The sequence below is a fragment of the Streptomyces sp. NPDC037410 genome, assembly GCF_055602235.1.
The window spans coordinates 1-112,059 of sequence record NZ_JBVJWR010000012.1 but is presented as its reverse complement, the minus strand read 5'-3'; the positions used below and the strand labels follow the sequence as shown (position 1 = coordinate 112,059).

General features: G+C 72.2%; 97 protein-coding genes, 1 tRNA gene and 8 pseudogenes (1 of these 106 only partly in view). 60 read left to right on the top strand and 46 right to left on the bottom strand.

Annotated features, from left to right (window positions below; all coding sequences use genetic code 11):
- The 5 genes from ACZ7HT_RS21245 to ACZ7HT_RS21225 form a co-directional block, all read right to left on the bottom strand.
- Positions 1 to 539, bottom strand: partial view of a GNAT family N-acetyltransferase gene (locus ACZ7HT_RS21245; RefSeq protein WP_471167992.1) — the 5' portion only. The gene continues 328 nt to the left of window position 1, outside the view; only the first 539 of its 867 coding nucleotides appear in the window; it begins with the start codon at positions 537 to 539; its stop codon lies off the left edge, out of view.
- A gap of 157 nt (positions 540 to 696) precedes the next feature.
- Entirely contained in the window at positions 697 to 1,596 is a 900-nt protein-coding gene (locus ACZ7HT_RS21240) for a hypothetical protein (protein ID WP_471167989.1), read from the bottom strand.
- Positions 1,593 to 2,606: an SPFH domain-containing protein gene (locus ACZ7HT_RS21235; RefSeq protein WP_471167986.1), complete on the bottom strand. Its 1,014-nt coding sequence runs from the start codon at positions 2,604 to 2,606 to the stop codon at positions 1,593 to 1,595. The genes ACZ7HT_RS21240 and ACZ7HT_RS21235 overlap by 4 nt, the downstream gene beginning before the upstream one ends.
- A gap of 102 nt (positions 2,607 to 2,708) precedes the next feature.
- Positions 2,709 to 3,947, bottom strand: coding sequence for a DMT family transporter (locus ACZ7HT_RS21230; RefSeq protein WP_471167983.1), 1,239 nt, complete (start codon positions 3,945 to 3,947; stop codon positions 2,709 to 2,711).
- Entirely contained in the window at positions 3,944 to 4,963 is a 1,020-nt protein-coding gene (locus ACZ7HT_RS21225; protein ID WP_471167979.1) for a phosphatase PAP2 family protein, read from the bottom strand. The genes ACZ7HT_RS21230 and ACZ7HT_RS21225 overlap by 4 nt, the downstream gene beginning before the upstream one ends.
- Positions 4,964 to 5,140: 177 nt before the next feature.
- Between ACZ7HT_RS21225 and ACZ7HT_RS21220 the strand changes: the two genes are divergently transcribed.
- Together ACZ7HT_RS21220 and ACZ7HT_RS21215 are read left to right on the top strand one after the other, a co-directional pair.
- Complete coding sequence (locus ACZ7HT_RS21220) at positions 5,141 to 5,743, top strand: TetR/AcrR family transcriptional regulator (protein ID WP_471167976.1); 603 nt, start codon at positions 5,141 to 5,143, stop codon at positions 5,741 to 5,743.
- A gap of 104 nt (positions 5,744 to 5,847) precedes the next feature.
- Positions 5,848 to 6,219: a DUF488 domain-containing protein gene (locus tag ACZ7HT_RS21215; protein ID WP_471167973.1), complete on the top strand. Its 372-nt coding sequence runs from the start codon at positions 5,848 to 5,850 to the stop codon at positions 6,217 to 6,219.
- A gap of 7 nt (positions 6,220 to 6,226) precedes the next feature.
- On the opposite strand, the gene ACZ7HT_RS21210 is transcribed toward ACZ7HT_RS21215, so the two are convergent.
- A complete protein-coding gene (locus ACZ7HT_RS21210; protein WP_471168299.1) occupies positions 6,227 to 6,793 on the bottom strand; it encodes a DUF309 domain-containing protein in 567 nt (188 codons plus the stop codon).
- Positions 6,794 to 7,057: 264 nt separating this feature from the next.
- On the opposite strand from ACZ7HT_RS21210, the gene ACZ7HT_RS21205 reads away from it, so the two are divergent.
- The 5 genes from ACZ7HT_RS21205 to ACZ7HT_RS21185 all read left to right on the top strand — a co-directional run bounded on the left by ACZ7HT_RS21205 (position 7,058) and on the right by ACZ7HT_RS21185 (position 13,160).
- Positions 7,058 to 9,712, top strand: coding sequence for an ATP-binding protein (locus tag ACZ7HT_RS21205; protein WP_471168296.1), 2,655 nt, complete (start codon positions 7,058 to 7,060; stop codon positions 9,710 to 9,712).
- Positions 9,713 to 9,798: 86 nt separating this feature from the next.
- Positions 9,799 to 9,872 (top strand) — tRNA-Pro (locus ACZ7HT_RS21200).
- A gap of 1,094 nt (positions 9,873 to 10,966) precedes the next feature.
- Entirely contained in the window at positions 10,967 to 11,881 is a 915-nt protein-coding gene (locus ACZ7HT_RS21195) for a YncE family protein (RefSeq protein ID WP_471167971.1), read from the top strand.
- A gap of 107 nt (positions 11,882 to 11,988) precedes the next feature.
- Complete coding sequence (locus tag ACZ7HT_RS21190) at positions 11,989 to 12,690, top strand: hypothetical protein (protein ID WP_471167969.1); 702 nt, start codon at positions 11,989 to 11,991, stop codon at positions 12,688 to 12,690.
- 68 nt (positions 12,691 to 12,758) lie between these two features.
- On the top strand, positions 12,759 to 13,160 hold the full coding sequence (locus tag ACZ7HT_RS21185) for a hypothetical protein (protein WP_471167966.1): 402 nt from the start codon (positions 12,759 to 12,761) through the stop codon (positions 13,158 to 13,160).
- Positions 13,161 to 13,381: 221 nt separating this feature from the next.
- Here ACZ7HT_RS21185 and ACZ7HT_RS21180 read toward each other — a convergent pair whose 3' ends face one another.
- The gene (locus tag ACZ7HT_RS21180) at positions 13,382 to 14,110 is read right to left on the bottom strand and encodes an HAD family hydrolase (RefSeq protein WP_471167963.1); all 729 of its coding nucleotides are present in this window, start codon (positions 14,108 to 14,110) and stop codon (positions 13,382 to 13,384) included.
- A 59-nt stretch (positions 14,111 to 14,169) separates the two neighbouring features.
- On the opposite strand from ACZ7HT_RS21180, the pseudogene ACZ7HT_RS21175 reads away from it, so the two are divergent.
- From ACZ7HT_RS21175 to ACZ7HT_RS21160, 4 genes and pseudogenes are all read left to right on the top strand, one after another.
- Positions 14,170 to 14,546, top strand: a pseudogene (locus ACZ7HT_RS21175) (DUF1345 domain-containing protein); the annotation flags it as partial.
- Positions 14,547 to 14,599: 53 nt separating this feature from the next.
- Positions 14,600 to 14,904: pseudogene (locus ACZ7HT_RS21170) on the top strand (hypothetical protein); the annotation flags it as partial.
- A gap of 61 nt (positions 14,905 to 14,965) precedes the next feature.
- Positions 14,966 to 15,505 (top strand): 4'-phosphopantetheinyl transferase family protein, encoded by a 540-nt coding sequence (locus tag ACZ7HT_RS21165; RefSeq protein WP_471167960.1) that lies wholly within the window; start codon positions 14,966 to 14,968, stop codon positions 15,503 to 15,505.
- Between the two features lie 182 nt (positions 15,506 to 15,687).
- Positions 15,688 to 16,167: a hypothetical protein gene (locus ACZ7HT_RS21160; protein ID WP_471167957.1), complete on the top strand. Its 480-nt coding sequence runs from the start codon at positions 15,688 to 15,690 to the stop codon at positions 16,165 to 16,167.
- Positions 16,168 to 16,287: 120 nt separating this feature from the next.
- On the opposite strand, the pseudogene ACZ7HT_RS21155 reads toward ACZ7HT_RS21160, so the two are convergent.
- Positions 16,288 to 16,482: pseudogene (locus ACZ7HT_RS21155) on the bottom strand (KR domain-containing protein); the annotation flags it as partial.
- A 385-nt stretch (positions 16,483 to 16,867) separates the two neighbouring features.
- Here ACZ7HT_RS21155 and ACZ7HT_RS21150 point away from each other — a divergent pair.
- On the top strand, positions 16,868 to 17,323 hold the full coding sequence (locus tag ACZ7HT_RS21150; RefSeq protein ID WP_471167954.1) for a hypothetical protein: 456 nt from the start codon (positions 16,868 to 16,870) through the stop codon (positions 17,321 to 17,323).
- Positions 17,324 to 17,384: 61 nt separating this feature from the next.
- Here ACZ7HT_RS21150 and ACZ7HT_RS21145 read toward each other — a convergent pair whose 3' ends face one another.
- The gene (locus tag ACZ7HT_RS21145; RefSeq protein WP_471167951.1) at positions 17,385 to 17,897 is read right to left on the bottom strand and encodes a hypothetical protein; all 513 of its coding nucleotides are present in this window, start codon (positions 17,895 to 17,897) and stop codon (positions 17,385 to 17,387) included.
- Between the two features lie 355 nt (positions 17,898 to 18,252).
- On the opposite strand from ACZ7HT_RS21145, the gene ACZ7HT_RS21140 reads away from it, so the two are divergent.
- The 4 genes from ACZ7HT_RS21140 to ACZ7HT_RS21125 are packed head-to-tail and all read left to right on the top strand — an operon-like array spanning position 18,253 to position 22,134.
- A complete protein-coding gene (locus tag ACZ7HT_RS21140) occupies positions 18,253 to 19,239 on the top strand; it encodes a JmjC domain-containing protein (protein WP_471167948.1) in 987 nt (328 codons plus the stop codon).
- Positions 19,227 to 20,576: an MDR family MFS transporter gene (locus ACZ7HT_RS21135; RefSeq protein ID WP_471167945.1), complete on the top strand. Its 1,350-nt coding sequence runs from the start codon at positions 19,227 to 19,229 to the stop codon at positions 20,574 to 20,576. Before ACZ7HT_RS21140 ends, ACZ7HT_RS21135 begins: the two co-directional genes overlap by 13 nt.
- Positions 20,573 to 20,698, top strand: a complete 126-nt coding sequence (locus ACZ7HT_RS21130; protein WP_471167942.1) for a hypothetical protein — start codon at positions 20,573 to 20,575, stop codon at positions 20,696 to 20,698. The genes ACZ7HT_RS21135 and ACZ7HT_RS21130 overlap by 4 nt, the downstream gene beginning before the upstream one ends.
- Positions 20,698 to 22,134, top strand: coding sequence for a YcaO-like family protein (locus ACZ7HT_RS21125; protein ID WP_471167939.1), 1,437 nt, complete (start codon positions 20,698 to 20,700; stop codon positions 22,132 to 22,134). Before ACZ7HT_RS21130 ends, ACZ7HT_RS21125 begins: the two co-directional genes overlap by 1 nt.
- A 41-nt stretch (positions 22,135 to 22,175) precedes the next feature.
- Here the strand turns inward: ACZ7HT_RS21125 and ACZ7HT_RS21120 are convergent, their stop codons facing one another.
- On the bottom strand, positions 22,176 to 22,700 hold the full coding sequence (locus ACZ7HT_RS21120) for an AMP-binding protein (RefSeq protein WP_471168293.1): 525 nt from the start codon (positions 22,698 to 22,700) through the stop codon (positions 22,176 to 22,178).
- 202 nt (positions 22,701 to 22,902) lie between these two features.
- Here ACZ7HT_RS21120 and ACZ7HT_RS21115 point away from each other — a divergent pair, with 202 nt between their 5' ends.
- The 3 genes from ACZ7HT_RS21115 to ACZ7HT_RS21105 are packed head-to-tail and all read left to right on the top strand — an operon-like array spanning position 22,903 to position 25,362.
- A complete protein-coding gene (locus ACZ7HT_RS21115; RefSeq protein ID WP_471167936.1) occupies positions 22,903 to 23,181 on the top strand; it encodes an ABC transporter permease in 279 nt (92 codons plus the stop codon).
- Positions 23,182 to 23,214: 33 nt separating this feature from the next.
- Positions 23,215 to 23,967, top strand: a complete 753-nt coding sequence (locus tag ACZ7HT_RS21110) for a hypothetical protein (RefSeq protein ID WP_471167934.1) — start codon at positions 23,215 to 23,217, stop codon at positions 23,965 to 23,967.
- Positions 23,968 to 23,973: 6 nt separating this feature from the next.
- Positions 23,974 to 25,362: a hypothetical protein gene (locus ACZ7HT_RS21105; protein WP_471167932.1), complete on the top strand. Its 1,389-nt coding sequence runs from the start codon at positions 23,974 to 23,976 to the stop codon at positions 25,360 to 25,362.
- A gap of 57 nt (positions 25,363 to 25,419) precedes the next feature.
- Here ACZ7HT_RS21105 and ACZ7HT_RS21100 read toward each other — a convergent pair whose 3' ends face one another.
- From ACZ7HT_RS21100 to ACZ7HT_RS21090, 3 genes are all read right to left on the bottom strand, one after another.
- Entirely contained in the window at positions 25,420 to 26,493 is a 1,074-nt protein-coding gene (locus ACZ7HT_RS21100; RefSeq protein WP_471167929.1) for a M14 family metallopeptidase, read from the bottom strand.
- 21 nt (positions 26,494 to 26,514) lie between these two features.
- Entirely contained in the window at positions 26,515 to 26,829 is a 315-nt protein-coding gene (locus ACZ7HT_RS21095) for a hypothetical protein (protein ID WP_471167926.1), read from the bottom strand.
- 289 nt (positions 26,830 to 27,118) lie between these two features.
- Complete coding sequence (locus ACZ7HT_RS21090) at positions 27,119 to 27,763, bottom strand: AbfB domain-containing protein (protein WP_471167923.1); 645 nt, start codon at positions 27,761 to 27,763, stop codon at positions 27,119 to 27,121.
- A gap of 323 nt (positions 27,764 to 28,086) precedes the next feature.
- On the opposite strand from ACZ7HT_RS21090, the pseudogene ACZ7HT_RS21085 reads away from it, so the two are divergent.
- Both ACZ7HT_RS21085 and ACZ7HT_RS21080 read left to right on the top strand, forming a co-directional pair.
- Positions 28,087 to 29,181 (top strand): annotated as a pseudogene (locus tag ACZ7HT_RS21085) (carbamoyltransferase N-terminal domain-containing protein); the annotation flags it as partial.
- A gap of 21 nt (positions 29,182 to 29,202) precedes the next feature.
- Positions 29,203 to 29,835, top strand: coding sequence for a carbamoyltransferase C-terminal domain-containing protein (locus ACZ7HT_RS21080; RefSeq protein ID WP_471168290.1), 633 nt, complete (start codon positions 29,203 to 29,205; stop codon positions 29,833 to 29,835).
- Between the two features lie 46 nt (positions 29,836 to 29,881).
- Here ACZ7HT_RS21080 and ACZ7HT_RS21075 read toward each other — a convergent pair whose 3' ends face one another.
- From ACZ7HT_RS21075 to ACZ7HT_RS21065, 3 genes are all read right to left on the bottom strand, one after another.
- Positions 29,882 to 30,493, bottom strand: coding sequence for a TetR/AcrR family transcriptional regulator (locus ACZ7HT_RS21075; RefSeq protein WP_471167921.1), 612 nt, complete (start codon positions 30,491 to 30,493; stop codon positions 29,882 to 29,884).
- Positions 30,494 to 30,555: 62 nt separating this feature from the next.
- Complete coding sequence (locus ACZ7HT_RS21070; protein ID WP_471167918.1) at positions 30,556 to 31,272, bottom strand: ABC transporter ATP-binding protein; 717 nt, start codon at positions 31,270 to 31,272, stop codon at positions 30,556 to 30,558.
- Entirely contained in the window at positions 31,269 to 32,396 is a 1,128-nt protein-coding gene (locus tag ACZ7HT_RS21065) for an ABC transporter permease (protein WP_471167915.1), read from the bottom strand. Before ACZ7HT_RS21065 ends, ACZ7HT_RS21070 begins: the two co-directional genes overlap by 4 nt.
- Positions 32,397 to 32,872: 476 nt before the next feature.
- On the opposite strand from ACZ7HT_RS21065, the gene ACZ7HT_RS21060 reads away from it, so the two are divergent.
- The 4 genes from ACZ7HT_RS21060 to ACZ7HT_RS21045 all read left to right on the top strand — a co-directional run bounded on the left by ACZ7HT_RS21060 (position 32,873) and on the right by ACZ7HT_RS21045 (position 36,906).
- Entirely contained in the window at positions 32,873 to 33,319 is a 447-nt protein-coding gene (locus tag ACZ7HT_RS21060; protein ID WP_471167912.1) for a subtilase-type protease inhibitor, read from the top strand.
- 178 nt (positions 33,320 to 33,497) lie between these two features.
- On the top strand, positions 33,498 to 34,166 hold the full coding sequence (locus tag ACZ7HT_RS21055) for a PQQ-binding-like beta-propeller repeat protein (RefSeq protein ID WP_471167909.1): 669 nt from the start codon (positions 33,498 to 33,500) through the stop codon (positions 34,164 to 34,166).
- A 43-nt stretch (positions 34,167 to 34,209) separates the two neighbouring features.
- Positions 34,210 to 36,639 (top strand): WD40/YVTN/BNR-like repeat-containing protein, encoded by a 2,430-nt coding sequence (locus tag ACZ7HT_RS21050; RefSeq protein WP_471167907.1) that lies wholly within the window; start codon positions 34,210 to 34,212, stop codon positions 36,637 to 36,639.
- 27 nt (positions 36,640 to 36,666) lie between these two features.
- A complete protein-coding gene (locus ACZ7HT_RS21045) occupies positions 36,667 to 36,906 on the top strand; it encodes an ABC transporter permease (RefSeq protein WP_471167904.1) in 240 nt (79 codons plus the stop codon).
- Here ACZ7HT_RS21045 and ACZ7HT_RS21040 read toward each other — a convergent pair.
- Positions 36,848 to 37,569: pseudogene (locus tag ACZ7HT_RS21040) on the bottom strand (AraC family transcriptional regulator). The gene ACZ7HT_RS21045 and the pseudogene ACZ7HT_RS21040 overlap by 59 nt on opposite strands.
- A 110-nt stretch (positions 37,570 to 37,679) precedes the next feature.
- Between ACZ7HT_RS21040 and ACZ7HT_RS21035 the strand changes: the two are divergent.
- A complete protein-coding gene (locus tag ACZ7HT_RS21035) occupies positions 37,680 to 38,909 on the top strand; it encodes an FAD-dependent monooxygenase (RefSeq protein ID WP_471167902.1) in 1,230 nt (409 codons plus the stop codon).
- Here the strand turns inward: ACZ7HT_RS21035 and ACZ7HT_RS21030 are convergent.
- A complete protein-coding gene (locus ACZ7HT_RS21030) occupies positions 38,881 to 39,534 on the bottom strand; it encodes a DUF1326 domain-containing protein (protein WP_471167899.1) in 654 nt (217 codons plus the stop codon). The genes ACZ7HT_RS21035 and ACZ7HT_RS21030 overlap by 29 nt on opposite strands.
- A gap of 141 nt (positions 39,535 to 39,675) precedes the next feature.
- On the opposite strand from ACZ7HT_RS21030, the gene ACZ7HT_RS21025 reads away from it, so the two are divergent.
- Positions 39,676 to 40,488 carry a DUF2182 domain-containing protein gene (locus ACZ7HT_RS21025; protein WP_471167896.1) on the top strand — a complete coding sequence of 271 codons (813 nt, stop codon included), beginning with the start codon at positions 39,676 to 39,678 and terminating at the stop codon, positions 40,486 to 40,488.
- Positions 40,489 to 40,500: 12 nt separating this feature from the next.
- Here the strand turns inward: ACZ7HT_RS21025 and ACZ7HT_RS21020 are convergent, their stop codons facing one another.
- Entirely contained in the window at positions 40,501 to 41,124 is a 624-nt protein-coding gene (locus ACZ7HT_RS21020) for a DUF1326 domain-containing protein (RefSeq protein ID WP_471167893.1), read from the bottom strand.
- 191 nt (positions 41,125 to 41,315) lie between these two features.
- On the opposite strand from ACZ7HT_RS21020, the gene ACZ7HT_RS21015 reads away from it, so the two are divergent.
- Complete coding sequence (locus ACZ7HT_RS21015) at positions 41,316 to 42,524, top strand: cation:proton antiporter (RefSeq protein ID WP_471167891.1); 1,209 nt, start codon at positions 41,316 to 41,318, stop codon at positions 42,522 to 42,524.
- A gap of 27 nt (positions 42,525 to 42,551) precedes the next feature.
- Here ACZ7HT_RS21015 and ACZ7HT_RS21010 read toward each other — a convergent pair whose 3' ends face one another.
- The 3 genes from ACZ7HT_RS21010 to ACZ7HT_RS21000 form a co-directional block, all read right to left on the bottom strand.
- Positions 42,552 to 43,826, bottom strand: a complete 1,275-nt coding sequence (locus tag ACZ7HT_RS21010; RefSeq protein WP_471167888.1) for an MFS transporter — start codon at positions 43,824 to 43,826, stop codon at positions 42,552 to 42,554.
- Positions 43,823 to 45,217, bottom strand: a complete 1,395-nt coding sequence (locus ACZ7HT_RS21005) for a GH1 family beta-glucosidase (protein WP_471167885.1) — start codon at positions 45,215 to 45,217, stop codon at positions 43,823 to 43,825. The genes ACZ7HT_RS21010 and ACZ7HT_RS21005 overlap by 4 nt, the downstream gene beginning before the upstream one ends.
- A 132-nt stretch (positions 45,218 to 45,349) precedes the next feature.
- Positions 45,350 to 46,009, bottom strand: coding sequence for a TetR/AcrR family transcriptional regulator (locus ACZ7HT_RS21000; protein ID WP_471167883.1), 660 nt, complete (start codon positions 46,007 to 46,009; stop codon positions 45,350 to 45,352).
- A 44-nt stretch (positions 46,010 to 46,053) separates the two neighbouring features.
- On the opposite strand from ACZ7HT_RS21000, the gene ACZ7HT_RS20995 reads away from it, so the two are divergent.
- Positions 46,054 to 46,719: a helix-turn-helix transcriptional regulator gene (locus ACZ7HT_RS20995; RefSeq protein WP_471167880.1), complete on the top strand. Its 666-nt coding sequence runs from the start codon at positions 46,054 to 46,056 to the stop codon at positions 46,717 to 46,719.
- Between the two features lie 48 nt (positions 46,720 to 46,767).
- Positions 46,768 to 47,268 carry a DUF3291 domain-containing protein gene (locus ACZ7HT_RS20990; RefSeq protein WP_471167877.1) on the top strand — a complete coding sequence of 167 codons (501 nt, stop codon included), beginning with the start codon at positions 46,768 to 46,770 and terminating at the stop codon, positions 47,266 to 47,268.
- Positions 47,269 to 47,297: 29 nt separating this feature from the next.
- On the opposite strand, the gene ACZ7HT_RS20985 is transcribed toward ACZ7HT_RS20990, so the two are convergent.
- From ACZ7HT_RS20985 to ACZ7HT_RS20960, 6 genes are all read right to left on the bottom strand, one after another.
- On the bottom strand, positions 47,298 to 48,551 hold the full coding sequence (locus ACZ7HT_RS20985) for a serine hydrolase domain-containing protein (RefSeq protein WP_471167875.1): 1,254 nt from the start codon (positions 48,549 to 48,551) through the stop codon (positions 47,298 to 47,300).
- A 165-nt stretch (positions 48,552 to 48,716) separates the two neighbouring features.
- Positions 48,717 to 49,412, bottom strand: a complete 696-nt coding sequence (locus ACZ7HT_RS20980) for an alpha/beta hydrolase (protein WP_471167872.1) — start codon at positions 49,410 to 49,412, stop codon at positions 48,717 to 48,719.
- 113 nt (positions 49,413 to 49,525) lie between these two features.
- Positions 49,526 to 50,338: an SDR family NAD(P)-dependent oxidoreductase gene (locus ACZ7HT_RS20975; RefSeq protein ID WP_471167870.1), complete on the bottom strand. Its 813-nt coding sequence runs from the start codon at positions 50,336 to 50,338 to the stop codon at positions 49,526 to 49,528.
- Between the two features lie 216 nt (positions 50,339 to 50,554).
- Complete coding sequence (gene katG, locus ACZ7HT_RS20970) at positions 50,555 to 52,759, bottom strand: catalase/peroxidase HPI (RefSeq protein ID WP_471167867.1); 2,205 nt, start codon at positions 52,757 to 52,759, stop codon at positions 50,555 to 50,557.
- Positions 52,760 to 52,887: 128 nt separating this feature from the next.
- Positions 52,888 to 54,786, bottom strand: a complete 1,899-nt coding sequence (locus ACZ7HT_RS20965) for a transketolase (protein ID WP_471167864.1) — start codon at positions 54,784 to 54,786, stop codon at positions 52,888 to 52,890.
- Between the two features lie 100 nt (positions 54,787 to 54,886).
- Positions 54,887 to 55,531: an endonuclease gene (locus tag ACZ7HT_RS20960; protein ID WP_471167861.1), complete on the bottom strand. Its 645-nt coding sequence runs from the start codon at positions 55,529 to 55,531 to the stop codon at positions 54,887 to 54,889.
- Positions 55,532 to 55,888: 357 nt separating this feature from the next.
- Between ACZ7HT_RS20960 and ACZ7HT_RS20955 the strand changes: the two genes are divergently transcribed.
- The 5 genes from ACZ7HT_RS20955 to ACZ7HT_RS20935 all read left to right on the top strand — a co-directional run bounded on the left by ACZ7HT_RS20955 (position 55,889) and on the right by ACZ7HT_RS20935 (position 60,351).
- The gene (locus ACZ7HT_RS20955; RefSeq protein WP_471167859.1) at positions 55,889 to 56,365 is read left to right on the top strand and encodes a universal stress protein; all 477 of its coding nucleotides are present in this window, start codon (positions 55,889 to 55,891) and stop codon (positions 56,363 to 56,365) included.
- Between the two features lie 34 nt (positions 56,366 to 56,399).
- Positions 56,400 to 56,654, top strand: coding sequence for a DUF6213 family protein (locus tag ACZ7HT_RS20950; protein ID WP_471167856.1), 255 nt, complete (start codon positions 56,400 to 56,402; stop codon positions 56,652 to 56,654).
- 5 nt (positions 56,655 to 56,659) lie between these two features.
- Positions 56,660 to 56,881 (top strand): hypothetical protein, encoded by a 222-nt coding sequence (locus tag ACZ7HT_RS20945; RefSeq protein WP_471167854.1) that lies wholly within the window; start codon positions 56,660 to 56,662, stop codon positions 56,879 to 56,881.
- A 17-nt stretch (positions 56,882 to 56,898) separates the two neighbouring features.
- Complete coding sequence (gene ku / locus ACZ7HT_RS20940) at positions 56,899 to 57,831, top strand: non-homologous end joining protein Ku (RefSeq protein ID WP_471167851.1); 933 nt, start codon at positions 56,899 to 56,901, stop codon at positions 57,829 to 57,831.
- A 156-nt stretch (positions 57,832 to 57,987) separates the two neighbouring features.
- Positions 57,988 to 60,351 (top strand): SpoIIE family protein phosphatase, encoded by a 2,364-nt coding sequence (locus tag ACZ7HT_RS20935; RefSeq protein ID WP_471167847.1) that lies wholly within the window; start codon positions 57,988 to 57,990, stop codon positions 60,349 to 60,351.
- Positions 60,352 to 60,475: 124 nt separating this feature from the next.
- On the opposite strand, the gene ACZ7HT_RS20930 is transcribed toward ACZ7HT_RS20935, so the two are convergent.
- From ACZ7HT_RS20930 to ACZ7HT_RS20920, 3 genes are all read right to left on the bottom strand, one after another.
- Positions 60,476 to 63,439 (bottom strand): HAMP domain-containing protein, encoded by a 2,964-nt coding sequence (locus tag ACZ7HT_RS20930; RefSeq protein WP_471167845.1) that lies wholly within the window; start codon positions 63,437 to 63,439, stop codon positions 60,476 to 60,478.
- A 73-nt stretch (positions 63,440 to 63,512) separates the two neighbouring features.
- Positions 63,513 to 63,968, bottom strand: coding sequence for an ATP-binding protein (locus ACZ7HT_RS20925; protein WP_471167843.1), 456 nt, complete (start codon positions 63,966 to 63,968; stop codon positions 63,513 to 63,515).
- Between the two features lie 57 nt (positions 63,969 to 64,025).
- A complete protein-coding gene (locus ACZ7HT_RS20920) occupies positions 64,026 to 64,421 on the bottom strand; it encodes an STAS domain-containing protein (RefSeq protein ID WP_471167840.1) in 396 nt (131 codons plus the stop codon).
- A 206-nt stretch (positions 64,422 to 64,627) separates the two neighbouring features.
- Here ACZ7HT_RS20920 and ACZ7HT_RS20915 point away from each other — a divergent pair, with 206 nt between their 5' ends.
- Positions 64,628 to 65,080 carry a universal stress protein gene (locus ACZ7HT_RS20915; RefSeq protein WP_471167838.1) on the top strand — a complete coding sequence of 151 codons (453 nt, stop codon included), beginning with the start codon at positions 64,628 to 64,630 and terminating at the stop codon, positions 65,078 to 65,080.
- A gap of 332 nt (positions 65,081 to 65,412) precedes the next feature.
- Here ACZ7HT_RS20915 and ACZ7HT_RS20910 read toward each other — a convergent pair whose 3' ends face one another.
- Entirely contained in the window at positions 65,413 to 66,333 is a 921-nt protein-coding gene (locus ACZ7HT_RS20910; protein WP_471167835.1) for a SigB/SigF/SigG family RNA polymerase sigma factor, read from the bottom strand.
- A gap of 185 nt (positions 66,334 to 66,518) precedes the next feature.
- On the opposite strand from ACZ7HT_RS20910, the gene ACZ7HT_RS20905 reads away from it, so the two are divergent.
- The 9 genes and pseudogenes from ACZ7HT_RS20905 to ACZ7HT_RS20865 all read left to right on the top strand — a co-directional run bounded on the left by ACZ7HT_RS20905 (position 66,519) and on the right by ACZ7HT_RS20865 (position 73,722).
- The gene (locus ACZ7HT_RS20905) at positions 66,519 to 66,863 is read left to right on the top strand and encodes a DUF3040 domain-containing protein (protein ID WP_471167833.1); all 345 of its coding nucleotides are present in this window, start codon (positions 66,519 to 66,521) and stop codon (positions 66,861 to 66,863) included.
- Between the two features lie 249 nt (positions 66,864 to 67,112).
- A complete protein-coding gene (locus ACZ7HT_RS20900; protein ID WP_471167831.1) occupies positions 67,113 to 67,763 on the top strand; it encodes a type 1 glutamine amidotransferase domain-containing protein in 651 nt (216 codons plus the stop codon).
- Positions 67,764 to 67,787: 24 nt separating this feature from the next.
- Positions 67,788 to 67,976 (top strand): CsbD family protein, encoded by a 189-nt coding sequence (locus ACZ7HT_RS20895; protein ID WP_471167829.1) that lies wholly within the window; start codon positions 67,788 to 67,790, stop codon positions 67,974 to 67,976.
- Between the two features lie 195 nt (positions 67,977 to 68,171).
- On the top strand, positions 68,172 to 68,591 hold the full coding sequence (locus ACZ7HT_RS20890) for a CBS domain-containing protein (protein WP_471167827.1): 420 nt from the start codon (positions 68,172 to 68,174) through the stop codon (positions 68,589 to 68,591).
- 106 nt (positions 68,592 to 68,697) lie between these two features.
- A pseudogene (locus ACZ7HT_RS20885) lies at positions 68,698 to 69,165 on the top strand (SRPBCC family protein); the annotation flags it as partial.
- A 551-nt stretch (positions 69,166 to 69,716) separates the two neighbouring features.
- Positions 69,717 to 69,995: a hypothetical protein gene (locus ACZ7HT_RS20880; protein WP_471167825.1), complete on the top strand. Its 279-nt coding sequence runs from the start codon at positions 69,717 to 69,719 to the stop codon at positions 69,993 to 69,995.
- Between the two features lie 200 nt (positions 69,996 to 70,195).
- Complete coding sequence (locus tag ACZ7HT_RS20875; protein ID WP_471167822.1) at positions 70,196 to 70,990, top strand: polysaccharide deacetylase family protein; 795 nt, start codon at positions 70,196 to 70,198, stop codon at positions 70,988 to 70,990.
- A 76-nt stretch (positions 70,991 to 71,066) separates the two neighbouring features.
- Entirely contained in the window at positions 71,067 to 73,244 is a 2,178-nt protein-coding gene (locus tag ACZ7HT_RS20870) for a TerD family protein (RefSeq protein ID WP_471167819.1), read from the top strand.
- A 172-nt stretch (positions 73,245 to 73,416) separates the two neighbouring features.
- Complete coding sequence (locus ACZ7HT_RS20865) at positions 73,417 to 73,722, top strand: hypothetical protein (RefSeq protein WP_471167817.1); 306 nt, start codon at positions 73,417 to 73,419, stop codon at positions 73,720 to 73,722.
- Positions 73,723 to 73,797: 75 nt separating this feature from the next.
- Here the strand turns inward: ACZ7HT_RS20865 and ACZ7HT_RS20860 are convergent, their stop codons facing one another.
- Positions 73,798 to 74,289 (bottom strand): carboxymuconolactone decarboxylase family protein, encoded by a 492-nt coding sequence (locus ACZ7HT_RS20860; RefSeq protein ID WP_471167814.1) that lies wholly within the window; start codon positions 74,287 to 74,289, stop codon positions 73,798 to 73,800.
- Between the two features lie 88 nt (positions 74,290 to 74,377).
- Between ACZ7HT_RS20860 and ACZ7HT_RS20855 the strand changes: the two are divergent.
- The 5 genes and pseudogenes from ACZ7HT_RS20855 (at position 74,378) to ACZ7HT_RS20835 (ending at position 80,071) form a co-directional block, all read left to right on the top strand.
- Positions 74,378 to 75,365 (top strand): annotated as a pseudogene (locus ACZ7HT_RS20855) (pirin family protein).
- A 41-nt stretch (positions 75,366 to 75,406) separates the two neighbouring features.
- Complete coding sequence (locus ACZ7HT_RS20850; RefSeq protein WP_471167812.1) at positions 75,407 to 75,748, top strand: GNAT family N-acetyltransferase; 342 nt, start codon at positions 75,407 to 75,409, stop codon at positions 75,746 to 75,748.
- A gap of 410 nt (positions 75,749 to 76,158) precedes the next feature.
- Positions 76,159 to 77,568, top strand: coding sequence for a family 2B encapsulin nanocompartment shell protein (locus ACZ7HT_RS20845; protein ID WP_471167810.1), 1,410 nt, complete (start codon positions 76,159 to 76,161; stop codon positions 77,566 to 77,568).
- Positions 77,569 to 77,666: 98 nt separating this feature from the next.
- Positions 77,667 to 79,178 (top strand): family 2 encapsulin nanocompartment cargo protein terpene cyclase, encoded by a 1,512-nt coding sequence (locus ACZ7HT_RS20840; RefSeq protein WP_471167808.1) that lies wholly within the window; start codon positions 77,667 to 77,669, stop codon positions 79,176 to 79,178.
- 14 nt (positions 79,179 to 79,192) lie between these two features.
- Positions 79,193 to 80,071: a geranyl diphosphate 2-C-methyltransferase gene (locus ACZ7HT_RS20835; RefSeq protein ID WP_471167805.1), complete on the top strand. Its 879-nt coding sequence runs from the start codon at positions 79,193 to 79,195 to the stop codon at positions 80,069 to 80,071.
- A gap of 56 nt (positions 80,072 to 80,127) precedes the next feature.
- Here the strand turns inward: ACZ7HT_RS20835 and ACZ7HT_RS20830 are convergent, their stop codons facing one another.
- Entirely contained in the window at positions 80,128 to 81,624 is a 1,497-nt protein-coding gene (locus ACZ7HT_RS20830; RefSeq protein ID WP_471167803.1) for an MFS transporter, read from the bottom strand.
- A 155-nt stretch (positions 81,625 to 81,779) separates the two neighbouring features.
- Here ACZ7HT_RS20830 and ACZ7HT_RS20825 point away from each other — a divergent pair, with 155 nt between their 5' ends.
- Positions 81,780 to 82,220 (top strand): MarR family winged helix-turn-helix transcriptional regulator, encoded by a 441-nt coding sequence (locus ACZ7HT_RS20825; protein WP_471167801.1) that lies wholly within the window; start codon positions 81,780 to 81,782, stop codon positions 82,218 to 82,220.
- A gap of 166 nt (positions 82,221 to 82,386) precedes the next feature.
- Here ACZ7HT_RS20825 and meaB read toward each other — a convergent pair whose 3' ends face one another.
- The 4 genes from meaB to ACZ7HT_RS20805 all read right to left on the bottom strand — a co-directional run bounded on the left by meaB (position 82,387) and on the right by ACZ7HT_RS20805 (position 88,112).
- Positions 82,387 to 83,370, bottom strand: a complete 984-nt coding sequence (gene meaB, locus ACZ7HT_RS20820) for a methylmalonyl Co-A mutase-associated GTPase MeaB (RefSeq protein ID WP_471167798.1) — start codon at positions 83,368 to 83,370, stop codon at positions 82,387 to 82,389.
- A complete protein-coding gene (gene scpA, locus ACZ7HT_RS20815) occupies positions 83,367 to 85,541 on the bottom strand; it encodes a methylmalonyl-CoA mutase (RefSeq protein WP_471167795.1) in 2,175 nt (724 codons plus the stop codon). Before scpA ends, meaB begins: the two co-directional genes overlap by 4 nt.
- Positions 85,541 to 87,352, bottom strand: coding sequence for a methylmalonyl-CoA mutase family protein (locus tag ACZ7HT_RS20810; RefSeq protein WP_471167792.1), 1,812 nt, complete (start codon positions 87,350 to 87,352; stop codon positions 85,541 to 85,543). The genes scpA and ACZ7HT_RS20810 overlap by 1 nt, the downstream gene beginning before the upstream one ends.
- Before the next feature lie 103 nt (positions 87,353 to 87,455).
- Positions 87,456 to 88,112: a class I SAM-dependent methyltransferase gene (locus tag ACZ7HT_RS20805; RefSeq protein ID WP_471167791.1), complete on the bottom strand. Its 657-nt coding sequence runs from the start codon at positions 88,110 to 88,112 to the stop codon at positions 87,456 to 87,458.
- A gap of 262 nt (positions 88,113 to 88,374) precedes the next feature.
- On the opposite strand from ACZ7HT_RS20805, the gene ACZ7HT_RS20800 reads away from it, so the two are divergent.
- The gene (locus ACZ7HT_RS20800) at positions 88,375 to 90,657 is read left to right on the top strand and encodes an MMPL family transporter (protein WP_471167788.1); all 2,283 of its coding nucleotides are present in this window, start codon (positions 88,375 to 88,377) and stop codon (positions 90,655 to 90,657) included.
- 4 nt (positions 90,658 to 90,661) lie between these two features.
- Here the strand turns inward: ACZ7HT_RS20800 and ACZ7HT_RS20795 are convergent.
- Together ACZ7HT_RS20795 and ACZ7HT_RS20790 are read right to left on the bottom strand one after the other, a co-directional pair.
- A pseudogene (locus tag ACZ7HT_RS20795) lies at positions 90,662 to 91,232 on the bottom strand (LLM class flavin-dependent oxidoreductase); the annotation flags it as partial.
- A 103-nt stretch (positions 91,233 to 91,335) separates the two neighbouring features.
- Positions 91,336 to 92,253 (bottom strand): glycerophosphodiester phosphodiesterase, encoded by a 918-nt coding sequence (locus tag ACZ7HT_RS20790; protein WP_471167786.1) that lies wholly within the window; start codon positions 92,251 to 92,253, stop codon positions 91,336 to 91,338.
- Between the two features lie 167 nt (positions 92,254 to 92,420).
- Between ACZ7HT_RS20790 and ACZ7HT_RS20785 the strand changes: the two genes are divergently transcribed.
- Positions 92,421 to 93,149, top strand: a complete 729-nt coding sequence (locus tag ACZ7HT_RS20785) for an IclR family transcriptional regulator (RefSeq protein WP_471167784.1) — start codon at positions 92,421 to 92,423, stop codon at positions 93,147 to 93,149.
- A gap of 154 nt (positions 93,150 to 93,303) precedes the next feature.
- Positions 93,304 to 93,774, top strand: coding sequence for a hypothetical protein (locus ACZ7HT_RS20780; RefSeq protein ID WP_471167781.1), 471 nt, complete (start codon positions 93,304 to 93,306; stop codon positions 93,772 to 93,774).
- A 76-nt stretch (positions 93,775 to 93,850) separates the two neighbouring features.
- Here the strand turns inward: ACZ7HT_RS20780 and ACZ7HT_RS20775 are convergent, their stop codons facing one another.
- From ACZ7HT_RS20775 to ACZ7HT_RS20760, 4 genes are all read right to left on the bottom strand, one after another.
- Positions 93,851 to 95,293, bottom strand: a complete 1,443-nt coding sequence (locus ACZ7HT_RS20775) for a GH1 family beta-glucosidase (protein ID WP_471167779.1) — start codon at positions 95,291 to 95,293, stop codon at positions 93,851 to 93,853.
- A 48-nt stretch (positions 95,294 to 95,341) separates the two neighbouring features.
- The gene (locus tag ACZ7HT_RS20770) at positions 95,342 to 96,250 is read right to left on the bottom strand and encodes a carbohydrate ABC transporter permease (RefSeq protein ID WP_471167776.1); all 909 of its coding nucleotides are present in this window, start codon (positions 96,248 to 96,250) and stop codon (positions 95,342 to 95,344) included.
- 4 nt (positions 96,251 to 96,254) lie between these two features.
- Entirely contained in the window at positions 96,255 to 97,283 is a 1,029-nt protein-coding gene (locus ACZ7HT_RS20765) for a carbohydrate ABC transporter permease (protein WP_471167774.1), read from the bottom strand.
- A gap of 99 nt (positions 97,284 to 97,382) precedes the next feature.
- On the bottom strand, positions 97,383 to 98,735 hold the full coding sequence (locus ACZ7HT_RS20760) for an ABC transporter substrate-binding protein (protein ID WP_471167770.1): 1,353 nt from the start codon (positions 98,733 to 98,735) through the stop codon (positions 97,383 to 97,385).
- A gap of 328 nt (positions 98,736 to 99,063) precedes the next feature.
- Here ACZ7HT_RS20760 and ACZ7HT_RS20755 point away from each other — a divergent pair, with 328 nt between their 5' ends.
- Entirely contained in the window at positions 99,064 to 100,119 is a 1,056-nt protein-coding gene (locus tag ACZ7HT_RS20755; protein WP_471167767.1) for a LacI family DNA-binding transcriptional regulator, read from the top strand.
- An 85-nt stretch (positions 100,120 to 100,204) separates the two neighbouring features.
- On the opposite strand, the gene ACZ7HT_RS20750 is transcribed toward ACZ7HT_RS20755, so the two are convergent.
- Positions 100,205 to 101,959: a glycoside hydrolase family 6 protein gene (locus ACZ7HT_RS20750; protein WP_471167764.1), complete on the bottom strand. Its 1,755-nt coding sequence runs from the start codon at positions 101,957 to 101,959 to the stop codon at positions 100,205 to 100,207.
- Positions 101,960 to 101,985: 26 nt separating this feature from the next.
- Entirely contained in the window at positions 101,986 to 103,524 is a 1,539-nt protein-coding gene (locus tag ACZ7HT_RS20745) for a cellulase family glycosylhydrolase (protein ID WP_471167759.1), read from the bottom strand.
- Positions 103,525 to 103,799: 275 nt separating this feature from the next.
- On the opposite strand from ACZ7HT_RS20745, the gene ACZ7HT_RS20740 reads away from it, so the two are divergent.
- The 5 genes from ACZ7HT_RS20740 (at position 103,800) to ACZ7HT_RS20720 (ending at position 111,968) form a co-directional block, all read left to right on the top strand.
- Complete coding sequence (locus tag ACZ7HT_RS20740) at positions 103,800 to 106,712, top strand: glycoside hydrolase family 48 protein (RefSeq protein WP_471167756.1); 2,913 nt, start codon at positions 103,800 to 103,802, stop codon at positions 106,710 to 106,712.
- 200 nt (positions 106,713 to 106,912) lie between these two features.
- Entirely contained in the window at positions 106,913 to 107,674 is a 762-nt protein-coding gene (locus tag ACZ7HT_RS20735; protein ID WP_471167754.1) for a MerR family transcriptional regulator, read from the top strand.
- Positions 107,675 to 108,053: 379 nt separating this feature from the next.
- A complete protein-coding gene (locus ACZ7HT_RS20730; protein ID WP_471167751.1) occupies positions 108,054 to 109,880 on the top strand; it encodes an endonuclease/exonuclease/phosphatase family protein in 1,827 nt (608 codons plus the stop codon).
- A gap of 62 nt (positions 109,881 to 109,942) precedes the next feature.
- A complete protein-coding gene (locus ACZ7HT_RS20725; protein ID WP_471167748.1) occupies positions 109,943 to 111,448 on the top strand; it encodes a carboxylesterase/lipase family protein in 1,506 nt (501 codons plus the stop codon).
- 58 nt (positions 111,449 to 111,506) lie between these two features.
- Complete coding sequence (locus tag ACZ7HT_RS20720; protein WP_471167746.1) at positions 111,507 to 111,968, top strand: pyridoxamine 5'-phosphate oxidase family protein; 462 nt, start codon at positions 111,507 to 111,509, stop codon at positions 111,966 to 111,968.
- Positions 111,969 to 112,059 lie beyond the last annotated feature (91 nt).

Here is a 112,059-nt window from a genome sequence, read left to right as displayed (position 1 = left end):
CCGGGAGTGGACAGCCAGGTGCCCAGGAACCGCGGCCGGTCGGCGTGGTGGCAGACGCTGTCGTACGCGGCGAGCGCGGCCGGATCGACCCGGTCGGCGGCCACCACGCCCGCCACCGGGCGGTCGGGGGCCGGGACCTCGCCCACGTACCGCGCGGTGCGGTAGGCCGTGGTGAAGCCGGAGCGCCGGTAGTTGTCCTGCTGCGCCGGCACCCCGTCGAGCCCGACGGCCCGGCCGCCGGCGTGGGCGAGGGCCGCCCGCCAGGTGGCCAGTCCGTGGCCGAGGCCGCGGAGTTCGGGACGCACGAGGTAGAAGCCGAGGAAGGCGTAGGAGTCGTCGTAGTTGACGACCGAGATGGCGGTGACCGGCTCCCCGTCGACGCGGCCGAGGAAGAATCCGGCGGGGTCCTGCGCGAAGAAGGCCGGGACGTCGGAGAGCCCGGGATTCCACCCCTCCTCGGCGGCCCAGGCCCGCACGAGCGCCCACTCCCGCGGGGTGGCGGACGAGACGGAGAGCGAACCGGAGGAGACGGAGGTCATGGGGTGTCCTTCGACGGCCGGGCGCCCGAGAGTCCGGCAACCCGGGCAAACTGCGCCGAGCATAACGCCGCGCCACGCCCCCACCGACGGATTCCGGCCGCGCGGCGCCCTGGGGCCGGGCGGCCCTTTCGGCGAGGGCCACGAGGGGCGGGGCCGCTCAGTGCACCAACCGCAACCTGGACGCCGCCACCGTCAGGTGGACCGTCTGGCCCCACGTCAGTTCGAGGGCGTCCGACTCGACCCCGTCGCCGAAGGCGACCAGGCGGTCCGACTCGACGGTGAGGCGCAGGCCCCGGCCCGTGGACAGGAGGCCCTCGACGAGCGTCGTGCCGGTCGTCGGCGACGGCCAGGCCTCGCGGACGAACCAGGCGAGCCGCGCGTCCGCCGGCGCGGGCAGGGCGAGCGTGCTGGAGCGCTGCTCCCACAGGGACCGGAGCCAACCCGTCGCGCCCGTCCCCGTGCCGACCAGGACGCCCGAGGAGGCCTGCGGCTCGGGCGGGAGGTCCGAACCGTCGAGCCCGAGCGTGTAGCGGGCGGTCTGGTGCCCCGGCGGACCGACGTAGATCTCGTTCAGCGCTGGGAGCCGCTGCGCGTCGTCCGTGACGGCCTCGACCATCGTCAGCTCGTCGACGGCCGCACCGGCCCCCGCCGCGTACGGCAGCAGCCGCCGCGCCCGGTCCGGCCGGTGCCGGACGAGGACGCCCGGATTTCGCCCCGGGTCGGCGTCGATGCCGATGACGGGCTGCCCCGTGAGGTATTTCGCCGCGTTGGCGACCAGACCGTCCTGTCCGACCACCACGACGACGTCCTCGGGCCCGAACAGGAACCGGTCCAGGTCGGCGCGCTCCACCCGGGTCTGGCGCCACGTCAGCGGCACCGCGCCCGCCACCTCGGCGAGCGCCGCCCGGGTGCGCTCGTGCCGTTCGCGCACCGCGTCGACGGAGCGCCCGCGCGCGGCGAGGAAGAACGCGGCCTGCCCGTGCGTGCCGTGCCGGGCGAGCAGCTCCTCGTACTCCGTGGTCCGGTGCACGAGCACCGCGCGTGGCGCGAGGCTCACGGCCGCGCCCCGCCCTCGCCGCCGCCGAGCCTGGCGAGCAGACCGGTCAGGACGTCCGGGGAGAGCGTCAGGTGCTCGATGCGCGGCAGGTTCTCCGCCGCCCGGGTCACGGCCAGGGCGTGGAGGGTCGCGGGGTCCGCCTCCGTATGGGCGCGCAGCCACGCGGACTGCGCTCCGGCGCGCGCCTCGCCGACCTCCCGCGCGGCCTCCGCCTCGGCCTGGGCCAGCCGTACCTTCCGTACGGCCTCGGCCTCGGCCCGTACCGCGTCGGCGGCCGCGTTCTCCTCGGCCTCGCGCCGCGCGTTGGTGCCGCGCTGCTCGACGAGCCGCTCCTCCTGCCGGGCGAGCTCGATCTTGCTGGCGAGCTCGTTCTCGGCGATGGCCCGTTCCCGTTCGACGGCGACCGCGCGCCGCTCGTACGTGGCCCGGTCGGCCTCCTGCTGGATCTGCTCACGCGCGGGCGTGCGCAGGGCCCGCTCGACCTCGGGCTCGGGGCGGATCGCGACCACGCGCACGGCGACGACCTCGATGCCGGTGTCCGGAAGGCGCGGCTCGGCGGCGAGTCCGGCCGCGATGCGGTCGCGTACGGCCGTCACGCCGTCGACGAGGGCGGCGGCGAGCGTGGTGCGGGCGAGGACGTGGAGGGCGTGCTGCTGCGCGGTCTCGGTGAGGAGGGTGGCGAGCTGTTCGAGCGGGGTGCCGCGCCATGCGCCCGTGTCGGGGTCGATGGAGAAGTCGAGGCGGGTTGCCGCCGCGCCGGGGTCGCCGATCCGGTACGTGACGGTCGACTGCACGCTGACGTCCTGGAAGTCCGCCGTGCGGGCGTGGAAGGCCATCGCGAGCTCGCGGTCGTTGACCGGCACCTCGGAGAGGGCGGCGGTGAGCGGCCGGAACCAGAAGCTCAGCCCCGCGCCGTCGTGGACGAGCCGTCCGCTGCGCTGGTGGCGGATGTGGGCGGTGGGCGCGGAACGCAGATGGCGCCAGCCGAGCCGCCGGGTGATGTCAGCCATGGAAATGCCCCCTTGTCGTCGCGTTGACGATAGGGGGCCCGAACAGTTTTCGTCAAGGTGACGAATAAAGAGAGCTGCTCGTGATCGATGCGCCCGCTGCCCTCACCCCGCGACCGGCGCCGGCACCGGCTCGCCCTCCGGCGAGCCGAACCCGGTCGCGCGGGGTGCCGACCGCGTCTCCGGAGCGGCGGGCGGCGCCGGTACGGCGGAGAGGAACGGCTCCCCGGCGGGCGTCGCGCTCGGGACGGCGGTCAACGGCTCTCCGGCCCGCACCGCGACCGGAGCGACGGTCAACGGCTCTCCGGCCCGCACCCCACCCGAAGAGGCGGTCGCAGTCACCGTTGCCGCGCCCGGAACGGCGGTCAACAGCTCCCCGGCCGTCGCCGCGCCCGCAACGCCGCTCGCGGTCACCGTCGCCGCGCCCGGAACGGCGCTCGTGGTCACCGTCGCCGGTACCGGCTCCGCCGCCGCCCCGCCCTTCGTCAGCAGCACCACGCCCCGCGCCGCGACCATTGAGGCGCCGGCCGCGACCAGCCAGCCCCACGCGCCCGCGCGGAAGGTCTCGCCCAGCAGGGCGACGCCGATGACCGCGGCGGCGGCCGGGTTGGAGAGGTTGACGACGGCCAGCGGCGCCGCGAGCCCGCCCCGGTAGGCGGCCTGGGACAGCAGCAGTCCACCGCTCGCGAAGCCGGATATCAGCACCGCGAGCAGCGCGGTCTGCCACCAGGTCGGCGCGGCGCCCGGCAGGTCGAGAGAGAGCGCGGCCGTCAGCGTCTGGGTGAGCGCCGAGGCGACGCCCGAGGCGATCCCGGAGGCCGTGGCGTGCCCGAGCCCGCGCCCGGCGGTCCCGTTCCGCTCGCGCCCGTGCAGCCGGCCGGAGGCCAGTACGGCGATCAGGAACGCCGTGGACGCGGCGACGATCAGGGACTCGCGCAGGCTGAGCGCCTCACCGGGGGCCGTGGGCCCGGTCACGGCGACGAGCCCGACGAGTCCGCCCAGGGTCCACAGGGCCCCGCGCCATTCGGTACGGGTCACCCGGCGCCGCGCGCAGTACGCGCCCAGCGGCAGCGCCGCGACGAGCGTCAGCGCGCCGAGCGGCTGGACGAGCGTCAGCGGCCCGTAGTGGAGGGCGGCCACGTGGGCGAGGGCTCCGGCGGCGTTGAGGCCCACCGCCCACCACCACTGCCCGCGCGCGAGCAGGGCGCGCAGCGCGCCGCGCCCGTCGGGGGCGGCGGGGGAGGCGGCGGCGAGCCGGGACTGGGCGACGGCGGCGAGCGCGTACCCGGCGGCGGAGACGAGGGAGAGGAGCACCGCGAGCGCGGTGCCGGCGGCGGGGTTCATCGCAGGGCTCCGACCGGGAGGGGCGCCGCACCGAGCGGGCGGGGTACGGGTGGGGGTGCCGTCCGGTGGCCGGGGGCGCGGACGACGAGCAGCGCGAGGCCGAGGAGGACGGCGGCGGCGAGCGCGTCGAACCAGTAGTGGTTGGCGGTGCCGACGATGACGAGCAGGGTCAGCAGCGGGTGCAGCAGCCAGAGCACCCGCCAGCGGGACCGGGTGGCGGCGATCAGGCCGATCGCGACCATCAGGGCCCAGCCGAAGTGCAGCGACGGCATGGCCGCGAACTGGTTCGCCATCGAGTCGGTCTCCGGGGTCGCCCCGTAGACGGAGGGGCCGTAGACGCGGGCCGTGTCGACGAGTCCGGAGGCGGTGAGCATCCGGGGCGGGGCGAGCGGCATCAGGAGGTGCAGCGCGAGCGCGGCGCCGGTGAGGAGGGCGAGCACCCGGCGCGACCACAGGTAGTGCGTGGGGCGGCGCCAGTACAGCCAGGCGAGGAACGCGAGGGTGGCCGGGAAGTGCACGGCCGCGTAGTACGTGTTCGCCGCCCGGATCAGCGGTTCGCCGTGCAGGAGCAGATGCTGGATCGTTCCCTCGCCCGGCAGGTGGAGCGCCCGCTCCGCGTCCCAGACGCGGTCGGCGTTCCGGAAGGCGCGGGTCTCGTGGCCGTTGGCGAAGAGCCGGCCGAACTTGTAGACGAGGAAGAGCGCGGTGACGAGCGTGAGCTCGCGCAGGAGGGGCGGCCGGTCGGCCGCGGGCGCGGGAACGGGCCCCGGCCCCTGCCGAAGCTCCGACTCCGGCTCCGGCTTCGGCTCGGGCTTCGGTTTTGCCTCCGGCTTCCGCTCGGGCTTCGACTCCGGCTCCGGCTTCGACTCCGGCTCGGGCTTCGACTCCGGCTCCCGCTTCGGCTCCGGCTCCGACTCCGGTTCGGGATCGGAAGCGGCTCCCGCGACGTCCCCGGCCCCGTGGTGCCCGGCGGGGCCGGGGGTAGGAGGCGTCCCCGGTCCTGCAGGACGTGGCACTCGTATCCCGCGTATCCCGACAGCCATCGCGCGGCCCTCTAATCCGTCAAATCGGCAACAAACGGAGTGAGCCTAGATCCGAATTCAGCGAGACGCAAGCGTCTCGATACGTTTGCGTCTCGATTGTGCACCCCCTACTCTCGTATGTGCAGAGACAGAGGTGTCCGGGAGGGATCGATGTCCACACAAGCCGCGACCGCCGCAGCCCGTCGCAGCAAGATCACGCCGGAGCGCGAGACGGAGCTCTACGACGCCGTGCTCTGCCTTCTCCGCGAGGGCGGATACGACTCGGTGACCATGGAGGGCGTCGCCGCCCGCACCAAGTGCGGCAAGGCCACCCTCTACCGGCAGTGGGGCACCAAACCCCAACTCGTGACCGCCGCCCTCGCCCAGCGCCGCTGCGTCGTCTTCGCCGGCATCGACACCGGCAGCCTCGCCGGCGACCTGCGCGAGGCCGCCCGTATCGCCGCCTCCCACCGCGAGAGGGACGCCGAGCTCATGGAGGCCGTCGCCCAGGCCTTCATCCAGCACCCCGACCTGCGCGCCGCCCTCCGCGAGACCGTCATCGCCCCCGAGGTCGCGGCGATCGACGGCGTCCTGGCCAGGGCGGTCGAGCGCGGCGAGATCGACGCCGACAACCCGGCGATCGGATTCGTCGCGCCCTGCTTCATGGGCATGCTCCGCATCGAGCGGCTCTTCGAGGAGCGCTTCGCGGACGCCTCCACCATGCGCACCTTCGTCGACGCCGTCCTCCTCCCGGCACTGCGCGTCGAGGACTGAGAGCCCCGGGCGCGTCGGGGAAGGCGGGCCTGGGTGCGTCGACGGCGGCTGGGCCTGGCGCGTCGGGGGCGGCGGGGTCTCGGTCCGTCCTGCACCCTGGAGCCATGGCCGCCGCAAGCACCCCCGCCGTCCGCGTCCGCCGCGTCTACGAGGACCCGTCACCCGACGACGGCGTACGCGTCCTCGTCGACCGGCTCTGGCCGCGCGGCCTCAAGAAGACGGACGCCCACGTGGACGAGTGGCCCAAGGCGCTCACCCCGTCCACCGAACTCCGCCGCTGGTACCACGGCCCCGAGGGCGAGTACGAGGAGTTCTGCCGCCGTTACGAGGCCGAGCTCGACGCCCCTGAGGCCGCCGCCGCGCTCGACCGTCTCCGGGCCCTCGCCGCCGACCGGCCAGTCACCCTCCTGACGGCCGCGAAGGACCCGTCGGTCAGCCACACGTCCGTCCTGCAACGCGAACTGAACGCGAACTGAACGCGCACTAGGCGAGGCGCGGGCACAGCCGGGGCGCCTCGGCCGCGGCGTCCACCACGCGACCCCCGCCATCGACCTCCTCCGCGCCCTTGCTCCCCTCGATCCCCTCGATCCCCTCGGCCAACTCCCGCGCCCACGCCACGAGTCCGCCGACATCGATCCCGTACGGGCCGTCCGGCCCGGAAACCGCCCCCTCCAGGCGGTCGGCGCCCCGCCTCAGCAGCCGCCCGCCGCCCGCCGTGTTGCCGCGTGCCGCGTGCGTCAGGCCGACGGCGAGCTGGGCGAGTCCCTGCCACAGGTCCCGCTCCGACTCCGGGCCGGACTTCCAGGCGTCCTCGAACACCTCGTGCGCGTGGAAGGGCATCCCCGCGTCAAGCAGCCGCTGCGCCTCGCGCAGGGTCTCCTCGGGCCCGCGGACGACCCCTTCGGGCAGCCGGGGCACGCCCTCCGCCCCGTACGGCAGCGGACGGCCGAGCCCGTCGCGCGGGCGGGCGCTGCGGGCGCGCCCGGCCTCGTCACGGTCCCGGCCGCCGACCTGACGGTCCCTACCGCCGACGTGGCCCCTGCCGCCCACCTCGTGGCCCCTGCCGCCCACCTCGCGGTCCCCGCCGCCGTCACCCGTTGTCCGGTTCACCCGTCCATTGTCGCCCCCTGGACGATCACGGGCGCTAGGCTCGTCGGTCCGGCGCTGTTCCGGTCCGCGCGGGTGGTGGACCGGTAGCGTCCTGACCAATAGTTCGTGTGTGTGGGGAGTGAGTCACCGGTGCCGACGGATCCCGAACAGTCGCCGCCCGCAACGCCGTTCGCGCCGGGCGCCTCCGACGCGGATCGGGGCGGTCTGCTCGAACGCGGCCCGGAGCTCGCCGCGGCCGCCCACGCCGTCGACGAACTCGTCGCCGGGGCCGCGACAGGCGGCCCCGGGCGCGGCGGCATACTCGTCTACCGGGGCGAGCCGGGCATAGGGAAGACCGCGCTCCTCGCCGAGATACACCGCACCGCCCGGGACCGCTGCACCGTCCTGACCGCCCGCGGCGGCGAGACGCTCACCTCCGTGCCCTTCCACCTCACCCGCCAGCTGCTCCAGCCCGTCCTGCACGGCTTCGGCGCCGACGAGCTGCGGCAGCTCTTCGGCGACCACTTCGACCTCCTGGCCCCGGCCCTGGGGATCGCCCCGCCGTCCTCGGACGCGCCCGCCGACCCCCAGGGCGTGCTGCTCGGCCTCGCCCGGCTCCTCGGCCGCCTCGCGGACCGGCTGCGGGACCGGCCCCCGGTGCTGCTCGTGGACGACGTCCACTGGTCCGACGCCGAGTCCCTGGCCTGGCTCGACACCTTCACCCGGACCCGGCGCGACCACCGGCTGCCCGTCCTCGTGGTCCTCGCCCACCGCCCGTTCGTACGGGAGCCGCAGGGGCCCGGCGCGCCCGCGACGCTCGCCGCGCTCGCGGACCGCGCCGTCGTCACGCTCGGCCTGAGCGCCCTGACCTCCGGGGCCACCGCCGAGCTCGCCCGCGACGCGCTCGGCGGGCACGCGGACGAGCCGTTCTGCCGCGAGCTGTGGACGGTGACCTCCGGCAATCCCTACGAGACGGTCGAGTTGCTCGCCAAGGCGCGCGACCGGATGCTCGAACCCGTCGCGGGCTCCGCGGGCCAGCTCCGCGGCCTCGGCGCCGGGAGCCGCGGCGGCGGACTCGTCACCCGCCTGGAAGAACTCGGCAGCGGCCCGACCCAGTTGGCCTGGGCGACGGCGGTCCTCGGCACGGACGGCACGCCCGAGCTCCTCGCGTCCCTCACCGGCATGAACGCGAAGCAGGTCGCCGAGCACACCGAACTCCTCCGCGCCGCCCGGATCGTGACGGCTCCGACGACCGGCCGGAACGGCCTCGCCCCCGTGCCCGTCCCACCCCTGGAGTTCACGCACCCGCTCATCGCGACAGCCGTGTACGGCTCCGTGCCCACGGCGCGGCGGACCGCCATGCACGGGCGCGCGGTCTGGGTGCTCACCCAGGCGGGCCGCGGACCGGCCGCCGTCTCCCGCCACCTCCTCGAAGTCCACCCCGACGACGACCAGGACGTCGTGAGCGGGCTGCGGGCCGCCGCCGTCGAACACCTCGCCGTCGGAGCCCCCGACGCGGCCCGCCGCTGCCTGGAGCGGGCCCTCATCGAGCCGCCCGGCCCCGACACGTACGCCAGGGTCCTCTACGAACTCGGCTGCTCCTCCCTGCTCACGGCGCCCGCCGCCACCGTCGGCCACCTGCGCTCGGCGCTCGACCTGCCCGGCCTCGACGACGACCTGCGCATCGACGCGACCTTCCGGCTCGTTCAGGCCCTCGCCCACAACAACCAGCTCCAGGAGGCCGCCCGGGCCGCCGCCGTCGAACACGCCCGGACACCGCCCGGCACCGGCCGACGACGGCTCCAGGCCGCGCACTTCATGTACGAGGGGTTCCAGGCGGCCGAGGCGGACGGACCGGACCGCTCGCGCCGGCTCGCCGAGCTCACCGCCGGCTTCACCGGAGCCGACAACTCCGAGCGGGCCCTCATCACCGTCCGCGGCTTCGACGCGATGATGCGCGGCGAACCCGCCGCCGAGGTCGTACGGCTCTGCGACCTCGCCCTCGTCGACGGGGCACCCGCCCGGGGCCTCAGCTGGACCGACCAGGAATGGGGTTTCGAGATCCCGTCCCTCACGGGCATCGCGTACGCCTTCGCCGACCGTCCCGACCGGGCCGAGGCCCTCTTCACCGAGGCCGTGCGCGCCTTCGAGATCTCCGGCTGGAGCGGCGCCCATCTCGCCTTCGCCCGCACCCTCCTGGGCCTGGTCCACCGCCGCCGCGGCAACCTGCCGCTCGCCCAGCACCACCTGGAGGAGGGACTCCGGCTCGCCGACCGCGTCGGCGACGGCCTCCCCGTCCACTGGGACACCGCCTGCCTCCTCGTCGACACCCTCGTCGCCCGGGGCCGTACGGCCGAGGCGCGGACCGTCGCCGACCGGTACGCCTTCGGCCCGCCCTGGCCCGGCGCGATCGTGCTGCCCGACGGCCCCAGCGTCCTCGGCCGGCTGCTGCTCGCCGAAGGCCGTACCGAGGAAGCGGTCTCCACCCTGGAAGGCGCGGCCGAGGCCCTGACCGTCCGCGGCCGCCACCACATCGTGTGGGCTCCCTGGCCGCTCGACCTCGCCCGGGCCCTCGCGCCCACCGACCCGGAACGCGGCGCCCGGATCGCCCGCGAGGCCCACGGCCACGCGGAACGCCTCGGCACGCACACGGCCCTCGGCGAGGCCCTCCGCTGCCTGGCCCTCTTCGCGGACGACCCCGCCGAGTCCCGCCGCCTCCTGGAGCGGGCCGTCGAGCACCTCGCGGCGTCACCGTCCCGCTACGAGGAAGCCCGCGCCCGCCTCGACCTCGCCCACGCCACCGGCGACGCGACCGCCCTCACCGAAGCCGCCGCCCTGGCCGCCACCTGCGGCGTCGACCTCCTGACCTCGGAGGTGTGACAGCCCGTGGGTCATCACCACCCTCCGGAGTGAGGTAATGTTTTCCCTGCACGGCGACGCGGGAGAAACCCCGCGGAGGCGAGCACCGGGACGTGGCGCAGCTTGGTAGCGCACTTGACTGGGGGTCAAGGGGTCGCAGGTTCAAATCCTGTCGTCCCGACTCGAAAGAGTCGCAGATCAAGGGGCCGTTTCAGAGCGATCTGAAACGGCCCCTTGATCGTTTTTGGGGACCACTTGGGGACCAACACGCCTTGACCGCGTCAGCGAGCGACCGCGACCGCGCGTCTGCCCCGGCCTCACCTCACATGGCCGCCGGCTACGGCCCGGGCCCGCCACGGCCGCGCGACGGCGCGATCCGACCCGTCCGTGACAGCGGGCCGATGCGATACGGGATCCTCGGTACCACCTGGGCCCAACGTGACGACGGCGTCTCCCGTCGCCCTTGGCGGGCCCCGACCGCGCGCACTCGCCACCGTCCCTCCACGAACGGGGACCGCAGGCCTGCAGAACCTGCGCATGGGCTTCCTCATGCTGCTCCCCGGAAACCGGTGCGTGGTCCTGGAGGTCGGCGGCATGCAGTACTACACCCGCAACATAGGAACCGAACCCGACAGCACGAAGTACGCCGCGACCATGGCTGGCGACGGCGCCCTGAAGTTCCGCGGTACGAGGTCTTCCGGTTCGGGGCAGCGGCCCTCGGCATCTCACCAGCGGGGGGGGGGGGGGGGCGTCGGCGGGGCAGAGGTCGGGGCGCGCACGGTGCCAGCGCGCAGCGTGGCGCCAGCGACCGGCGGCATCACGGGCGTTGTCGATATCGACCTCCAACAGGCACGACAACCAGGGGTCCTCGCGGCAGTCCTGCTGGGTGACCTGTTCGCCGGGCTGGGCGCCGGGGCGGGCAGCCGCGCACTTGCCGCTGTTGAGGTTGAGCAACTGACATGTCCGCAGCGAGTCGTTGTAGCGCAGGGCCCAGAACCCAGCCGGCCGCGTCGATCAGCTCGAGCCAGTCGGGCAGTGTGCCGGCCGGCACGTCGCTGCGCAGCAGCTGGCCGGCGAAGCTCAGCACCGTCAGTGTGATCCCGTCGTGCCGAGCGTCCTCGGCGGGGTGGCGCGCGGATACCCGGGATGCCGTGAGAGACGGCGGGCGGGATAATGGAGCTCGACCCTTGGTTTCGATGCCGCCGGCGCTTTCGCGTGCGCGCGGCGCCGGGACGGCCGAACCGCCCAGGCCACCACAACCGAGTGAGTCATGCGATGAGTGACACACTGCATGCCCACGTCGTGGGCGTCATCCCGGTGGGAGCGGAACCGGTCGCGCTCGCCACCGATGGCAACAACCGGATATTGGTCACCAACAGCGGTGACAACACCGTATCGGTGATCAATTCCGCGACCGCCACCGTCACGAAGACCGTCCAGGTCGGAGTCGCCCCGCAAAGTGTGGCGTTCGACCCGCAGTTCGGCGTGTACGTCGCCAACGGCGGCGGCGCCACCGTCTCGGTCATCGACCATGCGAACACCGTCACCACCACGATCGGCACGGGCCCCGTCCCGCCCGTTCCACCAGCCGACACGACAAGGGTGGTCGTCGACCACCTCGCGAGCCGCGCCTATGCGACCCTGCGCGCCGCCGACCGCATCGCGGTGATCCACACCAGCAGCACTCCTCCCCACCTGCAGGGTTTCATCGACGTACCCCGTCCCCTCGGGATCGCGCTGCATCCCTTCAAGCACCGCTTGTACGTCACCCAGCCCGACTTTGACACCGTCTCGGTCCTGGCCCCCGAGACCGGCGAGTTCCCCGTGACCATCCCCGTGGGGCAGCGGCCGACCGGCATCGCGATCGACCACACGAGAGGCCGGGTGTACGTCGCGAACTCCGCCTCCCACACGGTGTCCGTGATCGACACGGCCAGCGGCGGCGTCCTCGACGTCGACGTCCTCGCGCCCCCGGTCGCCGTGGCGCTGGATCCTCAGGGCAACGCCTACGTCGGCCATGCGGACGGCACGCTGAGGGTCATCGATGCCGCGACCCATGGGGTCACCGCCGGCGTCACGGTCGGATCCGGGGCGGTGGCGGGCCTGGTGTACGAGCCGTTCCACAAGCGCGTGTACGCGGCCGACAGCGACGACAACACCGTCTCGGTCTTCGAACTTACGGACGGTTGACGGACGTCGCCGGCCTCGCGCCGCCGGCGGCATCCCGGCCACCGGGCCGACCGCGTGCATCAGCCCACCAAACACCTCAAGCCCACCACGACCATGGGAGGACGACCATGGGTGACTTCGTCGTGAACACGTCCCTCGCAGGAGGCCAGTCGCAGCCCTGCGCGGACGCGCTGAACACCAGCGGCCTGTTCACCGCACTCTGGGCGGACGACGGCGACGCCAGCATCAAGGGGCAGCGGATCGACTCCGCCGGCTCGAAGGTCGGTACGGAGTTCGTCGCCAGCGTGGCGCCCCAGCCCGGCGGCAACACGGACCGCCGGTGGCCCTTCCTGGACTCCGTCGGGTCGGCCACCTTCGCCGCATGGATCGAGCAACCCTTCAACCAGCCCCCGCCCACCCCCGCGGTGGTGCTGCGCCGATTCGCTGGCGCGCAACCGGCCGGGCCACCGGTCCAGGTCAGCACCGACGACATCGACCCGCAGTTCCCGCCCGCGGTCACCCGGATGATCGACGGCGGCTGCCTGGTCGTCTGGACGGGTGCCTCGAGCGACAAGCGCGTACGCGCGCAGCGCTTCACCCCCGAGGGGCAGAAGGCGGGCCCGGAGATCGCCGTGAACACCACCGCGGCCTTCCACACCCACGCGTCCGTGACGCTCCTGAGCGACGGGGACTACGTCGTGGCCTGGACGAACGGCCAGCCGGTGGGGGGGGCGGAGGGCTCATCTACCGCGTCTTCGCATTCGACGGAAGCCCCCGGACCGGCGAGAAGCACCCCAACATCGCGGGCTTCACGGGACGTGGCGCGCTGACGGGCCTCGACAACGGGCGCTTCGTCGCCGCTCACGTCAAACCGACGGTCAACAGCGACCTCGGAGTCATGCAGAGCACGGTCTCGGCGGCCGTCATCGACCCGGCGGCGGACGGCGTCGTCATCAGCGCCTCCGCCGGCTCACCGAAGCACTTCAACCGCACCTGGCCGGCGCTGACGGCCCTCCCGGGCGGGCAGTTCGTGCTGGCCTGGGTGGAGAAGAGCGCGGACACCGTCCAGACGGTGCCCACCGTGATGGCCCAGCTCTGCTCGGACAGCCAGCTGGAGATCGGACCGCAGGTCGCGGCCAGCTCCGGCACCGAAGGAAACCGCTTCCACCTCAGTGCTGCTGCCATGTTCGGCAACGGCTCTCCCGGCAGCGTGTTCCTGTCGTGGGCCGACATGGCGCCCGGCGGCGACATGACGATCCGGGGCAGCGTCCTCGCCGCCGGCCCCGGCGGGCTCTCCTGACCGGCGTAGGGGCCCGCGCCGACGTGGTCGGGGCGGGCCCGTACGCCGGTCACTCGTTCGTCCGGCGGTTCGCCTCGGCGAACCGCTCCTGCGGACGCGCAAGACGAGGCCCGGAAAGGTCCGTCGTTCTGACGGACCTGGGCCGGGCGCCTCACGGCCGCTCCGCTACGCGGCCGCTGCCGGCCCCCTCGTCGAGGACTCCGTATCGCCCGAGCTGCCCCTTACGGGACCGGTGCGAGCGGCGAGGCGATCCTGAAGCACGCGGACTGGAGCTCTGCGGGAGTGCTGACCGGTTCGGCGAAGAGATGGAAGTCCCGGTGCCGGATGAAGCGATCACGGACGACGTGAGCCACCAGGCGACGGACCGGTACGTGCTGCACGTACAGCCACCCGGCCCCGCCCGCCGCGTGCCTCAGCAGGTCCTTCGGGGACTCGGCGACCACAGGGGAGGGGGTACGCGGGCTGCCGTACCCCCAGCCGGCGTGGACGTACGGGACTCCGGCGCGGCGGGCGGCTTCCTGGTCGACCGTCATGTCGCCCACGTACACGGCGTCGTTGGGATCGACCCCCAGGTCGGTGAGGGCGAGGAGGTTCGGGTCCGGCGGGGGCTTGCCGCGCCCACCACCGTTCGGCGTGCGCACCGTGGAGAACGGGCAGCCGAGGTTGGTCAGGAGCGGGGCCGCCCGCTCCAACGGCTTGGACGTGACGACCCCGAGGCGCCAGTCGGCGGCGACGAAGGCGTGCAGGACCGCCACGGCGCCGTCGAACTCGCGGGCGCGGTGGGACGCTGCGATCGACGCCTCGTCGTACGTACGGTGAAACCGCTCGGACTCGGTGAATCCGAGCCGTTCCATGATGTCGGCGAACGGCCGGCCGCGGTGGCGCTCATACTCCTCGAACGGTACGTCGAGACCGTGCTCGTTCAGGACTTGCTGCCATGCGCGCTCCATCACCGGGCGGGTGTCGAGGAGTACGCCGTCGAGGTCGAGGAGCAGCGCTCTCCACCGGGGCCGGTGCCCTCGTCGTGGCGGTGGTGTGTTCCCCGGGCACATCGACTCGGCGCTGCCCACGGTGGCCCGGGGGGTGGTGGCTCTCGTCCTCGTGGTCGTCGCGTGGATCTGCGTGGTCGTCGCCTTTGCCGTGGCCCTTCACGCCGACGTCCTCGTCGAGGACGAGCGGGCACTGGAGTTCCCCGGCTCCGAGGAACCCGTCTGGGGTGACTGCGTGTACTTCGCCCTGTCGGTCATGGCGACGTTCGGGACGACCGATGTCACCCTGCTGTCCCGGGAGATGCGCCGGACGGTGGCCGCCAATGCCGTCATCGCGTTCCTTTTTGACACGATCACCGTGGCCAGCGTCGTCTCCGCGCTGAACACGGCTACCTGATGGGCCTGACAGTTCCTAGAAGTCTCCGTGACAGAGAAGGCGGCATGTGCCTTGAACTGTGGACACCTCCGGGGGACCCGGTGCAGCTCCGGGGCCAGGCACGCTACTCGTACCTGGTCGACGTGATGCACGACATGGGGGTGTGGTCTGTTCCGACGAGTATCTGTTGCATCCTGATCCGTATCCCAGCCGTGATGCCTGGTGCCGGGCCCGACACTTACCCCGCACCATGGAATGCGACGGGGTTCCGCACCGGGAGGTCTCCCTTGGGTACCCGGGGGAGTGGCGCCGTCGTCCCGCGCCTCCGCAGGGACTCGTGCGCATCGTTCCCGCCTCGGTGATGGAGAGGTCCGCGTGACGGTCACCCCCTGTCGCGGGCCCGACCGCTGAAAGGGGCGCTTCCGCCGGAGATCGTCCTAGTGGAGCTGTTCGCCGGCCCCGAGGCCGAGCTGTTCCCGGAGGAAGTCGAGCCAGTGGCCGGCTCCGACGCCGGGCGACGGAGAGAGTTCGCCACCGTCAGGCTCTGCGCGCGCAGGGCACTCGTGCGGCTGGGGCTCGAACCCGGCCCGATCCTGCCCGCCGCGGACGGCCCGCCCTGGGCCCGCCGCGCCCCGCGCCGGCCCGACGGCGTCGTCGGCGGTGTGACGCACTGCGAGGGCTACCGGGCGGCGGCGGTGGCACGCGGGGGAGCGGTCGCCTCGGTCGGCCTGGACGCCGAGCCGACCCTGCCGCTGCCCGGGAAGATCGTGGACACGGTGATGCTGCCCGAAGAGCGGGACACGGTGTCCCGGCTCTCCGCGTCGCACCCCGAGGTCGCCTGGGACCGGCTGGTGTTCAGCGCGAAGGAGAGTGTCTTCAAGACGTGGTACACCCTCACTCGACGATGGCTTGATTTCCCTGAGTGTGTGATCCGCCCCGACCCCGAACTCGGAACTCGTCGATCGGTGAAGTGTTTGTGAGGTATTCATTGACTTGGTTGCAGCTTTTCAAGTCAGAAGGTGACTATAGTCGGAACTGCGAATAGCTCTCACGCGACGGGGTGGGAGGCAGTCATTCGCGTGTGGCTCCACGCAGGTCGCATCCTCGCCCTCGTTCGCCCCGCGCGAGTGACGACCGGAGGGACCATGCTGGGAGGTGTTGTATGAGATGGACCATTACGGTCGAGGTGTCCGGTGAGGGCGCCGAAGAGGAACCGGCGAAGATCACCGCAGTGATGCAGAGCGTTTCCGGTGGGCCGCCGCGCATAGTTGAGCTGGTGGTCCGGGCATCGGGAGAAGGTGGGATCCCACCACGAGCGGCACTCGACATCGACTTCGAGATGCTGGCTCAGGCAGTGAGCGGGGTCACCGCCCCGTCCTCCGCCCGTTCCCTGAGCAGGCCGGAGAGCCACAAGCACGCAACGGTGTCTGCTCCTTCGACCGAGCAGCAGACGGAACGGCCCTACCGCAAGATGCCCGATGCGGAAGAGGTGAAGGCGGTCTTCCTCAAGTCCAGCAGCGTGGGCAAGGTGGCACAGCACTATGGTGTCCCCCGCTACACCGCACAGGCGTGGGTGGACAGACTGCGTCGTACGGGCCACCTGGACGACGGGAAGCCGAGCACCCGACGGGCGCGCGGCTGACGACGCGAGCAAGACAGCAAGACACCGGCGCAATGATGACGAGCGTATGTGTCCGCCTGCGCAATTCAGGTGCGGCAGAGGAGCACTCGCGGGATCTTCACGCCGGACGTACCTCCCGGGCTACCCCACAGCCCGGGAGGCACCCCTGGTCAGCCCGCGGTGCCGGGCGGCCGCGACCAGCGGACTGCCCCGGTTCATCCCCGGACCGTCCCACATGCTCCAGGCCAGGCTCTGCGTCCGCCGGCCCGTGGCCGCCCAGCGCTGGGCCCAGCCGTCCACCACCGCGTTGCCCGCCGCATAGGCACCGAATCCGGTGCCGCCGAAAACCGTTCACCGAAGAGAACAGCACCACCGCGGTGTCCGGGCGCCTGGCCGGCAGCCCGTCCACGGCCACACATCCCCCCGCCTTCGGGCGCAGCATCCGGTCCAGCCACTGCCCGGACCCGGTCCGCAGCTCGTGGTCCGACAGCGACTCCCACCGCGCCGGGACCGGGGCTCCGGCAAAGTGCAGCACCAGGTCGAGCCTCCGGCCCCAGGGGGCCTCCGCCTCCGTCACCTTGCGGGCCGGCGCGTCCGGGTCGGCGACGTCGACGGCGCGGTAGCGGGCCTCACCGACCGCGTACAGGATCTCCGGAGCCTCCCGGGCCTCGGGCTCCAGTCGCGTCTGCGGGGTCCGCCCGACGATCAGCAGCCTGACCCCGTGCGCGACCACCGGGAGCGGTGGCGCCTCGTGGTCCCGGAGCCCGGCACCTGCGTCACCGAGACCGTCGACCATTTCGTCATGCCCGCCGCGCGGTCGAGGTTCGACGGAGTCGCCTCGCAGCCGCTTGCGGTGAGCGCGCTCCCAGTGAGCGCGCGCTCGCGGCGGCGAGGATCCGCCAGGCGGGCCCTGCTGCTGGGCATCGCGGAGCGGATCGCCGCTGTGGCACGCGCCCACGTCAACACCCGTACGCAGTCGGGGAAACCGCTCGTGGAACGGCAGACGGACGCGCACCGGCCGGCCGTACTGGCCGGCGAAGCGGACGGCTGGCGACTGGTACGGCCAGCCGCACCGCGCTCCAACTCCACGGTGTACGGGGAATGCCGGCGCACTCGGGGCGGCGAACGTGTACCGGATGGTGGCCGTGGAGTCCGTACGCCGGGGTACCCCGACTGACCTGCGGCTGGAGACCGCGTCCGACACCTGACACCCGGCATCCGGGACTTGCGCCGACAACTCACCTCTCCCGGTCTAGGTCGAAATGCAGAGTCTGGTGCAGTGTGTGGATTTTTGCCTGAAAGGAACGGCGTGAAGGTCGGCTGGAGGCAGGTTTTCGCGCGGCGGATGCGCCGGCCTGAACGTCGCACTCCGACAGGCGAAGCCTGATCGGGACAGTCGGGACGAGCTGGTCACCCGGCTCGTGGCCGACAAGCGGTTCGCGAGCATGGAGGAGCGGCTGCGGTCGGGGTGGGGCTCCGTGCTCAACGTGCAGGAGCAGGATCGCCATAGGGCGCTCTCCCCCCTGGCCCTCGGCGTCTCCTATGGGCCGCTGCAGCCCCTCGTCGTCGAGTGAGAGCACCCCTTTCCGCCAGGTGCGGTAGTACTCGTTCAGTGCCTCGAGACCGCCCTCGGCGGTGACCGGCAACGTCGCGGTGCCGATGGTCAAGGACCCGTCGCCGAAATGCGTGCCGGCCCGGAAGCCGAGTACGTGAAAGGCGATGTGGCACAGACGCCAGGCGATCGTCGTCACCGGCGGAGGCTCCGGGACCGGCTCCTGTCAGCCGAACCTCGCCCTGCCGTCCTCGCCGGTCCGGACCGTCCAGCAGTCTGGCACGGGCTCCCACTGGTATGCGTCGTCGGTGAGACCGGCCGGCCAGGGCGTCAGGTGGTAGTCCCAGTAGGGATCGCACTCCTGTCGAGCGGTCGTTGCTGCGCCCGACGACAGTTGATTCGGCACGTTCGGTGCCCACGTGGCGACACGTGACATCCTGTCAGCGGGGAGGGTCTGCCCTCCCCGCTGACAGGATGTCACGCGCGGACTGTGTCGTTAACGTTCCCTGAGCATGGAAAGGCCACAAGGGCAACAGGCTGCACAGGGGGTGACCGTGATCGCAGGAAGTGTCACCGGTCCCGACATCCACGACGCCGGCTCCGTCAACTGCGTCCCGGAAGACGGGCTCAAGGGGCTGATCAGGCCCCTCGATGAGGAAGCCTTCCTCACCGGACACCTCGGGGCACGGCCGATGCTCTGCCGTGGCGGGCCGGGGCGGTTCGACGGTGTCTTCGGCTGGGACGATCTGAACGCGATTCTCGAATCCACCCGGGTCGACGCCTCCCGGATGCACCTCGTCCGGGCGGCGCGCGGCATGAGCGTCACCTCGTGCTCCGAGCCCGTACCCCAACTGGCGCCCCGAGGGCGACCGTTGAGGATCCGTCCCGAGGCGCTGGCCGGTGCCCTGGCCGACGGTGCCACGCTCGCAGTGGACGGGGTCGAGGAGTTGCACCCTCCGCTGCGGGGGCTCGTCCGCCGGGTGGAGAACAGCCTGCGCAACCTTGTCCAGGCCAACCTGTACGCGAACCTGGGCGGAGCTCCCCAGGGCTTCGATACCCACTGGGACGACCACGACGTGATCATCCTTCAGGTCGCGGGGGAGAAGAACTGGGACCTGCACCCGCCGACGCTGCCCCACCCCGTCGGCGAACTCACCCGCCCGTCGAAGCCACAGCCCTCGGAGACCGGCTGGTCCGGGATGCTGAGCGAGGGCGACGTCCTCTATCTGCCCCGCGGCTGGTGGCACACGGTCCGGGCGGCCGACGGACCGTCCCTGCACCTCACCCTGAGCAGCCGGCTGCCCTCCGCCGCGGACCTGCTGCGGCTTCTGCTGCGGCGGCTCGCCACGGAGCGCCCGGTGATCCGACAGGACCTGCCCCGGTTCGCGGACGCGGCGACGGCGGACCGGTGGTACGCCGACCTGCGGGCGGCGCTCGTCGAGGAGATCCAGGAACCGGGGCTGCTGGAACGGTTGGGCAAGGAGGCGGGGGAGACGGCCCCGGGGCGCCCGGTGTTCACCCTGCCGAAGTGTCCCGAGTGACCGCGTCGCCGGGGATCCGACGGCTGCTGCCCACGTCGGCGAGAGGCCTGCCGGGCACGTTCTGGTGGATCTGGCTCAGCATCCTGGTCAACTGGACGGGCGGGTTCGTCGGCCCACTGCTCACCCTCTACATGACCTCGCAGCGGGGCTACTCGGCAGCGCACGCCGGTGCCGTCATCTCGCTCATCGGACTCGGCGGCGTGCTGGGCACGATCGGCGGCGGCAGCGCTGCCGACCGCTTCGGCCGCAGGACCACCCTGTTCGCCGCGCACTGCTGGACCGCGGTGTGCATGACCTCGCTCGGCCTGGTCCAGGAGGGCTGGGCGATAGCGGTCGCCGCCTTCGCGATGGGAGCCGGCTCGGCCGCCGCCCGACCCGCCATGCAGGCGGCGCTGGCCGACGTCGTACCTCCCGAGGACAGGCAGCGCGCGTTCGCCCTCAACTACTGGGCGCTGAATCTCGGTGTGGCGGTCTCCTCCGTACTGGCCGGAGTCATGGTCACCCACGGATACGTGCTGATCTTCGTCGCGGACGCGGCGGCCACGGCGCTGTGCGCGGTCCTGGTCCTGGCGAAGGTCCCGGAGACCCGGCCGCGCACAGGGGCCCGGACCGGTGGCAGGAGTGCGGAGGCGACGCCACGGCGGCAGGGCGCGCACGGCGGCTCGGTATGGAAGGACCGCCCGTTCCTGGCGTTCTGTCTCGCTGCCCTGCTCTTCGCCTCCGTGTTCCAGCAGGGGAGCACGATGCTGCCGATCGTGGTGGCACGCGACGGCCACGACCCGACGGTCTTCACCTGGCTGCACGCCCTCAACGGCGTAATCATCGTCACCCTGCAGGTGGCCCTGACGCGGCTGGTCCGTGAGCGCTCCAGGGCCGCGACACTGCTCGCTGCCGCGCTCCTGCTGGCCGTGGGGTTCGGCCTGATGGCCTTCGCGGACAGCGTGATCGCGTACGCCCTCTGCGTCGTCATCTGGACGTTCGGCGAGATGCTGCAGGCACCGGCGGGCAGCTCGGAGGCCGCCGACCGTGCGCCGGAGCACCTGCGCGGCCGGTACCAGGGCCTGTACGGCACCGCCTGGACCGCCGCCGCCTTCCTCGCACCGGCAGGAGGCGGGCTGCTGCTCGACTCCGGCGGTCCCGGGGCCTTGTGGGGCGTGTGTGCCGCCCTGGCCCTCCTCGCCGGTCTCATCTGGGCCTGGATCACGGGCCCGGACCACAAGCTCGCACGCCACGAGTTCCGCTCGGGCGTGCGTACCGGGGACGGCTCCCCGTCCCCGGTCGGCTCTCCCGCCCGGGAGAGTCATTCGGATACCGAATGGAGAGGACAGCCATCATGAACTCTTTCGAGATGGAACAGCAGGACGAGCAGTTCGTTCTGAACAACTGCGTCGCCGCGTACCTTGCCGACGAGAACGAGGAGTTCGTCGTCGACAACTGTGTCATGGCGTACATGGCCTGATGCCCGAGGGAAACCTTCGGGCGACCGACCGGGGCACCCGCGTGGTGCCCCGGTCGGGCTCGGCCCCCGCACCCGTGCCGTCCGCACTCGAATCGCCCGCCGATGTCGTCACGCGCCTGCGCGTCTTCCGCGGGCCGGGGTCGACTCCCTCCACCCTCCGGCTGGCCGTCGCGGACATCGTGGACCGTACGCGGACCATGCCCTGGCAGGCGGACCGGCAGGCCTTCGGCATGTCGTGGACCAGCGCCGAGCAGGCGAGCCGCGCGGCCCTGGGCGAAGCCGTCGAGCGCTACTGCGGCACCTGCCCGCCGGACCCCGCGGCGCTGGTCCACGGCAGTCACCGGGACCTTCTCCGCCGCGGCCTCGACGCGCTGGACCCCGCCCGGCTCACGCTCTACTCGCCGGCCCAGTACCGCCGCCAGGACTTCCCCTTCGTCCCGTTCCGGCCGGACACCCCGGTCCACTGGGTCCGCGGCAGGTCCCTGACACGTGACGCGGACGTGTACGTCCCCGCCTTCGCCGCGTACACGCTCTGGCGCCGCATGCCCCACCGGCACGAGGAGGCCCGGCACGCCTTCCCCGTGATCGGCGGCATAGCCGCCGGCACCGACCTCGAACACGCCATCCGCTCCGGACTCGAAGAAGTGGTCGAGCGCGACACGGTGGCCATCTGGTGGGCGAATGCCGTGTCGCCGCCCCGCCTCCCCGTCACCGAGTCCCTCCGCCGGCTCATCGGTCCGCCACTGGACGACTTCGAGGTCGAGCTGACGTACCTGGAGAACCGCTTCGGCCTGCCCACGATCGGCGCGCACGTCCGCGGCAAGACCGAAGGCTGGCTCACGATGGGTTTCGCCACACGGGCGGGAAGCGCGCAGGACGCGGCGTCCAAGGCTCTGGCGGAGGCGTTCTCCCTCCAGCTCACCTGCCGGACCCTGAACTCCCCCGAAGCCCTGGCACGTCTCTCCGACGGCTACCGCGACAGGGACAGCCCGCTGAAGCCGTGGCGCCCCGACTCCTCCTACCTGGACGCCTACCGCGCGGATGGCGGGGACGCCGTGGAACTCCTGTGCCACCAGCAGCTCTATCTCGACCGACGCGCCGCACGGCGCTCCCTCGCCTGGGCCGCCACCGGGCCGGACGGCAGCTGGGACGACATCCCCGCACTGCCGTTCGCCCCACCCTCGCGCAGTACCTTGCGGGCGAGGATCGAGGCGGCCGGACATGAGGTGCTGTACGTGGATCTGACGACCCCCGAGGCCGAGGCGGCGGGGATGAGGGTCGTACGGGTCATCGTCCCGGGCACGGTCGGCACGGCACCGGCCGCGTACCCGGCGCTCGGCGGACGACGCGTGCAGGATGCCGCGGTGGACCTGGGATGGCGCGCAACAGCCCTGCCCGAGGACCGGTTGAACACCTTCCCGATCCCCCATTCCTGAAGCCGCCCCGGGGCGGTGTGGGCCAGGGCCTGTCCGGCGGATCAGGGCGGATAGGCCCTAGTGTCCCGAGTCCCATGAATGGAGTCCCCAGCCCAGGATCGGGATGGTATCGGCAGACTGCTTCGATGGGCGGGGCAGTTCGCTGCTTCGTTGTCGCTCGGAAGGATCGCGGAGGTGTATGAGGACGAGCCCGGACGTGAGCTGGGGATTACTTGGGGACCAGCGCACGTGACCGGTCGGAGCGCACCTCGACTCGGCATCGCGCTTGCCGATGTCGCCCGTGCGGAGCCGGCCCCGCGCGTCGATCGCCTCGGCCGTCGCCTCGGGGCGGTCGAGTAGCCCTTCATGACGTTGTGGCCCCGGATGCGGAGCTCGCCGGGCTCGTCGACGTCCGCCTCGGTGCCGTCGCGGCGGGTGACCCGGACCTCCACGCCCCACACCGGAAGGCCGATCGAGCCGGGCTTCGGGCGTCGGGGCCGTCGCCGCCCCCGCCCATGCTCTGCCCCGGCCGCGCGTAGCAGCTCCACGAGGTCGGCATGGGAATGCGTGCTCCAGTAGGCGTGCAGGCACGAAGATCAGCGATCAGTGAGCGCCGCAGCTGGGTGAGCACGAGTTCGTCGGGGAAGTGGAGACTTCGGCGGGGGCTCTGACGGCTCTTGACCTGAGACGGGAGGTGCGCGGAGACTGGTGTACGGAGTATGTGTGCCTCGTAGTTGTACGCGTTTCCCCAGCGCCCCCCACGGCGCGTCACAGAGGGGAGGCCGCGCGATGGCCTTCCGACCCCTGAACCATCCCTCTCCCGGCCGACTGCGCCCCCGCTTCTGGGTGGAGGTCGTCCTGGGAACCCTGTCCGGGCTGCTCTTCGTGATCACTCTCGTCTGGCGCGACTGGATCGAGCTGCTCTTCGGCGTCGAACCGGACGCCGGGAGCGGAGCCCTGGAGTGGCTCATCGTGGCCGTCACGGCCCTGGTCACCGTCCTGTGCGCCCTCGGCGCGAGGATGGAATGGCACCGCATCCACCCGGCCGGCGCGCACACCGCGCGCTAGGCGGTCGGAACGAGGCGGGAGGAGGATTCCGCCATGCCTGAAGGTCCCGAGGACGTCCGGACGCTCGTCCGGCGCGCCCCGCTGAGTTTCGTGGGCACCGTCACGCGACTCGGTGACGCGCGGCTGACGGACGTACCGGTCGATGAACGAACGGCCGTCGTCCAGGTGGACACGGTGCTGCACGCGCCCGAGGCGTTCCAGAAGCTCGCGGGCAACGAGGTGACCGTGCAGCTGGCGGCCGACCTGGAGCCGCCCGCCGTCGGTGAGGCGGCGGCGTTCTTCACCGACGGAATGGTCTACGGCGGCAGTCTCGCCGTCACCGAGGTCGGGCGGCTGCCGGCCGACGAGGTCCAGGAGAACATCGACATGGTGGCCGGGACCGCCGACGCGATGCCGTTCTCCCCGATCGAGCGCGACCTCGCGGAGGAGGACATGGTCGCGCATGCCGCCGCCGCCGACGCCGTCGTGGTCGGCACGGTCGTCGTCCTGGAGCAGATGACCGCCGACCAGCCCTCCGAGCACTACCCCGACTGGTGGCGCGCCCGGATCGACGTGACCACCGTCGAGCAGGGGCAGGTCGAGCCCGGGCCGCTCGACGTGCTGTACCCCAACAGCCTCGACTTCCGCTGGTATACGGCGCCCAAGCCCAAGGCGTCGCAGGAGGGAGTGTGGATCCTGCATGCCACCGAGGGCGAGCTGCGCGCGTGGGCGCCGTTCCAGATCCTCCATCCCGAAGACCACCAGCCGGTGCAGAAGCTCGACACGCTGCAGGCCGCACGGAGGTGAGCGGACATGCCCACAGTGAAGGTCGTCGACATCACGCCCGTCGCCCTGAGCGGCGACCGGACCCAGGACGGCGAGCCCAGCCTCGCGGTCAACCCGGAGCACCCCGACGAGATGGTCGCGACCGCGTTCACACCGGACCCCATGGGTGGCCCGCTCGCCCCGGTCTACGTCTCCACCGACGGCGGGGACACCTGGGTGATGCGCAACATCGTGCCGGGCGGCGCCCTGGGCCTGGGCACCGGAGACATCTCGGTCGGCTTCGCGTCCAAGGGCGGCACCCTGTACGCGGGCATCCTCAACGGCCAGGCAGCCGTGGAGGACATCCTCCGCATGCAGGTGCTGCGCTCCCCCGGGATCTCCTCGACCGCGCCCATGGAGGTGCTCGTCTCGCGCGACGAGGAGGACCAGCCGTGGGTGGTGGCCGGCAGCGTGAACGTGAACGGCACGGTCCGCGACCGCGTCTACGTGGCCAACAACGACTTCGGCCAGGGCACCGGCCAGACCGCGACGGTGGACGTCTCGGGCAGTGCCCGTACGGCGGGGCCGCCGGCCGGCTTCACGCGCCATGCCATCGAACGGCGCACGACCACGGGCCAGGACGGGCCACCGGTGCGGGTGGCCCTGCATCCCGCCGGCACCGTCTACGCGGTGTTCCAGAGCTGGCAGCAGAGGTCGGGGCCGAACGTCTTCTTCGACATCGTGGTCACGCGGGACGACAACGGTGGCGTCGGGGCGACTCCGTTCGAGGACCTCAAGGACGCGGTGGACTCCGCCCCGGGCCAGCGCGTCGACACCGGCCGCTTCGTGAAGTTCGGCGCGATGATGGGGCAGGACCGCCTCGGCGGCGACCTGTCGATCGCGGTGGACCCGACGAACCCCGGAAGCGTCTGGGTGGCGTGGTGCGACCGGGTCGGCGGGCTGACGGGCACGGACTACACCCTGCACGTACGGCACTCCACCGACCACGGGCAGACCTGGTCCACCGACGTGCGCACCATCACCAACGCCAAGAACCCGGCGCTGGCCGTGAGCACCGACTCCCTGCTCGGGCTGGCCAGCCAGCGGTTCCTGGAGGGGGCCTGGAAGACCGTGCTTGAGCTGACGGGCGACGACTGGCGGACGACCCCGGAGCGGCACGTGCTGCACCAGGCACCGGCGAACATCCCGGTGCGGCGGGGCCTGCCGTACCTGGGCGACTACATGCGGCTGCTCACGGTCGACCGGGACTTCTACGGGGTGTTCTCCGGCAACAACACGCCCGACCCGGCCAACTTCCCCGAGGGGGTCACGTACCAGCGCCACGCCGACTTCGCCAGCCACCAGCTGCTCGACCTCGACAACCTGACGCTCGTACCGCCGTCCATCGACCCGTTCTTCTATCACCGGGCCGCCTGACCCGGGCCATGACCGGGGCGCCCGCCGCCGGCGGGCGCCCCGGTCATGGCCGTTGGGCTAGGAGAGTGCGCCGAGGCAGAACTGCACGAGGCCGGCGTCGACGTCGAGGACGATGTTCTCCATCTCCGGCCACGGCGGGTGGAAGTCCATGCCCCATTCGATCGTGAAGGCCAGGATCCTTTCCTCACCCGCCCCGACGATGTGGCGCGCGTACGTGTAGTCGTCGCTGGTGCCGCAGGTCGGGTAGAGGTCGAAGGCGGGCTTGGGGGTGTAGACCTTGCCTCGCACGCCCTTGAGGGCCTTGCAGAACTGCTGGGCGAGCAGGGCGGCGTCGTCGGCGTCCGGTTTCGGAATGAACTCCGCGTAGAGCAGGTCGTCCCGCAGACCGCGCTTGCCGTCGAAGGCCGGGTTCTGGAAGTTCCTGGTCGGGTCGTCCGACTGGCTGTCGTCGTCGCCCCAGACGTAGAGCATGTTCTGGGTGTAGCTGTGGACGTCGACGAACCAGCGGGTGCGGATGAACTGCTCGATCAGCCAGCGGACGTTGCGCGTCTCCGGTTCCGAGAAGGGGGCGGGGCCTTGGTACACCTGGTTGGGGTCGGCCGGGTCGTCCGAGACCCGGACGGGGGCGAGCGGGTGGAAAGCGGTTCTGAAGTCGAAGAGGAAGTCGAAGTTGCGGTTGATGTCGACGCCGATCGCCTGCGGGTCCCCGCCGGACTGGGCCGGGTTGCGGTTGCGACGCCAGTCGGGGTCGACGGTCTGGCTGTAGCGCCGGCCGTCAGGGTTGACGAGCGGGAAGACGACGACGTCGAGTTCCTCGACGACCGTGCGGACCTGGTCGGCGGTGAAGTGCGTACCGCCGTACGCCAGGCCCGCACCGCCCGCGTGCGCGTGCAGCAGGTCGGCCGCGAGGTTGACGAGGATCTCGCAGCTCCCCCACTCCCGGGCGTGCAGGCCGCCGGTGAGGACGACGGCGTCCTTGGGCGCGAGGCGGTGGGTGCCGACGCGCAGGGCGTGGCAGGTGCGGCCCTGGACGGAGGGCTCGGGAAGTTCGATGAGGCCGGTGGTGGCCGGGAACGCGGTGGCCAGGCTGGCCAGACCGGACTCGACCTCGACGACGTTCAGGTACGGCATGGCGTCCCTCCTGGGCCTTTCCTAGGGGTCCTTCACCTTGAGGGCGAGTCCCTGGGGAAGGGCGTCCTCGGGAGCGAAGCGGTCGCCCGTGCCGACCTCGGCCTGGCGGGCCCGTCCGACGGCGGTGGCGTCTTCGACGATGGTGACGGTCACGCCCTCGCGGTCGAGGGCTTCGGCCTCGTCGGGGGTGACGTAGGCGTCGATGGTGCAGCTGCCGTCCTCGGCCTGGCGGACGCGTCCACCGACATCGGGGTGGGCATCGCGCAGGAGGGCGCGCAGGGTGTCGGCGTCCCTGGCGGTGACCCGGGCGCGCAGGATCGTGTGGTCGTCGGACATGACGGGGCCTCCTTCGGGCGCCGTCGGGCCCACATCGGAGAGCGGCAGCCGGGGCCGGCATCGAAGGGCCGGGACCGGGCACGACGGACGGCGCGACGAGTGCTCGCGGGGACGACGGTACATGTACACGTACGCGGTCACGTACGGATATGTTCGATGTGTACCTCGTATCCTCAGCGTGCGCTTCCGCCGTGGAAGGAGTCAAGGGGGGCTCGGGCATGCGGCTGAGCAGGCTGAGCAGGCCGAGCGGGTACGTCCGCGGGGCGGCGGGCTGCGCGGGGCGGCGCTCTCAGAACTCCTCCGGGTGGAGGGGATCGGCGATTCTGAAGCACGCGGACTGGAGTTCGGAGGGAGTGACCACCGGCTCGGCGAAGAGCATGGAGTCCCTGTGCCGGAGGAACCGGTCCGGGAACTTGACCGATCGGAACGAAGCCTGGTTCGGGTCGATTTCCGCCGCCTGGAACACGAAGGTCGACTCCTCGATGACCTGCGCCTTGACCTGCGGGTCCGTGATCCCGGTGAAGAACTTGCTCTCGATGCGGAAGTCGTCGAACGTCGCGATGTGCAGGCAGAACCCCGGCGGAGCGACGGCCCTCACCAGCATTCCGGTCCCGCCGAACGTCGCCAGGCTGGGGCCGGTCCACTGGAACGTGGCGTCACGGCGGTCCTCCTCGGTCTCGATCTTGGCGATGCCGACGACGCCATCGCGGTCGATGATGAAGAAATCGGGGAAGTTGTTCGAGAACAGTGAAAGCTTGAGAACGGCCATGATGTCCGTCCTTCCGCGATGCGTCCACGGTAGTGTCCGAGTACTCGGCCATCTCGGCCGCTGGATTCGGCGCTCGGCCTCAACCACCCCGTGCGTGGCGACGGATGCGAGAGCCGGAGAGGCCATCACGCTCCGGCGTCCGCGGGGTGGGAGCACTGCATCCATGATGCGCCGCCGCGGGGGCCGGCGCCACTACGTCACCACCGTTACCGCTTCAACCACACGACGCTTTCGGTACGGCGGAGTTGACGACGGGCGCTGAGCCACGTCCGGGACGGCACACCCGGGACTTCGGGTTCGGGTTCCAGCCGCGGGTGCGGAGTCCGGGCGGCCCCTCGTCCGGGAAGTCGCCCGGCAACCAGGCCGAGGAGCGCAGCACGCCCTCGCGGGCGAAGCCGTCGCGCTGCGACTCACCGCCCATCGGCTACGCCGTGTCGACGGTGTCCCTACCTGGGGAGAAGTACGTAGTTGTGTGGACTGCGCGACGCATGTCGCGCCGGGCGGAAGGGCGTGATGAGGCGTTGTTGATCTGCGGCATCAAGGCCACACACGACGGCGGGGTGGCCGTCATCGACGGTAACCGGCTTCTGTTCAGTATCGAGGTGGAGAAGCTCGACAACGGGCACCGGTACAGCTACCTGGGCGACCTGGCCCGGGTCACGGAGATCGTGGCCGCCGAGGGCCTGGACGTCCGCGACATCGACCAGTTCGTGATGGACGGCTGGTGGGGGGACGGCGAGGCCGATCACGCCCTCGTCCACACCCGCCGGCAGGGTCGGCCGGTGACGCTCCCCGTCGCGCCCTACCAGGATCGACCCGGCGCCCGGGACCCGCTCCGGCGCTACACCTTCACCGATCACGACTTCACTTCCCGATCTCCCGGCTACGCGAGCTATCACCACGTCAGCAACCATCTCTTCGGTGCCTACTGCACCAGCCCGTTCGCGGCGCACGGCCAGGACGCACTCGCCTTGGTGTGGGACGGCGCCACGGTTCCACGCCTGTACCAGGTCGACGCGACCAGGCGGAAGGCGACGCTCGCGACGGAACTGCTGCCGTTCACCGGCAACAGCTTCGCCGACTTCAGCGCGCAGTTCGCCCCCTTCCGGCTGGCGGCCGAGGCGTAGACGGAGGAGGAAAGCACCCGGCGCCACCTTTCGGTCGCGGGCAAGGCGATGGCCTATGCCGCGCTCGGCCGGGTCGAGAAGTCCGCCTACCCGGTCTTCGACGACATCATCACCGGCTTCCCGGCCACGTCACCCGACAACGCGGAGATCTTCGGGAAGAAGATCACCGCCAACCGCGAAGAGCTGTTTCCCGGGCTGTCGGACGCGGACCTCGTCGCCACGTTTCAGGCGTACCTCGGAAAGCTTCTGCTGAACCGGCTGTCCACCGTGCTCCGGCGTGGGCTGCCAGGCCGTGGTGACTCCACCGGTACGGGCCGCCCGGCCTCCTCTGCGCGGCCCAACCTGGTGATCGGGGGAGGATGCGCGCTGAACATCAAGTGGAACAGCATGCTGCGGGCCAGCGGCCTGCTCGAAGACCTCTGGATCGCACCGTTCCCGAACGACTCGGGTGCCGCGGTCGGCACCGCCGCCTGCGAGATGATCCGGGCGAGCGGCCACACAGCACTGGAGTGGGACGTCTACAGCGGCCCCAGGATCACCGTGGGCGAACTTCCCCAGGACTGGCGGCAAAGCCCCTGTGACGAAGAGCAGTTGGCGGAGCTGCTGCACACCGAGGGGGAACCGGTCGTCGTACTGTGCGGCCGGGCCGAGCTCGGTCCGCGGGCACTGGGAAACCGCAGCATCCTGGCCCCGGCCACCGATCCCGCCATGAAGGACCGGCTCAACCAGCTCAAGGACCGGGCCGGATACCGCCCAGTGGCGCCGGTCTGCCTCACTCCGCACGCGCCGAAGGTCTTCACCCCGGGCACCCGTGACCCGTACATGCTCTTCGAGCACCGCCTGCGGCCCGGCTGGGCCGACCGCATTCCCGCCGTCATCCACCTGGACGGCACCGCACGACTGCAGACCATCGACCCGTCCCAGGACACCGCCACCGCACGCGTTCTGAGCGCCTACGAAAAGCTCAGCGGCATTCCGGTGCTGTGCAACACCAGCGCCAACCGCAACGGGAGGGGATTCTTCCCAGACGTGGCCTCCGCAGCCGAGTGGGGAGGCACTCGCTACATCTGGTCAGACGGAGTGCTGTACACGCGCACGACCGGGGTGTAGCCGCACGTGGCTTACCCGCCGACGTGCTTGCTGCGGTACGAGGGCCTCAGCGGCCTTCCCCCGTGGTGTGAACCGTGCCGCCGGGCGGGGTGAGGCAGCGGCGCACGAGTGCGAGGGTGCGTTCCGTGACCGTGTCGAGGGAGGTGCCCTGTTCGACGGCGGCGAGGGCCGTGTGCAGCATTCCGGCGATCAGGTCGGCCGTGAGCGCGGGCTCGGGAGCGCCGAGCTGCCGGACGGCGGCGCGGAACGGTTCGACCTGTTCCAGGTGGAGTTCCCTCAGCCGTTCTTGGCAGGCGGGATCGAGGCCGGCGTTCATGAGGGCGATGGCGGGCCGGTGTGCGCCTTCGGCACCGAGGCGGAGACTTTCCCTGAAGAACGCCTCGACGCGTTCCAGCGGGCCGTTCGCGGTGGCCAGGGCGCGGGTGAGCGCCTCGTTGGAGCGCCGGAAGGCTTCCTCCGTGATCGTGGCCAGGAGGGCCGCCGAGGAGTCGAAGTACTGGTACACGCTGGAGCGGGCCAGGCCCGCGCGGGCGCCGACCGCCGCCGGTGTGACGGCGGTGGCGCCCTCGTTGACCAGGAGGTCGATCGCCGCCCCGATCAGTGCCTCGCGTTGCTGGGCGCGGTGCTCGGCGACCGTGGAGGCGTTGATCTTCGGCATGCGGGGCGGGCTCCTGGAGGGGTGGACGGGGCCGGGAATGCGGTGCCGGTTGGCGGCCCCGGTCAGGACAGGCGGCCGTCGACCATCTCGTACACCCGGTCGGCAGCGTCCATTATCGCCGTGTCGTGGGTGACCATGACCGTGGCCGTTCCGCGTTCATGGGTCTGCTCGGCGATCAGCCGCACCGCCTCGGCCGAGCGTACGCGGTCCAGCGCCGAGGTGGGTTCGTCCACCAGCAGGACGGCGGGGGAGGTCATCAGGGCGCGAGCCAGGCCCGCGCGCTGGCGCTCGCCGCCCGACAGCTGGTGCGGACGGGAGCCGACGCGGTGGGTCAGTCCGACGGCTTCGATGAGTTCGTCGGCCCGGGCCCGGGCAGCGGTGCCGAGACGGCCGTCGATGTGCAGGGGCAGCAGGAGCTGTTCCCTGACGGTGAGGGAGGCCAGCAGGTTCGACTGCTGGAAGACGAAGCCGATGTGGCGAAGTCGGGTGGCGGTGCGTTCCTTGTCCGAAAGGGCGGTCAGCTCGGTGCCGGCGATGTGCACGGTGCCCGAGGTGGGCCGCTGGAGGCCGCCGGCGACGGCGAGGAGGCTGGACTTGCCGGACCCGGAGGGGCCGACGACGGCGACGAACTCACCGGGGGCGACGGTCAGGCCGACGTGGTCGAGGGCGGTGACGGCGGTATCGCCGTCTCCGAGGGTGAGGGTGACGTCGTTCAGGCGCAGCCCGCCGGAGCGGTCGGTGTCCGCGGCGGCCTGGTGGTCGGTGGCGGGTGTGGTCATCGGGTGGCTCCCAGAGCGGTCAGGGGGTCGACGGCGGTGATGCGGCGGACGGCGACGACGGCGCCCACGGTCCCGAGGGCGATGAGGAGGCCGGAGGAGGTGGCGATGGCCGGGGCGGAGAGGGAGAAGGGGGCCTTGCCGATCATCGCGCTCCCCAGGGCCAGACCGACGGCGGTGCCGAGGGCCGTGGCTCCGACGAGCACGGCGACGACCTGGGCGAGCGCGTCGCGCAGGATGTATCCGGTGGGGGCGCCCAGTGCCTTCATCAGGGCGATCTCGGGCTTGCGCTGGACGGTCCAGACGGTGAAGAACGCGCCGACGACCAGGGCGGAGATGACGTACAGGAAGCCCTTGATCAGGGCCATGGTGCTCGACTCGGCCTCGTAGCCGGGGGACGCGTTGAACGTGGCCTCCTTGGTCTCGGCGAGGGTCCCGGTTGCCTTTTCCACCGCCGCGATGTCGGCGCCCGGCTTCAGGGTCAGGGCGACGGCAGTGGCCTGTCGGCTCGCGGCCTCGGGCAGGTCGCCAGGCAGGCCGTAGTGCAGGTGCCGCCACGTGTCGAGGTCGGCGTAGGCGACGCCGATGTGGCCGTAGGAGATGGTCTCGTCGACCAGCCCCACGACTTTCAGCTGCACCCCGCTCTTGTCAGCGGTCAGCACATCGCCGATCTCTACGCCCAGGTCGGCGATCTCCCGGGTGATCACGATGCCCGCACTGCCCTCCTTCAGGCCGTCACCCTTGCTGGGGCTGGGTGCCAGGGGGGAGTCCGGTGCCATGCCGAAGACGGCGAGGTTGACCTGCTCGCCCTTCTTCGCGCCCTGGGTCACCTGGGCGTTGGCCAGGGTGTTCCCGAACGGTTCCGCCCGCTCCACGCCGGGGGCCTTGGACCAGGCCTGCCAGTCCTCCTCCTCCACGGTCGAGCGGGAGAACTGCTCGCTGGTCGCCTTCTCGTCGAAGGCCATGTGGGTCACGGGCAGCGCGCGCAGACCGGATATACCGGCGTCCGCCAGACCGGAGGCGAGTCCGGACAGGAGGACGCCGAGCACGGCGATGAGCGCGACCACCGCGCCCATCAGGGCGAAGCGACCGCGGGCGAAGCGCAGATCGCGTAGGGCGAGGAACACGGAATTCTCCGAGCGATGAAGGTGATGGGGGCACGACGACCGAGCACGTCAGCCACGTCAGCTCTTTGCTTGAACTTGACGACTCGCGTGTCGGCATCTTATCGGATGTTGCCGACACTCGTGTCGGTACGTTGTCGCCGTGAGGGGCTGCCGGGTCCGGCTGGACCGTGCCGGGGTCTCGGATTCCGGACGATCATGAGCGGGTGTGGGCGGTCAAATCCCGAACAATTTCCGCGACGGTGCAGGTCAGCGGATCGTTCGAGCTTGGACCGCCTGTGGCGTCCGCGCCCGGAAGGCGGGGTGGAGTACCGGAGCACCGCCTCTCAACTGGCCGAACGACCAGTCGGTAGGGGTCTGTTCGAGGGCGCGGCCGGAAAGGTGCGACCACACGTGCGATCACCCTCCGCGTCGACAAGACTCCGGTGCGCAGCCAGTCGGCTCGCATCACCCCTGTCACCCCGCGAAGGGACACCCCCGTGCGCTACTTCCGTACCCTTGGTGCCACCGCGTTCGCCACCGCGACCGGCCTCGCCCTCGTCGGCACGGCCTTCACCGGCACCGGCACCGCCGAGGCGGCGCCGGCGAGCCTCTACGCGCCGTCGGCGCTCGTACTCACCCTCAGCGAGGGCGCGCACCCGGCCACCGACACCGTCGTCCGTGCGGTCACCCTGACCTGCGCCCCCGTCCCGTCCGGCAGCCACCCCGCACCGGAAGCGGCCTGCATGGAACTGGCCGCAGCGGGCGGCGACTTCACGAGCCTGACGGGCTTACGGGAAGGCCGCCCCTGTACGCGCGAGTGGAACCCGGTCACGATCACCGGTGACGGCGTCTGGCAGGGCCGACGCGTGACCTGGTCGGCGACCTACGGCAACCCGTGCCAACTGCGGGCCCGCACCGCGGACAGCACGGTCTTCGCGTTCTGACGGACCCCGGGAAGGACTCACCTCAGCCACTCCCGGTTGCTGCTCGCCCGGCAGCTTTGGAAAATGGTGATTGAGCTCCGGCTCTTCGCCGGGGTGTGGCTGGTGGAGCTCCCACCGCACTTTCCCACCGCACCGGGAGCCGGTGATCGGGGGCCGGATGCCCAGGATTCCACGCGGCGTGGCCGACGCGGCTGCCGGACGGGCCGTGGTACGCGACCGCCAGGGCACACTCATCGCACTGGATCTGGAGACCGGCGCGGTGTCGTGGCGTCAGGGGCGCGATCTGCGGCCCTGCGCGCTGGTGGCCGGGACCGTGGTGGCTCTGCGCATCGGTGCCTCGCCCGTGCTGGTCGTCGAGCTGTTCGACGTGGGTGACGGAAGGGAACGCTGGGCGTCGCCTTCCGTCGCCCTGCCGGCGTGGGCTCGGCCGACGCTGCACGACTCGCCCGAGTTCAGCGTGGACACGGCGGGGGACCGGGACCCGGTCGTGATCCGGTGGACCGCCCGGGCCCTGTACCGGGGCGGGGCGCCACCCGGTCCCGAGGTGGCGGGGAGTCAGTCCCGCACGGAGCACGGTGCCCTGCGGATCGGCGTGGCGAGTCCGTCGGTGTCGACGGAGCCGCAGGCCGGGGCGGCGACCGAGGCGGAGGTCCCGCCGCCGCACCCGCCGCTCGCCGCCGACGTCCTGGAATACGGGCAGGTGGGCGACCTTCGCATGGAGCTGACCGTGCGCCCCGGCGTGGACGCCGTCGTACTGCGGGCGGTGGACGTCCGTACCGCTTCTGCCGTCTGGGAGGTGGTGCTCGACGAGACGGCCGGGAGCCGTCCCCGCACACTCCGTCCGTAGCCATGCCGAGCATGGATCCCCTCGTACCCAGAGGCGGCGCATCATGACCATCTCGGACGAACAACTCGCTCAGGCCAAGGACATCAGCGTCGAGCAGGTGCGACTGCTCCGCAAGAGCCGGGGGGCCACGAACGAGACACTCGACGGCCTGTCCGTCGCGGCGGTGCGACGGGCACTGCGCCGCCTCGACTACCCCGACCTGCCCAACGCACGGCTGCTGTTCCGGCTCGAACAGGAACGCGGCGACGACGGTGCGGTGCCCCCGCACGCCCAGGGGACGGCACGGGCCCGGATGCGCTCCCTGGTGCGGAGCGCCCCTCCGGCTCCGGAGACGGCCGGAGTGCCGACCGGTCATCTCCGGGGCGCCCGCCCGGACAGGCCGGCGCCGACGGCGGGGATGGCGCTCACCCGATGGGAGTGGCTCGGTCCCGGCAACATCGGCGGTCGCACCCGGGCGATCGTGATCGACCCGGGCCACCCGAACAAGATGTGGGCCGCGAGCGCCGGCGGCGGCGTGTGGATCACCCGCAACGGCGGCGCGAAGTGGGCGCCCGTGGACGACTTCCTCGGCAACCTCGCCTGCGCGTGCATGGCGATGGACCCCTCGGACCCGTCGACGATCTACGTGGGCACCGGCGAGGGCTTCTCGAACGCCGACCTCCTCCGCGGCAACGGCATCTTCCGCACCACCGACGCGACCACGTGGGCACCCCTGCCGGCCACGCAGACCCCGGACTTCCGCGCCGTGAACCGGATCGCGGTCTCCTCATCGGGTGCGGTGGTCCTCGCGGCCACCGACACCGGACTGTTCCGCAGCTCCGATCCGGCGCGGGCGACGTGGACCCGGGTCCTGGACATCCCGCCCGGCCAGGTCGTGTTCGATCCGGGCGACGACGACCGGGCGGTCGCCGGCGCACTCGGCGCGGGCGAGGCCTGGTTCAGCGCCGACGGCGGGCTCACCTGGCAGGCGGCCACGCACGGCCCGTGGTCGGGCCGCGTCGAACTCGCCTACGCGGTGCAGGATCCGACGATCGTGTACGCCTCGGTGCAGGCGCAGACCGGCCGCATCTTCCGGTCCACCGACGGCGGCAGGACCTATCGGAGCAGACAGACCCGGGACCCGGACGGCCACGTGGCCGACTACCTGGGTGACCAGGGCTGGTACAGCAACGCGATCTGGGCCGGGGACCCGACGGACGCGAACCTGCTGGTCACCGGTGGCGTCAATCTGTGGCGGAGTACGGACGGCGGCGACCATCTGGCCGAGATCAGCACCTGGTGGGACCCGGCCTCGGCGCACGCCGACCACCACGCCATCGTCTCGCACCCCTCCTACGACGGGACGCAGAACAGAACGGTGTTCTTCGGCAACGACGGCGGGGTGTTCAAGGCCGCCGACCTCGCCGTGGTGGGGACGGAGCCGAAGGCGCCGTTCGTCGACGGCTGGACCGAGCTGGACAACAACTACGGCGTCACGCAGTTCTACGGCGGAGCGGGAAACACCGTCAGCGGAAAGATCATCGGCGGCGCGCAGGACAACGGCACGCTCCTCTTCGACCCCGCGGCCGGGACCGAGGGCTGGGCCGAGTTCCAGGGCGGTGACGGCGGCTGGTGCGCCTGCGACCCGACCGACCCCGACGTCCTCTACGGCGAGTACGCCTTCCTGAACATCCACCGCAACGACGACGGCGGCGCCACCGACGATCCCGACCGGTACATCAGCGGCCAGTTCTGGAACCCCGCGATTCCCGGCTGGGACTGGAAGCCGGTGCCGTTCCGGATCCCCGACGCCAAGAACCAGCAGGCACTCTTCATCGCGCCGTTCGTCATGGATCCGAGCAACCCGCGGCGGCTCCTCGCCGGCGGCCTCTCGCTGTGGCGGACGAACAACGCGAAGGCGGCGAACACGCCGACCTCGGGGCCCAGCTGGCGGTCGATCAAGCCCAGCGCGGGATCGCTCATCAGCGCGCTCGCCGTGGCCCCGGCCGACTCCGACATCGTCTGGGTGGGCCACCGCAACGGCATGGTCTTCCACACCACCGACGGCACGGCGGCGACGCCGACCTGGGCGCGCGTCGGAGTGATCGGACCGAGTCCGCTGAGCCCCCAGCGGTACTGCACGTGCATCACCGCCCACCCGGGGGACGTGAACAGCGCCTACGTCGCCTTCGGCGGGTTCGAGCCCGGCAACCTGTGGGTGACGAACGACGGCGGCGCGGAGTGGAAGGACCTCTCCCCGACGCTGCCCGCCGCTCCCGTACGGGCGCTCGCCGTGCATCCGCGGCGCCACGCGTTCCTGTACTGCGGCACCGAGGTCGGCCTCTTCGCGAGCGAGGACCGGGGGACGACCTGGTCGCCGACGAACGAGGGCCCGGCCAACTGCTCGGTCGACGACCTGTTCTGGATGGACGAGACCCTGGTCTGTGTGACCCACGGCCGCGGCATGTTCCGGATCGACCTCTCTTCGGTCTGACGGCCTCCGATGGTGAAGGTGAGCACGATGTTGCGCAACGTACGCCTGCGGGGCCGGATCGAAGCGATCGCGGCCGCCCTCTGCGGAGTGTTGTTCCTCCTGACCCCGGTCTGGCCGACCTGGATCGAGGGGGTCTTCGGAGTGGACCCCGACCAGAACGGCGGAGCCCTGGAAGCGGTCGTCGTCGGGGTCGCCCTGGTCGCCACGATCACGTTCTCGCTGCTCGCACGCGCTGAATACCGCAAGGCACGCGCGGTGCGGACCTGAGACACCCTCCTACGAGGGTCTGCGTGGGCCACGCCATGTCGTCGACGGCGAGGAACGGCTCGCCGGCCACGGTCGCGGGGGTCGCCCCGGTCAGCGCCATGACGTCCCGGTGCAGGTGGGACTGGTCGGCGTAGCCGGTGTCGGCCGCGACGCGGGCCGCGTCTTCACCCGCGACCAGGCGGTGGGCGGCGTGATCGAAGCGGACCAGCCTCGCGGCGCGCTTGGGCGGCAGGCCGAGTTGCGACCGGAACCGGGACCACAGCCGCTTCCGGCTCCACCCGACCTCGTCCGCGAGTCCCTCGATCCGGACCAGACCACGGCCGGCGACGATCCGGTGCCAGGCCCAGGCCACCTCGGCGTCCACCGGCGGCCCCGTCTCGTACCGGCGGGCGAGCAGCAGGTCCGTCCCCGCGCCCGGACCGCGCCTCCGGTGCCGAGCCCGGGCCCGGCGACGAGGCTTCCCCGCTGCTGCCCCGAGGCACAGTCCAGGACGGGTGTCCCGTCGCCGAACTCCAGGAGCAGCGTCACGGCCGGGTGCGGGACGATCCGGAGCGCGTCCAGGTCGGGGACCCGGAACCCGGCCATGGTGACACCGGGCACCGGGCTGGGCAGCCGCGGGCACGCGACGCCCCACGTGGCCGCACCGTGCGCGAACGTCTGCATCGTTCCATGATGCTCCGCGCGCCGGACGGCGGGAACATTCGTCCAATACGCCGGAGCGCACCGGCGCGGACGATCGGCTCATGAATGTTCGCGACGAAAGGAGCGGTCCCATGCGGATCCTCGTCTCAGGGGCCGGTGTCGCCGGACCGGTGCTGGCCTACTGGCTCACCCGGCACGGCTTCTCCGTCACCGTCGTCGAATGCGCACCGGCCCCGCGCAGGACCGGCGGCCACGCGGTCGACCTCTTCCGGCCCGCGATGACCGTCTCCGACAAGATGGGGGTTCTGCCGCGCATCGAGGAACGGGCCACCGGCACGACCCGGTTAGCCGTCCACCCGGAGGGCTCACGCCGTCCCGTCCGGGCGGACCTCTCCAAGATCTTCGGCGCCGCCTCCGACCGGCACGTCGAGATCACGCGCGACGACCTGAACGAGATCTACTACGACGCCACGCGCGACGACGTCGAGTACGTCTTCGGCGACTCGGTCACCGCGATCTCGCCCGACGGCGAGGTGCGGTTCGAACAGGCCCCTCCGCGCCGCTTCGACCTCGTCGTCGGCGCGGACGGGCTGCACTCCACCGTGCGTCGCCTCGTGTTCGGCGAGGAGCCCCGCCACCACGCCTTCATCGGGGCCTACTTCGGGGTGCTGACCCTGCCGAACGCCTCGGGCCTCGACGGCGAACTCCTCATGCACGTCGGTGTCGGCCGCACCGTCGGCATGTACGGCGCACGCCACCTGGGCGACGCGCGGGCGCTGTTCCTGTTCCGGAGCGAGCGCGAACTCGACTGCGACCACCGCGACGTGCCCGGGCAGAAGGAGCTGCTGCGCGGCGCGTTCGCGGGCATGCACGCCGATGTGGACCGCTGGCTCGACGAGCTCGACCGCACCCCGGCGTTCTACTTCGACTGCATCACCCAGCTGCGCATGGACACATGGTCGCGGGGGAGGGTGACGCTCGTCGGCGACGCCGGCTACAGCCCCGGTCCCGCCGTCGGCGGCAGCACCAGCCTGGCCGTCGTCGGCGCGTACGTGCTGGCGGGGGAGCTGGCGCGGGCGGGTGGCGACCACGAGCGCGCGTTCCCCGCGTACGAGCGCGCGATGGCGGAGTACGTACGCGGCAGCCGCGCGGCCGCGCTGAGCGCCGCGAAGACCCTGGTCCCCACGTCCCGTCTGGGCGTACGAGGACTGGCCCAGGGCGCCCGCCTGATCTCCGCCCTGCCCGCGGGCCCGAGCCGCGCCCTTCTCCGCCTCACCACGAGGAGCGCGCGCCTCCACGACTCCGTGACGGTCGACGACTACCCGGGGGCGTTCAGTCGGGACCCGACCAGTCGAAGGTGATGGTCTTGCTGGACTTCCCGCTGCGGTCCCAGGAGAAGCCGAAGGCGTCGACCTGGTCGGTGAGGGCGCGGCCCCACGTGGCGAGCTGACCCGGGCCGGTCTCGCAGCCGGGAAGGTTGGTCGACTGGACGCGGGCGCCCTCCGGGGTGGTCGGGCCGGTGAGGGCCTCGCCGCGGGCCTCGATCAGTCCGGGGACGGATGCCCGCCAGGTGGCGAGGTCCTCGTCGATCTCCACTTCGATCGGCGCGAAGTCCATGCCCCGCACCTCGAACGCCCCCATGCTCACCAGCTGCGCGGGCCAGCTGCCGGCCTGCCCGCTGAAGATCATCTGCAGGGCCTGGCGCTGCCCCTCGTCGGCGCGCTCGTCGAAGACGAACGCCGCGTACGAGTCGGAGTGCTCCGCCCAGACGTTGCCGACGAAGGCGCCGAGCATCACCATGTTCAGGCCGTCCAGCCGGACGTCTCCGTAACTGCCCTCGCGTATGTGCCACACCAGGATGCCTTCGCAGTCGCCGGTGGACGGCGGCTGGGCGAACGAGCACGGACACGGGATGTCGCACTTGCACACGTCGAACCAGTCGCCCGCCACACGCCAGGCGGGCACGGCCTCTGCCGCCTGCGTCATCGTTCTCACCCCTCAATCGGCTTTTCCCCTCCCTTCCATCGTGCGCTCGGGCCAAGGCGGCGGCCAGCGGTGCGAGCGGCGCGAGCGGTTTGCGGTCGCCCGGATCCGTGCTGTGCTGGAAGGGTCCGACGGGAGTGCGTCATGCGTACGATTCAGCGGCGGAGCACCGACGACCATCCGTTGCGGCCGGGCGTGCTGCTGCCGGTCCGGGACCTCGCCGTCGCCTGGTCGCTCATCGTCCTGATCGCCGTCCTGGCCTGGGCGCTCACCGTGGGCCAGGCCCTGGACATGGGCGTCGAGCCGGGCACGATGGGGATGGCGCTGCCGCTGTTCCTGCTGCTGTGGCTGGCGATGATGGCGGCGATGATGCTGCCCTCCGTCGCGCCCGTCGCGGTGACCTGGGCCAAGGGGATAGCCCGCCAGTCCAGCGGTCTCACCCGGGCGCTGCGGACCACCGAGTTCCTCTCCGGCTATCTGCTCGCGTGGACGGCGTTCGGCCTGCTCGCGTACGGCGGGCTCGCGCTCACCGGTGCCCTGGTCGACAGGGACCCGGATGCCGGGAGGTGGATCGGGGCGGCCGCCTTCGCGCTGGCCGGGCTCTACCAGCTGGGCCCGCTCAAGGACATCTGCCTGCGGCACTGCCGCAGCCCGATGGCCCAGCTGATGCGGTACGCCTCGTACCGGCCGCGGCTGCGCGACCTCCGGGTGGGCCTGCACCACGGCGCGTACTGCGTCGGCTGCTGCTGGGCGCTGATGGTCGTCCTCATCCCGCTGGGCGTCATGAACATCGCGGCGATGGCGGGCCTGGCGGCACTGATCTTCCTGGAGAAGCTCTGGTACCGGGGCCCGCGGCTGGCCCGCCTGTCCGGCGTCGCCTTCCTGGTCCTTGCCGTCCTCGCCCTCTTCCAGGACTGGATGCTGCCGGGCCTGCAAGGGTCGATGGCACCGATGTGATGTCGGGGCCGTTCACATGCGTCCCGCGGGTGCTCCTGCCTCCTGCTCGCTGCTGAACACGAAGTCCGCCCGCTCGCCGTACGCAGGGTCGAAGCTCAGTCCGAACGCCGACGACGAGCCGGTGGTGCGGCCGATCTCGTACTCGGTGGAGAAGCCGAACATCGCGTTCTTCACGGTGGTCGGGGTCCCGTCGGGTCCGCGCAGCGGCTCGTACGAGATCGTCGAGTGCCCGGCGACCGTGGCGCCGGGGCTCTCGCCCTGGGTGACCGTGACCTCGCCGCGTTCGGATCCGAGGAACTCCCCGATGAACTGGGCGAGCTGGGCGAAGGGACCGCCCTCGTTACCGGAGAGGATCCTTCCGATGGCCTCGGCCTGCGCGTCGCTGGCGTCGTTGTCGACGACCACTCCGACCTTCCAGTCGCCGCCCGTCAGGTGCGTGGGGAAGAGGTTGTAGAAGGCGAAGTCGACCCCCGCGAGGTCGGTGTCGTCCAGGCGTCCCTCGGCGATGTGGAACGCCGCGATGCCGCGGCACTCGGTGCCGCCCTGTCCGTCGTTCGGCTGGGCGTCGACGCTGCATCCGCAGAGCAGCGCGCACGAGCAGCTTGCGACGTAGTGCCCGGAGATTGAGTACGTCATGGGACCGTTCCTCTCGCTCGCCGGTGCGCCAAGCCGGTTCTTCAACGGTAGGCACGCGTGCGGGGGCTGTAAACTGCCCGATGATTCTCGATGTCGATTCCAGATCGAGAATCAATGGCGAGGCGAGGGGTGCCGCCGGATCCGGGTGTCCGAATTCGCGACGTTCATCCCGTCTGTCAGGATGTGGCACCGTGATCGCACTCTTCGTCCTGCTCACCCTGCTGTTCCTGTGGGTCCTCGTCTCGCACCGCTTGTCGCGGTGGAGCATCACCGCTCCGATCACCTTCGCCGCGGCCGGCATCCTGCTCAGCGGCGGCGACCACCCGGCCGTTCCCATCGACGTGGACACCCATTCCTTCCAGCGGGCCTTCGAGCTCGTCCTCGCGGTCATGCTGTTCACGGACGCCACCGAGGCCCGGGAGTACGTGCGGCTGCGCGGCCCGGTGGGCGAGGTGCGGCTGCTCGGGCTCGCCCTGCCGGGGTCGCTCGTCCTCGCCACGCTGTTCGGCGCCCTCGTCTTCCCCGGCACCGGCTGGTGGCTGCTCGCCGTCACCGCCCTCGTCGTCATGCCCATGGACCTCGCCCCCGTCCTGATGCTCCTGCGTGACGAGCGGCTGCCCCTGCGGGTGCGTGCGGCACTCAACATCGAGGGCGGCTTCAACGACGGGCTCATCTCCCCGCTCTTCGTGTTCTGCCTCGCCCATCTCGTCTCCGGGGGCGACACCTTCGGACACCTCGTCCTGAACGCCCTCAAGGGCGCGGTGTACGCGACGATCGTCGGCTCGGTCCTCGGATTCCTGGCCTCCCGCGCGGTGCGGTGGTCACTGAGGTCCGGCTGGGCCGAGCCCGCGAGCCTGCGCCTGGCCGGTCTCGCCCTGCCCTTCCTGACCTACGCGGCCTCCGTCCTCGTCGACGGCAACGGTTTCGTCGCGGCCTTCGTCGCGGGCATCTGGTACGCGCAGGTCGTGTCCGAGCTCAGCGAGGACTCCCTCGACCTGGTCGAAGACGTCAGCCATCTGCTGGCCCTGGCCGCCTGGTACGCCTTCGGAGCGGTCGCGACGCAGGCGTTCGCCGGCGGGCACGCCCTCCAGTACGTCGGCTACGCGCTGCTCGTCCTCGTCGTGGCCCGCTCCGTGCCCGTGGTCGCCTCGCTCTCCGGAACGGCGTTCAGCCGCCCCGAGCGCGCCGCGATCGGCTGGCTCGGCCCCCGCGGCGTCACCTCGATCGTCTTCGCGGTCCTCGCCTTCGCCCAGCTCCGGGGCGACGACGCGTCCTTCGTCGTCAACGTGACGGCCACGACCGTCCTGCTCAGCGTCGTCCTGCACGGGGTGACGGCGGAACCCATCGCCCGCTGGTTCGCCCGGAACCCGCAGCCCGAGGGGGCCGGTCCGTTGAGGTGAGGACGGGCCTTCCCCGCGGCGACGACGTCATGCCACGCCCCGGACACGGCCGACGAGGAGGCCCCCGAGGAGGATGACCAGGGCCGCCGTCACGTAGAGGCCGGTGTAGCCGCCGAGGTGGGCGATGACCGGCGAGGCGAGGGCGGGGGCGAGGACCTGGGGGCCGGAGTTGGCGATGTTGATGACGCCGAGGTCCTTGGCGCGGTCGGCCGCCTCCGGCAGGACCTGGGTGACCAGGGCCTGGTCGACGGCGAGGTAGATGCCGTACCCCGCGCCGAGGACGGCCGCGGCGGCGAGCGCGGACGGCCAGGTGTGGAGCAGGGCGAGCAGCAGCGCGGCGGCGGCCATGATCAGTGAGCAGAGGACGACGAAGCCCTTGCGGCGTCCCGCGCGGTCGGACAGGACCCCCACGGGGACTGCCGTGAGCGCGGCGCAGAGGGTGTAGACCACGGTCAGGATCAGGACGCCGGTGCCGGGGTCGCCGTAGTGGACGGCGTCGGCGAGGAAGTAGAACAGGTAGAGGGTCCCGAGCGCGTTCCCGAGGTTGATCAGGCACCGGGTGAGCCACGCCCAGCCGAAGTCGGGGTGCTGACGGGGGCTCAGCCAGAACGAGCGGGCGAACGCGCGGCCGTCGAAGGCGGGACGCAGGGCCCGGGGCAGGGCGGGCTCGGTCTCGCGCAGCACGAAGGGGAGGGCGAGCGCGACGGTGAGCACGGCGAGCGTGACATAGCCGGCCCCGACGCCCGTGACGAGGAGCGTGGTGATCAGCGCGCCGAGGACCAGGCCGATGGACTGCGTGAGGCCCGTCCATCCGGAGACCTGGGCGCGCTGCCCGAGCGGCACGCGGTCGGCGATCGGGGTGGTGACACCGGCCAGCATCGCGTTGAGGCCCGCCTGCGCGAGGCACCACCCGACGGCGACGCCCGCCACGGTGTGCTGGGCGGCGGTGACCGCGAGGCCCGCCGCCCCGGCGAGCGCGCCGCCGAGGATCCAGGGCCTGCGGCGGCCGAACCGGCTCGTCGTCCGGTCCGACCACGCGCCGGCGAGCGGGTTGGCGAGGACCGCGACCAGCGCGCCGAGGCCGGTGACCAGCGACAGGGCGGTGTTCTTGCCGTGCGGGTCGATGTGCTCCAGCTGGAGCGGCAGCAGGATCTGAATGGGCGTCATGAAGGCCATGAAGACGGCCAGGGTGGCCAGCGAGAGACTCGCCGTCCACCCGGCCGTGACCGGGACGGTGGGCTCGGCGAGGACGGCGGCCCGGCCGGCCCCGTCCGCCGTGCCCTGCGTGCGGGCCCGGGTCATGAGGAGGTGCGGGCCCGCTGCGCGGCGATCAGGTCGCGGTACCAGGCGAAGCTCGCCCGGGGCGTGCGGCGTCCGGTGGCGAAGTCGACCTCGACCAGGCCGAAGCGCTGGTGGTACCCCTCGGCCCACTCGAAGTTGTCGAGCAGCGACCAGGTGAAGTAGCCGCGCACGTCCACCCCTCGGGCCACCGCGTCCGCGACGGCCGACAGGTGTCCGGCGAGGTAGTCGATGCGCTCCCGGTCGTCCGTACCGGCCGGCTGCGAGCAGCCGTTCTCGGTGATCCACACCGGCGGAAGCGCGCCGCCGTAGCGGGACGTGAGGCCGGTGAGGAGCTCCGTGAGCCCGTCGGGGGCGACCGGCCAGCCGAACTCCGTGCGCCGGTACTCCTCCTGAGGCTCCGCCAGATCGAAGGGAAGGCCGGCGGCGGGCTCGGCCGGGGCGGTCACCCAGGTCGGGTTGTAGTAGTTGATCCCGAGCCCGTCGAGCGGCGCGGCGATCGTGGCGAGATCGCCGTCGCGCACCACGCCTCCCCAGCTCGGATCGGCCATGCCGTAGGCCGAGAGATCGGGGTAACCGCCCAGGAGGACAGGGTCGTTGAAGAGCCTGTTGTGCAGGATGTCGTACGTCGAGGCCGCCGCCGCGTCGACGTCGGGACGGGCGTCCGTACGCAGACGCACGGGCGTGCAGTTGTTGGCGAGCAGCACCTGGCCGCCCGGGACGGCGGCCCGCAGCGCCTCCGTCGCGAGACCGTGGCCGAGCAGCTGGTGGTGCGCGACGGGCAGCGCGTCGAGGAGCAGGGCGCGGCCCGGGGCGTGGACGCCGAAGCCGTACCCGAAGGACATGTGCACGAAGGGCTCGTTCAGCGTGATCCACCGCTTGACCCGGTCGCCGAGCCGCTCCGCCGTCACCGCCGCGTACTCCGCGAACCGGTACGCGGTCGCGCGGTTCAGCCAGCCGCCCTCGTCCTCAAGGGCCTGCGGCAGGTCCCAGTGGAACAGGGTCGGCGTGGGCTCGATCCCGGCGGCGAGCAGCGCGTCGACCAGCCGGTCGTAGAAGTCGAGGCCGCGCGGCTCGACCTTGCCCGCCCCGGTCGGCAGGACGCGCGGCCAGGAGATCGAGAAGCGGTACGCGTCGAGCCCGAGCCGCCGCATCAGTGCGACGTCCTCGTCGAAGCGGTGGTAGTGGTCGCAGGCCACGTCGCCGGTGTCGCCGTCGCGGACGGCCCCGGGGCGCCGCACGAAGGTGTCCCAGATCGACGGCCCCTTTCCGTCCTCGTCGGCCGCGCCCTCGATCTGGTACGCGGCGGTCGAGGCGCCCCAGACGAAGTCGCCCGGGAACTGCGGGAGTGGGGGGAGTCCGGTGGGATCGGTGGGGCTGATGGTCACGGGCACCTGCCTTCACTGCGGCGCGCCGACTGCCGGCCGCCGTCCGAGGTGGGCCGCAACGTAACATGAACACATGTTCACGTTCTATGGTTGAGACAGGTTGGATTCACCGCTCCCCGGACTCGCCCTCCCCGGCCGTCATTCGGCCGTCAGTCGGCCGCGCAGGTCCTCCCAATAGCAGTGCAGCATCCGCTTGAGCTCGTCCACGGTCTCCAGGTCCGGCTCCCCGCCGCCCTTGAACACCTCGTGCAGCACGGCGTTGGCCGCCCACACCGCCATCCGCGTCGCCCGCCGCGCCCGCTCACCCCCGGCTCCGCCGGTCAGGTGCTCGATGATCCGCCGCAGGCCGTCGGCGATGAGCGCGTTGCTCGCCTCGTCCGCCCGGGCGAGCTCGGGGCTGAGGTGCCGTCCGGCCCACAGCGCCATCCCGCCCGGCTGGGACCGGAACAGCTCGGCGTAGACGTCGACCATCGTCCCCACCAGGTCGGTCAGTTCACCCGCGACGGCCCGCTCGACGAGCCCGTCGATCGCGGTCCCGAAGCCCTCCAGGTACCGCCGGCCGAGCGCGTCCACGACGGCGCTCTTGTCGGGGTGGAACTGGTAGATGCTGCCGACCGGCACGCCCGCCTCCTCGGCGATCCGCCGCATCGTCAGCGCCTCGTACCCCTCCTGGGACAGGATCCGGTCGGCCGCCACGAGGATGGCCTCGGCGCGGGCCCGGCTGCGCGCCTGCTGCGGCTGCCTGCGTACCCGCGGCCGCGCGTCCGGCTGGGGCTCCGGCTTCGTCGCTTCCGTCATCACACGGTTCTATCACTAACCTGCGTTGTTCCTAGAATGGTCCCGTGGAGGACATCGACGCGATCGCGGTGCTGCAGGATCCTGTACGGCGCCGCCTGTACGAGTACGTGGTGGCGCAGGGCCGCGAGGTCGGCCGCAACGAGGCCGCAGAGGCGACCGGGGTGGCGCGCACGCTCGCCGCGCACCATCTGGACAAGCTGACCGGCGCGGGGCTCCTGGAGAGCGGCAGCCGCCGCCTGTCGGGGCGCTCGGGGCCGGGGGCGGGCCGCCCCGCCAAGGTGTACACGCGGGCGCGGGGCGAGCGCTCGGTGTCGCTGCCCGCCCGCGACTACCGCACCGCCGCCGAGCTGCTCGCCGAGGCCGCCGAGCAGGCCGGGCTCGACGCCGGGCTCTGCGCGGCGGCGCGCCGCCGGGGCGAGGCCCTGCGCGGCCCCGAGGGTCCGTGCGGCGGCCTCGACGAGGCCATGGAGACGCTCGCGGCCCGCGGCTACGAGCCGTACCGGGAGGACGTCGAAGGGGAGGCCGCGGGTGCCGTCCGGATGCGCAACTGCCCCTTCCACGCCATCGCCGAAAGCTTTCCGCCGCTCGTCTGCGGCATGAACCTCGCGCTGCTCGAAGGGCTGCTCGGTACGGAGGGTCCCGTGCGCGCCCGCATGGACGCCCGGCCGGGGGAGTGCTGTGTGGTGGTCGAGGCTCGGCCTGAAGTCTAAAAACAACATTGATTGACATAGAAAACCGGCGCGTGCTGGGATGAGGCCATGACCGCACCCACGCACGCCTCCCACCTCGCCCAGCTCAACGTCGCGCGCCTCCGCCACCCCCTCGACGACCCGCGCGTGGCTCCGTTCGTCGAGATGCTCGACCCGGTCAATGCCGCCGCCGACGCGGCCCCCGGCTTCGTGTGGCGGCTCGTGGAGGACGGCGGGGCCGACGCCACCGGCCTGCGCCCGCTGGGCGACGACGTCATCGTCAACCTGTCGGTGTGGGAGACCCAGGAGCACCTGTGGGACTTCGCCTACCGCAGCGGGCACCTGGAGGTCATGCGGCAGCGCCGTGACTGGTTCCACCGGCACGTCGAGGCACACCTGGTGCTCTGGTGGGTGCCCGCCGGGCACGTCCCGACCGTCGCCGAGGCCGTCTCACGTCTTGAGGACCTCCGGGCGCACGGACCGTCCCCGCGCGCGTTCACCTTCGCCTCCTCCCACACCGCCGCCGAGGCCGCCGGGCACACGCCGGACGGCGACTCGGCGACGGTCTGAAACGGCCGACGGCCGACGGCTGCCGGTCCTCAGCCGAAGCCGGGGATGGGGTGGGACGGGGTCAGGGCGGCCGCGATGCGCTGGGCGATCGTGTGGGCCGAGTGGCCCGCCGCGGCATTCGGGCCGTTCGTGGTCGACACCGCGATGGCGAGCCGCTCGGACGGCAGGTAGTCCTGGGACGCCGAGTACCCGAAGAACAACGGGTGCTGGGACACCCAGCCGCCCAGGACGAGCACCCCCAGACCGTCGTGGGTGGCCTCCGTCTGCGCGAGGCAGACCGTCGCCGGACACGTGCGGGTGGCATGGCCCAGTCCGACCGTCCCCGGGTTCAGGAGTTCCCGGTACGACGAGGGCGAGAGCAGCCGGCCCGAGCCGATCCCGACGGCCGAGCCCGCCAGGTCGCAGATGTCGGTGGTCTCCACCGCCCCCGGAGCCGTGGTCCACGAGGGGTTCCAGAAGGTCGACTCCTCGTACGTCCCCCGGTCGGACGTGAAGGCGTGCAGGACGGGCGTGGGGATGTCGGGCGTGAAGCTGTTGCTCGTCTCGCGCAGCCCGAGCGGGCCGAGGACCTGACGCCGGAGCAGGACGTCGAGCCGCGTGCCGGTGATCTTCTCCAGGGCGGCGCCCAGGAGGACGAAGTTGGCGTGCGAATAGCTCCAGTTGGTGCCCGGCTCGTACCAGCGCTCCTTGCTCGTCGACAGCCGTACGAGCTCGTCGGCCGTCCACTGGCGGAACGGATTCGCCACGACGGCCCGCTGGAACTCGGGCAGGCGCACGTAGTCGACGAGACCGGTGGTGGAGGCCGCCAGCATCCGCAGGGTGATCCGGTCGCCGTCCTTCAGACCGGGCAGCCAGCGGGCGACGGGGTCGTCGAGGCGCACCCTGCCCTGGTCGACGAGCCGCAGCAGCGCCGTACCCATGTAGCTGATGGCGATGTTGCCGTTGCGGAAGTGCATGGCGGGCCTGGCCGGTACGCCCGTCATCGACTCGCCGAGCGCGGTGGTGACGAGCTCGCGGCCGTCGACGGTGACCCGCAGGATCACCGACTTGAGGTCCATCTCCGTCCTGGCCCGCTCGGCGATCCGCAGGATCTCGCGCGCCGGGCCGCGCTCGGGCGGCGGGGAGGCGACGCAGGGCCGGCCGTGGTGGGGGTCGTGCGTCGGGGCGCCGGCCGCCGCGGCCGGGGCGGCGAGGGCGAGGAGCGCGGCGACGGCGGTGACGGCGGCGCGGCGCGACCGTCGGGCGGACCGGCGCGGTCCGGGCTTGGAGCGGGGTGGTCTCATGGCCGGAGTATTGGCCGGTGGGGGCCACCCGACGGCCGAGGCGCCGCCGACCCGCGCGAACATCACCCGTCAGGCCCGCGCGGGCGGTGCGGCGGGTCGTCCGGGCGTGGAGCGGCGTCAGCCACGCGCGGGCGGTGCGGCGGGTCGTCCGCGCGGGGCGGAGCGTCAGGCCGTGGTCGCGTTCACCGCGTCCTCGATCAGGTTCACGACGTCCTCGGGCCGGGAGGCCAGGGAGGCGTGGCTGGCGTCGAGTTCGACGACCTTGCGCGGGTTCATGCGCGCGGCCATCCGGCGCTCGTTGTCCGGGTGGATCGCGTGGTCCTGGGTGGACACCTGGTACCAGCTCGGCTTGGTGCGCCAGGCGGGCGCGGTGACCGTGTCGCCGAAGGTGGAGCCGACCGGCGCCTTCTGGGTGACGGCCATGACCAGGGCCTCGTCGGCGGTGAGGTCCTGGCAGAAGGTCTGGTGGAACTCCTCCTTCTTGATCCAGAGGTATCCGTCGGAGTCCGGGACGATGCTGTCGAATCCCGCCGGCGGCATCTCCTGGCTGATCTGGCCCGGGCTCTCGCCGATGTCCGGCGCGAAGGCGGCGATGTAGACGAGCGCGGTGACGTTCGGCAGGTTGCCCGCCTCGGTGATGACCGCGCCGCCGTACGAGTGGCCGACCAGGACGACCGGCCCGGGGATCTGAGCGATCATCTTGCGGGTGCGTTCGGCGTCGTCGGCGAGCGAGGTCAGCGGGTTCTCGACGGCGTGGATCTCGCCGTACCCGCGTTTGTTCAGCTCGACGATGACCTTCGCCCAGTGGGCGGCGCCACCCCAGAAACCGTGGACCAGGACGATGGCGGGCTTGTCGATCATGGGCTCTCTTCCTCGCCGGAGGGACTCGCGTTGTGGTGCACAGATCACTCAGAGTGATTCTGTTGTACGGTCACCCGCGCGGCGAGGTGCGCGGTCCAGGGGAGTGACCCGCCCTACCCGATCAGCTCGTGCGTCAGCCGCATCAGGCGCTCGCGCGCCTCCGTGTCGTACGCCTGCTCGTGTGCCCGGGCATCGGTGAACCGGTCGAAGTAGCGGCCGGTGACCCCGGTCAGGTCCGGGTCGAGGAGCAGGCGTACGGTCGGGCGGACGCCCTCCTCCGTGGTGGTGACGGGCGTGAGGCCGTACGCGCGGACGGCGGGCGTGTCCATGAGGTGGGCCGGGTGCAGGGCGTTCACCGTGACCCCGGTGCCCTCCAGTTCGGCGGCCAGCTCGAAGGTCGCCATGATCATGGCGAGCTTGCTCCGGCAGTACGCGCGCAGGCCCTCGTAGTCCCGCTCCAGCATCACGTCGTCGAAGTCGAGGGCCTTCTGCCCGATGGAGGCGACGTTGACGACCCGCGCCGGAGCGGAGGCGGTGAGCAGCGGCAGCAGGGCGCGGGTGAGGGCGTAGGGGGCCAAGTGGTTGACCGCGAAGCGGAGTTCATGGCCCTGGCCGCTCAGCTCCCGGGTGAGCGGCTGTGCGCCGCCGCCGGCCACCGCGTTGTGGATCAGCCCGTCGAGGTGCGGCTCCGCCGCCCGGATCCGGGCCGCCATCGCGTGGACCTGCTCCAGGTCGGAGAGGTCGGCGAGGTAGGTACGGACGGTGGTGCCGGGGCCCGCGGCCCGGACCTCGGCGGCCACGGCCTCAAGGCGCTCGGTGTTCCGCCCGTGCAGGAGGAGGGTGCCGCCGCGGGGCGCCAGGTCGAGCGCGAGCGCGTGCCCCATGCCCTGGGTGACGCCGGTGATCAGAGTGGTGTGCTGGGTCATGGCGACGAGAGTGGCAGCGCCCGGCGGTCCGAGGGAGTGCGTACCGCACCTGGTGTCGACACCACCAGGCACGACACGCCCCTCCGGCGCACCCGCCACAGCACGCCCCTCCGGCCCCGCCCGGCACGGCACGCCCCTCCAGCCCCACCAGGCACGACAAGCCCCTCCCGCCCCGCCCGGCCGGCTCGAAGAGTCGGCCGGCCGGGCGGGACGTGTTCAGCGCAGGTCGAACCGGTCGAGGTTCATCACCTTGTCCCATGCCGCCACGAAGTCGCGCGCGAACTTCTCTCCCGCGTCCGCCGAGGCGTACACCTCCGCGACGGACCGCAGCTGGGAGTGCGAACCGAAGACGAGGTCGACCGGCGTGGCGGTCCACTTCACCTGGCCCGTGGCGCGGTCGCGGCCCTCGAAGACGTTCTCGTCGGCCGCCGAGGCCTTCCACTCCGTGCCCATGTCGAGGAGCCCGGCGAAGAAGTCGTTCGTCAGCGACTCCGGCCGGTCGGTGAAGGCCCCGTGCCGCGACTGCCGGAATCCGGTGCCGAGCACCCGCATGCCGCCGACGAGGACCGTCATCTCGGGGGCGGTCAGGGTCAGCAGGCTCGCGCGGTCGAGGAGAAGGGTCTCCGGCGACAGCTTCTCGCCCGCCCGGAGGTAGTTGCGGAAGCCGTCCGCCCGGGGTTCGAGCACCGCGAACGACTCCACGTCGGTCTGCTCCTGCGAGGCGTCGGTGCGCCCCGGCGCGAACGGGACCGTGACGTCGTACCCGGCGTTCTTCGCGGCCCGCTCCACCGCCGCGCACCCGCCGAGCACGATGAGGTCCGCGAGCGAGATCCTCGCCCCGGCCGAGCCCGTGAAGTCCGCGCGGATCCCTTCGAGGGTCTCGATCGTCCGGGCCACCTCGGGAAGGTCGTTGACCTCCCAGTCCTTCTGTGGCGCGAGCCGGATCCGCGCCCCGTTGGCGCCGCCGCGCTTGTCGGTGCCGCGGAAGCTCGCGGCCGACGCCCAGGCGGTGGTGACCAGCTGGGAGACGGAGAGCCCCGAGTCGAGGATCCTCGACTTGAGGGCGGCGACGTCCGCCTCGCCGACCAGCGGGTGGTCGACCGCGGGCACGGGGTCCTGCCAGAGCTGCGGCTCGGCGATCCACGGGCCGAGGTAGCGCGAGAGCGGGCCCATGTCACGGTGCAGCAGCTTGTACCAGGCCTTGGCGAAGGCCAGCGCGAGCTCCTCCGGGTGCTCGTGGAAGCGCTTGGCGATCGGCGCGTACACCGGGTCGAGCCGCAGCGAGAGGTCCGTCGTCAGCATCATCGGGGCGTGCCGCTTCGACGGGTCGTGCGCGTCGGGCACGGTGCCCTTCGCCGCCGGGTCCTTGGGGGTCCACTGCTGGGCGCCGGCGGGGCTGGTCGTCAGCTCCCACTCGTACCGGAACAGGTTGTCCAGATAGCCGTTGTCCCACGTCGTCGGCTCGTTGGTCCACGCCCCTTCGAGCCCGCTGGTCAGCGTGTCGACGCCCTTGCCGGTGCCGTACGTGTTCCGCCAGCCGAGGGCCTGCTGCTCCATCGGGGCGGCTTCGGGCTCCGGGCCGACGTACTGCGGATCGACCGCGCCGTGACACTTGCCGAAGGTGTGGCCGCCGATGATGAGCGCGGCGGTCTCCTCGTCGTTCATCGCCATGCGCCCGAACGTCTCCCGGATGTCCCGGGCGGCGGCGACCGGGTCCGGGTTGCCGTTGGGGCCCTCGGGGTTGACGTAGATCAGGCCCATCTGCACGGCGCCGAACGGGCCGGTGAGCTGGCGGTCGCCGCTGTAGCGCTCGTCGCCGAGCCAGGTGTCCTCGGGGCCCCAGTAGATCTCCTCGGGCTCCCACACGTCCGGGCGCCCGAAGCCGAACCCGAAGGTCTTGAACCCCATGGACTCCATGGCGCAGTTCCCGGCGAAGACCAGCAGGTCGGCCCAGGAGATCTTCCGCCCGTACTTCTGCTTGACCGGCCAGAGCAGTCGGCGCGCCTTGTCCAGGCTCGCGTTGTCCGGCCAGCTGTTCAGCGGGGCGAAGCGCTGGGCGCCGCGGCCGCCGCCGCCCCGGCCGTCCGCGATGCGGTACGTCCCCGCGGCGTGCCAGCTCATCCGGATGAAGAGCGGCCCGTAGTGGCCGTAGTCGGCGGGCCACCACTCCTGGGAGTCCGTCATCAGCGCGATGACGTCCCGCTTCAGCGCCTCGACGTCGAGGCCCGCGAACTCCTTCGGGTAGTCGAAGTCCTCGCCCATCGGATCGGACAGGGGCGAGTTCTGATGGAGGACCTGGAGGTCCAGCTGGTTCGGCCACCAGTCCGCGTTGGTCTTGGGCCGGGTCTCGGTGGGGGTGGGGGAGTTGATGGCCGGGTTCTCGCTGTCGCTGCCGGGCACGTGGGTCCTTCTTCCGCTCATCTGTGACGGTGTCGGCGTCCGTCATGGTCGCGTACGGCGCCCCGCGTGGCGGCGATAACACGCAGAGCCGGGCCAACCGACAGAAATGATCGGAAGGAGGGACTTTCGTATCAGTGGAAGGTCGGTCCCTATCGGGCGATCAGTGCCCGGGCGGCCCGGGCGATGTGCGTACGGGAGATTCCGCACGCGTCGAGGAGCTCATCGGTGGTGCCGGAGCCGGGCAGGTCCGTGACGGCGAGATGGCCGAAGCTGAGGTGGGGGAAGGCGGGCCGCCCGGAGTCCGCCGCGAGCGCCGACAGGACGGCCTCGCCGAGCCCGCCCTCGGCATGGTGGTCCTCGACGACCAGGACGGCGCCGGTCTCCCGGGCCGCGCGCGCGAGGGTGCCCCCGTCGACGGGCTTGACCGAGTACAGGTCGACGACCCTGGCCCGTACCCCTTCGGCGGCCAGTTCCTCGGCGGCCGCCAGGCACTCGTGCAGGGTGACGCCGGCGCCGACGAGCGTGACCCGGTCGTCCGGGCTCTGGCGCAGGGTCTTCGACCCGCCGACGGGGAACGTCTCGTCACCGTCGTACAGGACCGGGTAGGCCCCGCGGGTGGCGCGCAGGTAGGAGATCCCGTCCCGGTCGGCCATGGCCGCGGTCAGGGCGGCCGCGGAGGTCGCGTCGCTCGGGTACAGCACGGTGGAGCCGAGGACGGCGCGCATCATGGCGAGGTCCTCGAGACCCATCTGCGACGGGCCGTCCGCGCCGATCTCGACTCCGCAGTGCGACCCGCACAGCGCCATCGAGATCCGCGAGACGGCGGCCATCCGGATGAAGTCGTGCGCCCGGGTGAGGAAGGCGGAGAAGGTCGCGGCGTACGGGTGGAAGCCGCGCACGGCCATGCCGACCGCGTCCGCGATCATCTGCTGCTCGGCGATGTACGTCTGGAAGTACCGCTCCGGGTGGGCCTTCGCGAACTCCTCGGCGTGGGTCGAGTTGCCGACCTCGGCGTCGAGGACGACGACGTCCGGCCGGGCACCGAGCGCGGCCAGGGCGGCACCGAACGCCACCCGGGTGGCCACCTTGTCGCCGACCTCGTAGCGGGGCAGCTCGACCGGCTCGGCATGCCGGCCGGAGGGGCGCTCGGGCGGACGGGCGGGCGGCAGCGGACCGCGCACCCGCAGATCGCGTACGCCGCCGAGTTCGGCCACCGCACGGGCGGCCAGGTCCTCGGGCAGCGCCTTGCCGTGCCAGCCGTCCTTGTCGGCGACCTCCGCCACACCACGGCCCTTCACGGTCCGCGCGACGACGACGGTCGGCGCCCGTCCGACGGCGGCCGCGGTCAGGGCCCGGTCGATCGCCTCGAGGTCATGGCCGTCGACGACGAGCGCCCGGCACCCGAAGGCCTCCACGCGGCGGGCGTACGTGTCGGTGTCCCACTCCAGCTCGGTGGGCCCGCTCTGGCCGAGGCGGTTCACGTCGAGCAGGACGGTGAGGTTGCCGAGCCGGTGGAGTCCGGCCTTGTCGAGGGCCTCCCACACGGAGCCCTCGGCCGTCTCGCCGTCCCCGCACAGCACCCACACCCGGGAGGAGCGCCGCTCCAGGTGCCGGAGCGCGAGGGCGATCCCGACGGCGTAGCCGACGCCCTGGCCGAGGGAGCCGGTGGCCACGTCCACCCAGGGCAGCTCGGGCGTCGGATGGCCCTGGAGCCGGTGGCCGAAGCGGCGGTACGTCGACAGCAGCTCGTCGTCGCCGATCGCCCCGGCGGCCTTGAACATCGCGTACAGCAGGGGCGACGCGTGCCCCTTGGAGAAGACCAGGTGGTCACCGGCCGGGTTGTCGGGCGCCGCCCAGTCGTAGCGGAGGTGGCGGGTCATCAGGACCGCCATCAGATCGGCCGCCGACAGACTGGAGGTCGGGTGCCCGGAGCCCGCGGCCGTACTGGCCCGCACCGAGTCCACCCGGAGCTGCTGGGCGAGCTCGGAGACCCGGGAGAGGTCGCTGTGGGGGCCGAGCGTGGTGGGGGTGAGGGGTGGTGCGGTCATGACCGGGTCCTTTCCGATCGGTCCGTCCGCAGCCGGTCCCTTCCGGCCGGCTCCGTCCGCACCGGTGCGTCCTGACGGCTCCCTCCGTACCGCGCGGCCCTCACGCGGCACGCAGGACCTCCGCGGCGTCCTCCTTCCCGGACAGGCCGGCGCGCACGAGGGCGGCCGCAAGGCGGGCCAGGTCCTTCGGGGGGACATGACGGGCGAGGCCCGCCGGGGTGTGCGGGAGGCCGAGGCCGGCGGCCTCCCTCAGCGCGCGTTCGTCGAAGTACGGGCGCAGCTCCGGCCAGACCGCCTGCACCTCGCGGCAGAAGATGCCCGCGCCCACCGGGCCGATCCTGGGCACCTCCCGGAGCAGCTCACGGAGCTTCTCCGTGTCGCCTGAGGCCTGCTCGCGCAGGCGCCGCAGATCGCCCTGGTAGCGGTCGAGGACCAGCGCCGCGCCGTCCCCCAGGGCGGTCGCCGTGCTCTCGTCGTACCGGACGTAGTGCGCCCGCCCGAGCGCGTCCACGCGGGCCTGCCAGGAGGAGTCCGCCATGGCGCGGGGGGTCCGCAGCCCGGCGGCGAACAGTTCGCGGGCGGCGGCCGTGGCGATGCCGGCCCTGATCCGGACCGAGCACAGGACGGTGAGGACGAGGAGCCGGTACAGCGGCGCGGGCTCGTCCCGCAGGGTGATCCCGGCCTCCTCGGCGTACGTCCTTCCGTACGCGCGCAGCAGCCGGGCGATCCCTTCGGCGGTGTCCATCGGGACCTCCTCCGCCGTCCGTCAGTGCAGCAGACCCAGCAGGAACAGCATGGTCGTACGTCCTTCCGCTGACCGCCCCCGCCACCGGCACGTTGCTCCGCCGCCCACCCTCCTTCGGCCCGCCTCTACCCGCACGGGCCCGCACTCACGCGTACGGTTCGGCACTCACGCGTACGGTTCGGCACTCGCGCGTACGGTCCCGCGGTCACGCGTACGGTCCCGCGGTCACGCGTACGGTCCCGCGGTCACGCGTACGGGACGGGGCACCGGGTAGTCGGTCGGGAGGAGAGGACGGGACACGCGCTCCGTCCGCCCCCTCGGGCCCGACCGGGAACGAGAGTGAGAAGGGGCACGATCATGAACTTCAGCGACGGCAGATCCCACGTGGTCGTGGGTGTCGACGGCTCGCCCGCGTCGTACGCGGCGCTGCGGTGGGCGGTCCGGCAGGCGCGGGAGACCGACGCGACCCTGGAGGTCGTGGGCGTCTACGACGTGCCCGGGGCGACGGGATGGTCCGCGCCACCCGTGGACGCCGCGTTCGACGCGGAACAGGCCACGAAGGCGCTGTCCGAGGAACTCGGCTCCGTGCTCCCCCGGAGCGACGAGGGACCGCCGCTCGAACAGCACGTCGTCCGGGGCAACCCCGCCAAGGTGCTGATCGAGGCGTCCACCGGCGCCGACCTGCTCGTCGTCGGCAGCCGGGGCCGGGGCGGCTTCGCTAGCCTGCTCCTGGGCTCGGTCAGCCAGCAGTGCGCCGTGCACGCGCACTGTCCCGTCGTCATCGTCCGCGCGGAAGCCCCCGAACACGCGGGCGCCGCGGAGACGACGCCGTGACGCCCGTCCCGCAGTACCGCGGAGGTCGGTTCCCATGAACGCGTCGATGTCCCTCGTCCACGTCCCAGGTGGCCCTCTCCTGCTCCCCGCCGACGAGGTGACCCTCCTCCTGCGGCGCCTCGCGGCCCGCTGGCAGGAATCGGCCGAAGACTACGACTCGGGCCTCGAACCCGAGACGGTCGAGGCGCTGGTCGGCTCGCTGACGGAGGTCGCCGACCGGATCGACGCCGAGTGCATCGCGCTCATGCCCCTCACCCACGGGGGAGAGACCCCGAGCGAAGGAAGGTGACCGGGATGAACGAGCGGAAGCAGCCACGACGTCCGGACAAGCCACTTCCCCGGGATCCCGAGGACCAGCAGGTCACGACGGAGGACCCGCTGTCCGTCCCCCTCCCCGAGGGGGCGGGCGAGGGGACCGCGCCGGACACCGACGACGCAGGCACCGGCCCCCGGGGCCGGGTGCGCGAGGGCACCGTCCATCCCGAGCACCCCGCCCCGGAGGAGCCGTCCGGCTGACGGGGGCGGTGAGCCGGATGGCCCGGCCGATATGGACGGGAAACCTGGCGTTCGGGCTGGTCAGCCTGCCCGTCGGCCTCTACACGGCCACAGACCGGCACACCGTCCGCTTCCATCAGCTCCAGCGCGGCACCTCGGACCGCGTCCGCAACCGCCGCGTGAACGAGCGCACGGGGGAGGAGGTCGCCCTCGACGACGTCGTCAAGGGCTTCGACGCCGGGGACGAGTACGTCCTCGTCGAACCCCGTGAACTCGACGACATCGCCCCGGGCCGCTCGAAGACGCTGGAGATCCAGGGCTTCGTCGACCTCGACGAGGTCGACCCGATCTTCTTCGACAAGACGTACTACCTCGGCCCCGTCGGCACGGAGCACGGGAAGATCTACCGTCTGCTCGAACAGACCCTGTCCCGGGCGAACCGGGCCGGCATCGCCACGTTCGTCATGCGGCAGCGCGAGTACCTCGTCGCGGTGAAGGCCGAGAACGGGCTGCTCACCTGCCACACCCTCCACTGGGCCGACGAGATCCGCGACCCGGGCGAGGAGATCGACACCCTGCCCGGCCGGCCGAGGACCTCCGAGAAGGAACGGAAGACGGCCGAGCAGCTCGTCGAGGCCATGGCGGTCGACTGGGACCCCGAGGCCTACCGGGACACCTTCCAGGAGAAGGTGGCCGCGCTGATCGAGGCGAAGAAGGCCGGAGAGACCGTGGAGAAGGCCGAACCGCCGGGCGAGTCCACGAACGTCATCGACCTCATGGACGCCCTGCGCGCCAGCGTGAAGCACGCGCGCGGCGGCTCCCGGAAAGCGAGCCGGAAACCCGGCCGGAAGTCGGATCAGGGCCTGCGGGACCTCACGAAGTCCGAGCTGTACGAGCGGGCCGCGGACGCCGGCATACGGGGCCGCTCCAGCATGACGCGCGACGAACTCATCGACGCCCTCGCCGCCTGAACCGCCGGAAGCGCGCCGCCGTGGAGGGGAGCGCACGAGTAGAATCCGGATCGGATCGGCACAAACCGATCCACATCAACCAAACCGCACCAACCAAGCCGCACCAACCGATCCACACACTCCGGATGCACGCGCCACGGCGGGACGGAGGTCGACTTGACCGGTTCTGCCGACTCCACGGGGCCCCCGGCCCTCGCCCGAGCGGACCACGGCTTCTCCGAACTCGCCGCCGAGAACCGCTGGCTGCGCGACCGGCTCGCCCGACGCCACCTGCTCGACCTCGCGGCCGGAGTGCTCGCCGCGCAGCTCCGGCTGCCCCCCTCCGAAGCGGGCGAGTACCTCTCCGCCCTGGCGCAGGCGACCGGCCTCACCGCGGAGGACCTCGCCGCGGACATCGTGAACGCGGCCGCCGGCGCGGAGGGCGGCGGCGCGAAGAGCGACGGTCCGCGGCGTGACGGCCGGCAGCGCGGCGATCCCCAGCGTGACGGCCCGCAACGCGGTGGTCCGCAGCGCGAGGAAGCCCCCTCCGAGCGCCCCGCCGAGGCGCGCCGGGCCCGTCGCGCGGCCGCGGCCGCGGAGACAGCCGACACGGTCGGCGAGGCGGCCCGGACGCTCCTGAAAGAGGGGCTCGCCCCCCTCGGCGCGGACAGCCTCTGGCTGTGGCAGCGCGTCGACCGCGACTGCCTGCGGCTCGCCGGCTGCGCGGGGACGGGAGCCGCCGAGGCCGCCGCCTGGCAGTGGATCCCGCCCGCCGCCCCCGAGCCGTTCCGTACCGTCCTCGCCGAGAACGCACCGGTGTGGCTGGAGGACGGGCCGCCCGCCGGCGAACCCCTCCCGGGACCCACCGACCGGGCCGCCCGTGCCCTGCTCCCGCTGCGCCGCCGCGACCGCACGGTCGGCCTCGCCCTCGTCGGCTGGCCGGGCCCGACCGCGCTCGACGGCACGGCACGCCGGGCCGTCACCGGACTCATGGACGTCGCCGGCACGGTCCTCGACGCCTCGGCCTCGGCGCCCGCCGCCGTCCCCGTCCTCGTCGACGTACTCGACTCCCTCACCCAGCCGGCCCTCCTGCTCGCCGTGCCCGGGACGTCGGAGCCGCCCGCCGTGGCGCACCTCAACGACGAGGCGGCCACCGCGCTCGGGGGCGCCTCCCCCGGGGGCGACGCCTCTCTGGCCCGCGCCTTCCCCCTCGTCCACGCCGACCTGGCGCGCATGGCGCGCCGCGCCGCCGGCACCGCGCGCACCCAGCGGGCCGCCAGGCTGCCCGCGTCCGCCCGGCCCGGGGACCCGCCGCCGCTCCTCGACGTCCGCGTGCTGCCGGCCGGCGGAAGGCACGCCGTGGTGCTGTGGCACACCGTCGGCGCCACCGGCCTCGCCGCGGCCCGGGCGGTCGCCCGGCTGCAGAGCGTCGCCCCCTTCCAGGACAGCCTGACCGGCGGCGGGACGCTGTGGTCACCGGAGGCGTACGGCATCTTCGGCATCGCGCGGGACGAACCGCCGGTGCCGCTCGCGGAGCTGCGCGACCGGGTGCGCCCGGACGACCGGGACGCCCTCGCCGCCCTCGTGACGACCGTGACCGAACGGCAGACGGGCGGGCAGACGGTCCTGCGGATCGTGCTTCCCGACGGCACCGTGCGCCATGTGCGCGTGGCCGCCGAGCCGCTCATCGCGGAGGGGACCGTCACCGGCCTCGCCGGGGTCTACCAGGACGTGTCGGACAGCCGCAGGACCGAGGCCGCGCTCACCGCCACCTTCGACCACCTGACCGCGCTCCACGACCAGGCGGAGCTGCGCCACCAGCTGGCCCTCCAGCTCCAGCAGGCGATCGTGCCCGAGGTGCCCGGGCTGCAGGAGATGCCCGGGGACCTGGTGGTGGCCGCCCGGTACCGGCCGGCGGCGCAGGAGTACCGGGTCGGCGGCGACTGGTACGACGTGCTCGCGCTGCCGAGCGGCAGGATCCTCGTGGCCGTCGGCGACATCGCGGGGCACGGCATCGACGCCGTCACCGGCATGGTGGCGCTCCGCAACGCCCAGCGGGGGCTCGCCTTCACCGGCCACTCGCCCCGGCGGCTCATGGAGTGGCTCAACGAGGTGACCCTGCGCACGGGAGGCGGCATCACGGCGACCGCCGTCTGCGCCCTGTACGACCCCGAGGACCGCGGTCTGCTCTGGACGAGCGCCGGACACCTGCCGATGGTGCTGCTCAGGGACGGTACCGCGCGGCTGCTCGAACCGCCGCAGGACCTCCTGCTCGGCGCGGTCCCCGCGTACGCCTACCGGGAGCAGCGGATCGGGCTGCGCCCCGGGGACACCCTGCTGCTGTACACCGACGGGCTGATCGAGCGCCGCCACGACGGCCTCGACGAGGGCGTGGCGCGGCTCGCCGCCGACGCGGAGCGGCTCGCCGGCCACGCGCCGGACACCCTCGTCGACGCCCTGCTCGCCACGGCGGCCGGGGACACCGACGACGACACCAGCATCGTCGCCGTACGGGTCAGGGGGCGGCCGCCGTCCGCCTGACCCCGCCGGCCGCGCCGTCCGCTTGCCCCTCCGTCCGCCTGCCCCCTCCGTTCGACGGACCCGCAGGCCGGCACGCCCGGTCGGCGCCTGTTGCGGTCGGACCGCCCGTTCCCGGCGCCCGCTCTCAACCGGACAGCCAGGTACGGATCTTGGAGGCCAGTTCCGCCTCGTCGACCGGCTTCGCCACGTAGTCGTCGGCGCCCGCCGCGAGCGCCTGGGCGCGGTCGCCCGGCATCGCCTTCGCGGTGACCACGATGACGGGGAGACCCGCGCGGTCCGGCAGCCGCCTGATGGCCTTGATGGCCGAGTAGCCGTCCATCCCGGCCATCATGACGTCCATCAGCACCAGCGCGATCTCGTCGTGCGCCGCGAGCACGTCGAGACCGGCCCGGCCGCCGTCGGCCGTGAGGACGCGCAGCCCGTTCCCTTCGAGGACCTCGGTGAGGGCGAACACGTTGCGGGCGTCGTCGTCCACCACGAGCACGGTCCGGCCCGCGAGGCCGTCCGGGGAGCCGGCGCCGTCCCGGCGGTCGGCGGAGGAGGCGCCGGGGACGGTCCGCGCGCGGCGGGCGGAGGCATCGGCGTCCGCCGCGAGCTCGGCGGGCCGCGGCGCGGGCAGGTAGAGGGCGAAGGTGCTGCCCCGGCCGACGGCGCTCCGCGCCTGGATGGTCCCGCCGAGGAGGCCGGCCACCTCGCGGGAGATCGAGAGGCCGAGACCGGTGCCCCCGTAGCGCCGGGCGGCCGTGCCGTCGCCCTGCTGGAAGGCCTCGAAGACGTTCCGGAGCTGCTCGGCGGGGATGCCGATGCCGGTGTCGGCGACCCGGAAGGCCAGGACGTGCCCGGCGCCGGCCAGGGCCGGCGGTGTCTCGGCGGACGACGCGTACTCGACGGTCAGCGACACCTCGCCCTCGTCGGTGAACTTCAGCGCGTTGGAGAGCAGATTGCGCAGGACCTGCCGGATGCGCGCCTCGTCGTTGACGAGCGTCTCGGGCGCGTCGTCCGCCAGGGTGACGGTGAACCGCAGGTTCCGCTCGTCGGCGACCGGGCCGAAGGTCGCCTCCAGGTACTCGAGGAGCTGCCGCAGGCGGAAGGGCTCCTGCCGGATGTCCATCTTGCCGGCCTCGACCTTCGACAGGTCGAGGATGTCGTTGATCAGCTGGAGGAGGTCGGATCCCGCGGAGTGGATGACCTCGGCGTAGTCGATCTGCTTCTCCGTCAGGTTCCCCTCGGCGTTCTGGCTGAGCAGCCGGGCGAGGATGAGCAGGCTGTTGAGCGGGGTGCGCAGCTCGTGGCTCATGTTGGCGAGGAACTCGGACTTGTACATGGAGGTACGGGACAGCTGCTGGGCCCGCGCCTCCAGCTCCTGGCGCGCCTGCTCGATGACCAGGTTCTTCGACTCGATGTCCTTGTTCCGCTCGGCCAGGAGGGCCGCCTTCTCCTTCAACTCGGCGTTGGAGCGCTGGAGTTCCTGCTGCCTCGTCTGCAACTCCTGCGTCCGTGACCGCAGTTCGTCGGCGAGCTGACGGGACTGGCCGAGGAGTTCGTCGGTGCGGAGGTTGGCGACCAGGGAGCTGAGGACGGCCCCCGCGCTGACCACGAACCGGTCGAGGAACTCCCGCCGGAGGGGTGTGAAGGGGCGGAGCGAGGCGAACTCCAGGGCGCCGAGCACCTGTTCCTCGACCACGACGGGAAGGACGATCAGCATGCCCGGGTCGCCGGAGCCCACTCCGGAGGCGATCGTGGCGTATCCGGCGGGCACGTGCTCGACGACGAGGGCGCGCCGGTCGTGGGCGGACTGTCCGACGAGGGACTGGCCGAGCCGGAAGCGGCGCGGTGGGGCGTCCGGGTCGTCGGGGGAGCCGTAGGCGGCGGTCATGACGAGCTCGGTGCCCTTCGCGCCGTCCTCGGCGAGGAAGAAGGCCCCGTACTGGGCGCCGATCAGCGGGGGCACCTCGGCCATGGTGAGTTCGGCGATCTCGGAGAGGCTGCGGGTGCCCTGCAGCAGTCCCGTGATCCGGGCGAGGTTGGTCTGGAGCCAGTCCTGCTCCTCGTTGGACCGGGTCGTGGCGCGCAGCGACTCGACCATCGAGTTGATGTTGTCGCGCAGGTCCCTGACCTCGCCGGGGGCGTCGACGGTGATCGAGCGGGTCAGGTCGCCCTCGGCGACGGCGCTGGTGACCTCGGCGATGGCGCGGACCTGCCGGGTCAGGTTCCCGGCGAGCTCGTTGACGTTCTCGGTGAGCCGCTTCCAGGTGCCGGAGACGCCCTCCACCTCGGCCTGGCCGCCGAGTTTGCCCTCGGTGCCGACCTCGCGGGCGACCCGGGTGACCTCGGCGGCGAAGGAGGACAGCTGGTCGACCATCGTGTTGATGGTGGTCTTGAGTTCGAGGATCTCGCCGCGCGCCGAGACGTCGATCCGGCTGGTCAGATCGCCCTGGGCGACGGCGGTGGTGACCTGGGCGATGTTCCGCACCTGGTTGGTGAGGTTGTCGGCCATGGAGTTGACGTTGTCGGTGAGGTCCTTCCAGGTGCCGGAGACCCCGTGCACGGTGGCCTGGCCGCCGAGTTTGCCCTCGGTGCCGACCTCGCGGGCGACCCGGGTGACCTCCTCGGCGAACGAGGACAGCCGGTCGACCATCGTGTTGATGGTCTCCTTCAGCTCCAGGATCTCGCCGCGCGCGTCCACCCGGATCTTCCGCGTGAGGTCACCGCCGGCGACGGCCGTGGCGACCTGGGCGATGGACCGGACCTGGGAGGTGAGGTTGTCCGCCATCGTGTTGACGCCGGAGGTCAGCTCGCGCCACACCCCCCGCGACCGGGGCTCACGGATCCGGCCGCCGAGCAGCCCCTGCGCGCCGACCTCGTCGGCGACCCGGGTGACCTCGGAGGTGACCAGCGAGAGGTGGCCGACCATGTCGTTGTAGACGCCGGCGATCTCGCCGAGGATGCCGCCCTCGGCGTCGGGGAGCCGGACGGAGAGATCCCCCTCCCGTACGGCGGTGAGCCCGGCGAGGAGCTGCCCGAGGCCGTCCTCACCGAGTTCCGTCTGCGGCACCGCCGGGTCCGGGGTGGAACCGTGCTCTGTCATGGACGACCTCGCACAAGGTGAGTGGCGCGGGCCGGGCGCAGGGGTGCCCGGAGGTCCCGCATCACCCTCCACTCTAGGCCTCGTCCGGGGCACCGGGGCGGGCCGTCACCTCCACTTCCACCTCGAACCACACGGCCTTCCCCCTGGCCCGGGGGACGCAGCCCCAGGCCGTCGCGAGCTGTTCCATGAGGTAGAGCCCGTGCCCGGAAGGGTCCACCGCGTGGTGCCGCCCGTGCGGCCGGGGCCGGACCGGGCTCGTGTCGCTGACCTGCACCCACAGTCGGCCGTCGGTGCGGTCGAGCCCCAGTTCGTACGGGACGCCACCGTGGGTGACCGCGTTGGTGACGACCTCGGAGACGAGCAGCAGGGCGTCCTGGACGGCGATCCGCTCCAGTTCCCCGGCGGGCCCGAACCAGTCGCTCAGGGCCCGCTGGGCGAGGTCACGGCAGTTCCGTACCACTCCGTCGCCCTCCGCCAGTTCGTAGCGGCGGGAACGTGCGGTCGCACGGCGTACGCGCGGGCCGGTCATAAGGGGCGGCTGCCCCGGCCTGCCTCCCCGAACCGCGAGGGGGGCACCATCCGGGGGTCAGGTTCCGTCACGGGTGTCCGCGAGCGCGGCGTCGGTGTCCGCGTACACCCGGAAGACCTTCAGCGCTCCGGTGATCTCGAAGATGCGGTGCACCGGCGGCCGCAGCCCGGCCAGATCCACGTGCCCGCCCGCGGCGAGCATCCGGAGCCGCGTCCGCAGGAGCACGTTCAGGCCGGTCGAGTCGCAGAACCGCAGCCCCGCGCAGTCGACGACGACGCGCACGGCCCCCGCGTGCTCCTCCAGCGCGTCCCGCAGGGGTTCCACCGTGTCGTGGTCGAGCTCGCCGTCGAGCGCGAGGACGACGGTCCCGGAGCGCCCGCCCCGGCGGCTCACCACCAGGAGACGGTCCGCCCGCGCAGTCCTCGTCGATCCCGTACGGCTCGCAGCCTCCATGGAGCTCACCCGTCTTCTCGCGTACGACTCCGGACCCGTCTCCGGACACCTCCGGCTCCGGCCGCGCACCTCCGTGGCCGACCGGAAGCTCCTACTTCACTCCTGCCCCGTTTCACCCGTTTCTGACACCCGGAGCGCGTCGGGTCCGACGCGGGGTCTACGACTCCGCCACGGGGGTAGCCGCCGGGCAGCTGGAGGGAGCCGACATGGACACCAAGAGGCAGGACCGCCGTGTGGTGGTCGGGATCGACGGATCTCCCGCCTCCTACGAGGCGCTGCGGTGGGCCGTACGGCACGCCCTGCTGTCCGGGGCCGCCGTGGACGCCGTCGCGGCGTACGAGCCGCCCGGCGCGGCGGGCTGGCCGGCTCCCCTGGTGGACGCCGGCTTCGACGGCGAACAGGCGGAGCGGGCGCTGGCCGACGAGATCCAGACGGTCCTCGTCCGGGCCGGTGACGTACGGCTGCGCGAGCACGTGGTGCGCGGCAACCCGGCCCAGGTGCTGACGGAGGCGGCGTCGGGCGCCGAGCTCCTCGTGGTCGGCAGCAGGGGGCGCGGCGGGTTCGGCAGCCTGCTGCTCGGGTCGGTCAGCCAGCAGTGCGCCCTGCACGCGCCCTGCCCGGTCGTCATCGTCCGCCCGGACACCGCCGAGAGGACGTGAGGTCGTCAAGGACCCGTCGTCGACGGTCACTTCGACGGCGGGTCCGGCGCGCTCAGGGCCTGTCCGGCGGATCAGGGTCGGGCGACGGTCCCTTCCCGAACCGTGCCGCGCCGCGCCGCAGGCGCCGACCCGCCTCCCCGACCTCCTTCCGGATCCGGGTCGCCACCTCGTCCATCGACTCCTCTTCCCTCGGCTCCTCGGGCGGCGCCTGGGAGCGGTCGGGTTCGTCCTCGCGATGGTGCTGGGCCACGTGACGGCGGCTGCCCCGGATCCCGCCGGCCATACTCCGGACGGCCGGCTGATTCGGGGACGTACGAGCGACGGCCGCGCGGTCAGCCGCCCGCCGCGGCGCCGTCCTGGAGGAGGCCGGCCCTGAGTTCGCCGAGGATGCGGGTGAGCAGACGCGAGACGTGCATCTGGGAGAGGCCGATCCGGTGGCCTATCTCCGCCTGGGTGAGCTCCTCGCCGAAGCGGAGCTCCAGGATGTGCCGGTCGCGCTCGTCGAGCCGGGCGAGCAGCGGCCGCAGCGCCGTCAGCGACTCGATCAGCTCGTACGAGGGCTCCGTGCTGGCCAGGTGACGGGCTCCCGCGCCGGGGGCGGAGTCCTCGTCGCCGGCGGGGACGTCAAGGGACCGGGCCGCGTAGCCGTGGGCCGCGAGCTGTCCCTCGGAGACCTCCGCCTCCGTCAGGTGCAGCTCCGCCGCCAGTTCCGCACGGCTGGGGCGGCGGCCGAAGTGCTGCTCCAGGGTGTCGGCCGCCTTCGCGAGGTCGATCCGCCGCTCCTGGAGCCGGCGGGGCACGCGTACGGCCCAGCTGGTGTCCCGGAAGAACCGCTTCATCTCGCCCACGATGGTGGGGAGGGCGAAGGCGGAGAAGTCGACGGCGCGGCCGAGGTCGAAGCGGTCGATGGCCTTGATCAGGCCGATCGTGCCGACCTGGACGATGTCCTCGACGGGCTCGGCGCGGTTCCGGAACCTCCGGGCGGCGAACTTGACGAGGCTGAGATTGAGCTCGACCAGCGTGTTGCGCACGTACGCGTACTCCGCCGTCCCCTCATCGAGGGCCCGGAGCCGTGCGAACAGCGCGACGGACAGGGTGCGGGCGTCGTCCGTGGAGACGGCGGTCGGGCAGGCCGGCTCGGGGAGCCCGTCGAGTGCCGTGCGGCGGGTCGTGGCCCCCGTGGTGTCGAGGCCCGGGCCGGGGACGTCGGCGGTGGTGAGGGTGGTGTCGGAGCGTTCTCCGGCGGTGGGCATGACGGCTCCTTCGACGGGGGCGATGGGCCTGCGTCGCAGCCGGGGAGCGGCGGCGGTGGTCCGTCAGTCGAGCGTCCTGACGAAAGGATGCCCGTCTTGGTGCGGTTTGACACGAATCGCGGGGGAAGCCGTAGAGACATGACGCGCCCCCGTCGGCGCACAGGGATCGGGAGGAGGTGTCCGCGATGGACGAGGCCCGGCTCTCGGCGCACGAGCGGCGCGTTCTGGCGGAGATCGAGGAGCAGCTGAACCAGCAGGAAGAGTCGCTGGCCCGCAGCCTGCGCACGATGCGGCGGGCCCCGCGCCTGCCCTTGCCCTCGCTCTCCCGAGCCCGCCGGCACCTTCCCTCCCTCGGCGTCGCGGCGCTCGGCGCCGTGACCCTCGCCCTGCTCGTGCTCGCGGTCGCCACCGAGGCGCCGCTGCTCATCTGGACGTTCGCCGCCGTGTGGGTACTGACCCTGGTCGCGATGCTGCTCCTGGTCGTCCGCTGGGTGAAGCGCCGGGCGGCGCCATCACGGTCGGACGAGTGAGGCGCCGGGCCCCGGCCCGGCCACACGCGCCGCCGCCCCGGCGAGTCCGGGGCGGCGGTGGCGCGCTCTCGGGACTGCGGTCCCGCTCACCAGCGGTACCAGCGGTACCAGTCGGCCCCAGGGGAACTCGGCACCGGCGCGTGTGCCCTCTTCGCCGCGGAACATGCGAGGGCTCCCCGTGACGTTTGAGCCGGTGTGTGCGGGTGAGGCGCAGAAGGGGCGGGGAGTGTCGCCCGAGAGGAACGCATCGTGTCGTCCGACGGAAAGCCTGACGGAAAGCCTGACGGAAAGACCGACGGAACGCCCGGCCGAAAGCCCGGCGCGAAGCCCGGCCGAAAGCTCGACGGAAAGAACGTGCTGGTCCTGACGACGAACTACGGGACGGAACAGGACGAGCTGCGGAAGCCCATGGCCGTCCTGCGGGAGAACGGCGCCCGCGTCACCGTCGCCGCACAGAAGGACGCGCCCGTACAGACCCTGGTCGGCGACCGGCGGCCCGGCGCCGTCGTCCAGCCGGACACGACCCTGGCGGAGGCGACGGCGGACGGGTTCGACGCCGTGGTCGTGCCGGGCGGCACCCTCAACGCCGACCGGCTGCGCGGCGACGACGAGGCCCGGCGGCTCGTCTCCGCCTTCGCCGAGGGCGGCAAACCGGTGGCCGCGATCTGCCACGGGCCGTGGCTCCTCGTGGACAGCGGGCTGGCCCGGGACCGTGAACTCACCTCGTACCCCTCCCTCCGTCCCGACCTGGAGAACGCGGGCGGGACCTGGCGGGACCGGGACGTCGTCGTCGACGCCTCGGCGGGCCACCCCCTCATCACCTCTCGCCGTCCGGCCGACCTCGACGCCTTCGCCGCGGCGATCGTCGACACCCTCGACGGCGGCGGGACGCCGGCATGACGGGAGAGAAAGGAGCTCGGACCCATGCGCGAGAGCGGGATGGAGAAGGCGAAGGGCAGGATCAAGGAGGCCACGGGGAAGGCCACGGGCGACCGGCGGATGGAGGCCGAGGGCAAGGCCGACCGCGCGAAGGGGACGGCCCGCGAGGCCATGGAAAAGGTCCACGAGGCGGCCGCGAAGAGCCGCGACGCGATGAAGCGGCGCGAGTCCTAGAGCACCTTCGTACGCGAGTCCTCGTGCACGTTCGTACGCGAGCCGGCGCGGCGCGCGGGCGTGTCAGGGCCCCCGGCGGATCCCCTTCCCGCCGGGGGCCCGCCCCGCTCGCGCCGTCCCTCGTTGACGGCGCCGGGACCGGGCAGCCGCGCCGTGAGAGGGCACCACGACCACAGTGAATGACAGGTGATGGCCATGACCACCGCACGAGACATGATGACCCCGGACGCGACGTGCGTCCGCTGGTCCGAGACCCTCGTCGAGGCCGCACGCAAGATGGCCGGGCTCGGTGTCGGGGCGCTGCCGATCTGCGGTCCCGACGGGAGGCTGAAGGGCATGCTCACCGACCGCGACATCGTCGTGAAGTGCGTCGCCCTGGGGAGGGACCCGGAGCGGTGCACGGCCGGCGAACTCGCCCAGGACGAGATCGTCACCGTCGGCGCGGACGACAGCGCCGAGCGGGTGATGAGCGTCATGAGCGAGCACCGGATCCGGCGGGTCCCCGTCATCGACCAGCACGTCCTCGTCGGCATCATCGCCCAGGCCGATGTCGCGCGTGCGATGCCCGACCCGCAGGTGGGCGACCTGGTCGGGACGGTCTCCGCGGAGTCCTGAACCCTGGGCACCGGGCGCCCCCGGCCCCGTGTACCCAGCACGCCGAGTTCGGGGGCCGCCGCCCACTGACCCCGGCATGCCGTGACGACCGGTAAGGAGGCCGCAGATGAGCAAGATGGAGCAGACGATCGACGTGGACGTGCCCCTGCGGAACGCCTACGACCAGTGGACGCAGTTCGAGGAGTTCCCGAGGTTCATGGCGGGCGTCGAGGAAGTCCGGCAGATCGACGACCGGCACTGCCACTGGCGGACCAGCGTCGCCGGCGTCCGGCAGGAGTTCGACACCGAGATCGTCGACCAGCTTCCGGACCGGCACATCGCCTGGCGCACCACGGGAGGCGACGTACGGCAGAGGGGCGTCGTCAGCTTCCAGCCCCTGGACGACGCGCACACCCGGGTCCGGCTCACGATGGACGTGGAACCCGACGGCATGGCGCAGAGGGCCGCCGAGGCGATGGGCATGCTCGACCGCCAGGTCAAGGCGGACCTCCGGCGCTTCAAGGGCTTCATCGAGCACCGCGCGGACGCGACCGGCGGCTGGCGCGGCCGGATCCGCCCCGAGGACGCCGACACCGCGCCGGCGAGGGAGCACAGGCGTACCACCGAGAAGGGCCCCGAAGCGATGAGGGAGCCGCCCGGCCCGGTGGCGACCCCCGAGCGGGCACGCCGGGCCCGGCAGACGCGGCCCTGGAGGCTGCCGCCCGAGAACGAGCCCGGGACGCGCTGACCACCGAGGCTCCCGGTACGGGAGCAGAGCCGTTTGCCCGCCGACGCGCTGGGAAGCCGCCGCAGAGGAGCTCGTACGACCCGTCCCCTGGAGGATCGCTCAAGCCGCCCGTCGACGAGCCCGCCGAAGAGCGCGGGGAACGACGCGGCGACGCTGACCGCCTCCCACGACTCCGCCGCCCACCCCCTTGGTGACACCATGGGCCTCGACTTCCGCACCCCGCTCCTGTACCTGCGGAGCGACGAACCGGCCTGCCACGTGGCGCTCATCGACCGCACCGGCGCCGGCTTCGAAACGCGCGGCCCCCTGGGCGCCTTGGAGGACGCGGACGGCCCGGCGAGCACCGTCCGGGGCCCCTGGACGGCGCGCCCGGTCCGTCCGCCGAAGGCGTTCCCGCGGTGGTGGAGGCCGTACGCGAGCACCGGGTCGCCACCCTGCTGCTCGGGCACGACGCCGCCGAGGCGGGCCGCCCGGTCTGGGTCGGCCCCGGCGCGTACGACATCGCCGTGGGCCGTACCGAGGCGAGGAACCGGGGGATCGGCCGGCCGGAGGAGGCGCGCGCCGACGACGCCCTGCTGCGCGCCTGCGTCGCCGCCGGCTCCGAAGTCCTCGTCGTCCCCGAGGAGGCGACGGGCCCGGCCGGCGGTCTCGGCGCGGTCCTGCGCTGGAACCCCTGACCCCCCGCCACCACGGAGCGGGCGGCCCTGCGCGACCAGTCGCAGGACCGCCCGCCCCGGCTGACCGGCCGTCAGCCGGCCGTACGTGATCCGGCCCACGCTCCGTCCCGTCAGTTGGTCGGGATTCGGTGAAACCTTGCGGCTCCCCGTACCGTCCTCTCACCAGGGAGATGGTCGGAAAAACGGGGAGTGGGGATTCCATGGGGCAGGGCAAGTACACCGCGCACATAGCCGTGGTGGCTTCGGCGGTAGGACTGAGCCTGGCGGTGTGGGGAGCCGCGGCACTGATGGACAACGAGGCCGTCGCGCGGATGGGGGACTCGTCCACCTCGCAGACGCCCGCCGGGAAGCCCAAGGCGCCCGCGCAGGTGCGGCCCGAGAAGGTGCCCGAGAGCATCGCGCACGCGGCCGAGGCAGGGGGTTCGGCCGTGAACATCACCATCGACGACGGCCCCGACGCCCGGTGGACGCCGCAGATGCTGGACATCCTCAAGGAGAACGGCGTCAAGGCCGTGTTCTGCATGGTCGGCCCGATGGCCAAGCAGAACCCCGACATCGTGAAGCGGGTCGTCGCCGAGGGCCACCGGCTCTGCGACCACACCGTGTCCCACGACACGACGATGGACAAGAAGCCCTTCGCGTACCAGAAGCAGGAGATCCTCGACGCGAAGAAGATGATCGAGGACGCGGCCGGGGGAGCGAGGGTCGACTACTACCGCGCGCCCGGCGGCGCGTTCACCCCGGACAGCCGCCGCCTCGCCTCCGGTCTGGGGATGCGGCCGCTCGGCTGGAACGTGGACACCAAGGACTTCGAGCGGCCGGGCACGGCCTCGATCGTCAACACCGTCAAGAACGAGCTGTCGAACGGTCCGACGATCCTCTTCCACGACGGCGGCGGCGACCGCAGCCAGACCGTCGCGGCCCTGCGGCAGGTGCTCCCGTGGCTGAAGCAGAACGGACACACCTTCAGCTTCCCCGTACGCACCACCCCGTGAGCCCTCCGCTCGTACGCCCGCCCCACGGCCCGAAATCCGCATGCACCGGGCCGTGCCGGGCTGGCAGCATGCCGGAATGGTCCACGCTCTCGAACGTCTGGTCGTCCGGCACACCCGTCGTCTTCCCCTCCCGGCCGGGAACACAGGGCGGAACGACGGGGGCGTCACGGCACGGCGGTTCGACGCCGCGCTGATGTCGGCCGGGTTCAAGCTGTCGGCCGGGCTGCTCGACGAGCTGGCCCGGCTGCCGGAGGAGACGGTCGTCGCCCTCGCCGCCCGCACCTTCGACACCGTCCGCGAGACGGTCGGCGACCACGTCCGGCACAACGTGTACTTCGTCGACTTCCCGGCCAACGTGCCCGACACCTTCGAGTTCTGGATGCGCTGCGTCGCCGAGGCCCTCGACGACGACACCGCGCGCCCCGGCGTCCTCCGGCGGCTGCGGGCCGGCGTGCTCGACCTCCTCACCCTCCCGTCGTACGGCGTCTACCGCCACACGTACGAGCAGATGCTCGCCGCGCACGACGAACTGATCGCCGCGGCGGGCGACCGCATGACGGTCCTGCACCCCGGCGGCACCCTCGACGACGAGGTCACCGCCCTCTATCTGTCCCTCGCCGGGAGCACCACCCCGCTCGCTGACGACCACCTGCGCGACCTCGCCGTCCTCGCCGCCCACCGGATCAACGGCCCGCAGCCCGAGGCGATCCCGGTCCGGGAGATCCGCGCCGTCGTCAACCGGGCCCGTCTCGACGCAGGCGCGGATCTCCTCCTGGACACCGTCACCGACGTGCTGCGCCTGGCCTGCGCGCTCTCCGACGGGGACGTCACCCTGCGCGAGCCGACCCGGTTCCGGGCGCTGTCCAGGCCCGTCCGCCGTGCCCTGCTCGCCGGTCTCGACGCCGTCGTCGCCGAAGCCCCCGCGAAGCTCGCCGACGTCGCCGCCCACCGCGAGGCGTGGAAGCGCCTCGGCGAGCGGCTGCACCCGCGCGAGTACCCGCGTCGGCCGTACGCCGCCGAGGTCTTCGCCGTCGCCCGGGGCGAGAAGAAGGCGCCGTCCTTCGACAGCCGCGTCGAGGAACTCCTCGGCCGCGGCGACGTCGCCGGGGCCGCCGCACTCCTGACGGCCGCCCCCGGCAGGCTGCTGCGCGCCCTGGACCGGCTGCTGTGCGCGGCGGACGGGCCGAAGGAGGTCGACGCGGTCCTCGCCGCGTTCGAGAGCGCCGTCCCCCGGGTCTCCGGCCGCGTCCTCCTCTCCCTCCGCGAGCACGTCCAGAACCGCGCGGGGACGACGGGGGACCGGCGGGTGTTCGTGAACCGGGCCGGCGCCGCCTGGGTCACCGCCGAAACCCGTCCGCCGCTGCCGCCCGCCGTGCGCGAGCGCCTGTGCGCCGTCCTCGACGCCGAGACGCGGCGCCGGCTGCCCGCCCCCGGCCGGCTGCTCGTCGACCCCGCCGTCCTGGACGTGGCCCTCCCGCTCAGCGGCCGCGCGACCGCGGCGGGGTTCGGCGTCCTGCCGCGCGGCTCCGTGTCGCCCGTCGAGGGCGAGCTGCTGCGCTTCTTCACGTACTGGAAGCAGACCGCGCGCAGCACCGACTACGACCTGTCGGCGCTGGTCCTGGACGCCGACTACGCGACCGTCACCTGGCTCTCGTACACCGCGCTCACCACCGTCGAGGGCAGCCACTCGGGCGACGTCACCGACGCCCCCGACGGCGCCTCGGAGTTCATCGACCTGCGGCTCGGGGCGGTCCGCGGCAGCTTCGTCGTGCCGCAGGTGAACCTCTACTCCGGGGAGGGCTTCGAGGAGGTCGAGGAGTCGTTCTTCGGCTACATGCTGCGCGAGACCGAGCAGAAGGGCCGCCCGTTCGAGCCGCGCACGGTCCGGATGAAGTCCGACCTGCGCGGTCCCGGCCGGGTCGCGCTGCCGCTCGCGTTCGAGCGCGGCGAGGACGGCCGCTGGCGCGCGCGGTGGCTGCATCTGTATCTGAGGGGCAATCCGTCGGCGAACCGGGTCGAGGAGAACCGGGTGTCGGTCTCCGTACTGCTCCGGGGGCTGCTCGCCCGTACGCCGCTGACGGTCCGCCACCTGATCGACCTGATGGCCGCCGACGCCACCGCGACGGCCTGGTGGGACGGCTCGACCCTGCCGGACGGGCCCGTCACGTACATCGGTCTGGAGCGCCCCGACGGCCTGCCGGAGGGCTCGCGCGTCCTCACTCCCGAAAATCTGCGCGACCTGATCCCGGCCTGACTGCTACGGTCGTCCCGGGCGAGGCCATGAAGAGGCTTCCTTCTCAAAACCACTTGAAATAGTCTCTTCGCTCTCCTCGCCCCTCAGCTTGCGTGACCCCCCGTTCGGACGGTGAGAACGGTCGGAGCGGGGGTCGACCGTGACCCGCGGCAGGCCGGCCCGTTGTGAGGGTGTGACCTCAACACGACGCATCTCCTCGATCCTCGCCGTCGCCGCCGCCTTCTCGTGCCTCGGCGGGGCCGCCGCCGGCACCGCGTCCGCCGCCGACGCCACCGGCCCCCTCGGCCCCAAGATCAACCCGATCAGCGAGCTCGACTCCCTCGCCACGACCGGCATCCCCGAGGAGTCCCGCGGGCGGTTCCCCGGCATCGCGGGCCAGCTGAACGGTCTCAGCCGGGTGAACGAGCTGGGGCAGCTGCGCCAGCTGACCGACCTGGCCGCACCGGCCACCGGGGTGCTCCCCGAGATCTCCACCTGACCGACCCGACACGAACCCCTCCGAAGGTCCGGTGCCCCGACGGCGCCGGACCTTCGCCGTGTCCGCCGCCCGGGGTCAGCGCTTGGCGGGTGTCTCCCGTACGGGGTGCCTGCTCATGATCGAGACCCGGTTGAAGGCGTTGATCGTGATCGCCACCCAGATCACCGCCGAGATCTCGTCGTCGCTCAGCGACCGGCGCGCGCTGTCGCAGGCACGGTCCTGCGCGAGGGCGTCGGCGGGCGCGGTGGTGGCCTCCGCGAGGTCGAGCGCGGCGCGCTCGCGGTCCGTGAAGAGCTCGGTGTCGCGCCAGGCGGCGAGCACGCCCAGGCGGCGGGCCGTCTCGCCCGCGCGCAGAGCGGCCCTGGTGTGCACGTCGAGGCAGTACGCGCAGCCGTTGATCTGGGACACGCGGAGGTTGACGAGCTCCACCAGAACGCGGTCGAGCCCGGCCTCGGCGGCCGTCGCGCGCACGGCTTCGGATGTCTGGACCAGCGCGTGGTAGGCCTTGGGGCTCTGCTTGTCGACGTAGATCCGCTTGTCCGCCGGGGCTCCTGCCGTGTCGCTCACCGTGCGCTCCTTCCGGGCCGTGCCCGCCTCGACCGCGAACAGTGCGTGTCACCGTCGCAAGGGCTATCATCGCCCATGATTGTTGAAAATGGAACTATCTCTGGAGGGGAGGGGCGGCATGAGTATCGCGGAGACCGAGGTCCTGACGGCACGGGACGTCCCGCTCGGCGGGCCCCGGGCGATGACCGTGCGCCGCACGCTCCCGCAGCGCGCCCGCACGCTCATCGGCGCCTGGTGCTTCGCGGACCTCCCCCACGCTCGGCTTCGCTCGCGCGGGGGGCCCCATCGGCCCCGACGACGTCGCCGAGTCCGGCGGCATGGACGTCGCCCCCCAGCCGCACATCGGACTGCAGACGGTGAGCTGGCTGTTCAGCGGCGAGATCGAGCACCGCGACAGCCTGGGCAGCCACGCGTACGTACGCCCCGGCGAGCTGAACCTCATGACCGGCGGGTACGGCATCAGCCACACCGAGGTCTCGACCGCCCGCACCACCGTCCTGCACGGCGTACAGCTGTGGGTGGCCCTCCCCGGGGCGCACCGGGACACCGCCCGGGACTTCCAGCACTACGCCCCCGGCACGGTCCGCGTCGACGGAGCGGGCATACGGGTCTTCCTCGGGTCGCTCGCCGGCTCGGCCTCCCCGGTCCGGACCTTCACCCCGCTCCTCGGCGCCGAACTCGTCCTCGACCCGGGCGCGACCGTCACCCTCCCCACCGACCCCGCCTTCGAGCACGGCCTGCTCGTCGACACCGGCGAGGTCCGCATGGCCGGAACGCTCCTGCGCCCCGCCGAGCTCGGATACGCCGGCACCGGGGCCGACGCCCTGACCCTGACGAACGAGTCGGACGCCCCCGCCCGCGCGGTCCTCCTCGGCGGCACTCCGTTCGAGGAGGAGATCGTCATGTGGTGGAACTTCATCGGCCGCAGCCACGAGGACATCGTCGAGGCACGAGAGGAGTGGGAGAAGGCCTCCGACCGTTTCGGCAGCGTCGACGGCTACCCCGGCGACCGCCTCCCCGCCCCCGCCCTGCCCAACGCCCGGATCGCGCCGCGCGGGAACCCCGCGCGCCACTGACCGTTCACGGCTCACGCCCACACCCTACGAAAGGCACTCCCATGACCGAGCAGTCCACCACCCCCGTCGTCCAGCGTGTGGACGCCCGTCACCGGTACGAGATCCTCGTCGACGGCGAGCGCGCGGGCCTGACGGCCTACCGCGACCGCGACGACCGCCGGGTCTTCTTCCACACCGAGGTCGACGAGGCCTACGCGGGCCGGGGCCTGGCCTCGATCCTCATCGAGCAGGCGCTCACCGACGTCCGCGCCTCGGGGATGCGCATCGTCCCCGTCTGCCCCTACGTCGCGAAGTTCCTGAAGAAGCACGACGAGTTCGCCGACATCACCGACCCGGTGACGCCCGAGGTCCTCCAGTGGCTGGACGGACAGCTCAAGCGCTGACCCCCGGTCGCTCCCGGCCTCCGGCCCCGGCCCCCGGCCCCGGTCAACACGACGCACGCGGAGGCGAACGCTTCCCCCGTATGGACGAGTCGCACGCGCCCCTGCCCGCAGGCCCCCCGATCCGGGGGGCCGAACGGGCGACCGAACCACCGGGTGGAGGGCACGTCGCCGGCCGACTCCCGACGGGTTGGCCGGAAACCCGCTGGTGACAGGGATAAACATCATTTCGAGCAAGATCACTGCAAGGAGTTAATGCCCTCGGACTCTCTGAGCGAGGCGGGCTCGGCGGCCGTTACTGTTCCCCGAGATCTGGACCGATTCCCGGATCTTCGCCCCCCTTCGTCTTCTTTCACCGGTTTTCGACGCATCCGTGCGCTGAACGCCGCCCTCGCCAAGGAGAGCTCGTCCCGATGACCGTTGACGACCGCCCGGTGCAGCTGGGGCCGCCCCAGCAGTCCAGCCTCAGCACCGCGGCCGCCCGCAACCTCGCCACCACGACCAAGTCCGCCCCGCAGATGCAGGAGATCAGCTCCCGCTGGCTGCTGCGGATGCTCCCCTGGGTGGAGACCAAGGGCGGCGCCTACCGGGTGAACCGCCGGCTGACCTACACCGTCGGCGACGGACGCATCGAGTTCGTCCAGGACGGCTCCCGCGTCCGCGTGATCCCCCGCGAGCTCGGCGAACTGGCCCTGCTGCGCGGCTTCGAGGACGGCGATGTGCTCAACGCGCTGGCCGACCGCTGCGTCCAGCGCGACTTCAGCGCCGGCGAGGTGCTCGTCCAGCGCGGGGGGCCCGCCGACCAGATCCACCTGATCGCCCACGGCCGCGTCAACCAGACCTCCGTCGGCAAGTACGGCGACGAGGTCGCGGTCGCGACGCTCGCCGACGGCGACCGGTTCGGCGAGAACGCCCTCCTCGACGGCGACGCGGGCTGGGACTACACCGCGACGGCCGAGACCTCCGGCACCCTGCTCACCCTCTCCCGCGCCGACTTCACGAACATCCTCAACTCGGCGCCGAGCCTCCGGTCCCACATCGAGGAGTTCAGCTCGCTGCCCGACCAGCGGCAGAACAAGTACGGCGAGGCCGAGATCGCCATGTCGGCCGGCCACAAGGGCGAGGCCGACATCCCCGGCGCCTTCGTCGACTACGAGCTCAAGCCGCGCGAGTACGAACTCTCCGTCGCCCAGACCGTCCTCAAGGTCCACACCCGGGTCGCCGACCTCTACAACGGGCCGATGAACCAGACGGAGGAGCAGCTCAGGCTCACCGTCGAGGCGCTGCGCGAGCGCCAGGAGCACGAGCTCATCAACAACCCGGAGTTCGGCCTGCTCCCCAACGCCGACTTCAAGCAGCGGATCCAGCCGCACTCCGGCCCGCCCACCCCGGACGACCTGGACGAGCTGCTCTGCCGCCGCCGCAGCACCAAGCTCTTCCTCGCCCACCCCAAGACGATCGCCGCGATCGGGCGCGAATGGAACCGTGCCGGGCTCTACCCCGACACCATCGAGCTCCAGGGCCACCGGGTCCCGGCCTGGCGCGGGGTCCCGATCCTGCCCTGCAACAAGATCCCGATCAGCAAGGAGAACACCAGCTCCATCCTCGCCATGCGTCTCGGCGAGGACAACCAGGGCGTCATCGGTCTGCGTCAGACCGGACTGCCCGAGGAGGTCGAGCCGGGCCTGTCGGTGCGGTTCATGGGGATCAGCGAGCAGGCGATCATGTCGTACCTCGTCACGACGTACTACTCCGCCGCCGTCCTCGTCCCGAACGCGCTCGGCGTCCTGGAGAACGTGCAGATCGCGCGCCGGCGCGACTAGGCCCTCCCCACCGCAGGCCACCACCACCCGGACCATCCGGGCCGGGCCGGCGTGCCCGGAATCCGGGACGGCCCACCCCTCTTTCCAAGGAGTCACGGATGCCCGATCCCGGGCCTTCCCCTCTGCAGTCCAGCCTGCCCGGCGCCGCGGCCTCGTTCACCGCCCGAGTCCTCGCCGACGCGGCGGCCCACGGCATCGCCCTCCCGCACGCCCCGGCCGCGGCAACCGGCCCGGCCGAGGCACCGGCCGCCCCCGCCGAAGCCCACCCGCAAACAACAGCCGAGGCCACCGGGGCCCCTGCCGGGCTCCCGACCGGGCTCCCCACCGGGCTCCCGACCGGGCTCCCCACCGGGCTCCCCACCGGGGTCCCTGCCGGGATCCCCACCGGGCCCCTGACCGGGCTCTCCACCGGGGTTCCCGCCGACGTCTCCGCCGCGGCTCCTGCCGGGCTCCCCGCCGCGGCTCCCGCCGGGCTCTCCGCCGAGGCCCCCGTCGCCGCGGTCCCGCGGATCCAGCCCGATCCGGGGTGGGTTCCGCGCGGTCCCAGCGGTCTGGGCACGGCGGGGCTTTCCCTGGCGCCCCGCGCGGATCTCCCGGCCCTCCCGGCGGAGCCGTCCGTGGCGCCGTCGGACGCCCTGATCATCCCGGGCCTCTACTGGCACCCCGTGCCCGAACCCGACCCGGTGCGCGTGGAGGAGCTCAGCCTCCGCATCAAGTCCTGGGCGCTGGACGAGATCCAGCTCTACCCCGAGGACTGGGAGGGCGACTTCGACGGGTTCCACGTCGGGCGCTACATGGTGGCCTGCCACCCGGACGCCCCGACCATCGAGCACCTCATGGTCGCCGCCCGGCTGATGGTCGCCGAGAACGCCGTGGACGACTGCTACTGCGAGGACCTCGGCGGTTCGCCCATCGGTCTGGGTGGACGCCTCCTCATGGCGCACACCGCCCTGGACCCGCTGCACTCGACGGCGGAGTACCAGCCGGTGTGGGCGGAGTCGCTGCACGCGGACGCGCCCCGGCGCTCGTACCGCTCGGCCATGGAGTACTTCGTCCGTCTGGCGACGCCGTCCCAGGCCGACCGGTTCCGGCACGACATGGCCCGACTGCACATGGGCTACCTCGCCGAGGCCGCGTGGGACGAGACCAACCACGTGCCGGAGGTCTGGGAGTACCTGGCGATGCGGCAGTTCAACAACTTCCGCCCCTGCCCCACCATCACCGACACCGTCGGCGGCTACGAACTCCCCGCCGACCTGCACGCCCAGCCGGCCATGCAGCGGGTCCTCGCGCTCGCCGGCAACGCCAGCACCATCGTCAACGACCTCTACTCGTACACCAAGGAACTCGCCAGCCCCGGCCGGCACATGAACCTGCCCGTGGTGCTCTCCGAGCAGGAGAAGCTCTCGGAGAAGGACGGCTACCTGAAGGCCGTCGAGGTCCACAACGAGCTCATGCGCGACTTCGAGGCCGCGTCCGCCGAGCTGGCCGCCGTCTGCCCCGTCCCGAGCGTGCTCCGCTTCCTGCGCGGAGTCGCCGTCTGGGTCGACGGCAACCACTACTGGCACCAGACCAATACGTACCGCTACAGCCTGCCCGATTTCTGGTAAGAACGGATTCATCTGTGACCAACACCGAGCTCTCCACCGTCGACTCCGCGTTCGTTCCCGGCCCGGCGACGCCGTACCAGGGAGACATCGCCCGTTACTGGAACGCCGAGGCCAGGCCGGTGAACCTGCGCCTGGGTGACGTCGACGGGCTGTACCACCACCACTACGGCATCGGCGCCGTGGACCATGCCTCCCTCGGGGACGTCGAGGACAGCGAGTACGAGAAGAAGCTGATCGCCGAGCTGCACCGCCTGGAGTCGGCGCAGGCCGAGGTCCTCCTGGACAACCTCGGCGCCATCGGCAGCGAGGACACCCTCGTCGACGCCGGCTGCGGCCGCGGCGGTTCGAGCGTGATGGCCCACCAGCGCTTCGGCTGCAAGGTCGAGGGCGTCACCCTCTCCTCCACGCAGGCCGAGTTCGGCAACCAGCGCGCCAAGGAGCTGGGCATCGAGGGCCACGTCCACGCCCAGGTGTGCAACATGCTGGACACCCCCTTCGAGAAGGGCAGCATCGCCGGCTCGTGGAACAACGAGTCGAGCATGTACGTCGACCTGGACGACCTGTTCGCCGAGCACTCCCGGTTCCTGAAGGTCGGCGGCCGCTACGTGACCATCACCGGCTGCTGGAACCCGAGGTACGGCCAGCCGTCGAAGTGGGTCTCGCAGATCAACGCGCACTTCGAGTGCAACATCCACTCGCGCCGTGAGTACCTCAAGGCGATGGCCGACAACCGGCTCGTCCCGCAGGCCGTCATCGACCTGACGCCGGACACCCTGCCCTACTGGGAGCTGCGGGCCACGTCCTCGCTGGTCACCGGCATCGAGGAGGCGTTCATCGAGTCGTACAAGGACGGCTCCTTCCAGTACGTCCTGATCGCGGCCGACCGCGTCTGACGCACCGGTCCACGGCCGAGGGGCGGGTCCGTCATCCGACGGACCCGCCCCTCGCGTCATGCCGCGGCTGCCGTCTCCTTCTCGGGGGTCCCGGCGGCCGGTGCGCTCACCCGCTCGGTACGGGGCGCCTGGCCGGTCCGCAGGCCGAAGCGGGCGATGACGGCGACCAGCGCGAAGGCGACGGCGCCGATCCCGAAGGTGAGGGTGAAGCCGGACTCCGCGGGCAGCGCCGGGACGCCGGCCGGGAGGTGCTCGATGGTCTTCGAGGCCAGGATCGTGGTGACCACGGCGCTGCCGACCGCGCTGCCGGTGGAGCGGGAGATGGAGTTGATGCCGTTGGCGATGCCGCTCTGGTGGTGCGGGACGCTCGACATGATGACGGCGGGCATGGCCGCGTAACCGAAGCTGACGGCCGCGCCGACGATCACACCGGCGCCGATGACCGAGGCGGTGTGGCCGTGGTCGAGGGCGAGCCAGCCGAAGCCCACCGCGCCGAGCGCGGCGGCCAGGGTCAGCGCGGTGCGCGGGCCGCGGTGGCGGACCAGCCGGCCGCCGATCGGCGAGGCGAGCAGGGAGACGATCGCGCCGGGCAGCAGGAACTCGACGGAGGCCCGCAGGATGGACGCGCCGAAGCCGTAGCCGGTGAGGGCCTCGGGCATCTGGACGAGGTACGAGACGCCCAGGAAGTTCGCGAACATGCCGAAGCCGACGAGGATGCCGGCCAGGTTCGCCATGAGCACCGGCCGGTGCACGAACATCCGCATGTCGACGAGGGGCTCGCGGACCTTGAGCTCGGTGAGGACCCAGACGACGGTCATGACGGCCGCGGCCGCGAAGCTGCCGAGGGTGCGGCCGGAGGTCCAGCCCCACTCGTGGCCCTGCGAGATCGGCAGCAGGAGCAGCAGCAGGGTGGCGCCGAGGGTGAGCGCGCCGAGGAAGTCGGTGCGGCCGCCGGTCTTGTGGCGGGTCGCGGGGACCAGGAACACGACGGCGAGCAGGGCGATCGCGGCGAAGCCGGTGGCCATCCAGAAGGCGCTGCGGTAGTCGGCGTCGGAGCCGGAGGTGAGCAGGCCGGTGGCGACGAGCGCGAGGCCGCTGCCGAAGGCCAGGGTGCCGCTGACGAGCGACATCGCGCCGGGCAGCTTCTGCGGGCGGACCTCCTCGCGCAGCACGGACAGGGCCAGCGGGAAGATCGCGGTGGCGGCGCCCTGGAGGACGCGGCCGAGGATCAGCAGGGGGAGCGAGGTCGCCAGGGCGGCGACGACGGAGCCTGCGACCATGACGCCGAGGACGGCGACGAGGGTGGGCTTCTTGCCGCGCTGGTCGCCGAAGCGGCCGAGCAGCGGGGTGAAGACGGCGGCGGAGAGCAGTGTGGCGGTGGTCACCCAGCTCACGTTCGCGGCCGAGGTGCCCAGGTCGGCGCGGATGAGGCCGAGGATCGGGACCGGCAGGGTCTGCATCATCGACACGACCATGGCGGCGAGGCTCAGCGCGAAGACGATGCGCGTCTCGCGCCGGGGGTCGGCGGCGGGCGGGGTGGTCTCGTGACTCATGGGTGGGGGCCTTCTCAGTGCTTCACGTCGTAGATGTTTGATGTCATCAAGTAATGCGTCGAAGGTAGGCCTCAATGGTTGAGGAGGTCAAGTGAATGATTGAGGTCCTTAAGTAAATAATTGATAATGTCAAGGATCCTGGGTACGCTCGACGCATGAGCGCGACGACCCCCGAGACGCCCACCAAGCTCCAGCTGCTTGAGCTCCTCGCCGCCATCGGCACGGCCCAGTGGCGCGACTTCGCCGCGGCCGCCGCCCACCACGGACTGACGTCCACGCAGGCCAAGGTGCTCGCCCAGCTGAACGGCCCGCTGCCGATGCGCGCCCTCGCCACGCTCCTCGTGTGCGACGCGTCGAACGTCACCGGGATCGTGGACCGCCTGGAGGGACGCGGGCTGGTGCGCCGCGAGGCCGACGCCTCGGACCGGCGCGTCAAGAACGTCGTGGCGACCGACGAGGGCCGGGGGGTCATCCGGCGGGTCCGCGAGGAGATGCAGGCCACCCACGGCGCCCTCGACACGCTCGGCGCGGAGGACAGCGCCACCCTGTACGGACTGCTCGCGCGGCTGCGGCCGGGCATGGAACAGGGCGCCTGAGACGGGCTGCGCCCGGGTGTGGAGAAGGGCGCCTGAGAAAGCCCGCGGCCGGGCATGGCGAAGGGCGCCCGACAGGATCCGGACATGGCGAAGGGCGCCCGACAGGATCCGGGCATGGTGAAGGGCGCCTGGACGGGATTCCCCGTCCAGGCGCCCACACGCCGTTTCAGCTCTCGCGCTCCCCGAAGGCCTTCAGGATCTGCTCGGCCGCCAGCGTCGCCGTCAGCTCGCCGTCCCTGACCCGCCGCTCCAGGGAGGGCGTGACGTCCTGGACCGCCGGGTCCGTGTGCAGCCGGCGCAGCAGCTCGTCGCGGACCATCGACCACGTCCAGTCGACCTGCTGGTCCTGCCGCTTGGCCGCGAGGCGGCCGGTCGAGTCGAGGAGCGCGCGGTGCGACCGCAGCCGCTCCCAGACCTCGTCGAGGCCCGCCGACTCCCGTGCGCTGCAGCTGAGCACCGGCGGCGCCCAGGCGGCGTCGGCGCCGTGCATCAGCCGCAGCGCGCCCGCCAGTTCCCGCGCGGCGGCGCGGGCGTCGCGCTCGTGCGGGCCGTCCGCCTTGTTGACGGCGACCACGTCGGCCAGCTCCAGGACGCCCTTCTTGATGCCCTGGAGCTGATCGCCCGTCCGGGCCAGGGTGAGCAGCAGGAACGAGTCGACCATGTTCGCCACGGCCGTCTCGGACTGACCGACGCCCACCGTCTCCACGAGCACCACGTCGTAGCCCGCGGCCTCCATCACGACCATCGACTCGCGGGTCGCCTTCGCGACACCGCCGAGCGTGCCGGCGCTGGGGGAGGGGCGGACGAAGGCCGCCGGGTCGACGGCCAGTCGCTCCATCCGCGTCTTGTCGCCGAGGATCGAGCCGCCCGTACGGGTCGACGACGGGTCCACGGCGAGCACGGCCACCCGGTGGCCGAGGCCCGTCAGCATCGTCCCGAACGCGTCGATGAAGGTCGACTTGCCGACCCCGGGCACCCCGCTGATCCCGATCCGCACGGCCTTGCCGCTGTGCGGCAGGAGCTCGGTGAGGAGCTCCTGCGCGAGGGCCCGGTGCTGCGGGCGCGTCGACTCGACGAGGGTGATCGCGCGCGCGATCACCGCCCGCTTCCCGTCGAGCACGGCCTTGACGTACGTGTCGAGACCGATCACAGGTCGTGCCCGAGGCCGGCCGCGAGCCGGGTCACCAGGTCGTGGGCCGCGTCGGGGATCACCGTCCCCGGCGGGAACACGGCCGCCGCACCCATCTCCAGGAGCGTCGGCACGTCCTGCGGGGGAATCACGCCGCCGACCACGATCATGATGTCCTCGCGGCCCTCCGCCGCGAGCTCCTCCCGCAGCGCCGGCACGAGGGTCAGGTGACCCGCGGCCAGCGACGAGACCCCGACGATGTGCACGTCCGCCTCGACGGCCTGACGCGCCACCTCGGCCGGGGTCTGGAACAGCGGGCCCACGTCCACGTCGAAGCCCAGGTCGGCGAAGGCCGTGGCGATCACCTTCTGGCCCCGGTCGTGGCCGTCCTGGCCCATCTTGGCGACCAGGATGCGCGGCCGACGCCCCTCGGCCTCGCCGAAGGCGTCGACCAGGGCCCGGGTGCGCTCCACGGAGGGGGACTCGCCTGTCTCGTTGCGGTACACGCCGGAGATCGTACGGATCTGCGCCGCGTGCCGCCCGTACACCTTCTCCAGGGCCGCCGAGATCTCGCCGACGGTGGCCTTCGCGCGGGCCGCGTTCACCGCGAGCTCCAGGAGGTTGCCGTCGCCGCCCGCGGCCCGGGTCAGCGCGTCGAGCGCATCCTGGCAGGCGGTCTCGTCGCGCTCCTCGCGCAGCCGCCGCAGCTTCTCGATCTGCTGGGCGCGGACCGAGGAGTTGTCGACCTTGAGGACCTCGATCTGCTCGTCGGACGCCACGCGGTACTTGTTGACGCCGATCACCGGCTGCCGACCGGAGTCGATACGGGCCTGGGTGCGGGCCGCCGCCTCCTCCACGCGCAGCTTCGGGATGCCCGCGTCGATGGCCTTGGCCATGCCGCCGGCCTGCTCGACCTCCTGGATGTGCTTCCAGGCGCGCCGGGCCAGGTCGTACGTCAGCTTCTCGACGTACGCGCTGCCGCCCCACGGGTCGATCGTCCGGCAGGTGCCCGACTCCTGCTGGAGGAGCAGCTGCGTGTTCCGGGCGATGCGCGCGGAGAAGTCCGTCGGCAGCGCGAGGGCCTCGTCGAGGGCGTTGGTGTGCAGCGACTGGGTGTGGCCCTGGGTCGCGGCCATCGCCTCCACGCACGTCCGCGTGACGTTGTTGAACACGTCCTGCGCGGTCAGCGACCAGCCGGAGGTCTGCGAATGCGTGCGGAGCGACAGGGACTTGGCGTTCTGCGGGTCGAACTGCTTGACCAGCTTCGCCCACAACAGGCGCGCGGCGCGCAGCTTCGCGATCTCCATGAAGAAGTTCATGCCGATCGCCCAGAAGAACGACAGGCGCGGCGCGAACGCGTCCACGTCCAGGCCCGCTTCACGCCCCGCGCGGATGTACTCCACACCGTCCGCCAGCGTGTACGCCAGCTCCAGGTCGGCCGTCGCGCCCGCCTCCTGGATGTGGTACCCGGAGATCGAGATGGAGTTGTAGCGCGGCATCCGCTGCGAGGTGTACGCGAAGATGTCGGAGATGATCCGCATCGACGGACCGGGCGGATAGATGTACGTGTTGCGGACCATGAACTCCTTGAGGATGTCGTTCTGGATGGTCCCCGCCAGCTTCTCGGCCGGAACACCCTGCTCCTCGGCGGCGACGATGTACAGCGCGAGCACGGGCAGCACCGCGCCGTTCATCGTCATCGACACGGACATCTTGTCCAGCGGGATGCCGTCGAACAGCTGCCGCATGTCGTAGATCGAGTCGATGGCCACGCCGGCCATGCCGACGTCACCCGTGACGCGCGGGTGGTCGCTGTCGTAGCCGCGGTGCGTCGGCAGGTCGAAGGCGACCGACAGGCCCTTCTGGCCGGCGGCGAGGTTGCGCCGGTAGAAGGCGTTCGACTCCTCGGCCGTGGAGAAACCCGCGTACTGACGAATCGTCCAGGGCTGGTTCACGTACATCGTCGGGTACGGGCCGCGCAGGTACGGGGCCATGCCCGGGAGGGTGTCCAGGAAGTCCAGGCCCTCCAGGTCCTGCCCGGTGTACAGCGGCTTGACGGCGATGCCCTCCGGGGTCTCCCACAGCAGGTCGTCACCGCCCGCCGCCCGCTTCACGGCCGAGCGCCACTCGTCGGGCCCGCCCCCGGCGGCCTGTGCCCCGAGCTCGATCCCGGAGAAGTCGGGGATGGACATCAGGACACTCCCATGCGGTCGAGGGTCGTGGAGAGCAGGGCGACGGCGTCGCAGCCGGCGAAGACGTACGTGTCGACACCGGCGTACGACCCGGGGCGCCCGGCCAGGAGGACGTGCTCGGCCCCGGCCGCGCGCAGCTCCCCGGCGGCGGCCTCCGCCCCCTCCTCGTACAGCGCGTCGCTGGAGCAGAGGCAGGCCTCACGGGCACCGCTCTCCTCGAACGTGCCCTCGGTGACGGCCTCGATGCCGCCCGCCTGGAACAGGTTGGCGGCGAAGGTGAGCCGGGCCGAGTGCGCGGCCGCCGGGCCGAGCGCCGCGAGGAACACGCGGGGCCGGGCGCCGGTCGCCGCGAGATGGGCGTCGGAGCGGGCGCGCAGCGCCTCGTACGCCTCGTCGCGCCGGACGCGGGGGAGACCGCCGGACAGCGGCTCCGGCGCGGGCGCGCGGTCCACGGGCTTCTCCGCGAGGTGCGGGAACTCGCTGACGCCGGTGATCGGTTCCCGGCGCGTGGCGAGCTTCCTGCTGCGGGCGGCCCAGGTCTCGGCGAGCCGCTCGCCGATCGCACCCGAGCGCAGCGCGGCCTCCTGACCGCCCTCGCGCTCGATCGTCTGGAAGAACTCCCAGGCGGCGTGCGCGAGTTCGTCGGTGAGGCGCTCCACGTACCAGGAACCGCCCGCCGGGTCGATCACCCGGGACAGGTGGGACTCCTCGATGAGGACGGTGGAGGTGTTGCGGGCGATCCGCCGGGCGAACGCGTCGGGCAGACCGAGCGCCTCGTCGAAGGGCAGCACGCTGACGCTGTCGGCGCCGCCCACACCCGCGGCGAGCGTCGCGATGGTGGTGCGCAGCATGTTCACCCACGGGTCGCGGCGCGTCATCATCACCGGCGAGGTCACCGCGTGCTGGCGCTGCGCGCCCGCCTCCGGGGCCCCGCAGGCCTCGGCGACACGGGCCCAGAGACGGCGGGCGGCGCGCAGCTTCGCGATCGTCAGGAACTGGTCGGCGGTGGCCGCGTAGCGGAACTCCAGCTGCCCGCACGCCTCCGTGACGCTCAGTCCGGCCCCGGTCAGACCCCGCAGGTACGCCACGCCGGTCGCAAGGGAGCAGCCGAGCTCCTGCGCGGCCGAGCCGCCCGCCTCGTGGTACGGCAGGGCGTCCACGGTCAGGGCCCGCAGCCCCGGGTACGTGTCGGCGCAGCGGCGCGCCAGGCCGGCGACGGACGCCAGGTCGTAGGCCGCGTGGCCGGTACGGGCCTCGTGACCCAGCGGGTCGGCGCCCAGGTTGCCCCGGGCCGCCTCCGGGGCGACGCCCCGCTCCTCGTACAGCCGAAGGAGCCGCTCGGCGGCCGCCGCCGTCTCGTCGCCCGCGTCGAGGACGACGGGCGCGAGGTCGAGGTAGACGCCGTCGAGGACGCCGTCCAGCGAGGACACCGGGATGCCGGAGCCGCCGACACCGAGCCACAGCGAGGTGACGCCGTTCTCCAGGTCGGCGAGGACCGCCTCGCCGTCGGCCGTCACGTGCCGCTGGCGCACGTCCCAGCCGCCGGCGGTGTTGCCCTCGGCCCGCCCGCCGCGCACGAAGGGCGCGAAGCCGGGCAGACCGGGGTCGGGCGCGGAGTCGCGCGCGGTGTACAGCGGGCGGGTGTCGAGGCCGTCCTCAAGGAGGGTGGACAGGGCGTCCTCGGCGGCGTCGCCGGAGACCTCCTTGCCCGCCTTGCGCAGGACACCCGCCACGAGGTGTTGCCACTGCTCATGTGGCGCGTCTGGGAATTCGGACGCCAGGGAGAGCCCGTCGTCAGGCAGGACCGTCATGGCTCGGATGCTAGGGGAGATCCACAAAGGAGCAGAGGGCGTACGACTGTGACCTTCTTCTCTTCCGTATCCCGAGACGGCTGCCCGACCGGTGGAACACCCCTCAGACGGCCTCGGCCCGCCGCGCGAAGCAGAAGAGATGCGCCTCCGGCGCCGCCCGCTCGTCGTCCGGCCGGAACACCGACACCTCGTGCCGCAGGACCTCGAGACCGCACTCCTCCCGCAGCGTCCGCACGTACTCCTCGACCGGGAGACTGGACACCCTGACCGGCCGGCCGAACCACTCGATCTCCACCCCGTCCACGTCCGCCGGCACCGTGGCGGTCACGAGATAGCCCCCGGGCGCCACCCATCCCGCCATCCGCTCCAGGGAGGTGACCGCCTCCGCCCGGCTCATCATCAGCAGCGGGAAGAACGCGCACACCGCGTCGAAGCTCCCCGGGGCGGCGTCGTAGTCACGCACGTCCACCTGCTCGAACCGGGCCTCCGGCACCTGCGCGCGGGCAAGCCCCACCATCTCCCCGGACACGTCGATGCCCGTCACCGCGCACCCGGCCCGTACCAGCCGTTCCGCGACCGGCCGCCCCGTGCCACTGCCGACGTCCAGGACGCGGGCCCCCGCGGCCAGGCGGTCCGTCAGCCAGTCCACCGCCGCGGACTGCTCCGGCAGATGCCCGAAAGCCCGCTCGTACGCGATGCCGAGACCGTCGAACAGTTCCGCCGCCGACAGCGGCTTCCGCTCGGAACCCTCTTCCCGCATGCTGCTCCCTTTCCCGGACGTCACGAGCTTCCGGACGTCACGCGATTCCCGGACGCCATGCACCCGGACGTCATGCGCTTCCCGGACGTCGCGCGTTTCCCGGATGTCACCAGCGGACTACCCGCCGCGAGCCGTCTCCTACCGGGCCGCGCGCAGGCCGAGATGCCGGAGCGTGGCGCGAGGCGAAGAATGGACGGGTAGGCCCGCACGACGCGGGTGCCGGAACCGCTCGGGGACTTCCCTATCCGGACACGGCCACGCCATGAACGCAGGAAGCCCGGCCAGCGGCCGGCCAGCACCCTCGCAAGGCGTCCTCTACCGACTCGGTCACTGGTGTGCCCGCCACTTCATCGTCGTCATCGCCCTCTGGCTGGCGGCCGTCGCGGGACTCCAGATCGCCGACCGGGCCGTGGGGGGAATGTTCTCCGACGACTTCGCGCTCCCCGGAGTGCAGTCGGCCGACGGCCTGGACGTCCTCAAGGCCCACGATCCCGCCGCCGGCGGATACAGCTCCCAGATCGTCCTGAACGACCCCTCCAAGGCCCTCACACAGGAGTCGTCCGCCGTCAACTCGGCCGTCGCCGCCCTCGCGAAGCTCCCCGACGTCATCGGAGCCCAGAACCCGCTGCCGCCGCCCGGGACCACCCCGCCGCCGCTCCCGGCCGGGACGCCCAACACCGGCCCGCTCTCCACGGACGGCAAGACCGCCTACATCACCGTCCGCTTCAGCGTGGCGCCCTCCACCCTCGGCACCGACTACCTCAACGGTGTCGACGCCGCCGTCCAGCCGCTCAGGGACGCCGGCGTCACCGTCGAGTACGGCGGCTCCCTCGGCGAACTCGCCCGGCCCACCGCCGACGACCGCAGCAGCGAGGCCATCGGCTTCGCCGTCGCGATCGTCGTCCTCCTCATCGGCTTCGGCAGCGTCATCGGCGCCGTCATGCCGCTGATCACCGCACTCCTCGGAGCGATCTGCGGGCTCGCCCTGCTCGGCCTGATGGCCGCCGCCTTCACCTTCGGGACCGTCTCACCCACCCTGGCCACCATGATCGGCCTCGGCGTGGGCATCGACTACGCGCTCTTCCTCATCACGCGCCACCGCCAGAACCTCATGAACGGCCACGATCCCGCCGACTCGGCCGCCCTCGCCACGACCACCAGCGGCCGCGCCGTCCTCGTCTCCGGCTGCACCGTCATCATCGCCCTCTCCGGGCTCTGGGTCTCCGGCGTCACCTTCATCGGCAAACTCGGCCTCGCGGCCGCCTTCACGGTCGTCACCGCCGTCATCGCCGCCCTCACCCTCGTCCCGGCCATGCTCGGACTCGTCGGAAAGCGGATCGACCGCTACCACGTCCGCAAGCCCGTCGCCGAGACCGACGCCGAGCCCGGAGCGGCCGCGCACGGCACCTGGCACCGGTACGCGCAGCGCGTCGAGAGGCGCCCCTGGTGGTTCCTGACCGGCGGCGTCCTGGCCCTGCTCGTCCTCGCCTTCCCCCTGCTCTTCATCCAGCTCGGCCACATCGGCGACGGCGCCGACCCCGAGTCCTTCACCGACCGGCGGGCCTACGACCTGATCTCCACGGCCTTCGGGCCCGGCGCCAACGGGCCGCTCACCGTCGTCGTCGACCAGTCGGCCGTACCCAGCGCCGACCGGGCCGCCCTCGCCACCAAACTCCAGCAGTCGCTCACGGGCGTCCCGAACGCCGCCTTCATCACCCCGCTGCAGACCACCTCCGACGGAGACGTCCTCGTCGGCACCGCCTACTCGGTGGCCTCCCCGCAGGACGAGAAGACCACCCAGTTGACCAACCACCTCGTCGACGACGTCCTCCCGCAGGCCGTCGCCGGCACCGACGCCCAGACCTACGTCACCGGGAACACGGCCGCCCAGGTCGACTTCCTCGACATCGTCTCCAGCCGACTGCCGCTGATCATCGCCGTCGTCGTCGCGCTCGCCTTCCTCGTCATCCTGATCGTCTTCCGCGGCCTGCTCGTCGCGGTCAAGGCGGCCGTGCTCAACGTGCTGTCCATCGCGGCCTCGTACGGCGTCGTCGTGGCCGTCTTCCAGTGGGGCTGGGGCGGGCCCGCGCTCGGCGTCAACGGCAAGGTGCCCATCGAGAGTTACGTGCCGATGATGATGTTCGCCATCGTCTTCGGCCTCAGCATGGACTACGAGATCTTCCTGCTGTCCCGCGTCCGCGAGGCCTGGCTGCGCACCGGCGACTCCAAGGCCAGCGTGGCCCACGCCCTGGAGATCACCGCCCGGGTCATCACCTGCGCCGCACTGATCATGGTCAGCGTCTTCGCGGCCTTCATCGTCTCCGACAACATCGTCATCAAGATGCTCGGCCTCGGCCTCGCCGCCAGCGTCCTCATCGACGCCACCGTGGTCCGCCTGCTCCTCGTGCCCGCCGTGATGACCCTCCTCGGCAGCCGCGCCTGGTGGACCCCGCGCTGGCTGGACCGGATCCTGCCCCACCTGGACACGGAGGGCGAGGAAGCGCTCCAGGAGTCGGAAGCACCCCAGAGCGCCTCGAAGACCTAGCGGTTCAGCCGCGCGACAGCTCGCCGAGCAGCTTCCAGGTGCGGCGGCGGTCGTCCTCGCCACCCAGGTCCGTCGCGGTGAACACCACCTCCGTCGCCCCCGCCTCGCGGTAGCGCCGCACCTCGGCGGCGACCGTCTCCTCGTCCCCGATCGCGGCCACTCCGGCCGCACCCTCGGCGCCGGAGGGCTCGATCGCCCGCCGGTACGAGGGAATCCGCTCGTACAGCGCGAGCGCCTCCGCCGCCTTCTGCCGTACGCCCTCGGCGTCCGCCGTCACCACGCCCGGCACGAGCGCCGCGATCCGGGACGCCGGCCGGCCCGCCGCCTCGGCCGCCGCGGTCACCGCCGGGACGATCTGCTCGGCGAGCGCCCGCGGGCCCGCGAGGAACGGCAGGACGCCGTCCGCGAGTTCACCGCTCACACGCAGCGCCTGCGGGCCCATCGAGGCCACGAGCACCGGCACCGGCGCCGCCCCCGGAACCGCCGCCGGGTACGGCGTCGTCGCGGTCAGCAAACTCCCCGGGGAAGTCGGCCTCGCCCGTCTCCAGGAGCGGCCGCAGGGCGGTCAATCGTTCCGCTCGAGCAGGGGGGACCCCCATCGCCCCAGCGGGACGATTGCCCACACGGGGCGCGGGCGCCGGCCCGGTGGGATCGGCCCGGCGGGAAGTGCCGCGTCGGTCAGTTCCCCCGGCCCGAGGACCAACCCCCCAGTTCCGTAGGGCGGTTCGTGATGACGCCGTCCACGCCCAGCGCGTCCAGGGCCTTCCAGCGCGCCGGCGTGTCGACCGTCCACACGTTCACGGCCACGCCGGCCGCGTGGAGGCCGCCGACCAGCTGCGGACGGGTGGCGAGCGCGGTGTCCGCGACGTTGTACGCGGCGAGGTCCAGATCCTCGGCGACCGCGACGGGGTCGGCGTCCAGGGTGCTGCGCAGCAGGCCCAGCGGCAGCTCGGGCGCCAGCTCGTGCGCGTACCGCAGCGACGGGACGTCGAAGCTCTGCACGAAGACCCGCTCCGCCATGTCCTGGTCGCGGACGTCCCGGACGATCCGGGCCACCTCGGCGCGCGTGTGCCGCCCCTTGATCTCCAGGAGCAGCTTCCCGCCGCGCTCCCTCAGGTCCGCGAGCTGCGCGGCCAGGGTCGGCACCCGGGTGCCCGCGTAGGCGGGGGCGAACCAGGACCCGGCGTCCAGGGCGTCCAGCTGGGCGGAGGTCAGCGAGCGGATCGCCCCCGTGCCGTCCGTGGTCCGGTCGACGGTCGTGTCGTGCAGGATGTACGGCACGCCGTCCTTGCTGGGCTGCACGTCGTTCTCGATCCAGACCGCCCCGCCCCGCCGGGCCACCTCGTCCGAGACCAGCGTGTTCTCCGGGGCCGCGGACGGGGCACCCCGGTGGGCGATCACCGTCAGCGGCGCCCCCGCCGCACGCAGCCACGGGCTCGCCGCCGCGGCGGACGCCGCCGGGCGGGGCTCGGACCGCGACGGCGGTGCGGCGACGACGAACACGGTCGCGATCCCCGCGACGGCGGTGGCCACGGCCACCAGTGCGGCGGTCCTGCGCCGACGGGACCGGGCGGCGGGCGGTTGGGCGTCTCTCATGTCCGACCACCCTAAGGGGTCCCCCGTACATCGGGCCGGGCACGCGGCGACACGACCGGCGGCGCAAGCCCTTCGCCGCAATGGCCGGGTCTGCGGCACTCTGTGACATGTGCCCGCAGCCGTGCCATCGGGGGACCACGGCCGGGCGTACCGAGTCAGGGGGACTCATGGACACCGGAACGGCACGGAGAACCGGCGGCGTCGCGGAGGCGGCCGCGCCGCGGCGCCAGGAGCGCGGCCGGGGAGTGCTCGAAGGAGCGTTCGCGCTGCTCGACGCCCTGCGCCGGAACGGCGACGAGGCCGGCGTGACCGAACTCGCACTCGCCTGCGGCGTGCCCAAGGGCAGCGTCCACCGGCTGCTCGACCAGCTGGTCGGCGTCGGCGCCGTCGAACGCAAGGGCAACCGCTACCGGGTCGGCCCGCAGCTCTACCGTCTCGGCCAGGCCTGGGAACCGCACCCCGGCCTGCGCCCCGCCGCCCGGCTGCCGCTCCAGCGCCTCCGGGCCGCCACCGGCGCCAGCGTCGTCCTCGCCGTGATGCGCGAGGACATGGCGATCACGGTCGGCTCGGTGCCCGGCGACCTGGAGCCGCTGCTCCCCGTCCGCGACGGCATCGCCTTCCGCCTCGACACCGCCGCCGGAAAGGCCCTGTGCGGGCCGCTCAGGGGCGGGCCGGTGCTCGACCGCGAGGACGTCATGGACGGGGTGTGCTGCGCCGCGCTGCCGGTCCGCGCCCCGGACGGCCGTACGGTCGCGGCGCTCGCCGGCATGGTCCCGGCCGGCCGAGGGCTCGACGCGCTCGCCCAGGCCGTCGCCGAGGCGGGCGCGGCGGTCACCCGCGCGCTCGCCCGGGGCGGACACCGGGGGCCGGTCCCGCCGAGCACGGTCGCCTTCTAGCGACTGTTCCGCCCAGCGGAACGCGCGTAGAGCCCGGGCGGGGCCGCCGGGCACAGTGGATGTCGTGCCGGGGGGAAACGGCACACCGGGACCGCCGGGGAAGGCGGTCCGGACACCACGTCACACCCGTGACCCGAATGTGTGGGGGGACCACATGCGCAAGAACCGAGCCGTCCGAATGGCCGCCACCGCCCTGCTCGGACTCGGCAGCCTCGGCGCCTTCGCCGGCACCGCGCACGCCGAGCCGATCGACTACGTGAAGATCGAGCTGTTCGAGCTGCACTGCCAGCAGAACAGCGAGGGCGACCACGACGAGGCCTACCTCAAGATCACCGACGCCAACGGCAACGCCGTCAAGGTCTGGCCCGGCAACGGCATCAAGTACCAGACCATGGGCACCGGTTACGTCCGCTCCATGGAGGACGGCAACGGCAACGCCGCGCTCATCCTCGGCAAGGAACAGGCCCGCACCCTGACCCTGTGGGACTACGACACCACCAGCAGCGACGACAAGCTCGGCGCCGCGCTCGTCACCGGCAGCGAGGTCGGCGCCGAGACCCAGTGGCGCACGGTCGAGGGCTCCGGCGGCATCTACGTCATCGGCTACCGCGTCGTCGACATCTGACAGGCGATCAGCACGATCAGTACGTGAGCGAGGGCCGTGCCGGATGTCCGGCACGGCCCTCGCCCCGTGTCCCGCCTCAGTGCCCGTCGGGCGCGTGCAGCTCACCCGAGCGCGCCACCCGCGCGTACCAGCGGGCGCTCGACTTCGGGGTGCGCTCCAGGGTGTCGTAGTCCACCCGCACCGCGCCGAACCGCTTCGCATAGCCGTACGACCACTCGAAGTTGTCGAGCAGCGACCAGAGGAAGTAGCCCCGTACGTCCACCCCGTCCGCCATCGCCCGGTGCACCGCCTCCAGATGCGCGTGCACATAGGCGGCGCGCTCCGGGTCGTGCACCGCACCGTCCGGGCCGACCACGTCCTCGTACGCCGCGCCGTTCTCGCTGATCACCAGCGGGAGTTCGGGGTACGCGGCGGAGACCCGGGTCAGCAGGTCGTACAGGGCGCTCGGGTCGACCGCCCAGCCCATCGCCGTCGGCTCGCCCGGCGCCCGGTGGAAGGCGACCGCGTCCGAGCCCGGCCACGGCGAGTGGTCGCTGTGGCCGTGACCGTCGTCCTGCGGCTTCTCCGTGCCCTCGACGACGGTCGAGACGACCGTGGGCGTGTAGAAGTTGATCGCGAGCAGGTCCAGCGGCTGGTGCACCGTCGCGGTGTCGCCGTCCCGGACGAAGGACCAGTCGGTGAGGTGCGCCGTGTCGGCGAACAGGTCCTCCGGGTAGGCGCCCTCCAGCATCGGGCCCAGCCAGATCCGGTTGCCGACCGCGTCGATACGGCGGGCCGCGTCCAGGTCCTCCGGCGAGGAGGTCAGCGGACGGATCTCGTGCAGGTTGAGCGAGACCGCGATCTGCCGGTCCGCCGGCAGCGCGGCCCGCAGCGCCTGGACCGCGAGGCCGTGCCCGAGGTTGAGGTGGTGGGCGGCGCGCAGCGAGGCCACCGGCTCGGTCCGGCCGGGGGCGTGGACCCCGGAGCCGTACCCCAGGAAGGCGCTGCACCACGGCTCGTTGAGCGTGGTCCACCGCTTCACCCGGTCGCCGACGGCATCGGCGACGATCCCCGCGTACTCGGCGAACCGCTCGGCGGTCGCCCGCTCGGGCCAGCCGCCCGCGTCCTCCAACTCCTGCGGCAGGTCCCAGTGGTAGAGCGTCAGGGCCGGCTCGATCCCGGCGGCGAGCAGCTCGTCGACGAGCCGCCGGTAGAAGTCGAGGCCCTGCTGCACGGCAGGCCCCCGGCCGGTGGGCTGGACCCGGGACCAGGAGACGGAGAACCGGTAGGCGTTCAGGCCGAGTTCGGACATGATCCCGACGTCCTCGCGGAACCGGTGGTAGTGGTCGACGGCCACGTCACCGGTGTGGCCCTCGAAGACCTTGCCGGGGGTGTGCGAGAAGGTGTCCCAGATGGACGGGGTACGGCCGTCCTCGGCCGCCGCTCCCTCGATCTGGTACGCGGCGGTGGCGGCGCCCCACAGGAAGTCGGCGGGGAACGAACGGATGGCGGTGAGCGGCCGGATTTCGGACGCGGTCATAGGAGGGGGCTCCCAACACGGGTACGGAGGAACAGAACAGGGGGCTCGTCAGCTCTTCACGGCGCCGGCCGTGATGCCGCCGACGATGTGCTTGCCGAGGAAGGCGAAGACGAGCAGCAGCGGCACGGTGGAGATCAGCGCTCCGGTCAGCACCACGGCCTGGTCCACGCTGTGATTGCCCGCGCCGAGTCCGGCGAGCGCCACCTGGAGGGTGGGGCTGCCGTCCGGGGTCAGCGCGATGAACGGCCAGAAGAAGTCGTTCCAGGCCTGGACGAAGACCAGCATGCCGAGCACGGCCATGGCAGGCCGGGCCACCGGGAAGACCACGTGCCAGATGATCCGCAGGCTGTGCGCCCCGTCCATCCGGGCCGCCTCCACCAGCTCCATCGGCAGCGCCTCCACCAGGAACTGGCGCATGAAGAACACGCCGAAGGCGGCGACGAGCGAGGGCAGCACGACCGACTGGAGCTGGTCGAACCAGCCGAGGTCCGTGATGATCTGGTAGAGCGGGATCACGCTGAGCTGCGGCGGGACCGTCATCGTGGCGACCACGAGCGAGAGCAGCATGCCCCGGCCACGGAAGGGCAGTTTGGCGAAGGCGAAGCCGGCGAGGGTGGAGAAGAGCACGGTGGACAGGGCCACCAGGCTCGCCACGATCGTGGTGTTGACCAGTGCCTCGCCCATGTCGACCTGGTTCCAGGCGAATTCGAGGTTGTCCAGGAGCCGCTTTCCGGGCAGCAGCGGCGCCGGGGCCTCCACGACCCGCTCGCCGGTGTGGGAGGCGGCGACCAGGTTCCAGTACAGCGGGAAGAGCGAGACGACGGCGGCGACGGCGAGCAGGACGTACGTGAGCGGTCCCGCGTGGTGCTGACGGCCGGCGGACTGGCGGAAGCGGCGCCCGGGCCGGGCCGCCGGGGCCTTGACCTCGATCGGCGTCGTGTCGAGTGTGCGGGCCATGAGGTCATCCCCCCAGCTTGGTGCGGTTGCGGCGGGAGACCAGCGCCTGGACGCCGCCGATCAGGAGGAGGAGCAGCAGCATGACCCAGGCGATCGCGGAGGCCTGCCCGAGCGCGCCGGTCACCCAGCCCTTCTCGTACATCAGCAGGCTCAGCGTCTGGAACTGGTTGCCGCTGCCGCCGCTGATGCCGACGCTGCCGCCGAAGAGCATCGGCTCGCCGAACAGCTGGGTCGCGCCGATGGTCGAGACGATGACCGTGAAGAGGATCGTCGGCCGGATCGAGGGGATGGTGACGCTGAGGAACTGCCGCCAGCGCGAGGCCCCGTCGAGCGAGGCCGCCTCGTACAGGTCCTGCGGCACGGCCTGCATCGCGGCCAGGTAGATCAGCGCGTTGTAGCCGGTCCAGCGCCAGGTGACGATCACCGAGATCGCGATCTGCGCCGGCCACTTGGACGACTCCCAGTCGACCGGACCGATGCCGATCCAGTCGAGGAGGCCGTTGATCATCCCGTAGTCGGTGTTGAACAGCTGGGCGAAGACCAGGGTCGCCGCCGCGATCGAGGTCGCGTACGGGGCGAGGATCGCGACCCGGAAGAAACCGCGGCCGCGCAGCTTGTAGTTGAGCAGGTGCGCCAGGCCCAGGGCCATCAGCAGCTGCGGAACGGTCGAGATCACCCCGATGGTGAAGGTGTTGAAGAGCGCGTTCCAGAAGAACTCGCTGGTCGCGAGGTCCGTGTAGTTCTCAAGACCCTTCCACGTCGGGTCGCCGCCGAGCTCGACCCGGTTCAGCGAGAGCCAGCCGGTGTAGAGCAGCGGGAAGAGCCCGAAGGCCGCGAACGTGAGGAAGAAGGGGGCGATGAAGACGTACGGGACCGCCTTGATGTCCCAGCGGTAGAGGGTGCTGCGCCAGCCGCGCGGGGCGGCGCGGCGGCCGCGGGGGGCGGCGCGGCGGCCGCGGGGGCCGCCGGGGGAGGAGGGCGGTGCGGCGGGCGGCGGGGAACCGGCCCGCTTCGCCCGAAGGGAGGTGGCCACGGGGGCGTCCTTCCAGGTCGATGCGTGCGGTGGTACGGGCGGTGCCGGTCCGCCGCCTGGCAGGCGGCGGACCGGTGGTCGCCCCCGTCCGGAAGGGCTCTAGTGGTCGATCTTGTCGTCGACCAGCTTCTTGACGTTCTCCCAGGCCTTGGCCGGGTCGGTGCCGCGCTGCTCGATGTCGAGGATGCCGTTGTCGGTGAGGAAGGTCTTCACCTGGCCGTCGTAGCGGCTGATGACGGCGGGGTGGATGCCCACGGCCGCGCTGGAGAAGATCTTGCCGACCGGCGTGTCGCCGAAGTACGGCAGCTTCGCCTCCTGGACCGCCGAGGAGAGCAGCGTGTCCTTGGACGAGGGGATGTTGCCGTTGACCGCGAAGACCTTGGCGTGCTGCGCCGGGGCGGTCAGCCAGGCGGCCAGCTCGGCGGCCTCCTTGGTGTGCTTGCCGGCCTTGGGCACGGCGAGGAAGGAGCCGCCCCAGTTGCCGGCGACCGGCGGCGCGGCGATGTCCCACTTGCCCTGGTTGGCGGGTCCCGCCTGGTCCTTGATGATGCCGGTCATCCAGCTCGGGCAGGCGACCGTGGCGAACTTGGAGTTCTTGAAGGCGGCGTTCCAGGTGCCCTTCTCGTCGAACTGGCGCAGCTTGGCGGTGAGTCCGCCCTGGGCCGCCTTCACGGCGGTCTCCCAGGCCTTCTTCACTCCGGGGCTGTTCTCCCAGTCGAGCTCGCCGCTCGCGTTGGCGTACTGCACCGGGTCGCTGGAGATGACGGCGTTGAAGAGGCCGCTCGCGGAGTCGTGGAAGGCGGTGCCGGCGGGCGCGGCCGCCTTGTACTTCTCGCCCGTCTCGATGAACTTGGACCAGTCGCCGGCCCACAGCTTGCCGACCTCCTCGCGGGTGGTCGGCAGCTTGGCCTTGGCGAAGAGGTCCTTGTTGTAGCAGATGGCCATGGGGCCGATGTCGGTGCCGAGGCCGATGACCTTGCCGTCGGCCGTGGTGGCCTGCTTGACCTTCCAGTCGAGGAAGTCGCCGAGGTTGGCGCCGCCCTCCTTGCCCAGGTCGACCCACTTGTTCGCCATCGCGGTGCCGGTCGCCTCGGCGATGTAGCCGACCTCGACCGCCTGGATGTCGGCGACGCCGCTGTTCTGCGTGAGGCGCAGCTTCAGCGTGTCCCAGTACTTCTGACCGTCGGAGACGTTCGACTCCTCGATCTTGATGTTCGGGTGGAGCCGCTCGTACTCGGCGTACAGCTTGGCGCCGGTCTTGTCGTCGTAGCCGAAGGAACCGAAGGTCCCGATCCGCAGCGTGATCTTCCCGGAGCCCGAGCCGCTCGCGCCGCCCTTGCCGCCGCTGTCCTCGTCGCTGCCGCAACCGGTGAGCAGGGTCGTGCCGGTCACGACGACGGCGACCGCCGCGAGCGCCGCACGGCGTCCGCGTCTGCTGCTGGAAGTGCGCATTCCACTCTCCTCGTCCAAGGTGGTGCTCTTTGTGCGCCAAGAGGCCCGGCCGGCTGCTCGCGGCTCGGCGACGCCTGCCAGGACCTGATGCAAGGCTGTGTCGCGCCCCTGATGGGAGCGCTCCCACGTCGTTGCCGGAAGGTTGCTGCCTGGCGGGTATGGGTGTCAAGACATGAACGCGGATTCGTTACCGGAAGGTGTTCCGGGGGTTTCGCGGCGCCCTGCGGCCGCCGGGGCGTCATCTCCTGAACGCATGCTCGTGGTGCGGGGAGTTCGCGGTGGGCTAGGGTGGGAGCGCTCCCATATGGCGCTGTCCGTGGTGAGCGGCATGTTGTCCTACGAGGGGAGTTCGGGAGTGGTGAGCGGACGGCAGAGCGGTAGACCCACCCTGGAACAGGTCGCGGCCAGGGCAGGCGTCGGCCGGGGCACGGTCTCCCGGGTGATCAACGGTTCGCCCCGGGTGAGCGAGCAGACCAGAACGGCCGTCGCCCGGGCCGTCGCCGAACTCGGCTACGTGCCCAACCAGGCCGCCCGCGCCCTGGCGGGCAGCCGCACCGACGCGATCGCGCTCGTCATCCCCGAGGCCGAGGCCCGGCTCTTCGCGGAGCCCTACTTCCTCGACCTCATCCGCGGGGTCAGCGCCGAGCTCGCCGAGGCCGACAAGCAGCTCCTGCTCACCCTGGTCCGCAGCGAGCAGGAACGGCAGCGCTTCGAGCAGTACCTCGCCGCCCAGCGCGTCGACGGCGTGCTCCTCGCCTCCGTCCACGGCGACGACCCGCTGCCCGACCGCATCAGGGAACTGGGCCTCCCGGTCGTCATGAACGGCCGCCGTACGGAGGCCGAACCCGTGCCGTACGTCGACTCCGACAACATCGGCGCCGGGCGGGCGGCCGTCGCCCACCTGGTGAGGCGCGGCCGGAGCCGTATCGTGACCGTCACAGGACCCCTCGACATGTACGTCGCGCGCGCCCGGCTCGGCGGCTACCGGGCCGGTCTCACGGAGGCCGGACTGCCGCCCGACGAGGGCCTCGTGGCCGCGGGCGACTTCACCGAGGAGGGCGGCCGCCGGGCGATGCGGGAGCTCCTGGACCGCCGGCCCGACCTGGACGCCGTCTTCGCCGCCTCCGACGTGATGGCCGCGGGCGCGCGCGCGGCCCTGCGCGAGGCGGGCCGCCGGGTGCCGGAGGACGTGGCGCTCGTCGGGGTCGACGACTCCCCGGTGGCGCGGCTCATGGACCCGCCGCTGACGAGCGTGCGGCAGCCCATCGAGGAGATGGGCCGCACGATGGCACGGATGCTGCTCCAGTTCATCGCGGGGGCGGCGGGAGAGGGGCCGAGCCGGCATGTGCTGCCGACGGAGCTGGTGGTCCGCGAGTCTTCCTGAGTTTCCTCGGGATGGTCGTCGTACGGCACCGCGGCCGGCCGGACCCCTCGGGTCCCGGCCGGCCGCGGTTTTCGTCAGGGGGGAACTAGAGCGCCGGGTAGGCGTTCTTCAGGAGCTCCTGGAACTGGGCCGAGAACCACTGGCCCGAGAGCGGGGCGTCCGGCAGCGCGCCCGACATGCTGTTCCCGTTACGGGCGTTGCCCGTGTACGTCGGGTCGCACATCCGGTCGAAGCCCTTGCCCTCGTTGTTCGGGATCTCCTTGGAGGCGCCGTCGGACTCGCCCGGGGGCTTCATCCAGACGTACGCGTCGATGCCCGCGGCCGGGGCCGCCTGGGGCCGTTCGCCGAGGCCCGCACCGGACTGGTTGCACCAGTTGCCGAGGTGGATGCGACGGTCGTACTTGCCTCCGTTGACGTACGTGTCGACGCTGGTCAGGGCACCCGGGCCGGTGGGCCGTGCGGTGCCGCCCCAGCCGTTGCGGGAGGTGTCGATCAGCATGCCGAGGTTGCTGTCGAAGCCGAGCGAGACCAGCTTGTTCCGCATGGCCTGGGCGTAGGACAGCTCGTCGGTGTAGCGGTTCCAGTCGACCCACTTCGACTGGCGCACGGAGACGCCGTTGACGGAGTCCTCGATCTTGAAGTGGTCCTCCTTCAGGGCGCTGTAGTTGGCGGTGTTGACGATGAAGCCGTGCACGTTGGAGACGGTGGAGCCCTCGGCCGTGGCGGCCTGCTTGAACAGTTCGGCGGAGGCGCCGAAGTTGTCGTCCCAGCCCAGCCAGCCGTGGTGGCCGGCGTCGATGTAGTTGTAGACGTTGCCGATCGCGCCGAACTTCTTGAGCGCGTAGCCGACGCCGGTGATGTAGTTGCCGTTCGCCTTCATGACGTCGCAGTTGGCGGTGGCCGTGGGACGACCGGAGACGTTGGTGACCAGGTTGGGCAGCGAGTCGATCTCGACGGTGGTGACGATCCGGAGCCCCGCGTACTTGGAGTCGGCGAGGATCGCGGCGATCGGGTCGATGTACTCGGTCTTGTAGCGGCCGATCTCCGTCGGGCCGAGCTCGCCGTTGGAGGCGAGCGCGGCGCAGTCGCGGCCCGGCAGGTCGTAGATGACCAGCTGGACGACCATCTCGCCGGTGCCCTTCTGCTTCAGGGCCTCGTCGAGGTGGGCGCGCAGGCCCATGGAGCTGCTCGTGCCGTTGATCGCGGCGATCCGGTCCAGCCAGATGCCGGTGGGCTGGTTGGAGACCTTGGTGCCGCCGGGCTCGGCCGCCGCCTTCGCGGACCACTCGGGGTTCACGTACACCTTGGCACCGGCGTACGGGTTGTCCGCCTTGGTGCCGGCCGGCGGGGTGGTGGGCGGCGTGGTCGGGGGCGTCGTCGGCGGGGTGGTGGGAGGCGTCGTCGGCTCGGTGGCGCCGTTGCAGACGACCCCGTTCAGCTTGAAGGTGGCCGGCACGGCGTTGGTGCCGCTGTACGAGCCGTTGAAGCCGAAGGAGGTGGAACCACCCGTGGCCAGGGTCCCGTTGTAGGAGACGTTCTTGGCAGTGACGGCGGAGCCGGACTGGGTGATGGTGGCGTTCCAGCCCTGGGTGACCTGCTGGTTGCCGGCGTAGGACCACTCCAGGGTCCAGGCGGCCACCGGGTCACCGGTGTTGGTGACGGTCACGTTGGTGCCGAAGCCGGTGCTCCACTGGCTGGTGATCTGGTAGTCGACCTTGCAGCCGGGGGTGGCGGCGCCGGCGGTGGCGGTGCCGAAGACGGTGGCGGTGGCGCCGGTGGCGGTGATCAGGCCGAGCGCCGCCAGGAGGGCGGTGCGGCTGGTGCTTCTGGTGCGGCTCATGCGGGTTGGGATTCCTCTCAGGGGATTCACGGGGTGAGGGCGCGTAGGTGGTCGCGCAGTCCGATGCCGAATGCGGTGGGGGTGCCGTCGTACGAAGTGATCAGCGCGGGACCTGAGTTGCAGTTCCAGGTGTTCCAGGTCCATCCCAGGTACGAGAGGCCGCGGTCGTCGAACCACTTCATGACGCGGTCGACGAACGCGTGTCCGCAGGTGTTCTCGCCGATCTCGCCCGCGAGGAGGGGTACTTGGGCGGCCACGGGGGCGAGGGTGTTGCTCCAGCACGTCTCGTCGGCGCAGGTGTTGAAGTTGTAGACGTGCCAGGCGGCGGCCAGATTGCCCGCCGGGTCCGTGGGGCGGTACGTGAGCCACTGACTCAGGTCGTTGGAGTACGCGAGACCCGGCACCAGGACGAGGTTCTTCGCCCCCGTGGCGCGGACGGCGTCCACCAGGTCCTGCATGCCGGCGACCTCGTAGCCGATGCCGGGGCAGGTGCCTCCGTCGCGCCAGCAGGACCAGGCCTGCGTTGCGGTGGAGGTCGCCCGGTCCGGATAGGGCTCGTTGAACAGGTCGAAGGCGACCCGCTTGTCGGTCTTGAAGGTGTTGGCGACCGAGGTCCAGAAGGCCGGGGTGTACTGGGCGTCCGGCATCGGCTTCTGGCAGGAGGCGTGCACGTCGGAGCAGCCCGCCGAGTCCCCGGTGTACTGGCCGTGGGTCCAGTGCAGTTCGACCACCGGGGTCATGCCGTGGGCGAGGACCTTGGCCACCAGGTCCTTGACGGCGTTGATGTAGTTCGCGCCGCGGTACTCGGCCTTGATGTTGTCGAGACCGAGCCAGCACTCCTCGTTGAGCGGAATGCGGACCGTGTTGGCCTTCCAGTCGGCGATGGCCTGGACGGAGGCGTCGTCGACGGGACCGTCCCAGATGCCGTAGCCCTGGACGCACATGAACTCGCCGCCGGAGCGGTTGACACCGAGGAGGCGGCGGGTCGCGCCGTTCTGATCGGTGAACTTGTTGCCGGAGACGCTCAGTTCGGGCGCGCCGACGACGGGGGTCGGGGTGGTCGGGGGGGTGGTGGGTGGAGTGGTCGGTGTGGTCGGAGTGGGGGTCGGCGTCGTGGGAGTCGGGGTGGGCGTGGGCGTCGGCGCTTCCGTGTTGCACGGCGTGCCGTTGAGCGTGAACGCCGTGGGTGCCGTGTTGGCGCCCGTCCAGGACGCGATGAAGCCGCCCGAGACCTTGGCGCCGGTGGCGAGCGCGCCGTTCCAGGCCTCATTGGCGACCGTGACGGTCTTCCCGGACTGGGACCACTTTCCGCCCCAGCCCTGACTCACCACCTGGCCGGCCGGGAAGTCGAAGCCGAGGCTCCAACCGTTCAGCGCGGCACTGTTGTTGGTGACGGTCACGGCACCCTGGTAGCCGCCGGCCCACTGGCCGACGACGGAGTACTCCACGGTGCAGGCGGGTGCGGCCGAGGCTCCGGCGGCCGTACCCATGAGGGCGAGAGCGGTGCTCGCCATCGTGAGCGCCGCTCCTGCGAGCAGCGCGGACAGACGTGGGGGATGTCGCATGAGCGAGTCCTCGCAGCGAGGGCACACCTGTGACGCTGTGCCGACTGGATGGAATCGCTCCCACTGGGTCGGGGCAGACCGTAGCGCCAACTGACGCCAAGCAAAAGAGGAGTTGGGCAAATTCCCCGGCTTTTGACTTCGACTTCCTCACGCATCTTGACGGCATCGGGCCTCAACTGCACAGTGGGAGCGCTCCCACTGGTTCAAAGCTTGACTGTCGCACCTTCCCCGCTCTTCGCATCCCCGACCTCCCGAGCCGCGAGGAGAACCACCCCATGGCACGACTCCGCCCGAGAACGCGCCCCCGCCGGCAACTGACCGCCCTGGCCGCCGCGCTCTCCCTGCCCCTCGGCCTCACCGCCGTCGGCGCCACCACGGCCCAGGCCGCCGCCGTCCAGTGCAGCGTCGACTACAAGGCCAACGACTGGGGTTCGGGCTTCACCGCCGAACTCACGCTCACCAACCGGGCCGCCGAGCCCCTGAACGGCTGGACGCTCACGTACTCCTACGCCGGCGACCAGAAGCTCACCAACGGCTGGAACGGCGTCTGGTCGCAGTCCGGCAAGAACGTCACGGTGACCAACGCGTCCTGGAACGGCACCCTCGCCGCGGGCGCCGCCATCACCACCGGCGCCCAGTTCACCTACAGCGGGGCCAACGCCGCCCCCACCGCCTTCGCCGTCAACGGCACCACCTGCGCCGGCGCCCACCAGCCGCCGGTCGCGGTCCTGACCAGCCCGGCCCCGGGAGCCGTCTACACGGAGGGCGACGCGGTGCCGCTCGCCGCGACCGCGGCCGCGGCCGACAGCGCCACCGTGAACAAGGTGGAGTTCTACAGCGACACCACCCTCCTCGGCACCGACACCACCGCGCCCTTCACCTACAGCGCGGCCGGTCTCGCCACCGGCGCGCACTCCCTCTACGCCAAGGCGTACGACAGCCTCGGCGCCTCCGCCGAGTCCGCCCCCGTCGGCATCACCGTCGCCGCCGGACCCGCGCTCGTCGCCTCCCCGAGCCAGCTCGGCGTACGCCAGGGCTCCACCGGCACCTTCGACCTGAAGCTCTCCACCGCCCCGACCGCCAACGTGACGGTGAGCATCGCCCGTACCTCCGGCAACACCAACCTCACCGCGACCCCGGCGAGCCTCACCTTCACCCCGGCGAACTGGAACACCGCCCAGAAGGTGACCGTCGCCGCCGCGGCCACCGGCACCGGCTCGGCCGTCTTCACCGCGACCGCCCCCGGTCACGCCAAGGCCGAGGTCACCGTCACCCAGCTGGCCGCGAACTCCACGTACGACGCCCGCTTCCTCGACCTCCACGGGAAGATCACCAACCCGGCCAACGGCTACTTCTCGCCCGAGGGCATCCCGTACCACTCCGTGGAGACCCTGATCGTCGAGGCCCCCGACCACGGGCACGAGACGACCTCGGAGGCGTACAGCTACCTCATCTGGCTCCAGGCCATGTACGGCAAGATCACCGGCGACTGGACCAAGTTCAACGGCGCCTGGGAGACCATGGAGAAATTCATGATCCCCACCCACGCCGACCAGCCCACCACGTCCTCGTACAACGCCTCCAAGCCGGCCACGTACGCCCCGGAGTGGGACCTCCCCTCCCAGTACCCGGCGAAGCTCGACTCCGGCGTCGCCTCCGGCGCCGACCCGATCGCCGCCGAGCTGAAGAGCGCCTACGGCACCGACGACATCTACGGCATGCACTGGATCCAGGACGTCGACAACGTCTACGGCTACGGCAACGGGCCCGGGAAGTGCTCCGCCGGACCGACGGCGACCGGCCCCTCGTACATCAACACCTTCCAGCGCGGCCCGCAGGAGTCCGTCTGGGAGACCGTCACCCACCCCACCTGCGACAACTTCTCCTTCGGCGGGAAGAACGGCTACCTGGACCTCTTCACCGGGGACTCCTCCTACGCCAAGCAGTGGAAGTACACCGACGCCCCCGACGCCGACGCCCGCGCCGTCCAGGCCGCCTACTGGGCCGACCTCTGGGCCAAGGAGCAGGGCAAGGGCGCCCAGGTCGCCACGACCGTCGGCAAGGCCGCGAAGATGGGCGACTACCTGCGGTACGCGATGTTCGACAAGTACTTCAAGAAGATCGGGAACTGCGTCGGGCCGACCGTCTGCCCGGCCGGCACCGGCAAGGACAGCGCCCACTACCTGCTGTCCTGGTACTACGCCTGGGGAGGCGCCACCGACACCTCCGCCGGCTGGTCCTGGCGCATCGGCTCCAGCCACAACCACAGCGGCTACCAGAACCCCCTCGCCGCCTACGCCCTCAGCTCCTACGCCCCGCTCAAGCCCAAGTCGGCGACGGGCGCGGCCGACTGGGCGACCAGCCTCGGCCGGCAGTTGGAGTTCTACCGCTGGCTCCAGTCCGACGACGGCGCCATCGCGGGCGGCGCCACCAACAGCTGGCAGGGGCGCTACGCCACCCCGCCGGCCGGCACCCCCACCTTCCACGGCATGTACTACGACGAGAAGCCCGTCTACCACGACCCCGCGTCCAACCAGTGGTTCGGCTTCCAGGCCTGGTCCATGGAGCGGGTCGCCGAGTACTACCAGCAGACGGGTGACGCCAAGGCGAAGGCCGTCCTGGACAAGTGGGTGGGCTGGGCGCTGTCGAAGACCACGATCAACCCGGACGGCACCTACCGCATCCCCTCCACGCTCCAGTGGTCCGGCGCGCCCGACACCTGGAACGCGGCGAGCCCCGGCGCCAACGCCGGACTCCACGTCACCGTCGCCGACTACACCGACGACGTGGGCGTCGCCGCCGCCTACGCCAAGACGCTCACCTACTACGCGGCCAAGTCCGGCCACGCCGAGGCCAAGCGCGTCGCCAAGGCCCTCCTCGACGGCATGTGGGACCACCACCAGGACGCCCTGGGCATCGCCGTCCCGGAGACCCGCGCCGACTACAACCGCTTCGACGACCCCGTGTACGTGCCGAGCGGCTGGACCGGCACCATGCCGAACGGCGACGTGGTGAACTCCTCGTCGACCTTCGCCTCGATCCGTTCCTTCTACAAGAACGACCCGGCCTGGCCGAAGATCGAGACCTACCTGGCGGGCGGCGCCGCGCCCGTCTTCACCTACCACCGGTTCTGGGCCCAGGCGGACATCGCCCTGGCCATGGGCTCGTACGCGGAGCTGCTCGAATAACAGCCGCCCCGCGAGAGCGGGCTCCGCGTACGACGAGGCCGGGCGGCCCCCCTTCTCGGGGGTCCGCCCGGCCTTCGGGCATGACGGGATCGCCGGCTCGGGGCGGTGCAGGTGGAAGACTTGCGGTTGACGCAGCGGCAACTCCTACGGTCTTCGTGTGGGGCCGGAACAGCCGGTCCCCGGCGAGGAAAGGAACCGTCATGGCCTGGTCGATCGCGGATGTGGCCCGGATGTCCGGGGTGACCTCCCGGACACTGCGGCACTACGGCGAGATCGGCCTCCTCGCGCCCGCGTGGACCGCGAGTGACGGGCACCGTCACTACGAGGAGCCCCAGCTGCTGCGACTCCAGCAGATCCTGCTCATGCGTGAGCTGGACCTCGGTCTGCGCGAGATCCGGGAGGTCCTCGACAGCGGGGCCGACCGCGTGACGGTCCTCCGCGAGCACCACGCCAGACTGCTTGCCGAGCAGGACCGGCTCGGCACGCTGGCCCGCACGGTCGCCCGCACCATCGCCGAACTCGAGGAAAGCGAGGACCAGGACATGATGAGCATCAACCGCCCCGAGAACCTCTTCGAGGGCTTCCAGGCGGACCCGGAGATCGAGGCCGAGACGCGGGAGAAGTGGCCGGAGGCGTACGAGCAGTCCCGGCAGGCCGTCGAAGGGCTGACCCCCGAGGCCACGGAGCAGTGGCAGCGCGAGGTCACCGCCCAGATGATCCGCTTCGCGGAGCACATGGCCGCCGGCACGCCGGTCACCGACCCCGCGGTCCAGGCCGAGGTGGAGGCCCACTACCAGGACGTCTGCCGCTTCTGGACCCCGTGCGCCGAGGCGTACCGGGGGCTGGCCCGGACCTATGCCGAGGACCCGCGGTTCCGCGAGAACTTCGACCGGATCGCCGTGGGCCTCGCCGCCTACCAGCAGGAGGCGATGACGGTCTACGCGGACACCCGGCTGAGCTGAGGCTGCGCCGGGGCGGGGCGGGGCGGGGCGGGGCGGGGCGGGGCGGTCTCGTCGACCGCCCTGTCCGCCCGTGATATCGGGGTGCGCCGGTCGACCGTCCGGTCCGTTCGCGACGTCGGGGTCGACCCTCCTCCCGCCCGTATGGCGGAGGGGGGTCGGCCCCGCGGGCTTTTCCCCGGCGACGAACCGCCCTAGTGACAGGGGCATGGCATACCGCCACACTGTGCGACGCGCGTAGAAGTGACAGGCGTGGAACACCTTCCGGTTCCCTCCGCGCCATGCGCCGCCACTACAACTGCCCTGCCGCCACGGCGCGTCCTCCACCACGTCCGGCGCGGTGCTCCGCGACCCCTCCACGACACCTCGCGAAAGGCACCCCATGACGCTCCGTCACATACCGGCCTGCCGCCGCCGCACCGGCCTGCTCGCCGCCACCGCGCTCGTCGGCTCCCTCACGGCCGGCCTCCTCGCGCTCCCCGCCCACGCCGCCACCGTCACCATCGCCGCCGTCCAGGGCACCAAGCGGCTCTCCCCGTACAACGGCCAGCAGGTCACCGTCACCGGCATCGTGACCGCCATCCGCTCCACCGGAACCTCCCGTGGGTACTGGATCCAGGATCCGGTCGGCGACGGCAACCCGGCCACCAGCGAAGCCCTCTTCGTGTACACCGGATCCACCACCCCCTCCACCAAGGTCGGAAACCGGATCACGGTCCGGGGCACGGTCTCCGAGTACTACCCCGGCGGCTCCGCCGAGGGCGGCCAGTCGCTCACCGAGCTGACCTCCGCGTCGATCACGGCCACCCTCTCCACCGGCAACGCCCTTCCCGCCGCGTTCACCCTGGACGCGGCCTCCATCCCGGACGCCTACGCCCCCGACGCCGGCGGCACCTCCATCGAGAGCCTCACCCTCGCCCCGTCGACGTACGCCCTCGACCTGTACGAATCCCTGGAGGGCATGCGCGTCCAGGTCAGCGGGGCCAGGGTCGTCGGCGCCACCACGCCCTACAGCGAGCTCTTCGTGACCGTCGAGCCCACCGAGCACCCCACCCCGCGCGGCGGCACCGTCTACGGCTCGTATGCCTCCCAGAACGTCGGCCGCGTCAAGGTCGAGTCCCTGCTGACCACCGCGTTCCCGGTCGCCGACGTCGGCGACGTGCTCAGCGGCACGACCGCGGGACCGCTCGACTACGACAACTTCGGCGGCTACGGCATCCAGGCCACCACCCTCGGCACCCTCACCGACAACGCCCTCGCCCCCGAGACCACCCGGGCGCAGACCGCGGGCGAGCTCGCCGTGGCCACGTACAACGTCGAGAACCTCGACCCGACCGACCCGCAGGCCACGTTCGACCGGCTCGCCGCCGGGATCGTCACCCATCTCTCCTCGCCCGACATCGTGGCCCTGGAGGAGGTCCAGGACAACAACGGCGCTACGGACAACGGGGTCGTCGCCGCCGACCAGACCTACGCCAAGCTCATCGCCGCCGTCTCGGCCGCGGGCGGCCCGGCCTACCAGTACCGCCAGATCAACCCGGTCAACGACCAGGACGGCGGCGAGCCCGGCGGCAACATCCGCGTCGGCTTCCTCTTCAACCCGGCCCGCGTCGACTTCACCGACCGCCCCGGCGGCACCTCCACCACCGCCGTCTCGGTCGTGAACAACGCCGGCACCGCGGCCCTCTCCGTCTCGCCCGGCCGGATCAACCCCGCCAACTCCGCCTGGAACGCCAGCCGCAAGCCCCTCGCAGGCGAGTTCACCTTCCAGGGCAAGAGCGTCTTCGTCATCGCCAACCACTTCACCTCCAAGGGTGGCGACCAGCCCCTGCAATCCCGCTTCCAGCCGCCCACCCGCTCCTCGGAGACCCAGCGCGGCCAGCAGGCCACCCAGGTCAACGGCTTCGTGAAGCAGCTGCTCGCCGTCCAGCCCTCCGCCCGCGTCGTCGTCCTCGGCGACCTCAACGACTTCGAGTTCTCGAACACGGTCACCATGCTGACCTCGGGCGGCGTTCTCACCCCGCTCGTCGGCACCCTCCCGGCCGCGGAACGCTACACCTACGTCTACCAGGGCAACTCCCAGGCCATCGACCACATCCTGACCAGCCCGGCGCTCACCTCGTACGACTACGACATCGTCCACGTCAACAGCGAGTTCGCCGACCAGGCCGGTGACCACGACCCCCAGGTGGTCCGTCTCCTTCCCTGACGAGCGCCCGCGCCGCCGCCGCATCCCACCGCGTGCGGCGGCGGCCGTGCCAAGCTGTGATCATGGACATCTTCACGACCACGAGCGGTGCGGTACGTGGCTTGCGGGCCTCCGACGAGGTCGTCGCCGTGCTCGGAATCCCGTACGCCGCACCGCCGTTCGGCGCCCTGCGGTTCAAGGAGCCGGCCCCCGCGCCCGCGTGGGCCGGAGTGCGGGACTGCACGGCCTTCGGCCCCGTCGCCCCGCAGTCGGCGGAGCTGCCCGGTTCGCCCGTGTGGTCACCCGGAGACGAGGACATCCTCACCGTCAACGTCTGGACCCCGACCCCGGACGGCGGTGCCCTGCCCGTCCTGGTCTGGATCCACGGCGGCGCCTACACCTTCGGCTCCTCCGCCCAGCCCGACTTCGACGGCGACGCCCTCGCCCGCGCCGGACTGGTCGTCGTCACCCTCAACTACCGGATCGGCTTCGAGGGTTTCGGGCATGTCCCCGCCGCCGGGGGTGCCGCCCATCCCGACAACCGCGGCCTGCTGGACCAGATCGCCGCGCTGCGCTGGATACGGGAGAACATCGCCGCGTTCGGCGGCGACCCCGGCAACGTCACGCTCGCCGGCCAGTCCTCCGGCGCCGCCTCGGTCGCCTGCCTCATGGTCATGGAACGGGCGCGCGGCCTGTTCCACCGCGCCATCGCCCACAGCCCCGCCAGCCCCCACTACACGCTCGACATCGCCGCCGCGACCACCCGCGAGGTCGCCGCCGCGGCCGGCTGCCCGGCCACCGCCGAGGGCCTGACCGCCGCGAGCCCCGAGGCCCTGGTCGCCGCCTCCGACGAGGTCGTCGAGGCGTACCGGCGCGACCCCGCCTCCGGATCCCGCCACTACGACCCCTCCCTCTACGCTCCCGTCCTCGACGGCGACGTCCTGCCCGTCGACCCCCTCACCGGCCTCGCCGCCGGGGCGAGCCGGGACGTGGAGCTCCTCGTCTGCCACACCACGGAGGAGTACTGGCTGCTCGACGCCGTCGGCAGCTGCGCGAAGGTCACCACCGAGGAACAACTGTCCCGATTCGCCGAGGACTTCGGACTCCCCGAGGGCCTGGTGGCCGGCTACCGCACCGCCTCGGGCCCCGAGGCCTCCGCACGCGACGTCTACCTGGCGGTCTTCGGGGCCCTCCTCTTCGGGGAGTACGCCGAGCGGCTCGTCGAGCAGCACGTCCGGGGCGGCGGCCGGGCGTTCCGGTCCGTCTTCGACCGCCGCCGGACCGGCCCGGACGGGGCCGTACGGGCCTGGCACTGCGCGGACGTCCCCTTCGCCTTCGGCAACCCCGACGAGGACTGCGTCGGCTTCCTCATCGGGGGCGCCCTGACCCCCGCCGACCGGGATCTCGCCGGCCGAATGGTCCGCGCCTGGGCCGACTTCGCCACCACCGGAGACCCGGGCTGGGCCGCGTACGACTCCACCGCCGGGCAGGGGATGGTGTGGCGGACCGAGGACGGCGACGAGGGCGAGGCGGCGACCGCCGGCCGTGCGCTCTGGGCCGGGGCGGCCTTCCCGCTGCTGCGGGCGTGACCAGGGCTGATCCGGACGGGGAGTTGGGCCTCCCATCCTCCCAGGTAGGGTCGGTCCCATGACCGACAACGAGGGGACCCTGCGCGACACCGCGCAGCGGAAGAAGGACGTGCTGGCGCGGTTGGAGAAGGAGGTGGACATCTGGGTGGCCTCGGCCGACAGTGACGGGCGGCCGTACCTCGTGCCGCTGTCCTTCCTCTGGGACGGCGACTCCGTCTGGCTGTGCACCCGGCAGACCAACCCGACCGGGCTGAACCTCGCCGCCGGCGGCCGCACCCGGCTCGCCCTCGGGGACACCCGGGACGTCGTCCTCATGGACGGCGAGGTCACGACCTACACGAGCGACGAGGCGCCGGTGGAGGCGATCGAGGGCTTCGCCGCGAAGAGCGGCTGGGACCCGCGGACGTCCGGCCCCGCCTACGTCTGGTTCCGGGTCCGGCCGGTCGCGGTGGAGGCCTGGTACGAGGCACCCGAAGTCATCGGCCGGCACATCATGCGCGAGGGCGTCTGGAGCGACTAGGTGTATTGATCACGAGCGTTGTTGACACTGGTCTGGTCTTGAACATGGCGAAGACCTCCGGTGTGGTGGGAGCTGTCTAGGAACTCACCTC

What these genes read in the sequence shown, in the direction of transcription:
- ACZ7HT_RS21080 (WP_471168290.1), top strand. Translation starts at nt 29,203, where the DNA reads ATGATCCGGGCGAGCGGCCACACAGCACTGGAGTGGGACGTCTACAGC.
- ACZ7HT_RS20735 (WP_471167754.1), top strand. Translation starts at nt 106,913, where the DNA reads ATGGCCTGGTCGATCGCGGATGTGGCCCGGATGTCCGGGGTGACCTCC.
- ACZ7HT_RS21230 (WP_471167983.1), bottom strand. Translation starts at nt 3,947, where the DNA reads ATGAACCCCGCCGCCGGCACCGCGCTCGCGGTGCTCCTCTCCCTCGTC.
- ACZ7HT_RS21160 (WP_471167957.1), top strand. Translation starts at nt 15,688, where the DNA reads ATGAGATGGACCATTACGGTCGAGGTGTCCGGTGAGGGCGCCGAAGAG.
- ACZ7HT_RS20805 (WP_471167791.1), bottom strand. Translation starts at nt 88,112, where the DNA reads ATGCGGGAAGAGGGTTCCGAGCGGAAGCCGCTGTCGGCGGCGGAACTG.
- ACZ7HT_RS21045 (WP_471167904.1), top strand. Translation starts at nt 36,667, where the DNA reads ATGTTGCGCAACGTACGCCTGCGGGGCCGGATCGAAGCGATCGCGGCC.
- ACZ7HT_RS21010 (WP_471167888.1), bottom strand. Translation starts at nt 43,826, where the DNA reads ATGACCCGGGCCCGCACGCAGGGCACGGCGGACGGGGCCGGCCGGGCC.
- ACZ7HT_RS21025 (WP_471167896.1), top strand. Translation starts at nt 39,676, where the DNA reads ATGCGTACGATTCAGCGGCGGAGCACCGACGACCATCCGTTGCGGCCG.
- ACZ7HT_RS20725 (WP_471167748.1), top strand. Translation starts at nt 109,943, where the DNA reads ATGGACATCTTCACGACCACGAGCGGTGCGGTACGTGGCTTGCGGGCC.
- scpA (WP_471167795.1), bottom strand. Translation starts at nt 85,541, where the DNA reads ATGTCCATCCCCGACTTCTCCGGGATCGAGCTCGGGGCACAGGCCGCC.
- ACZ7HT_RS20790 (WP_471167786.1), bottom strand. Translation starts at nt 92,253, where the DNA reads ATGAGAGACGCCCAACCGCCCGCCGCCCGGTCCCGTCGGCGCAGGACC.
- ACZ7HT_RS20750 (WP_471167764.1), bottom strand. Translation starts at nt 101,959, where the DNA reads ATGAGCCGCACCAGAAGCACCAGCCGCACCGCCCTCCTGGCGGCGCTC.
- katG (WP_471167867.1), bottom strand. Translation starts at nt 52,759, where the DNA reads ATGAGCGGAAGAAGGACCCACGTGCCCGGCAGCGACAGCGAGAACCCG.
- ACZ7HT_RS20730 (WP_471167751.1), top strand. Translation starts at nt 108,054, where the DNA reads ATGACGCTCCGTCACATACCGGCCTGCCGCCGCCGCACCGGCCTGCTC.
- ACZ7HT_RS20800 (WP_471167788.1), top strand. Translation starts at nt 88,375, where the DNA reads ATGAACGCAGGAAGCCCGGCCAGCGGCCGGCCAGCACCCTCGCAAGGC.
- ACZ7HT_RS20845 (WP_471167810.1), top strand. Translation starts at nt 76,159, where the DNA reads ATGACCGTTGACGACCGCCCGGTGCAGCTGGGGCCGCCCCAGCAGTCC.
- ACZ7HT_RS21000 (WP_471167883.1), bottom strand. Translation starts at nt 46,009, where the DNA reads ATGACGGAAGCGACGAAGCCGGAGCCCCAGCCGGACGCGCGGCCGCGG.
- ACZ7HT_RS20780 (WP_471167781.1), top strand. Translation starts at nt 93,304, where the DNA reads ATGCGCAAGAACCGAGCCGTCCGAATGGCCGCCACCGCCCTGCTCGGA.
- ACZ7HT_RS20810 (WP_471167792.1), bottom strand. Translation starts at nt 87,352, where the DNA reads ATGACGGTCCTGCCTGACGACGGGCTCTCCCTGGCGTCCGAATTCCCA.
- ACZ7HT_RS20895 (WP_471167829.1), top strand. Translation starts at nt 67,788, where the DNA reads ATGCGCGAGAGCGGGATGGAGAAGGCGAAGGGCAGGATCAAGGAGGCC.
- ACZ7HT_RS20740 (WP_471167756.1), top strand. Translation starts at nt 103,800, where the DNA reads ATGGCACGACTCCGCCCGAGAACGCGCCCCCGCCGGCAACTGACCGCC.
- ACZ7HT_RS20755 (WP_471167767.1), top strand. Translation starts at nt 99,064, where the DNA reads ATGTTGTCCTACGAGGGGAGTTCGGGAGTGGTGAGCGGACGGCAGAGC.
- ACZ7HT_RS20840 (WP_471167808.1), top strand. Translation starts at nt 77,667, where the DNA reads ATGCCCGATCCCGGGCCTTCCCCTCTGCAGTCCAGCCTGCCCGGCGCC.
- ACZ7HT_RS20945 (WP_471167854.1), top strand. Translation starts at nt 56,660, where the DNA reads ATGAACGAGCGGAAGCAGCCACGACGTCCGGACAAGCCACTTCCCCGG.
- ACZ7HT_RS21050 (WP_471167907.1), top strand. Translation starts at nt 34,210, where the DNA reads ATGACCATCTCGGACGAACAACTCGCTCAGGCCAAGGACATCAGCGTC.
- ACZ7HT_RS20960 (WP_471167861.1), bottom strand. Translation starts at nt 55,531, where the DNA reads ATGGACACCGCCGAAGGGATCGCCCGGCTGCTGCGCGCGTACGGAAGG.
- ku (WP_471167851.1), top strand. Translation starts at nt 56,899, where the DNA reads ATGGCCCGGCCGATATGGACGGGAAACCTGGCGTTCGGGCTGGTCAGC.
- ACZ7HT_RS20875 (WP_471167822.1), top strand. Translation starts at nt 70,196, where the DNA reads ATGGGGCAGGGCAAGTACACCGCGCACATAGCCGTGGTGGCTTCGGCG.
- ACZ7HT_RS21235 (WP_471167986.1), bottom strand. Translation starts at nt 2,606, where the DNA reads ATGGCTGACATCACCCGGCGGCTCGGCTGGCGCCATCTGCGTTCCGCG.
- ACZ7HT_RS20770 (WP_471167776.1), bottom strand. Translation starts at nt 96,250, where the DNA reads ATGGCCCGCACACTCGACACGACGCCGATCGAGGTCAAGGCCCCGGCG.
- ACZ7HT_RS20925 (WP_471167843.1), bottom strand. Translation starts at nt 63,968, where the DNA reads ATGACCGGCCCGCGCGTACGCCGTGCGACCGCACGTTCCCGCCGCTAC.
- ACZ7HT_RS20850 (WP_471167812.1), top strand. Translation starts at nt 75,407, where the DNA reads ATGACCGAGCAGTCCACCACCCCCGTCGTCCAGCGTGTGGACGCCCGT.
- ACZ7HT_RS21035 (WP_471167902.1), top strand. Translation starts at nt 37,680, where the DNA reads ATGCGGATCCTCGTCTCAGGGGCCGGTGTCGCCGGACCGGTGCTGGCC.
- ACZ7HT_RS20760 (WP_471167770.1), bottom strand. Translation starts at nt 98,735, where the DNA reads ATGCGCACTTCCAGCAGCAGACGCGGACGCCGTGCGGCGCTCGCGGCG.
- ACZ7HT_RS21115 (WP_471167936.1), top strand. Translation starts at nt 22,903, where the DNA reads ATGGCCTTCCGACCCCTGAACCATCCCTCTCCCGGCCGACTGCGCCCC.
- ACZ7HT_RS20825 (WP_471167801.1), top strand. Translation starts at nt 81,780, where the DNA reads ATGAGCGCGACGACCCCCGAGACGCCCACCAAGCTCCAGCTGCTTGAG.
- ACZ7HT_RS20915 (WP_471167838.1), top strand. Translation starts at nt 64,628, where the DNA reads ATGGACACCAAGAGGCAGGACCGCCGTGTGGTGGTCGGGATCGACGGA.
- ACZ7HT_RS21180 (WP_471167963.1), bottom strand. Translation starts at nt 14,110, where the DNA reads ATGGAGCGCGCATGGCAGCAAGTCCTGAACGAGCACGGTCTCGACGTA.
- ACZ7HT_RS21030 (WP_471167899.1), bottom strand. Translation starts at nt 39,534, where the DNA reads ATGACGCAGGCGGCAGAGGCCGTGCCCGCCTGGCGTGTGGCGGGCGAC.
- ACZ7HT_RS20890 (WP_471167827.1), top strand. Translation starts at nt 68,172, where the DNA reads ATGACCACCGCACGAGACATGATGACCCCGGACGCGACGTGCGTCCGC.
- ACZ7HT_RS21090 (WP_471167923.1), bottom strand. Translation starts at nt 27,763, where the DNA reads ATGGATGCAGTGCTCCCACCCCGCGGACGCCGGAGCGTGATGGCCTCT.
- ACZ7HT_RS20830 (WP_471167803.1), bottom strand. Translation starts at nt 81,624, where the DNA reads ATGAGTCACGAGACCACCCCGCCCGCCGCCGACCCCCGGCGCGAGACG.
- ACZ7HT_RS21195 (WP_471167971.1), top strand. Translation starts at nt 10,967, where the DNA reads ATGAGTGACACACTGCATGCCCACGTCGTGGGCGTCATCCCGGTGGGA.
- ACZ7HT_RS20905 (WP_471167833.1), top strand. Translation starts at nt 66,519, where the DNA reads ATGGACGAGGCCCGGCTCTCGGCGCACGAGCGGCGCGTTCTGGCGGAG.
- ACZ7HT_RS21105 (WP_471167932.1), top strand. Translation starts at nt 23,974, where the DNA reads ATGCCCACAGTGAAGGTCGTCGACATCACGCCCGTCGCCCTGAGCGGC.
- ACZ7HT_RS21095 (WP_471167926.1), bottom strand. Translation starts at nt 26,829, where the DNA reads ATGTCCGACGACCACACGATCCTGCGCGCCCGGGTCACCGCCAGGGAC.
- ACZ7HT_RS21100 (WP_471167929.1), bottom strand. Translation starts at nt 26,493, where the DNA reads ATGCCGTACCTGAACGTCGTCGAGGTCGAGTCCGGTCTGGCCAGCCTG.
- ACZ7HT_RS21125 (WP_471167939.1), top strand. Translation starts at nt 20,698, where the DNA reads ATGCCCGAGGGAAACCTTCGGGCGACCGACCGGGGCACCCGCGTGGTG.
- ACZ7HT_RS20870 (WP_471167819.1), top strand. Translation starts at nt 71,067, where the DNA reads ATGGTCCACGCTCTCGAACGTCTGGTCGTCCGGCACACCCGTCGTCTT.
- ACZ7HT_RS21110 (WP_471167934.1), top strand. Translation starts at nt 23,215, where the DNA reads ATGCCTGAAGGTCCCGAGGACGTCCGGACGCTCGTCCGGCGCGCCCCG.
- ACZ7HT_RS20980 (WP_471167872.1), bottom strand. Translation starts at nt 49,412, where the DNA reads ATGATCGACAAGCCCGCCATCGTCCTGGTCCACGGTTTCTGGGGTGGC.
- ACZ7HT_RS20990 (WP_471167877.1), top strand. Translation starts at nt 46,768, where the DNA reads ATGACCGCACCCACGCACGCCTCCCACCTCGCCCAGCTCAACGTCGCG.
- ACZ7HT_RS20975 (WP_471167870.1), bottom strand. Translation starts at nt 50,338, where the DNA reads ATGACCCAGCACACCACTCTGATCACCGGCGTCACCCAGGGCATGGGG.
- ACZ7HT_RS21190 (WP_471167969.1), top strand. Translation starts at nt 11,989, where the DNA reads ATGGGTGACTTCGTCGTGAACACGTCCCTCGCAGGAGGCCAGTCGCAG.
- ACZ7HT_RS20745 (WP_471167759.1), bottom strand. Translation starts at nt 103,524, where the DNA reads ATGCGACATCCCCCACGTCTGTCCGCGCTGCTCGCAGGAGCGGCGCTC.
- ACZ7HT_RS20910 (WP_471167835.1), bottom strand. Translation starts at nt 66,333, where the DNA reads ATGCCCACCGCCGGAGAACGCTCCGACACCACCCTCACCACCGCCGAC.
- ACZ7HT_RS21020 (WP_471167893.1), bottom strand. Translation starts at nt 41,124, where the DNA reads ATGACGTACTCAATCTCCGGGCACTACGTCGCAAGCTGCTCGTGCGCG.
- ACZ7HT_RS20785 (WP_471167784.1), top strand. Translation starts at nt 92,421, where the DNA reads ATGGACACCGGAACGGCACGGAGAACCGGCGGCGTCGCGGAGGCGGCC.
- ACZ7HT_RS20775 (WP_471167779.1), bottom strand. Translation starts at nt 95,293, where the DNA reads ATGACCGCGTCCGAAATCCGGCCGCTCACCGCCATCCGTTCGTTCCCC.
- ACZ7HT_RS21215 (WP_471167973.1), top strand. Translation starts at nt 5,848, where the DNA reads ATGGCCGCCGCAAGCACCCCCGCCGTCCGCGTCCGCCGCGTCTACGAG.
- ACZ7HT_RS20955 (WP_471167859.1), top strand. Translation starts at nt 55,889, where the DNA reads ATGAACTTCAGCGACGGCAGATCCCACGTGGTCGTGGGTGTCGACGGC.
- ACZ7HT_RS21185 (WP_471167966.1), top strand. Translation starts at nt 12,759, where the DNA reads ATGCAGAGCACGGTCTCGGCGGCCGTCATCGACCCGGCGGCGGACGGC.
- ACZ7HT_RS20985 (WP_471167875.1), bottom strand. Translation starts at nt 48,551, where the DNA reads ATGAGACCACCCCGCTCCAAGCCCGGACCGCGCCGGTCCGCCCGACGG.
- ACZ7HT_RS21220 (WP_471167976.1), top strand. Translation starts at nt 5,141, where the DNA reads ATGTCCACACAAGCCGCGACCGCCGCAGCCCGTCGCAGCAAGATCACG.
- ACZ7HT_RS20965 (WP_471167864.1), bottom strand. Translation starts at nt 54,786, where the DNA reads ATGACCGCACCACCCCTCACCCCCACCACGCTCGGCCCCCACAGCGAC.
- ACZ7HT_RS21130 (WP_471167942.1), top strand. Translation starts at nt 20,573, where the DNA reads ATGAACTCTTTCGAGATGGAACAGCAGGACGAGCAGTTCGTTCTGAAC.
- ACZ7HT_RS20920 (WP_471167840.1), bottom strand. Translation starts at nt 64,421, where the DNA reads ATGGAGGCTGCGAGCCGTACGGGATCGACGAGGACTGCGCGGGCGGAC.
- ACZ7HT_RS20720 (WP_471167746.1), top strand. Translation starts at nt 111,507, where the DNA reads ATGACCGACAACGAGGGGACCCTGCGCGACACCGCGCAGCGGAAGAAG.
- ACZ7HT_RS20950 (WP_471167856.1), top strand. Translation starts at nt 56,400, where the DNA reads ATGAACGCGTCGATGTCCCTCGTCCACGTCCCAGGTGGCCCTCTCCTG.
- ACZ7HT_RS21070 (WP_471167918.1), bottom strand. Translation starts at nt 31,272, where the DNA reads ATGACCACACCCGCCACCGACCACCAGGCCGCCGCGGACACCGACCGC.
- ACZ7HT_RS20930 (WP_471167845.1), bottom strand. Translation starts at nt 63,439, where the DNA reads ATGACAGAGCACGGTTCCACCCCGGACCCGGCGGTGCCGCAGACGGAA.
- ACZ7HT_RS21075 (WP_471167921.1), bottom strand. Translation starts at nt 30,493, where the DNA reads ATGCCGAAGATCAACGCCTCCACGGTCGCCGAGCACCGCGCCCAGCAA.